Raw genomic sequence first — 111,678 nt, forward strand, 5'->3', positions numbered from 1 at the left:
CCCGATCGGTATAGGTTCCAGCGAGTGCCCATTCCTCCCGAGAGATCAGAGCTCCGCACACGGCAATCTGATCGTCGACGGATTGATCGCGTTGCTGGTCACTCGAGTAGCGCGCGTAGATGGCCGCCTTCATGACCTGCGTTTCCGTCTGCCGGGGCTCGATGTGCGCAGTCCGGCGATCAGCTCAGCATGGCTGATCGAGGCTGCCAAGGTCGATGCGTGATTGTATCCTTGTGTTCGCTGGGGACTGATATGTCCTATCCCTGCACGTGCACCGTCGATGCCAACGGTTTCCGCCGCGAACGTCGCAAAGCTGTGGCGCAGCGAATGAGGCCCAAGAGCTATGCCGAATTCGCCGAACGTTAGCTCGCGCAGCGCGATATGGATCGTGTGATCTGTGAGCGGAGTGCCACTCATCCCCAACCAGAGCCGCTGTCCCGAAACTGTGTTGGCGACGGCGGGCCTGACATCGGCAAGATAGCGCTCAAGATGAAGGGCCAGCGGCCGGGGGACAGGCGCTGAGTATTCGCGCCCATTTTTCGTTTCCTCCGGCTGCAGGCTCACCAGCCATTCGCCGTTTCTCATCGCAAGGTGACGGCCGAGTTCGAGGCTTGCAAGGTTGCCGAGCCGAACCGGAACGTAGGCCAAGAAGTACAGGATGAGCCAGTTGCGATAGCCAGGGATCGATTTCAAGGGGAGGGGGTGGGGCGCAGCGGACAGAGCGCGCTCACAAGCGGCGACAACAAGGGCCACGTCGAGAAATCGCGCGCAGCCGAAGGAGGCCTTAGCTCGTCGGCTCTGTGAGTTGGCGCACGAGCGCAACCAGGACCAATCAACGCTCGGCGCGATCGAAGAGATCACTGCGAGCAATTCAAAGAGACGGTTACGCATTGTGCCGAGCTTCACATCCTGTGCCTGCAGCTCACGCGCAAAAGCGTCCACATTTGCCGGCGTCACGCGTACTGCAGCCGGGAGTGTGACGTCCTCGCCTCGCCTGATCAGGAAGGTCAGCCAGCGCCCATAACCGCGCTCATTCTTGTGGCGGGTCGCCGGGCGCCATTTGGCGGCAGGGGCCGGGTCGCTAATGGGATCGTCGATCGTCGCCTGCGCGTACAGTTCGCGGTCTCGGACCGGCCACGCCGCGACCTTCAGGCAGCGTCGTGCTACATCGTTGTTGATGCGGCCCATCAGCGGCGCTTCCTCATCGCAGAAAGCTGCTGCTCGGTGATCTCTTCCTGAGCCTGGCGGAGATGTTCCCGATCGGCCAAGTAGGAGTAGTTTCGCCGGATCGTGTTTGCATCTCGGTTGCCCAGCAGTGTTCTACCCCGCTCGAAGCCTTGGGCATTGTTGGCGCGGACCTGAAGATAAACGGCAATCGAGCGATATAGATGGGCGTGAAACGGGACACCCAGGCGCTGCTCGACGATGTGCTTGATCTGACCGCTCAACGAGCCAGAGCGCTTCGCGTCTCCCGACCTTCCGGGAAACAGCCAACCGTCTGACTGGGTGTACAGCCGCATCGCTGCCTTGAGGCGACCAACTGCTTCTGCTGGTATTTCGAAGCGCTGGTCCTCGCCGTTTTTGACCATCGAGCCCGGCAGACGGATCAACCACCGCTCTCGATCTCGTTCTAAATTGCGGTCGATGTGGAGCGATGCCAGATTTTCGACTCGCAGCGGGGCGTAGATCAAGAGTTCGCAAGCGATGGCGCTTTGAGCGAGCATTGCTCGCTTGCGCGGCTGCTTCGCAGACTTCGCCTCCTGCAAAAGGTGGATGGGAAGGGTCAGAAGCTGACGGAGAAGGCGCTCATCCTCGAAAGCCTCAAGCCGCTCCTTGGTCCGACGCCCCAGCGCTTTTTTCTTCGGCGCCAGGTTGGCCACAATGGCTCGGAGCTTTATGACAGCATGCTCGTCTGACTTCACCCAGTCTCGGGCGAGGCAGAGCAGGGATCCCGCGAGGGCGATGCAGAGCATCGCTGCGTTTCGAGCCCTGCCTTTCGTACAGCACGCCCAATAGGGCTCCGGCGCTGTCGATTGAAACGAGATCAGCAACCGAGGTTATCGTTTCGAGGGGGCGACCGGCTTGCGCCAGCGCCGTCGCCGCTTTGAACAGCTGGTGCCGAATTGTTTTGATCGTCGAGGCTCGCAACCCGCGGCCCGGATTATCGGCCAGCGGATTGTCGTCGGCGAGCCAAGCCGAATATGCCGCGATTTCCGCGATGAAGCGGACGTCGAACTCGGTCTCTGAGTAGGTCCAACGTGCTCGCATCTGGGCTTCGATCTTGAGTTCTTGAAGACCAAGCCCAGGGAGTGTCGCCCGCAGACGATTCCATTGACGACGCAGACGGCGGTCATGTGCTTTGGGGTCCGCGACTTCGCCGAGCGTTGCGAGCGCGGCAACGAACCTCTCGACACAGATGTCATCAACCTCGATGGGGGCGATGTGCTGCGCGGACGCGAAACCAGCCAATCGCGACAGAGGCGCCCAATCAGCTGGGCTTTGAAAGCCTGCCAGCCCGCGGAGTGTGGCTGGGGGGATTTAGGGCCGCGTCCGCGAACAGCTTTGATGAGAGCGCACGATTCGCCGCGGTAGTTCGACAGGGTCTTGTTCGCGAGCGTCGACGGCGCCTGTCTCATCCGCTTCATCTGCGCGATGATGAAGCCCTGATGCCCCGGGATCGCCGAAGCAGGGCGCGCGAGGAATGCAGCAAGGGCCGCTGTGGCTGAACGGGTTCGCGCAAGCTGACCGGCCGGAAGCAGAGCCCGGCGTTCAGCCTCGCCCAACAGATCCTGGAGCGACGGCTGCCCGGAGCCGTCGATGTCCTCGTTCAATCTCATGGACCATCTCCGTGCATATCGCGGCTAGACAAAGGATGAAACACCACGACAAAGCGCGACATTTGGGAAGACGTATCACAGTAATCCGTAGGGGATACTTGTGTGACGTATTCCAAAGCCTCGGAAACAGCGCGCAAAAGCATGACAATTCGCCGCTCAGACATGGCCACGTGCCAGAAGAGCTTCGACATCCCCGGCGCGAACGCGCAGATGACCCTTCCCCTTATCGGACGGCAGGCGATAGGCAGAAAGCCGGTTCGCAGCGATCCAGCATTGACGGTTCGCGTACTGACATTGCCCCGTTCAGCCGCTTCGCGAATGGTCAGGCGCTGGCTCAGCTCGGGAAAGGGTTGGCTCATGGCTTGTCGGCTCCGGTGCGTGTTCTTGCTCGCAGCTTTCTTGGGCCAGCCATTCCTGGGCCGCTGAGCGTCCCAATAGGCGTGCAAACGAACGCAGCGCTGCGGAGGCCGCTACGCTGCGTTCGTTGTGCTGGAATGGGGAAGTCCCGGGCTGCATGCCCGGGACGATGTGACCAACCGGGACAAAGCGGGAGACCGGAGAGTCTCACAAAATCGGCGCGCCTTTTCCGTATGGGCGCCGGCGGTCCATTGCTAAGGGCTCGTGACTACCCAGACAGCCGCCTGATCGAGCGTCGGGTTTTTGACAAGCCCTGGCGGAAGGAAGTGCTCACAGGCCGCGCGGCAGAATTTGATGAATGGCCCGTTGTACGATCCATCAGCGGACTTATTCATCGTCACCTGGCCATTGAGATAGCGACGATAAATGGGGGCAAGCAACAGGACCAATGTTCGGATCCGCGGGTCGAATTCCGGTCCACCCGTGCGCGAAAAGGTCTGAGCGGATCGTAATTCTTTCAGATTCTCGTGGAAATTGCGTCCGAGGTGCGACAGCTCGTCCATCCGATCCGAAAGGCCGAAGTCGCTATCCCCGATCATGAAGACCGCCTCGGCGACGCTTCGCTCCTGAGTGTCGAGCTCCTCGAAGGCGTCCAGCAGCTTTTCCAGTCGATCCCGAAACGGCCGACCGCGCGAATAACCGTTGACGGCGATTTGAGTTTCCCCGGTTGGCCAAAGGTCTTCTTAAAGACGTCGGCTAACTCCGCGCGCATCATCGGGCGATGTTGCTCAGGAGCCTTAAGGACGTAGGAAAAGGTTTCTACCTTCGCATCTGCGTCCAACGTCAACGCGGGGAATTTGTCCTTTTTGGCGGCTTTGTGCCTGAAAATGCTCGCGTGCGACATCGGTCGCTCGTTTCTCGTCGGCGCCGGTTTAACATCGCTATTGCTCATTGATCTCGATCCTTACGTCCGGCCGAAAGCGAATGAGTGTTCCCCCATTTTGTCGTCGAACAGCGGCAGCAGTCTCGCACGATCACTTCCGGTCTCGCGCCAATTCCGGTCATTGGACTTCTGCCTAAAAGCAGACATCCGTCTCGCGCGAGCTGCAACATATCGGGCGCGAAGCCCTGGCGGGCACAGCTTAACAGAGGCATACCTGGCGAGACGGCAGCCTCAACAGGCCGAGTTGGCCTCTCAGTTCGCCATCTGCGAAACGAGCACCGGCTTCGCCCTGTAGATCTCCGGAAAGAAGCGTTTCAGGCTCTCGACCTTGGGAAGGTCGTGGATGACGATGTAGGGATGCGAGGGGTGCCGCGTCAGGAAATCCTGATGATAGGCCTCGGCCGGGTAGAAGGTACGCTCCGGCTCGATCTTCGTCACGATCGCTGCGTCGAAGGCGCGGGCCTGGTTGAGCTGGGCGATGTAGGCCTTGGCGATGCGCGCCTGCTCGGCATCGGCCGGGAAGATCGCCGAACGATACTGCGTGCCGGTATCCGGGCCTTGCCGGTTGAGTTGCGTCGGATCGTGGACGACGGAGAAATAGATCTGCAGCAGCTTCGCGTAGCTGACCTTGCGCGGATCGTAGACGATCCTGACAGCCTCGGCATGGCCGGTGCGGCCGGTGCCGACCTTTTCGTATTCGGCTGTGGCCCGTTCGCCGCCGGCATAGCCCGAGACGGCGCTGTTGACGCCTTCCACATGCTGGAACACGCCCTGGACGCCCCAGAAGCAGCCGCCGGCGAGGACCGCGACCTTCTGCGTCTCGCCGGGCGCCGCCGGCTCGTCCATCACGGGCACTGGAACGGCGCGGGCCTCCTCGGCCGCAGCCAGCGGCGAGAGTTTTAGGGCGACGGCGCCGAGCGCGGCAGCGGCGACGCCGATCAGGGCACGGCGGCTGAGCCGGTGCATGGAGGAAGGAGCTTTGACGGGCATGGCGGGATCTCCGTGATCAGCCGAAGGTGAAGGCATAGGCCTGGGCGCCGGCATCGAGGAAGGTAATCTCGAAAGTGCGGTCCTTGATCGGGCCGCTTTGCCGGATGAGCTGGTAGAGGCGCTGGCCCGTGATGGTGCCGTTGCCCTCGGCGTCGACGTCGATGCCGCGATCGGCGCCGGGCGGCGCACCATCGATGGCGACACGGAAACGCACCGGCCTGCCATTGGCACCGGGGCCGAGCACGAGATGTAGATCGCGCGCATGGAAGCGATAGGTGATGCCGCCATCCGGCGCATCGAGCGCCGCATGTTCCTTGCCGATCGTCCATTGGCCGGAGAGGCCCCACTCGTTGAGGCGCGGCATGCCGGGTTCGTAGCGGCTAGCGGCATCCTCGACGGCGCCGCCCGGAGAGACGAAGTTCTCGGCGCGCTCGTAGCCGAGATAGGTCTCGGGCGAGTGGACATCGGCCTCGTTGGAGGCCATCTCCGCCCCGGATGCGCTGACCGAAACGGAGCCGGTTGCGACATCGGCCCGCCCGGCTTCGGCCAGAAGCTGCTGGATGACCTTCTCCGACTCCTCGTATCCGCCTTCTCCGAAGTGATGGTGGCGGATGCGGCCCTCGGCATCGATGAAGTAATGCGCCGGCCAGTACTGGTTCTTGAAGGCGCGCCAGATCGTATAATCGTTGTCGATCGCGACGGGATAGGCGATCTTCAGATCGGCGGCCGCCTGTTTCACATTGCCGATCCGCTTTTCGAAGGCGAACTCGGGCGCGTGAACACCGATCACGACCAGGCCCTGATCCTTGTACTTCTCCGCCCAGGCACGGACATAGGGGATGGCGCGCAGGCAGTTGATGCAGGAATAGGTCCAGAAATCGACCAGCACGACCTTGCCTTTGAGCCCGCCGGCTGTGAGCGGCGGCGAATTCAGCCATTCGACCGCGCCTGCAAGCGACGGCAGGGCGCCTTCGACCGGCAGGTCGGTCGCCGCACCCGAAGGTTTGGCCGCCATCATCGCCGGATTGGCACTCATCATCGCGGGCGCGTTGCCGCCCGTCATGGCAGTGTTGCCACTCATCATTGCCGGGCCGCCGGTCATCATGGCCGGGCCGTTGCCGGCCGTCATGGCGGGCGTGGAGGGCTGCGGTGCGGCAGCGGTGTCGAAACGGCTCAGCAACCGCTGTTCGAGCGAATTCGTGCTCGCCAGCGAAACCTGCGTCAGGAAACCGGTGTCGAGCCCCAGCGCGATCGCCACCACCGCGGCGAGAACCGCGACACCTGCGCCGCGGCGCAGCCATTCGCCGGCGCCGAGCGAGCGCTTCATCAGCGCGAAAACCCTGCCGCCGGCCAGAAGCGCCAGCGCGAGCGAGGTCGCGGCACCGGCTGCGTAGGCGAGGAGCAGCAGCGAAGTGCCTGCATTGGCGCCCTGCAGGGCGGCACCCGTCAGGATGAGGCCGAGGATTGGCCCGGCGCAGGGCGCCCAGAGCAGGCCGGTGGCGAGGCCCAGCAGCAGCGAGGGCAGGATAGCGCCGGAGCCGCTGCCGCCTTGCTCTGCCTCCTCCGACAGCCGCCCGCCCAGTGCCACGAGCGGGCGCGCGAAGCTGTCGGCCAGCCCCGGGAACAGCAGCGCGATGCCGAACAGCGCCAGCAGCGCCATGGCGGCCAATCGGCCGTACTGATTGGCCTCGACGGCCCAGCCGCCGCCGACTGCCGCCAGCGTCGCGACGCCAGCGAAGGCCAGCGCCATGCCGAGCAGCATCGGCAGCGTGCTGCGCAGGAAGGACTGGCCGGCCCGCGCGAAGACGAAGGGCAGCACCGGCAGGATGCAGGGGCTGACGATGGTCAGCACGCCGCCAAGATAGGCGAGCAGAAGCAGGGTCATCGGCGTGGCGTCTTCGCTCAGGTCGCCAGAGGCTTGAAGGCCATGGCGACCCCGTTCATGCAGTAGCGCAACCCCGTAGGTCTGGGGCCGTCATCGAAGACATGGCCGAGATGACCGCCACAGCGGCTGCAATGCACCGCGAGCCGGACCATTCCCAGTGACGTGTCGCGCTCGGTGCCGACGGCGGTATCCGCGATCGGCGCCCAGAAGCTCGGCCAGCCGGTACCGCTCTCGAACTTGGTCGTGGAGGAGAACAGCTCCTGGTCGCAGCCGGCGCAGGCGAAGGTACCCCGGCGCTTCTCCTTGTTGAGTGGGCTCGTATAGGGGCGTTCCGTCGCGCTTTGGCGCAGTACTGCAAATTGCTCCGGCGTCAGAAGCTTGCGCCATTCCTCGTCGCTGTGCCTGACGGAAAACTCTCCTGCCGCGTGGGCCCCGCGCGGGCGCCAAGCTAGGCTGGCACCGACCGCGCCGGCGGCTGTCGCTGCCAGAAGAAACCGTCTCGTGATCATGATCGCCACCTCGTTGCGCGAAGCGGCCCTGCTAGATCGCATCGCGAATTTATTCTGGGCGTTATATTGGACAGGGAATAGCGTTGGTCGCGGCGTTTTGATCGTATGTCATCGGCTTTCCATGCGACCGAAGGGGAAGCCGCTTCCCTCTTGCGTTCAACGACCGACGGGACAGGGTACCGGGGCGATCCTTGGATTCTATCGTCGAAATCGGAGGCGTCTGCCGCCAACGGATCGCTGTCGGACCGGCATTGCGCTTCGCCATTCGATCATTATGCTCCGCGGCATATAGCGACTGCGCAACTCTCGGGGTGCCTTGGGCACTGGACGCTCTGCCGGTTAAATGAGTACCGGGTATCAATCGCATCCCCGTCCGCGGGATGCCGGTGGCCTGGAATAGCCGACGGATGTCCTGATCGCTCGGATCAAATTCCGACCCTTGGCTGCCCTTTGGACGGTTTACTCCCGTGTATTGGCCCAGTCGGTGCATTTGCCCGGATGCGTTCTTATCTTTTCCATGTGTCAGGCTCGATGCGCAGGCCGTGCGCGTAGAAGCTCAAGCCTCGTTGAACATCAAACGAAAGCTCGAACGGGAAGGCTGTCTGAGCCAACAGATTGCTGAACCTGTCTTAACTCGACACTTACTTAGAAGTTCGCGGTGAGCTAGCGCTGCAAATTATGAAGTCGACCGCTATTTAAGCAATGGGCGTCACGGCCTGACATAGGTCCAGCCCCGCTCTTGTAACTCCATAACGCGCACCACGCCAGATTTTACGACCGACGCCTCGGGCATGAGAGAAATTTCCTTGTTCTCGGCCTTGCTCATATTCTCTTGAGTATTGCCGCAGGCTTTGAAGGAAATTGTTGGAGTGCTCGCCGCGATCGCCTTGATCCGCGCCTTAACCGGAGAGGTATCATCCCGAAGCATGTGTAAGCCCGGACCGAAAGTGACAACCTCAATTTCTACCGGTTCTCCAAGATCCTTGTAGTATTGCGCGACATTCGTCGCATTGTTGAGCGCCAGGTTCATTGTTGCGGGCTCGTTGGAGTTTACCTGCAGGACGAGGCGGTGGGGTTTCGTTTCGGGCACAGTTCGCTTCGATGCCTGCGCCGTCGCGGCTGGCTTCCGGTCCTGCGCCACTGACAGCGGCATGGCGATCAGGAGTGCAGCGACGCCGGCCAGTGCAGCCCGAGCAGTTTTCTTATAACCAATCATCACTGCTTCTCCCGTGTTGGTTCGAGGATTATCGATTGTTTGGCTTGGCAACGACGTTCGGCCACTTGCACGCTGCCCCGACCTTGGCTCGCACGACCTTCAGTCCGGCCAGCGCAAACTGCCCTTCATAGGCAGTGCCGGCTCGGGGCACGAGGCGGACCTTGAGGTCGCCTTCGTCAGGCAAGGAACGCAACAGATGCACGACATCGGCCCTGAACGCGGCGCCAGAACCGAATGATGGCGCCCCTGCTGCGACTTGCAGCGGCGGAGCGTCATTGATGCGGTAGATGATGATATAGTCGGTGCTGCCACCGGACACGGCCGGTCCCGAAACCGTCAATTCGGTTCGGCCGCTACGGCAATAGATGGACAGCCGCGTCAAGGTGCTCTCGGATCCACTGCTCGCAAACGTCGTCGCGGTGACGATGGGAGTATAGTCGATCGGCGATGTCGTCTCGCTGACGATCCAGTTGTCTTCGCCAAGCGCCGGGCGATCGATCGGCACTATGCTACGCGACAGCTTGTCCAGGCACTCTAGCCGCGCAGCAGTCTCCATCACGGCGCAAGCGCGAAGATGCACCATCGGATCGACCGCGTCCTGCGCCAGCGCGACTCCGCTGGCGATCTCGAACGCGATGGACAGCGGGATCGCTTTCATCGCAGAGCCCGCGGTGCTCGCGTTTGACGATCCAACCAGTCCTGCGCTGCCGGAAAGCGGTCGAGGCCAGGGACGGTGGCGGCCAGGTTGATCGACTTCCATTTCGCGTCGAAGCCGGGTCCCTGAAGCCTGTCGATCCGGGAGAACAGCACATCCACGAAACGGGCGACGCGTTGATAGCGGTTGGTTTGCGCCGCCCAATTGAACGCGACGAGTGCGGTCGGCACCGCAATCGTCTGCACGCGCTCGCCTTGCTTGATCAGCCCCGGATACTCGCCCGCCTCCAGCACGGCCGGAAGATAGTAATCCTCGAACTTGCTGTCGTATTTGACCGGAAGGAACTTGAAGCCGGGCTCGAAGCGCCCGCGCACGAACGCATCGACCGGCTTCGAGGTGACGAAAACGACCCCGGCCATCTCACCTTTGCGCATCTGCTCGAGCGCAACCTGATGAGGGATGAATGTCTTTTCCGCATTGATGCCGAGCCGGCTGAAGATCAGCGGCCCCGAGTATGCGGCAGCGGTTCCCTGAGTGTTGAAGTTCACCTTCTTCCCCGCGAGATCCTCCAGGCTCTGGATCTCGGGCCGAACGAAGATATGCAGCTCCGATGGGAAGAGGTTGAGGATGTAGGTGATCCGACGCCGGATCTGGGGCAGTTGAGCCTTGTATTCTTCCAGTGCGTCGGAATTGATGATCGCCGTATCAACGCCACGCAGGTAGAGTAGTGAGTTCAGGTTCTCGGTGGCGCCCCGCGTAACGATCGGCAGGACATGCAAGTTCGGCCCGTCATCGACGACGCGAGCCATCTCCGCCGCGAGACGAAGGGGCGCTCCCTCTATCAAACCGCCGGCAAGACCGACGGTCCAGGCGTTCATCTTCTCCTGTTCCGTCGCGTGCGCTGAGGTGCGACGCGACGAGGTAATATTCTGGGGCTCAACTTTGGCTGTCTGCGCGGACAGATCAGCCGGCTGGAGCCCCGGGGCAAGCGCTATCAAAGCAGTCAGCAGAAGCAGGCGTCTTCCGGGGAACCTTGTCATCCTCGAACTCCCTCGCAAGCACCACAATCGAACGATCAGCCGGAGCTGCACGGCCTGACAGGCGCTTCACCGGCCCAAGGTGTCGAACCTCTCCTTCGCCTCCCGAATGCCGGCTGCATGCGCCTTCGCGTAAAGCTCGCGCGCCCTTGCCACCTCGCCCCGCGTTCCAAATGTCCTCCAGGCAAAGAGAATGTTGGGGTCGTATGTCTCCGCCAGCATGAAGACCGCGCGAGCACTGCCCAACTCTGCGGCACGTTCGAGCACGATCCGCGCAGCACCGATGTCGCCTTGACCGAGCAGCAAGGTCGCGCGCGCAATCATCCTCGCCGCCTCGGTGCCGCCTTGCACGTCCGAGGCAGCCGGCGACGCCATGGCTGTGCCGGCCGTAGAGGCGATCTCCCGGGAAAGCGGGCCGCTTGTCGCCGTTTCGGGCTGAATGCGCGCAGCCGCCGCGCGTCGTGTCGCATCGAGTTCGGCAGCCCCAGCTGCGGCTCTGTCGCGCTCTTGCCGGAGCGTCTGTTGAAGCGCCGCCACTTCTGCCTCGTAGGCTCGCCTGCGGAGTTCCGTCTGTTGGCCGATCAGGCGAAACTGCACGACCAGCTTTTCGTTCACCTGCTGCGCCGTTGCCAGCTCGCTCGCCATTTTGCCATTCCGGGCTCGCTCTTCGTCGAGCGCTTGACGAAGCTGCGCCGTGTTCGCCGTCAGTTCCTGCCGCGCAGCCGCGGCATCCGCGAGGGCAGCAGCCACTTTCTGACGCTGCTGTTCGAGCAATTGCTCGGCCGTCGACCCCGCTTGCAGCTGCGCTTCCAAGCGCTCGATGGTACGCCGAGCTTCGCCAAGCTCCTGCGCTAGGGCTGCCTCTTGCGCCAAGCCTTCGGGCGTCGCCGCGGCCCGCTGCTCCCGCACAGTCTGCGTCTCTTCCGCGGGCGGGCGGGCCTGCCTGTCGACGGCCCGCCGGAGCTCAGGGAGGGCGGTCATCGAGTCTGGCAAGCCGGTCTCCTGAGCGACTATGCCATCGCTGATAGGTGGTTGGGCAGCGACTTGCTTTACACAGTAAAACAGTATCGTCGCCGCAGCGATGACACTGACGACGGGCGTAAAGAAGCGCCGCCATGCCCACTTGCCGACAGGATCAGCGACAACTGATCCTTCGTCGTCTGGCTGGAGATAGGCATCGCGGGCGGGATGCCAATGCGTCGGCGTGATCTTGATGGGGCCGTCGTCCTTCCCGACCCAATCGCCCGCCTCCGGCGACCAGCGACCGACGCCGTAAACCGCATTCGCATCGTCCTCGATGATGACGAAATGCCCGTCGTTCGGTGCGGTCTCGATCGCGTGGCGCATGTAAAGGACGCCTGCTTTGATGGCGTTATCGAGCCATAACTTCTCCGCTTTGCCTATGACGGAGCCCCAATCTCCTCATGGCAAGTATGGAAGACAGTATCCCGAATTCCGGCGCTACGCCACACCGACTTCGGGGCGCGTTGACGTCTTGCGACGGCCTCACTCTATGAACCGGCTCTGGTCCCGACCGCCGCAATGCAACCCGCACTCAATTGTCCCATTTCTCACTTGTTAGCCGAGGCATTCGATGCGTGTCTGGCCTGCCCGTCGGGTCCCTCGCGCACTATCTCGCTGGAGAGCAGACATCCTTAACGTCGGCTAATGGGATGGACCGGCTGCTCCCGCCGCCACGTAAGCTGCGGCCTTACCGCCAAGCCGAAGCAGCCCGATGACCAGGACGACCTCGAACACCGAAGCAGAGCTTACCGTTGTCGGCATCGACATCGGCAAGGACGTCTTTCATCTCGTCGCCTTTGACGTGAACGCATCGCCTTGTATGAATTTCACGAGGAGGACGCACAGGGACGGCTGTCTGGTGGTTACAAGTCCACGCAGGCTGTGCCCAAATTCAAGAGTCGCCTCGCCTATTATGGGCTCGACCGGGCCTGGTCGGAGGCCATGCGACAGCTATGACGACGCAGACCGCACTCATCCTTCTCCTGCTGCTACTGATCGGTACCGCGTCGCTCGTCCTGTTCCTTGACGCGCGCCAGCGCCGGATCGACCGGCATATAGCGGCGGCTATCGCGAACATATCTGATCCGCCCCCACTATGTGTTGCTCGCCGGGCTGATCCCGGTGGCGGCGATCTTCTACGCCAACAAGCTTCTGGATTTTCCGCCCATCCACGTCGCCATCGCGGCTTTCGTGGCGGCCCTGTTCGCCGTGCGCGGACTTTTCGGCTGGCAGCGCCATCGCCTCGCCACGCAGTTGTTCCGGCAATTGCCGGACGCCATCGAGATGGTCGTCGGCGCGGTTCGCTCGGGACTTCCCGTGGGCGAGGCGTTTCGCAGCATCGCGCGCGAGATGCCTCAACCGACGGCCGGCCAATTCGCCGTCGCCGTGAGCGAGATGGGCCTGGGCGCCCCGCTGGAGGATGCGCTCGAGGGCATCCGTGAACGAACCGGAGTTGCCGAATACGGCTTCTTCGCCGTCACCCTGGCGGTCCAGGCCAAGGCGGGTGGCAATTTGTCGGAAACCTTGCGGACGCTGTCCGACACCGTGCGCCAGCGCGTGACCTTGGCAGGGCGCGCCAAAGCGATGGCGGGCGAGGTGATCTTTTCCTCGGGCGCGCTGTCTTTGGCGCCCTGGATCATCGGCAGCGGGCTCTACCTGCTCAACCCCCGGCTCGTAGATCTCCTGTTTACCGACCCCACCGGCCAAAGGCTGCTGGCCTACGCCATCGTGTCGGTCATCCTTGGAGCGCTGGTCATCAGCTGGATGGTCAGGAGGAACACCGCGATATGAGCAACGCCCTGATCCTGGCCGTCCTGGCCCTCGGTGCCGCGACCGCGGCGGCGCTGCTGATCGTTCGCGAACTCCACCTTTACGCTCTGAACACGCGCGTCTCGAAAATCGTCATCGGCGCGCCGAGCCGGCCGGTTCGCGGACAGGACGTCATCGGCTGGATGTCCGCGCTCGGCGAGCGCTACCGGCGCTATTACCCGGCTGAGAACCTCGAGCAATTGCGCTTGATCGTGCAATCCTCGGGCTTCAATCCGCATCGGGCGCTGTCGTTCTGGGTCGGCGCCAAGGCCGTGAGCGCGGCCGCGTTCCCGTTCACCGCCCTGTTTCTCGCGCAATTGTTCCACAAGCCGCTCACCGACATGTTCATCTTCACGCTGATGGGCCTGGTGGTCGGGATCATGGGGCCGCGACTGGTTCTGTCGCTTTTCCGGCGCGTTTCGTCGCCGCCATCAAGAAAGGCACGCCCGACGCGATCGACCTGCTCGTCGTGTGCAGCGAGGCCGGCATGGGTCTGGAAAGCGCGGTGGAGCGCGTGGCGGAGGAAATGACCCGATCGAACCCGCCGATGGCCAGGGTTCTCGACGCCTTGCTCGACGATCTCCGCATTTTGCCCAACCGCCGCGATGCGTTCGAGAAACTGGGAGTGACGACCGAGGGCCTGCGCCGGTTCGGCGCCATGGTCGCCCAGAGCCTGCAATATGGAACGCCGTTGAGTCAGGCTCTGCGCGCCGTCGCCGAGGAACTGCGGCGCGAAGCCCTCATCAGGCTGGAGGAGCGGGCGCGTCAATTGGGCGCCAAGCTGATCCTGCCGATGGTCCTGTTCATGCTTCCGGCCATGTTCGTCATTCTGGGCGGAAGCTCGTTTCTCCACCTCACGCGCGCGTTCTCGCACTAGGCAGGGACGCCATGAACAGGTCGAGAGCTAAAAGAGGGATCGCAGACTCGCTCATGCGGGATAGACGCGGCGCGGTCGCGTTCGAGATGCTCTTCGTTTACGGGTTCATGATCCTGACGCTGCTTCTGCCGCTCGCCGATCTCGCCAGATTCGGATTCCAGTTCGTCTCCGCCTGGGGAGCGCTGCGGAGTTTTGGAGAATACCTCCAATACAATCCGCCGCCGGACGCGACGAGCACGACGACATGGGCGTCGGGCCTACAAAAATCGGTCGCCGGTTTTACCATCAGCAACGTCCAGGTTCTTTGCGGAAACACCACCAACGCCGTCTGCGATTCGAGCAATGTTTTGATGTCTCCCGTCAAATTCTATTCCTACACCACAACCGTCACCTTGGATCCGATGGAGTTGGGTCCGGTGTTATGCGGCGGCACCAAGAAGTCCTGTTCCTTCACGCTGCCTTACTCCGAACGCTTTCAGTAGGGGCTCCGCCATGCGCAACCTGCTTCGTAGCCGCCGAGGCTCCGCCGCCTTCGCAACCGTCGTCGCCCTTGTGCCGCTGATCGGCGCGGTCGCGCTCGGCGGCGAGGCCGCCTCGTGGTACGCGACCAAGCAACACGCCCAGAACGCCGCCGACGCGGCCGCCTATTCCGGCGCGCTCAAGGTGGCCTGCGCCAATTCCCCAACCTGCACGGAAACGCAAACCTTCGAATATCGCGGGAAGCAATTCGCTGCTCAGAACGGATTCTGCGGCGCGAGCGACACCGACTATCCCAGCCGCACCTGTCCGACCAGCCTGCCGACAGGGACGTCGCAGAGCGTGACGATCGCCCAGCTCGCGACCTGGAAAGGGAACAGCGGAACTTACGTTCAGGCGACGATCGGCCAGACTCAGCCGACCTATCTCGCCTCCGTGCTCGGCCTGTCGAGCGTCAGCATCGGCGCGACGGCCGTGGCACGAGTCGATTCGTTGGCGAAACCTCCTTGCGTCCTGGCATTGAAGGATCCCATCACGTTTCAGGGCAGTCCGACCGTGTCTTCACCGAGTTGCGGAATTGCGTCGAACAGCACTGCGGACAATGCCATTGGTTTCAAGGGTAACAACGGCATTGATCTCGACGCGCCGAGCTACACGGTCGGCGGCTGCACGCAGACGGGGGGAAGCCAATGCACCGGAGTGCAAACCTATCAGCAGCCTGTCCCCGATCCCTTAAGCGGATTGGATGCAGCAATGAGGGCATTGCAAACATCGGATTTTCCGAATGGCAAGTGCGGCTCGACGCTCACGTCCTACGAGACAGGCCAATGTTACAACGCGGGCAACCCAACATTTCCTTCCACGTTAAGTGGCACGTACTATTTTACCGGGAATGTCAAAATAAACGGCAGTCCGACCATATCGGGAACGGCCACCTTGATATTTTTCGGAGGAGCAACGTTAACAATTACCGGAAGCCCGACGATCCAACTCACGGCAGTGAAGTCCCCTGCCGGGCCGCCGGTACTGTCGCCGATCGCAAGTCTGATGACCGATCTTCTCATCTATGATGGCGAGGCCTATTCAACAAAGGGCGTGAACATCAGCGGCTCCTCGGCGAGTTATTTCAATGGCACCATCTATGTGCCAAATACGCCGGTCACATACGCAGGTAACAGCGGGTCGACTGGCCCTAATCCGGGTTGCTATCAGGTCATAGCTTACGCTGTGAATTTCATTGGGAATACTAATCTGGATAATTCGAAATGCATATCCGATGGAGCGATAACTCCTAATATTCAAACCGTCCGTCTGGTGCAGTGATGAAGCGGCTCGATCAGCGCGGCGTGGCGGCGTTCGAGTTCACGCTCATCGCCGTTCCGCTGTTCACGCTGATGTTCGTGATTTTCGATCTCGGGCGTTACGCCATCACCGTGCAATCGTTGCACGCGCTCGCCAATGCGGAGGCGCGGGCGGTCATGGTCAATTGCTATACGCCTCATAAGATCAGCAATCAGTCGCCTTCGGGATGCACCACCGATTATCTGTCCGCAACAGACAAACAGAACGCGGCGCCATTCCTCTATGCTGGCGGGCTGACGCCCACGGTCGCCGTAGCGACAACTGCCGGAGGCAGTCCGCTGACCATCACGGCGACCCAACCCGGGTTCAGGATGCTGGTTCCGGTCTGGGGCACGGCACTCGACGCGCCTAGCGCTACGAGCGCGATCCCGTTCTGACGTTGGCGGGTGGGGGCTACCGCTCGTCGAGATCGAGGGTTCTGTAGGCTTTGCGCTCTGCTTCGTCGGAATAACGATCTGCGATGCACTGAGCCGGTACACCAAAAATATTCGTCAAGCTGTCTGAAAGCAGTCCTGCCAAACGTCCGGGCTGGGCTAACTTTAACCCGACGCAGGCTTGCAGCTACTGTTTGGGAAAGGTCGGAAACTGATATTTCGCAGTTCAAAATGGAGGCAATGGAGAAGCGTTACGCGACGCGCTCGCAGTTAACTTAAGATACGTTCAATCTTTAGACTGAACTTTGTGCGCTACCTTCGCCGAATTGATAGTTTCAGCCATCTATGATTAGAATGAATCGACCCTCTGCGGTAGGATGTATTACTAAATGTAGAATATACTGGCAGTTAATATTCTTACCTGCGGGCAATGGGCGCGCTTCAGTCTCACTGGACCGTTTGCTCTGAGCGCGCCCGCTGCTCTCGCGCGGATCACGCCCAACTGGGTGAAGGGCGCCATGCTGATCGGGGCTTTCGTGCTCGCCTACGATGAGCTCTCCGGCTGGCGGGAGATCACGCCTTTGTTCCGAAGCGGCTTCAGCTTTCGCGATTCAGGCTACATTGCCGGCTCTTTCGGGGCGTATGCGCTCGGCGGATATCTGACCGCACTGGCGTCGAAGCGAGGATTACGGAAAGCTATCGACGCCGATCGGAAGCCTTCCTCGGCTCGTCCTCGTGCCCCCATGCCGGACAGCGATTCCCTTCAGCGCGAATACTCCATCAGCTGATGGAGTCCCGCTCTCTCCTTTCTCTCATGGCCATTGCAGGAGTGCCTGCCATGTCGATACCGGCTCGTCTTCTTCTCTCAGATTGCTCGCATGGGCCAGCGTGCCCAACGCGGCCGAAGAACGGCTTCCGAGAGACGCGCGGAAGCGCGCCTCTCGCCGCAGTGGCCGGGCTCGTTCTGATGCTCGGTGGCTGCGTCAGCGTCGCTGATCAGATGTCGGCAGATATCGAAACACGGCGCGGTGCCTGTCGGCAGCAGACCTTCCGGAACAACGTCGAGAAGGCGCGATACCACAACGCCGCAGAATTGCGCCTGGGCGAAGTCTGGGGCACCGATCTGGCGGCGGTGCGTTGGCAGACACGCCTCGTCGTCGCGGAGAAGACGGATCGCAAACAGCTGACGGAGGCTGAGGCGGAGCTCGAATTCGCGAAGGTGAACGCTGACCTGACTTCGCAGGCGACGCGCCGCATGCAGGCTCAGCAACTCGTGGAAGCGCAGTACGCGGCAGCGATGGCGCAGCGGCGAATCCAGAGGGTGGCGCAGTCCCAGCCGGGGACGTCAGGCAGCTTCGAGTGCGTCAGCCGCCCCAGCTCCGGCGATATCCGGACGGAGTGCCGGGACACCGGTGTCGTCTACAACCGCAACAACGCTGCGATCCAATATCAGTGACCGGCTGCGCCCGGCGGAGGTGTTTCGTAGTGCGCCTATGAGGACCGGCGTTCTCGACCTTAGCGAAAGTCCTTTCCGGTCAATTGGATGTCCGGATTCGTGTTCGGTATAGGTGGCTTCGAGCCCCCGCAACCAAATCAAAGCCCGCCCTTCAAAAGGCGGGCTTTCGCTCGTCAAGGGGCACAGAGCTAAGATCCGCCAGAGCGCCCGGAAGCCCTGGCGAAACGACCCCGCCGACATGGGCTGCCGCCGCGAGCCACTCGATCATGGAGCTGGAGCCGCGTTCGGGCGAGCAATCCCAGCCGCGATCCACGATCGAGGCTGCTGAACGCTTCCGTGCGCGCCTCGCCATCCGCCAACACACCGCGGAGAGGGCGCCAACCCTCCTGCGATACAAGCCAGCCAGATCGAGAGCGGCACTTGGGCAGGCGGTGGAACTTTGCCTTTCGCCGAAACGCGACATCGCCAATAGGCGCTGATGACAGAATCTCGGCCATCAGAGCCGCATCCCGCCATCCACTGCGATCTCCGCACCATTGATATAGCTGCCCTCCGGCGAGCAGAGCAGCAACGCGATGCCTGCGCAGTCTTCGGGGCTGCCGATCCGGCCGAGCGGGATGCGCGCGAGAGCCTGTTCTTCCCGACCGGGCTGCGCGAGGATCGCGCGATTGCGGTCTGTCCGGATGGCACCGGGTTGGATGACATTGAAGGTGATGTCCACTGCCTGCGTGGTGCGGGCCAGGTTTAGGATCATGTTCGTCTGAGCAGCCTTGGTGGCCGCGTAGTAGAGGCAGTCGGCATTGGCGCGCGCCTCCTGCACGGAGCCGATCGCGATGACGCGGCCGAAGCCGCGCGCTCGCATGCCGGGCAGGAAGGCTTTCAACAGCCGCGCCGTTGCATGCAGATTGACCTCGCTCTGCACGGCCAGGGCCTCGTCGCTCAGCGCGTCGAGTGTCTGGCGAATCTCGGCGGAGGCACAGAGGACGAGGATATCGGGTGCGAGCGCCAAACGCTCCAATTCGGTCGCCATGCTATCGACGGCGCTCGGTTGAGCCAGATCGGTGATGAGCGCCGTTGCACGACCATCCTCGCTGCCGAGCCGGCGCGCGACCGCTTCGGCCGCGTCATCGCGGTCATGAATCACGAGGCGTGCACTCGCGCCCGCGAGAGCGGTCGCAATGGCGAGGCCAATCCCCCGCGCCGCGCCGGTGACGAGAGCGACGCGCCCCGAAAGCGGACCCGTCATTGGCCGAACAGCGGCTTCACGCGCGCCGTCGCATCGTCCATCGCCTGCTGCGCCGGCTTGCGGCCGAGCACGGCGGCCTGTGTCTCCTCGACGAAGATGTCATGAGCGCGGGCTTGCTCGTCGAAGGCGGGGAGATGGATGCGCGAAGCCTTGAGCGCGGCGGCCTCGTCGGTGGCATAGGGCATCGCCGCCTTCAGCTTTTCGTCGGCATAGGTCGAGATGCGCGTCGGCCCGTTGCCGTTGAGCGCCATCGCGGTCGTCCCGGCCTTGGAGGAGAGCGCGCGGATGAACTCCCAGCTCAGCGGCTTCTGCTTGGCGTTCTTCGGGATCATCAGCGACCAGAACTCGACCGTCGGCGCGAAGGCGACCTTGCCGGCGAGGTCGGCTGCCATCGGCGGCAGCAGCGACTTGAAGCGGCCACCATATTTGCCCTTGGTCGGGTCGTTATAGGTGACAAGACGGGCGAAGGGATTGATCGTCATCGCGGCCCGGCCCTGCTGCATCCAGGTCGTGATCTCTTCGTTGTTCACCGTCGCGAAGTTTCGCGGCAGCACGCCGGCCTTGTAGAAATCGGCGAGCAGGGTGAGCGTCTTCACCATCGGTGGCTCGGCCGCGACGATCTTGCCGTCGCTCGTCATGTAGTCGCCCCCAAGGCAGCGCGCGAGCGTCAGGAAATTCGAGGCGAAGACGGCGGTGAAGGCGAGGCCGTAGACCTGCGTGCCGTCCTCGCGCTTGAAGGTGAGCTTGCGGGCGAGTTCCGTCAGCTCCTCGAAGCTCGTCGGCAGCTTGCTGACGCCTTTCTCCTCAAGCAGCGCCTCGTTGTAGATCAGCGCGTTGGTCGCGTGGCGCACCGGGATGCCGTGCAGCGCATCACCGACCTTGAGCGGTGCGATCAGCCCGGGAGCGAAATCGTCGAAGGCCTCGATTGGCGCCTGCTTCATCAGTACGTCGAGCGGCTCGAAGAGCTGCAGGTTGCGCGGGACCGCCCGACCGTTGACGAGATAGGCGACGTCGATCGAGGTCTCGGACAGCGAAGCTTCGCGCAACAGCCGTTCATGCACGGCGTTGACATCGCCGAAGGTCACCCAGTTCACGCTGGCTTCGTTCCCCTTGCGGAAGCCTTCGGTCGCGTCGCCGCCCGGACCGGTGGTCGCGGCCGTCTGATGGACGCGGTGGCCGAGCACGGTCAGTGTCTTCGCCTGGGCGAGAACGCTGGCGGGAAGCAGCGCCGAGGCGGTCGCAGCGGCGCCGGCGAGCGCGCCGAATCGCCGGCGCGAGATGCTGGATGTCATCGGTCGTCCTCCCGGATATGTCCCCGGCGCTGTCGCCGCGCCGTGTTCTGTTTGATCTTTCAGGCCGGCAGCAGCGGCTGCACGCGCTTCACCAGCGAAGCCATCGCCTCCTCCGGCGTCTTCATGCCGAGAACGGCAGCCTCCGCCTCCTCCTTGAACAGGTCGCCGGCGCGGGCGGCCTCGTCGAAGGCCGGCATCGGCACGCGCGCGACCTTGAGCACCTTCAGTTCCTCGCCTGCATACGGCACGGTCCCGGCGAAGCTCTGGTCGGCATAGGTCGAGGCGCGCACCGGACCGTTGCCGTTGAGCGCGGCCTTCAGCGTCGCCTCCTTGGACGACATCGCCTTGATGAAGCTCCAGGCGAGATCCTTGCGCTTGGCGTTCTTTGGGATGACCATGCCCCAGAACTCGACCTTGGCCGGGGCGGCGGCGTATCTGCCCGCGAGCGTCTTCGAGGCGGGCACCGCGATCGTCTTGATCTTTCCGGGGAATTTCGACTTCTGCGGATCGTTGTAGATGCGGTTGCGACCCATGCTCTGCAGGCTCATCGCGGCGCGGCCCTGCTGCATCCAGACATTGACGTCCTCGGGCGAAAGCGTCGCGAAACTGCGCGGGAAGGCATTGGCCTGGAAAAGCTCGCGCAGCGTGCGGATCGCGTTCAGCATCGGCGGCTGGTCGGCCACGCATTTGAAGTCGGGCGTGATGAACTCGCCGTCCCAGGCGCGGGCGAGGTCGATCACGTTGGGGTAGGTCACGCCCGGCGTGCAGAGGCCGACGACCTGCGTGCCGTCGGGGCGGCGATAGCTGCAGGCCTTGGCGATCTCGATCATCTCCTCGATCGTCGCCGGCGGCTTCGAGAAGCCCTTCTCCGCCAGAATTTCCTCATTGTAGTGCAGGCCGGAGGAAGCGTGGCGGAAGGGAATGGCGAGCTGCTTGCCGCCGACCTTCATACCCTGCATCAGGCCGGGGAAGATGTCGGCCGGGTCCTCGACGGGGTCATTCTTCAGGTAGTCGTCGAGTGGCTCGAACAGCGTCGCGGCGCGCGGCACGACCTGCGTGTTGACGACGAAGCCGACATCCACCGAGGTCTCGCCGAGGCTCGCCTCGCGGAACAGACGCTCCTGCAGCGGGCCGGTATCGAAGGTGGTCCATTGGACGGTGACGCCGTTCTTCTGCGCCCAGTCCTTGGTGATGTCGCCGCCCTGCGCGCCGGTCGCCACCGTCTGCATGACGCGATGGGTGAAGACGTTGAACGGGCCGCTCTGCGCCTGCGCCGCACTGCCGAACCCGGCGAAGCTCAAGCCCAGGATGCCGGCTCCGAACTGTCTACGGTCGAGCGTCGTCCTCTGGCTCATGATGGTCCTCCCTATGGTTCGCGAGTTCCGCGATGGCGGCTTCAGCCGCTTCGAAATGTTTGTTCATGGCGGCCGCGGCCGCGATGGGATCGCCAGCCCGAATGGCATCGACGACGCGGACATGCCGCTCGAAGGTGCGCTGCCAGTCCTCGGGGCCGCGCGCCTCACGCGAATTGAAGATCTCCATCACCTCGCGGATGACCGGCCTCAAGCCCCGGATCTGGAAATCGAGCAGACGGTTGCCGGATGAGGCGGCGACGGCCTCGTGGAAGTCGAGATCGGCCTCGATCCAGCGCGGCACGTTGCCGAGCGCATCCTCCATCCGGGCGAGAATGAGATCGAGCTTCTCGATATCCTCGGCCGAGCGCCGCACGGCGCTGTGCGCCGCGATCGGCGGCTCGAGGATGCGGCGCAGCTCGACCGCCTCGGTCAGGCCATTGGCGCGACCGCGCACGGCGAAGCGGTAGAAGCGGTCGAGCGGGGCAGCATCGAGCGCCTGCACCCGCGTCGGCTTGCCCTGCTGGATATGCACGACGCCCATCGCCGCGAGCTGGCGGATGGCCTCGCGCGCGATCGGCTTGCTGACGCCAAAGGAGGCGGCGATGCGCGCTTCGGAAGGCAGGGAGTCGCCTGGCTTGAGCCGCCCCTCGTGGATCGCCTGCGTGATGCGCTGGATCACGGCATCGCCGAGCCGCATCGGCACGACATCGCCGCCGGCGAAAAGATCGTCGTCATCCAGCACGGAACGGGCGGTGTCGCTCATTAATCGCCTCCGGTGGCGATCATTGACAGATGCCGCGTTCCTTGGCAACTGTTCAACCTATCAGATAAGATGATGTCCTTCAGGGAGGACGCCACCTCATGCCAGCCAGCCGGATTTCAAAAGTCGTCGCGCATCCGTTGCGGGCGACCCTGCCCAAGGTCCAGCGGACGTCGCAGGGCGACTATCCGGCGATCGAGATCGTTGTTGTCGAGGTCGAGACCGCGGACGGCACGATCGGCGTTGGCGAAGGCCTCTGCCGGCGCGGTGCGGCCGGCTATGCACGCTTCATCGAGGAGGCCCTGGTTCCACGGCTGATTGGCCGCGACGCCGCCGACCGGCGCGCGCTCTGGAAGGCGATGCGGGCGGCGCTCTCGGGCCGGCCCGGCGGGCAGATCGTCGAGGCGATCGCCGCAGTCGACATCGCGCTCTGGGATATCGCCGGAAAGCAGGCGGGCGAGCCGATCCACCGCCTGCTCGGCGGCATGGGACGCAAGGAGGTCGCGGCCTATGCCTCCTCGATCAACTGGCTCGACGATGCGACGGTCGAGGCGGAAGTGGCAGCGGCGTTGAAGGCCGGCTTCCGCGAGATCAAGGTCAAGCTCGGCCATCCGTTGCGCGATGCGGTGGCCCGCGCGAAGCTGATCCGCCGGCTCGCCGGCGACGACATCGCGCTCTATGTCGATGCGAACTGGGCCTATGACGTCGACGACGCCTTGATCGTCGGGCGCGCGCTGGCCGATCTCGGCTATGGCTTCTTCGAGGAACCGATCGCGCCGCATGATCGGGAGGGTTATCGGCGTCTCGCACAGCATCTGCCGATCCGCCTCGCAGCCGGCGAGAGCGATTTCGTCGCAAGCGAGGCGCTCACCATGCTGCAGGACCGCTCGCTTGGCCTGATCCAGCCCGACGTCACGCGCTCCGGCGGCATCACCGAGACCTGGCGCATCGCCGAGCTCGCAGCGACCTTCAACACCGCCTATGCGCCGCATGTCGGCTGGTCCGGCGCGATCTGCGTCGCCGCGAGCCTGCAGCTCGCCGCGGCGGCGGAGAGCTTCCGGACCTTCGAATGCATGGTCTACGAGAACCCGCTGCGCGATGCTTTCACGCATCCGCTCGTCGGCGAAGGCTCGCAGCTCGTTGACGGCAAGCTCACCATCCCGCAGGGACCGGGCCTCGGCATCGAGATCGACCGCGAGGCGCTGAAGCGCTTCAGGATCGCGTGAGGCCGGGATGAGGCGCTTTCTAACCACCACCCGATGTGCCCATGAACCTCCACGTCATCCCGGACAAGCCGCGCAGCGGCGCCGATCCGGGATCCATCGGAGGGCTCGGCGCTCTACGATGGATCCCGGGTCTGCGCTTCGCTGGCCCGGGATGACGCCGCAGGCTGAAGCGGTTGCGACATTGCGAGGACGCCGGTGACCACCCGCACGCCGCTCTCCGCCATCGCGCTGGTCTCGCCGGTCCAGCTCATGATTGGCGGCATCATCTTCCTGCCGGCGATCTATGTCTTCTGGCTGAGCCTCAACCAGTCCTCCTTCGGCCAGCAGGCGAGCTTCGTCGGCCTCGCCAACTACGCCAAGGTGCTGGCCGATCCGTATTTCTGGAAGGCGTTGCTCAACACGGTGATCATCGTCGCCGTGGTTGTGCATGTCGAGCTTTTGATCGGGCTCGGCATGGCGCTGTTCTTCGCTTCCGGCGTGCCGTTTCGGCCGCTGCTGCTCGCCATCGTGCTGGCGCCCTATGCGGTCAGCGAGGTTACGGCTGTGGTGATGTGGCGATACCTGTTCGAGCCGGATGTCGGGATGATGAGCCGACTCCTCGCCACGATCGGGCTGCCGCCGATCGAATGGGCGGTAAACCCGAGCCATGGCCTCGCCATGGTCAGCCTGCTCTCGATCTGGCTGCATCTGCCCTTCAGCTTCATCATCCTCTACGCCGCGCGGCTCTCGATCCCCAGTGATCTCTACGAGGCCGCCGCGATCGACGGTGCCTCGGCCTGGACGTCCTTCCGCCGCGTGACGCTGCCGCTGCTGATGCCGGCGCTGCTGATCGCCGCGCTGTTCCGTTACATCTTCGCCTTCCGTTTGTTCTCCGAGGTCTGGCTGATGACCGGTGGCGGGCCGGCGCGCTCGACCGAGGTGATGGCGGTCTATCTCTATCTCGAGGCTTTCCGTTACAACGCCTTCGGCTCGGCCGCCGCCACCGGCTGGCTGCTCGTGCTCGCTTCGCTCCTGCTCGCGCTGTTCTATCTGCGCCGGCTCTACAGGGAGATGTTCGGCAAGCATGCCTAGGCTCCTGCGCCACCTCCTTAAGCTCCTTGGCGTGCTGGCGGTCGTCGCCTGGTCGCTCCTGCCGATCGGCCTGATCGCGCTGTCCTCCTTCAAGGCCGATCGCGACATCTTCTCGCCGACGGGAGCCCTCTCCTTCGCGCCGACGCTGGCGAACTATCAGGCGCTCTGGAGCCGCTGGGGCGATTTCTTCTTCGGCCTGTGGAACAGCTTTCTCATCACCGTCGGCGCGACCGTGCTCGCGGTCGGCGTCTCGCTGCTTGCCGGCTTCGCCTATTCGCGCTTCGCATCGCGGTCCTTACAGGCCTCGGCCTTCTTCCTGATCTTCATGCGGCTGATCCCGCCGATCGTGATCACGCTGCCGCTCTTCCCGGTGGTGAACTGGCTCGGCCTCAACGACACGCATTTCATCCTGATCCTGCTCTACGCCACCTTCTTCGTCTCGCTCGGGACGGTGGTGATGCGCACCTTCATCGACCAGATCCCGCGCGAGCTGGATGAGGCCGCGATGATGGACGGCGCCTCGCAGATGCAGATCATCGCCCGCGTCATCCTGCCGATGGCGGCGCAGGGCATGCTGGCCGTGTCGGTCTTCGTCATCGTCTATGCCTGGAACGAGTTCCTCTTCGCCTTCATCTTCACCACCACCAAGGCCAAGACGGCCCCGCTGGTGATCTCCGAGATGATCGGCGCCGTGGAAGGCGTCGAATGGGGCGTGCTCTTCGCGGCTTCCACCGTGCAGCTCGTGCCGGTGCTCGCCTTCGTCATCCTCATGCAGAAGCACCTCGTCGCCGGCCTCACCGCCGGCGCGGTGAAGGGGTAACACCATGAACCCATCAGAGTCCCGGCTCGACGACATGCGCCGCGCCCTGCGCGAGAGCGACCCGCAGCTCAGCCGCTTCGACCCGCTGCCACGCATCATCTGCCTCGATGATTTCGACCGCGGGATGTGCGGCTGGACGCAGCTCGTCGGCAATTACGAGGACACGCTGGACGCGATGCTGCCGGGCTATGCCCAGCATAGCCACGCCATGCTCTCGACGCTGCCGAATTGGGATTTCGGCTCGCATGGCGGGGTCGACGGCTCCTACGCGCTGAAGATCGCGACGAGGGCCAGGAAGGGCGCGCAGAACGTCGCGATCAAACGGCTGACCTTCCGCAAGGCCGGGCCGATCCGGCTGGAGGCCTATTTCACCTTCAAGCCCGAGGCGACCGAGCTCGCGCTCTCGGAAACCGACATCCGCTCCTTCGGTTTCCTCTACGATCTCCAGATCGGCGATACGTCAGGGCCGGGCGACCGCGTCATGCCGCATCTGCGCTTTCTCAATGCGCAGGACGGCCAGCACATCCAGAAATGGCAGTTCAAGCGCCGGACGACGCCGATCAAGCCCATCGGCAGCGCCGGCAAGACGATCACCCACTATCATCTCGCTCCCGAGGACTGGGAGGACCTGCCGGGCGGCGAGCAGCGGCTCTGCTACAACGAGATCCCGACCAAGGTGAACTGGCACTATCTGCGCTTCGACTTCGACCTCGCCGCGATGCAGGCGACGCGCTTCCAGGTCAATGACCGGGTCTTCGCGATGGACGGCTTCGATTGCATTCGCATCCCGGCGATGAAGAACCTGTGGTGCATGCTCAACCTAGCCTTCTTCGCCGAGACCGACACCGACAAGCGCGCCTTCGCCTATCTCGACTCCGTCTGCCTGTCGGGGGATTTCTGATGCTGCCCGAGAACCTGACCGCCGTCGTCGCCCGCAACGAAACCTGGACGGGGACGAGCGCGACCGAGCCCTACGAGGCCGGCTGGGCGAAGGAGGCGATCGTCTTCGTCAGGGCGCTGAAGGAGCCGCAGGGCCCGCTGCCCAAGGCCAGGGTCGAGATTTCGGCAGATGGGATGCACTGGTGTGCCGAGGGCTCGGAGTTCGATCTGCCTGCGACGCAAAACGCGGTCACGTTTCAGCGGTTGAGCCATTTCGGCAACTTCCTGCGCATCGCTGCGACGCTGCCGGATGGCTCCCAGATCACCGTGCTTGTGACGTTCCACCTGAAAGCCTGATCGAGGGCTTCGTGCCGGTGCGGAATTGGTGGGCTGGCTGAAGCGGCCGCTATGGGCCCCCTTCGGTCATGGCCGCACCGCACGAGCCGTTGGCGCGCCTTTACCCTGAAGGCAGGTGCTGAAGCAGCGCCAACTTCATGACGTGCGGGGACGTCGTGACAGGACGCCGGCGCGATGCCTATGATGACGCCCGAGGCTTCGGCGGGAGGGGCGCAGGATGGTGGTGACGGAGCCGCTTCGACCGCAGCAGGGCGAGACTGCCCAGACCCCGCCTCCCGTTCCCGAGCCGCCGGGTCCTTCGCGCGCCGCCGCGGTGGTGGTCGCGGTGTCGGTAGCGGCGATCGTCGGGCTCTCCCTCTGGTATCTCGCGCAGCCACAGCCGCTTCTGATCCAGGGCGAGGCCGATGCGACGCGGATCGACGTCGCGGCGCGGGTTGATGGGCGCGTTGGCCAGCGGCCGGTCTCGCGCGGGGACAATGTCGCAGCGGGCCAGCTCCTGGTCGAGATCGACAATCCGCAATTGCTGACGAAGCTGCGCGAGACCGAGGCAGCGAAGCAGGTTGCGCTGGCCGATCTCGCGCGCATCCAGGTCGGCACGCGCGCCGAGGTGGTGGCGCAGCGCAAGGCGGCCGTCGCCTCGAACGAGGCCAACCTGACTCTGGCACAGCAGAATTACGACCGGACGAAGCGGCTCTCGGAGCGCGATTTCGCCTCGGTCCAGAAACTCGACGAGGCGACGGCCACCCTCGACGTCGCCAAGCGCAGCGCCCAGCAGGCGAAGCTCGCCTATGACGAGGCTGTCGCCGGCTACACGCCCGAGGAGCGCGCCGTTGCCAAGGCGTCCGTCGCCAAGGCTGAAGCCGCGATCGAGACCTTGCGTGCGCAGGTGGGGGAGCTCGCGGTGAAAGCGCCCGTCGCGGCTCAGGTCTATCAGCTCGGCATCGAGCTCGGGGAGTATGTCTCGCCCGGCGTATCGCTGCTTTCGCTGGTCGATCTGAGCGATGTCTGGCTGCGTTTCGATCTGCGCGAGGATCTGGTGAAGGGGCTCAAGGTCGGCGAACGCTTCGCGGTCAGGATCCCGGCGCTCGGCGACCAGCTGATAACCGTCGAGGTGCGGACTATCGCCACGCGCGGCGAATATGCCGGCTGGCGGGCGACGCGGGCGACTGGCGATTTCGACCTCAGGACCTTCGAGGTCCGGGCCTATCCGGTCGAGAAGCTGCCGCTGCTGCGGCCCGGCATGAGCGCCTATGCCGACTGGAACAAGGTGCGCTGATGGCCACCCGACCCGCCGTCGGCGTCCTGGCAGTCGCCGCGCGGGAGCTGCGCTGGATTGCGCGTGACAGGGTGGCGCTGCTGCTGGTGATCGGCATCCCGCTGATCGCCTTCGCACTGCTGGCGGCGACCTTCGGCAATGCGGTGATCCGCGATCTCAGGGTCGATATCGTCGATCAGGATCGGTCCCAGAGCTCGCAGAACTTCGTGCAGGCGATCAATGCGGCGCCGGGCGTGCTGGTGGCGGCTCGCTCCGCCGATCTCAGCGGCGCGATGCATGCGATCCGCTCGGGTGCGGCGCTCGCCACGGTCTATATTCCGCAGAATCTCGAGCGCGACCTGCTGGCCGGCCGGCGGCCCGAGGTGGTGATCTTCTACAACAAGCAGTTCTTCACGCCGGGCAATGCGGCGTCGAGCTCCCTGCAGTCGGCGCTCTCCGGCGCCATCGCCAAGCTGCAGGGCAGCTCCGGCAACAAGGGCTATACGCCGGGCCCGCTGGTGGTCGAGCAATATGTCCTGACCAATCCGGCGCTGAACTATGTGCAATTCCTGCTGCGGGCGGTGCTGCCGACGGTGCTGCATGTCGTGGTCACGATAGCGGCTGGCTATGCCGTCGGTTCCGAGTTCAGGCGGCGCAATCTGGCGGAATGGCTCGCGGTCGCCGGCGGCAGCCCGCTGACCGCGCTGGTCGGGAAGTTGATCCCCTATCTCTGCATCTTCATCGCGATGATGGCGGTCGAGCTCGGCATCATCCACGGCCTGCTCGAAATTCCGTTCCGCGGCAATCCGGGAATGATGGTCGCCGCCGCCTGCCTGCTGATCCTGGCCTATCTCTGCGTCGGTGCGCTGCTGCAGCTTCTCGTCAAGGACCTGCCCACCGGTCTGGCATTGAGCGGTATCATCTGCTCGCCGGCCTTCGGTTTCGCCGGCGTCGGCTTTCCCGCCCTGGCGATGAGCGCCTTCGCCCAGGCGTGGGGCGGGGTGCTGCCGCTGCGCTGGTACATCCAGATCCTGTTCGACCAGGCGGCGCGCGGCGTGCCGGTCCAGGCCTCTGCCCAACCCTTCGCCATCCTGGCCGGGCTGGCGGCGCTCTATTTCGGGCTGGCCTGGCTTCGGTTGCGTGCGGTGGCGCGGGGCTGGATGCCGCCGATCCGTGGCGCGGCCGAGACGGAACCGGCCATGGCGACGAAGATCGGGCTCATTGCCTCTTTTGCCGTGGAATATCGTCGCGTCCTCGGTGATCGCGGCGTCTTCAGCCTGATCGTTCTGGCTCCGATCATCTACGGTGTGTTCTACCCGCAGCCCTATCTCGGGCAGCTCGTCAAAGACATCCCGATCGCCGTCGTCGACGATGACAATACCGAGCTCAGCCGGCGAATCCTCCAGACGCTCGATGCGGACGAGGCGGTGGCCCTCGCCGCCCGCCCGGCGAGCCTTGCCGATGCCGAGCAGGCTCTGGCGCGCCGCGAGGTGTTCGGCATCCTCAATATCCCCGCCGGTACGCAGCGGGAGGTGCTCAAGGGCAATCCGGCGCGGCTGCCGGCCTTCGTCGATTCCGCCTATTTCCTGCTCTATAGTCGCACGCTTCAGGGCATTCAGGAGGGCATTGCCACAGTCAGGGCCGAGCTGAGCGCCGGCAGCGCCCGTCCTGATGGCAGCCTCTCCCGCGCAGCGCTGGCTCGCGGCTCCCCGGTCGCCGTGCTGAACCAACCCCTGTTCAACCCCACCGGCGGCTATGGCAGCTATATCGTGCCCGCGGCCTTCATGCTCATTCTGCAGCAGACTCTGATGATGGGGGCGGCGACGCTGGGCGGGGTCGCCTTCGAGAGCGGCGGGCATGGCGCCAGACGCAATCGCGGCGCGGTGACGGCGGTGCTGGGGCAGGGGCTCGCCCATCTCCTGCTGGCGCTTCCCGGCTTCGCGCTTTACCTCATCGTCCTGCCGCGGCTTTACGGTTTCTCCGCCAGCGATCGTGTTCTCGACCTGCTGGTGATCGCGATCCCCTTCATCCTCTCGATCAGCTTCCTCGGGCAGTTCGTCGGCAGCTGGTTCGCGCATCGCGAGACCGCGGTGCTGCTGTTGATCGGCATCAGCCTGCCGCTCTTCTTCCTCGTCGGCGTGGCCTGGCCGCCGGAGGCGATCCCGCCGCTCTTGCGCAGCGCCAGTTTCGCACTGCCGAGCACCTCCGGCATCGATGCGCTGGTGCGGGCCAACCAGATGGGCGCGGCCTTCGTCGACGTGTTCAGGGATTGGCTCCGGTTGTGGGGGCTGGCGGGGCTCTATGCCGTCCTCGCCATTCTCGGCATGCAGTTGTCCGGCAGAAGGGAGGCTTCGGGTGGCTAGGGCGAGGAAGCCTCTCCTGCTCGCAGCGGCGCTGGCGGTCGTTGCGGTCGGCGTCAGTCTCTGGCTGCGGCGCGCAGAGCCGTCACCGACGCAGGTTGCGGGCATGGTGCGGCAGACGGAGATCCGCATCGCGCCGGACACGACCGGGCGTCTGGCCACCGTCGCGGTCGCGCCCGGGCAGCAGGTGCGCAAGGGCGATCTCCTGGCCGTGCTCGACAATCCCGATCTGGTCGCACTGCTCGGCGAAGCGAAAGCCGCCGCGGAGAGCGCCCGCGCCGATCGCGACAGGGTCTATTCCGGCGTCCGTGCCGAGCAGGTCCAGATCGCGGCCGAAGCGGTCGAGACCGGTGAGGCCAATCAGTTGCTGGCAAAGCAGCAATATGATCGGGCCGCCGCATTGGCGAACAACAGCTTCGCCAGCCAGCGGCAGCTCGATGAGAGCACGGCCTCCCTCGCCAAGGCACAGGCCGACCTCGATGCCAAGACGGCGCAGGCCGCGCTCGCGCGTGCGGGTCCGACAGCTGAGGAACGCGGCTTGGCCGATGCCAAGGTCGCTTTGGCGGATGCGACGTTGGCGGATCTCCAGGCCCGGCTCGAGAAGACACGGCTGACGGCGCCAGTGGATGGCACCATCGGGATTCGTGTCGCCGAGCCCGGCGAGATCATCGGGCCGGGCAAGCCCGTGATGACCCTCAAGGTCGATGGCGACCGATGGTTCGCCTTCACCATGCGCGAGGACACGCTGGCGGGGTTGACGCTCGGGAGCCGGCTGACGCTGGCGGCTGCGGGCGGGCGCAGCGTTCCGGCGCGCGTGACCGAGCTGCTCCCGCTCGGCGAGTTCGCAACCTGGCGCGCCGCGCGGGCCGTCGGCGATCATGATCTCAATGCCTTCCGTGTCCGGCTGGACCCCGAGGGCAGCGGCCAGGGCCTTGAGCCGGGGATGACCATATGGCTGCCGGAGCGTTGATGAACGCCCGCCGCAAGCAGGGCGTCGTGGCGCTGCGGCGGCGCAACCGACGCTCGCGACCATGCTGAGCTACAGCGACCTCACCGACATGCTCCACGACCCGATCATCTCGACCGGCATCCTCGCGGTCGTCGGCGCCGTGGTGACGCGGGTGCTGCTGCGCAACCGCCCGACCCACCGCCTCGTCGGGCAACTCATCTTCTTTGCGGCGCTGACGGCTCTGCTCTTCCACCACGACATCGTTCCCTACGAGCCGGGCCCAGCGGATGCCTCGAAGCTGCAGCGTGTCTTCGTCGGCCTGGCGAAGGTGATCTGGTGGACCAATGCTGCCTGGTCGCTGATCAGCGTGGTCCGCGTCTTCCTGATCTTCGAGCGGCAACCGCGCGAGGGGCGGTTGCTGCAAGACCTCGTCGTCGGCATCATCTATGTCGGTGCGATCCTGTCCGTGGTCGCCTATGTCTTCAACGCGCCGGTGGGCACGCTGATCGCAACCTCGGGCGTCTTCGCCATCATCCTCGGCTTGGCGCTGCAGAGCACGCTCAGCGACGTGTTCTCTGGCATCGCGCTCAATCTCAGCAAGCCCTACGGGGTCGGCGACTGGCTGTCGCTCGGCAGCGGGATCGAGGGCAAGGTCGTCGAGACGAACTGGCGCGCGACGCATCTGCTCAACGGCGCCAACGACCTCGTCATCGTGCCCAATAGCGATCTCGCCAAGGCCAGGCTGACCAATCTGAGCAGTCCACAGCGCAGCCATGGCGTCTCGCTGACGGTGCGCTTCAAGCCGGACAAGGCTCCCTCCGCAATGGTCGAGGTGATGCGCACGGTTCTCCTGAGCGGCAACTCCATCCTGTCGGCGCCAGAGCCCAGCGTTCAGGTCCGGATGCTCGATGCGAGTGCCGTCGAACTGGAGCTGTCTTTCAAGGTCGCCGACATCGCGGCGGTCGGGAGGGCGCGGACCGAGATCTTCGATCTGATCTACCGGCATGCGAAGGCTGCCGGGCTGGAGCTGGCATTGCCACAGGGAACCTCGGCGCCGTCCGCTCCGAAATCAGGCAAGGATGATGCGAGCCGCCCCGGCACGGCCCGGCGCCTGCTCGACGCGATCGCACTGTTCTCCTCGCTGAGCGAGGAAGAGCGGGAGGCGCTGGCGCTGACCATGAGCCGACGCAGCTTCCGCAAGGGCGAGGTCATGGCCGCGCAGGATGCCGTGCCGAAATCCCTGATGATCGTGCGCAGCGGCGTCGCCACCGTCACACGGCAGGAGAAGACGCGGGAGACCGAATTGGGGCGCCTGGCTCCAGGCGACTTCTTCGGCGAGGGTGGGCTGCTGACCGGGGCGGGCGAGCCCGGCACGGTCAAGGCGCTGACCAATGTGGTCGTCTACGAGATCACGCAGGAGGGGCTGGCCTCGCTGTTGCGTGACCGCCCTTCCATGGCCGACGAGCTCGGCACGCTGCTGGCGCGGCGCAGCGCGGGCGATGCGCGCCATCTGGCGAAGAGCAGCGAGACGACGAGCGCCCTGACGGTGTCCCGCCTGACCGAACGGATCCGTCACCTGTTCTCGCTCTGACTGGGACGCCTGGGCGACATGTTCCGGTCTATGGATTGGCCTGTGATGCGTCGGCCGACTTACTTTCCGCCTCGCCTTTCCCATCGGCCGCGACGGCCTCGACCAGGCGGATCGCAAGCAGCCGCAGTTTTCGCGAACGGATGCGCGCGAACGCCTCGTCCAGTCGGTGGCTTTCCGATGGCGGCGCTGGCTCGGCCCCGTAATCTGCCGCGGGCTCCTCGGCGAAGCCGTCCGCCGATGGAATCTGAGCCAAGCCTTCGAAGAAGAAGTGCAGATCAACGCCGAGCCGCTGGGAGAGAATGAAGAGCGCACCGGCGGTCAGCCGATCAGATCCATCCTCGTAGTTTCCGATTTGCTGGTGCGAAACGCCGAGAAGGAGGGCGATGTCCTTCTGAGCGAGCCTCATCTTGCCGCGAAGCAGCCGAAGGCGGTCGCCCACATGCCGATTTACCTGAGCCAGTTCCGGTTTCATCGGGTGCTTTCAATCACAACCTACGGGGGAGCCTCTCGCATTATGCCCCTGGCTTGCGAGGCGTCCACTGCCGAGCGGTCCACCTCTCCTGACAGGGGTGCGCGCCAGGCGAAGTAGCATGAGCCGTCGCTGAAAACGGGTGGTGCGCGACGAGCTACCGCGGCAGGATCGGCGACCCGGAAAGATGGAGCAGCCCATGGCGCGCGAAGCAGGAAAAATCCACATCGGCATCGGCGGCTGGGTCTACGAACCCTGGCGGGGAGCCTTCTATCCGAAGGACCTGCCGCAGAAGCGCGAGCTCGAATATGCCGCAAGCAAGCTGACCTCGATCGAGGTCAACGGCACCTATTACGGTTCGCAGAAGCCGGAGAGCTTCGCGAAATGGCGCGAGGAGACGCCAGAGGATTTCGTCTTCGCATTGAAGGGTTCGCGGTTCTGCACCAACCGGCGCGTGCTGGCGGAGGCCGGTCCCTCGGTCGAAAAATTCCTGACCAGCGGATTGACCGAGCTCAGGCACAAGCTCGGACCGATCAATTGGCAGTTCATGCCGACGAAGAAATTCGATCCCGCGGATTTCGAGGCGTTCCTCAAGCTGCTGCCCAAGGAGCTGGACGGCATCTCGCTGCGCCATGCCGTCGAGGTCAGGCATGACAGCTTCCGCACGCCTGATTTCATCGCGCTGCTGCGTGAGTATGGCGTTGCCGCCATCACCTCGGCCGATGCTGACTACACCCAGATCGCCGATGTGACGGCGCCCTTCGTCTATGCGCGGATCATGGGCACGCAGGAAGCTGAGCCGACGGGCTATTCCAAGACCGGCCTCGCGCGCTGGGCCAAGGCCGCGCAGGATTGGGCTGCCGGCGGGGTGCCGGAGGGGCTGGAGACGGTCGGGCCGGCGGCGCCCAAGGAGAAGCGCGACGTCTTCCTCTATGTCATCAGTGGCGGGAAGGTCCGTAATCCCGCGGCGGCGATGGAGCTGATCGCCAGAACCAAAGGTTGAGCCTCAGACGGCCGCGACCGCTTCCTGCGCCCCGACCTCCTGGCAGACATCGACCCATTCGGCCTCAGTCAGCTCGGCCATGCGCTGCGGCGCGATGCGCAGCGCGCTATGGGTCGAGCCTGCCGCCGGGACGACGATATCGAAGGCCTTCAGCGAGACATCGCAATAGACCTTGAGCGGCGTGGCGAGGCCGAAGGGGCAGACGCCGCCGACCGGATGTCCCGTCAGGGCCTCGACCTCTTCCTGGCCGAGCATGCGCGGCTTGCCGCCGAGCGCGGCCTTCGCCTTCCGGTTGTCGAGCCGCGCATCGCCGCGCGTGACGACGAGCACCACCTCCTCGCCGATGCGCAGCGAGAGCGTCTTGGCGATCTGGCCCGGCTCGACGCCATGGGCCGCGGCAGCGAGCGGCACGGTGGCGCTGCTCTCATCGGTCACGATGACGGCGATGTCGGGAGCGTGTTCGGCGAAGAAGGCGCGGACGGATTGAAGGCTCATCGGGCAATTCGCGAGGTCAGCAAGAGGATCAGCAGGCTGGCGATCGCCGGCACGCCGAAGACGACAAGGAAGATCGGCGCTTCCTCCATCACGGTATAGCCCGCCCGGTTGACGCCGATCCAGAGGTTGATGAGGGCGCCGACCAACCAGAGCGGCAGGAACAACCCGACCGCGAATGCGATCGGGCGGCCGGCGGAGATGGCAAGGCGGGGCGCAGCGACGAGCAGGATGCCAAGCAGGGCGAAGCCGATACCGATGACCTTGATGGTGTGCATGCGTCAGACCTGCCCAATCGAAATCATGACAAACAACAATCGATTACCTGCTCTGCGCAAGCCGCGAGGCACGCGATTCATTCGTTTGCCGAAATGCGCGTCCTGACGAGCGACCCGGCAGCGCGGCCGGCTGCCTCGATATAATCGGGATTGCGATGGATCAGCATGATCGAAAAGGCGCCATCCATCAGCAGGACGATTTCACGGGCCAAAGCCCGTGCGTCGGCAAGGCCGCGGCTCTGCATCTCGCCGGCCAGCCAGTTTTCGAAATTCGCCTTGTGCCGTGCCCCCGCCTTGATGGCTGGGTGCCCGGGCATGGCGGCCAATTCCGCGGCGGTGCGCAGGAAACCGCAGCCCTTCCATTTCGGATGCCGCGTGGCGCGCGCCAGATTGGAGAAGATCGCTTCGACCTTGCGGTCGACACCGCCATCGGCAGCCTCGAACCAGCCGGCCATCTGCTTCAGGTTGGGCTGATCTCGGGCCTCGAGATAGGCGGCGACCAAATCGTCCTTGCTCCTGAAATGATAGTAGAGCGTCCGCTTGGTGAGCCCCGCCTTCTCGGCCACGGCGTCCACGCTGACGCGGCCGATTCCCTCCGCATAGAAGAGCTTCGTCGCAGCATCGATAATGCGCTTGCGGGTGGGGCGCGCGGCGTCCTGCATGCCGCAAGGTATACCGACTAGTGAATATACACAAACTGCGAAGGCGGCGATCCTTCTCCGGCAATCCTGCTGGAGAGAAAGCCATGACTGATCTCGTCCTGACCGAAACCCGCGATGCGATCGCGACCCTCACCCTCAACCGCCCCGACAAGCTCAACGCCCTGAATTACGCGCTGATCGATCGTCTTCTCGTGCTGCTCGATGCCATCGAGACCGATGATGGCGTGCGGGCCATCATCCTGACGGGCGCCGGCGACCGTGCTTTTTCCGCCGGAGGCGACATCCACGAATTCTCGCAAAGCGTTGCACAGGGCGCCGATGTCGCCATGCGGGACTTCGTCACGCGCGGCCAGCGGCTCACTGCGCGGCTGGAAGCCTTTCCCAAGCCTATCATCGCTGCGGTCAACGGCCTCGCCTTCGGCGGCGGCTGCGAGATCACCGAGGCCGTGCCTCTGGCGATCGCGAGCGAGCGCGCTTCCTTCGCCAAGCCGGAGATCAATCTCGGCATGCCGCCGACCTTCGGCGGAACCCAGCGCCTGCCGCGCCTGGCCGGGCGCAAGCGCGCGCTGGAGCTGCTGCTGACGGGGGACGTGTTCTCGCCGGAGCATGCCTTGGCGCTCGGCCTCGTCAATCAGGTCGTTCCGCATGACCAGCTCATGCCTGCCGCGCGCGATCTGGCCGGACGCATCCTGCGGCATTCGCCGCTCGCGGCAGCGAGCATCCTCCGGGCGGTCACGCGCGGCCTCAACCAGAGCATTGCCGAAGGGCTTCTGATCGAAGGCGAGCAGTTCGCCCGGATGGCGCCGACCGCCGACCTGCGAGAAGGGCTCGATGCCTGGATCGCGCGCCGCAAGCCGGACTATCCCGGATCGTGGTCGCTGAACGCCGTCGCCTAGGCCTGGAGACCAAGCATGACTGGTTTTACGATCTTCACGCGCGAGACCTTCGCCGCCTTCCGCGCAGACAACCGGCCGGGTCCGGTCCATATGCTCAACCTGATCCGGCTGCATGCCGAAGCCCGTTATCCCGATGGGCGGAGAGCAACCGGAGCGGATGCCTATGCCAGTTACAGCCGGATCAGCGCGCCGGTGTTTGCCCGGCTCGGCGGCCGGATCGCCTGGCGCGGCAGGTTCGAGCTTGGAATGATCGGCCCTGAGGAGGAGCGCTGGGATATCTGCTTCATCGCCGAGTATCCGAGCTCCGATACTTTCGCCGAGATGCTGCGCGACCCGACTTATCGGGAGGCGATGGCGCATCGCATCGCGGCGGTTGCCGATAGCCGCCTCATCCGGCTCGGCGTCCTCCCCAGCGGTACGAGCTTTGACGGATCGGCATGACGCGACTGTGTCCCGAGCAGCGCGGGCAAGCGGTCGCGCTGCTCGGCTCAGGCGGTGCCAACCTTGCCTCTCTCCGGCGCTTCCGCAGCAGCTTGGTTGGCTGCGAACTGAAGCGCTGGACAGAGCATTGAAACGCCATTCGCATTCCGAACGAGATCGTCCCTAGCAAACAGCTCGGCCAGCCAGTCGACGAAGACGCGCACCTTATTGCTGAGGTGCCGGTTCGGCGGATAGACGATGTGAAGCGGTTTCGGCGCCGCGCACCAGTCGAGCAGGAGCGGCACGAGCCGCCCGTCTGCGATCGGCTCGCGGGCCATGAAGGTCGGCAGCTGCACGATGCCGTGACCGGCGAGACCGGCGGCGAGGTAACCCGTGCCGTCATTGAGCGAGATGGTGTAGCGGCCGGTGATCTCGATCGTTTCGGTCGGGTTCTGATAGATCATCGACAGCACGCGGCCGCCGAGCGCCGGCCGGTAGGCGACGATCTGGTGCCCTTCCTCGATATCGCGCGGATGGCGCGGCGTGCCGAAGCGGGCGAGATAGTCGGGTGAGGCGCAGGTGATGAGTTGCATCTCGCCGATCCGCCGGGCGATCAGGCTCTGGTCCGTGATCTCGCCGGCCCGCACCGCGCAATCCAGGTTCTCGCCGATGAGATCGGCCGGCCGGTCGCTCAGGCCGAGATCGAGCTGGATGTCGGGATAGCGGGCATGGAATTCGTGCAGCGCCGGGATGATCACCGAGATCGCCAGTGCCGAGCTGCAATCGACCCTCAGCCGGCCGCTCGGGCGCGCCTGCGCCAGGGTGAGGCTGGCGTCGAGTTCGGCCAACTCATCGAGCAGGCGCAGCGCCCGCTCGTAATAGGCGGCGCCGTCCATGGTCACGGTCACGCGCCGCGTCGTCCGGTTCAGGAGCTTGGCGCGTAGATGCGCTTCGAGCTGCTGGATCAGCTTCGTCACAGTCGGCTTCGGCATCTCAAGGAGATCGGCCGCGCGGGTGAAGGTTCCGGTCTCGACGACACGCACGAAAGCCCGCATGGCAGTCAGCTGATCCATGTGGCGCCCGATTGTTTCCTGCTGTGAATAATGAATGAGCTGATAGCTTATTTATTCCGAAGTGGCGATTCACTAATTCGTGCTGCAACGCAACAGCGAGGGTGAGCCATGCCCGCGATCGCCGCGCAGAAGCTGCAACCGGTCCTCTCCGTCTTCTGGCGGGAGGAGAGTCTGAGCGTCCGTGGAGAGAGCTTCTCGGGCCGGCTCTATGTTCCCGCGGAGGTTCCGGACGATGCCGGCCTCGTGCTGCATCTCCACGGCGGCCACTTCAACAGCGGCTCGCCCGCCGAGGGGCAGGCCGTTGCCACCGCCCTGACCGAGGCCGGTGCGGTCGTGTTCTCGCTCTCCTATCCGCTCGCGCCGGTCCAGCGTTTCCCCGAGACGCTCGAACGCATCTATGGAGCGCTCGAGGCTCTTGCCAGGGGGCGCACGCGCTGGGCGACGCGCAAGGCGCCGATCTACGTCGCCGGCGAGGAGGCGGGCGGCAATCTCGCAGCGGCGCTGGCTATGATGGCGCGCGATCGCGGCGGCCCGGCGCTGGCGGGCCAGATCCTGCTTTCGCCGATGCTCGATGCCTGCCTCGGCACGGCATCGCTACGCGGCGCTCAAGCCGGGCCGGTCGGCTGCCGCTGGGCCGATGGCTGGGCCGATTACCTCGGTACGCCCGAGCGCGCGGCCCATCCCTATGCGGCGCCGTTGCAGGCGACGCGCCTCTCCGGCCTGCCGCCGGCGCTGCTGATCAGCGCGGAAGATGACCCGATGCGCGACGAGGCGGCGCAATATGCTGCTCGCCTCGGACAGTCGGGTGTCGCTGCCCGCCATGTCGAGTTCCCCGCGCCGACGCGCTGGCCGCAGGCCTATGCGGACGCGGCGAATGAAGGCTCCTGTCTCTGCAAAACCTGCGGCGAGATCGCCGCCTTCTACGAGCGAACCGCACCCTCCTAGCGCGCCCCTTTCCGATCATCCCCCATCATTTTCAAGGAAGGACCGACCCCTATGATTCAGGGAACGAACCGTCGCGGCCTTTTGGCTGGCCTTACCGCTTCTGTCACACTGGCTGCCATCGTCGCTTTTGCACTCTCTGGCAGCCGCGCGCAGGGCGACACCACCCCCGCGCCTGCCCCCGCCGTGCCGGTTTCCGTCGCGACCGTGGAGGCGCGGGACGTCGTGCCGTGGGCCGAGTTCTCCGGCCGGCTCGAGGCCATCGAGCGCGTCGAGCTGCGCTCGCGCGTATCCGGCGTCGTCGAGGCCGTGCATTTCCGCGAGGGCAATCTGGTGAAGCAGGGCGACCTGCTCGTCAGCATCGATCAGGCGCCCTATCTCGCCGATCTGGAGCGCGCCCAGGCACAGGTACTCGCCGCCCAGGCGCGTGTCGCACTCTCCGAAAGCGAGCATGAGCGCGGCCAGCAGCTCATCGCCACCCGCAACCTCTCGCAGCGCGACCTCGACACCCGCGTCAACGCCTTGCGCGAAGCGCAGGCGAATCTGCGTTCGGCAGAAGCCGCCCGCCGTACGGCGCAGCTCAATCTGGATTACACCCAGATCCGCGCACCGATCAGCGGCCGGATCGGACGGCTCGACGTCACCGTCGGCAATCTGATCGCGGCCGGCGGCCAGGTACTGACCTCGTTGCTCTCCGTCGATCCGATCTATGCCGCCTTCAACGCCGACGAGCGCAGCGTGCTCGACGCGCTGGCCTCGCTGCCTCAAGGCTCGCGCGCGCTGGAGCAAATCCCGGTCAGGCTGACCACGGCGACGACCGAGGCGGCGCAGTTCAGCGGCCGGCTGCATTTCGTCGACAACGGCATCGACGGTGCCAGCGGCACGGTGCGGGTGCGCGCCCTGCTCGACAATCCCGACGGGCGGCTGATGCCCGGCCAGTTCGTGCGGGTGCAGCTCGGGCAGGCCAAGGCCGAACCGCAGCTCGTCATCAACGAGCGCGCCGTCGGCACAGACCAGAACAAGAAATTCGTCTTCGTCGTCGGCGATGACGGCAAGGCCGCCTGGCGCGAGGTTTCGCTCGGCGCGTCCCATGAGGGCTTACGCGTGGTCAATGCCGGGCTGAAGCCCGGCGAGCGCATCATCGTCAACGGGCTGCAGCGCGTCCGGCCGGGTGCCGTCGTCGCGCCGCAGCCGGTCCCCATGGCCGAGAAGAGCGAGCTGAAGAGGCCCGCGACCGAACTCGCACAACGCTGAAGTCAATGACCGGCTGCAGGCGCCGCGAACCGGGCCTGCAGCCGTAAGCATAAGCCGCTCGAAAGGGGGCGACCCATGAACCTCTCCAAGTTCTTCATCGACCGGCCGATCTTCGCGGCGGTCCTCTCCGTTCTGATCTTCCTGGCCGGGCTGCTGTCGATCAGGGCCCTGCCGATCTCCGAATATCCGGAGGTCGTCCCGCCGACCGTGGTTGTGCGGGCGCAATATCCCGGCGCCAGCCCGCGCGTGATCGCCGAGACGGTGGCAACGCCGATCGAGGAGCAGATCAATGGCGTCGAGGGCATGCTCTACATGTCGAGCCAGGCGACGACCGACGGTCTGATGACGCTGAACGTCACCTTCCGGCTCGGCACCGATCCGGACAAGGCGCAGCAGCTCGTGCAGAACCGCGTCAGCCAGGCTGAGCCGCGCCTGCCCGAGGAGGTGCGCCGGCTCGGCATCACCACGGTCAAGAGCTCGCCCGATCTGACGATGGTGGTGCACATCACCTCGCCGAATGGCCGCTACGACATGACCTATCTGCGCAACTACGCCGTGATGAACGTCAAGGACCGGCTGGCCCGGATCGACGGCGTCGGCCAGGTCCAGCTCTTCGGCTCGGGCGACTACTCCATGCGCGTCTGGCTCGACCCGCAGAAGGTCGCCGAGCACGGTCTCTCGCCCGGCGATGTCGTCCGTGAGATCCGCGCCCAGAACGTCCAGGCCGCGGCTGGCGTGATCGGCGCCTCGCCGAATGCGCCGGGCCTCGATCTCCAGCTCTCGGTCAATGCCCAGGGCCGCCTGCAGAACGAGGAGCAGTTCGGCGATATCATCGTCAAGACCGGCACTGATGGCGCAGTCGTGCGGCTGCGTGACATCGCCCGGATCGAGCTGGGCGCGGCCGAATACGCGCTGCGCTCGCTGCTCAACGGCAAGTCGGCCGTCGCCGTCCCGGTCTTCCAGGCGCCGGGCTCGAACGCCATCGCCATTGCCGACCGCGTGCAGGAGGTGATGCGCGAGATCAAGCAGAACATGCCCGAGGGCGTGGATTATTCGATCGTCTACGACACCACCCAGTTCGTGCGCGCCTCGATCAAGGCGGTCATCTCGACGCTGCTGGAAGCGGTCGCGCTCGTCGTGCTCGTCGTCATCGTCTTCCTGCAGACCTGGCGGGCCTCGATCATCCCGCTCGTCGCCGTCCCGATCTCGATCGTCGGCACCTTTGCGGTGATGTATGTCATGGGCTTCTCGATCAATGCGCTCAGCCTGTTCGGGTTGGTGCTGGCGATCGGCATCGTCGTCGACGACGCGATCGTCGTGGTCGAGAATGTCGAGCGCAATATCGAGAACGGGCTCTCGCCGCGCGAAGCCACCTACAAGGCGATGCGCGAGGTTTCCGGCCCGATCATCGCGATCGCGCTGGTGCTGGTCGCCGTCTTCGTGCCGCTCGCCTTCATCTCGGGCCTGACCGGGCAGTTCTACCGCCAGTTCGCACTGACCATCGCGATCTCGACGGTGATCTCGGCGATCAACTCGCTGACCTTGTCTCCGGCCTTGGCCGCCCTGCTGCTGAAGGGCCACCACGCCCCCAAGGACGCGTTGACCCGCTTCATGAACCGGGTGTTCGGCTGGTTCTTTCGCGCCTTCAACCGCTTCTTCCACCGCTCGTCCGAGGCCTATGGCGACGGCGTGCGCCGGGTGATCTCGCATCGCGCGATCATGCTCGCGGTCTATGTCGTGCTGCTCGGCTTGACCGGCGTGTTGTTCAAGGCGGTGCCGAGCGGTTTCGTGCCTGGCCAGGACAAGCAATACCTCGTCGGCTTCGCGCAGCTTCCCGATGCCGCGACGCTCGACCGGACGGAGGACGTGATCCGCCGCATGGACGAGATCGCGCTGAAGCATCCGGGCGTCGAGAACGCCATCTCCTTCCCTGGCCTCTCGATCAACGGTTTCACCAACTCCTCCAATTCCGGCATCGTCTTCGTCGGCCTGAAGCCCTTCGACCAGCGCAAGGACCCGTCCTTGAGCGGCAACGCCATCGCGATGCAGCTCAACAAGGAGTTCGCCGGCATCAAGGAGGCCTTCATCGCGATGTTCCCGCCGCCGCCGGTGCAGGGGCTCGGCACTATCGGCGGCTTCAAGCTGCAGATCGAGGATCGCGCCGGCCTCGGCTATGCCGCGCTCGACGAGGCGACCAAGGCCTTCATGGCCAAGGCCGTGCAGGCGCCGGAGATCGCGGGTATGTTCTCGAGCTTCCAGGTCAACGTGCCGCAGCTCTATGCCGATATCGACCGCACCAAGGCCCGCCAGCTCGGCGTGCCCGTCACCGAGGTGTTCGACACGCTACAGACCTATCTCGGCTCGACCTATGTCAACGACTTCAACCGCTTCGGCCGCACCTACACCGTGCGCGTCCAGGCCGACGCGCCCTTCCGGGCTTTGCCGGAGCATATCGGCCAACTCAAGGTGCGCTCGAATGCGGGCGAGATGATCCCGCTCAGCGCGGTGCTGAACGTGCGCTCCGACTCCGGTCCTGAACGCGCCATGCGCTATAACGGCTTCCTCTCGGCCGACATCAATGCCGGCGCGGCGCCGGGCTTCTCCTCCGGCCAGGCGCAGGCCGCCGTGCAGCGCATCGCCGACGAGACCCTGCCCAAGGGCTTTGCCTTCGAATGGACGGAACTGACCTATCAGGAAATCCTGGCGGGCAATTCGGCGGTGATCGTCTTCCCCGTCGCGATCCTGCTCGTCTTTCTCGTGCTGGCGGCTCAATACGAGAGCTTGACCCTGCCCATTGCGATCCTGCTGATCATCCCGATGGGCCTGCTCGCGGCGCTGACCGGCGTCTGGCTCTCAGGGGGAGACAACAACGTCTTCACCCAGATCGGCCTCGTCGTGCTGGTGGGACTATCGGCGAAGAACGCCATCCTGATCGTCGAATTCGCGCGCGAGCTCGAATTCGAGGGCAGGACGCCGGTCGAGGCCGCGATCGAGGCGAGTCGCCTGCGCCTGCGGCCGATCCTGATGACCTCGCTCGCCTTCATCATGGGCGTGGTGCCGCTGGTCACCTCGACGGGCGCGGGTGCTGAGATGCGCCAGGCGATGGGTATCGCGGTCTTTGCCGGCATGATCGGCGTCACCGCCTTCGGCATCTTCCTGACGCCGGTCTTCTACGTCCTGATGCGCAAGCTGGCGGGAAACCGTCCGCTCGTGCGGCACGACATCGAGACGCCGGTCCTGCAAGCTGCGGAGTGACGAGGCGAACCCGCTTGCCATATCCGGCGCGCAGGTTCTGCGCGCCGGGTCTTTTAGTTTCGGGGTTCAGCTCAGCGTCACTTCGGCGATCAGGCCGCCGCCTGGGCGGTTGGCCAGCGTCAGTTTTCCGCCGATCGCCGCGGCGAGCTGCTGGGCGATGGCGAGGCCGAGGCCGGTGCCGCCAGTATCGCGATTGCGGGATTGTTCGAGCCGGTAGAAGGGCTGCAGGACCGCATCGAGCTGATCGGCGGGAATGCCGGGGCCGCGATCAAGGACGAGGATCTTCAACTTTCCGTCCGGCATCTTCTCGAGCTGGATTTCCGCTGCCCCTGCGAATTTCAAGGCGTTGTCGATCAGGTTGGTCAGGATGCGCCGCAGGGCATGCGGGCGCGTCACCACGACGGCGTCGGTCGCGCTCGGCATCGTCACAGCCTTGCCGGTGTCCTGATAGTCGAAGGCGATGCTCTCGACGAAGGAGCCGAGATCGATGCGCGCCGGCTTCTCGGCATCGCCATGGGCACTCTTCGCATAGGCGACGCCTTCGCGCACGAGCCGCTCGATCTCGGAGAGGTCGTTGACCAGCTTGTCCTTCTCCGGCCCGTCCTCCGCCATCTCGGCGCGCAGCTTCATGCGCGTGATCGGCGTCTGGAGGTCATGCGAGATCGCGGCGAGGATCTGAACCCGCTCTTGCAGGTAATGCGCGATCCGGTCCCGCATCGCATTGAAGGCCGTCGCCGCATAGGCGACCTCGGCCGGCCCGCGCTCGTCGAGCCGCTCTGTCTTGCGATTGGGGTCGAGCGCTTCGGCAGCATTGGCCAACAGCAGCAGCGGCCTGATCGCCAGCCGGACCGCAAACCAGGTGCAGAGCACGAGCAGGAAGAGCTGGGCGACGAGCATATAGGGCAGCCAGGTGGCGAGCGGCATCAGCGCCGGCCGCACGTCGATCGTCACCGGCGAGCCGTCGCTCAATGTGACATGGGCCTGAAGATGCTCACGCTCGCCGGGAATGCTCTGGACGCTGACCGGGAAGCGCTTGCCGGCGGCGACGTTGATGGTCTCGGCGACCTCCGCGGCGCGCTGGCTCAACTCGGGGACGCCGGGCAGCCCGGGGCCGAGCTCATAGCGATAGGTGCGTCGCGCCAAGAGGCCGAGCCATTGCGGACGCTCTTCAGGCGGCAGCCGATCGAGCAGGGCGATCGAGGTCGCGACGTCGTTCTCCAGCGTCGTGTACATCGTTGCCTTGGCGCTCATGGTGCGTTCGTAGAACTGCATGCTGAACGACAGGGCATGCGCGACGGCGAGGCCAGCGAAGAGGATGAGGAAGAGCCGCCAGCGCAGCGTGCGCGGCAAGTGCAGGAAGCCACCGATGCGGCTGACGGCGCTCATTGCCGCGCCGTGACGATCTCGACCGGCATGGCGAGGACATAGCCCTCGCTGCGCACGGTCTTGATGTAGGCGGGCTCGCGCGCATCGTCGCGCAGGCGCTGCCGCACGCGGCTGACGAGCAGGTCGATCGAGCGGTCGAACAGCTCCGCCTCGCGGCCCTGGGTGAGGTTGAGGAGCTGGTCGCGAGAGAGCACGCGCTGCGGGTGGTCGAGGAAGACGCGCAGCAGGCGGTATTCCGCACCGCTCAGCGCTATCGCGGTGCCCTCCTTGTCGAGCAGATGACGCGCGGTGGTGTCGAGATGCCAGTCGCCGAAGGCGATGAGCTGGCCGGCCTCGGTCACCTGCAGATTGGGCGGCAGCATGCGCGTGCGGCGCAGAATGGCCTTGATCCGCGCCAGCAGCTCGCGCGCGACGAAGGGCTTCGCCAGATAGTCGTCGGCGCCCATCTCCAGCCCGACGATCCGGTCGGTATCGTCGCTACGCGCGGTCAGCATCAGGATCGGTGTCGTCTTGTGCCTGCCTGCGCGCAATTCGCGGCAGAGCACCAGCCCGTCGTCACCCGGCATCATCAGGTCGAGGACGATGAGATCGACTCGGTCGGCATCGAGGAAGGCGCGCATCTGTCGCCCGTCCGCGGCGGTCGTCACGCGTAGCCCGTTCTTCTTCAGATAGCTCGAGACGAGATCCCGGATCTCCCGGTCGTCGTCGACGACAAGCACGTGGTCGATGTGGTCCATCAGCAAGGCTTTCCGCTTCCGTGGTGGTAGAAATAGCAGAGCCTTGGCGGTTTGCTCGGGCCTTCTGCGGGAGAATTGTAAGCGCGTGTATCGGCTGTCCGGTCCGATACCGGCGCGGACAATAATCCCGTCGCAGCCCTTTCTTTCTTTGGGCAGGGTGCCTGTGAGCACGCAGCCGCCCTGTTCGGTCTGCCTGCATCAATCGTCCTCCAACGAGCAGGAAGGAAGCTTCAATGCGCAAGGGTCTCATCTCGGCCGTCATCGGCGGGCTCATGCTGCCGATCGCCGCCACATGTTCGGCCGTGGAAGCCGCGGCCATCCGCAACATTGTCATCGTCCACGGCGCCTTCGCGGACGGCTCCGGCTGGCGCAAGGTCTCTGAGCGGCTGGCCGCAAGGGGCTACAACGTCACCATCGTGCAGGAGCCGCTGACCTCGCTCCAGGACGACGTGGCCGCGACCAAGCGCGTTCTGGCGCTGCAGAATGGCCCGGCGATTCTGGTCGGGCACAGCTATGGCGGCATGGTCATCAGCGATGCCGGCAACGACGCCAAGGTCGCCGGTTTGGTCTATGTCGCGGCGTTCCAGCCAGAGAAGGGCGAAAGCCTGGCGAAGCTCGCCGGCAGCAAGCCGGTTCCAAATGCACCGCCGGATGCGATCAAGGCCACGCAGGACAGTTATCTCTATCTCGATCCGAAGCGCTTCGCCGGAGCCTTTGCGGCCGATCTTCCGAAGGCGGAAGCTGCATTCCTTGCGCGCTCGCAGGTCTTCGCCGCGGGCGGTCTTCACGGCCGAAGCCGGGGAGCCGGCCTGGAAGAGCAAGCCGAGCTGGGCGCTGGTCGCGAGTGACGACCGCTCGATCAATCCCGGGCTCGAACGCGAGATGGCCAAGCGTGCGGGTAGCACCGTGCGGGAGGTCGCGGCGAGCCATGCGGTCTACGCCTCGAAGTCCGCCGAAGTGGCAGAGCTGATCGCTGAGGCGGCGAAGGCCGTCTCCCGTTTGCCGCACTGTGCCGGGCAGGTGTTCGCGATCGCCCGCCCGGCACCTTCGATACAGAGCGATACAGATCGGCCCTTCGGGAAAACACGGGAGATACGTCACGGGCGTTGAGTGCTGGCGCATCCGGCGGAGGCCTTGAACGAAGCGTCTCCGCCGCCCTGAAGAGGACCAGCCATGACCCTGTTCGTCATCTCCTATCTCGCCGGCGTGCTGACGATCCTCAGCCCCTGCATCCTTCCGATCCTGCCCTTCGTCTTCTCCCGCGCCGACCAGCCCTTCATCCGCAGTGCCCTGCCGATGCTGACCGGCATGGCGCTGACCTTTGCGGCCGTCGCCAGCCTCGCCGCCATCGGCGGAAGCTGGGCGGTGCAGGCGAATGAGATCGGGCGCTATGCGGCGCTTGCGCTGCTTGCTCTCTTCGGTGCCACGCTCGTCTCGCCGCGCGCGGCGGCGATCTTCACGCGCCCCATCGTCGCGCTCGGCGAGCGGCTTTCCGGGAATAGCGAAGGCGACACGCGCTCCGTTGGCGGCTCGCTTCTGCTGGGCATCGCGACGGGCTTGCTTTGGGCGCCCTGCGCAGGCCCGATCCTGGGCCTCGTGCTGACCGGCGCCGCGCTGCACGGAGCTTCGGCCGAAACGGCTCTGCTCCTCACGGCCTATGCCGCCGGCGCGGCGACATCCCTCGCTCTGGCCCTCCGGGCCGGCGGACAAGTCGTTGCCGCGATGAAACGTTCGCTCGGACTCGGCGAGCGCGTTCGGCAGGGCGTCGGCGTCGCGGTTCTGGCGAGCGTGCTGGCGATCGGCTTCGGTCTCGATACCGGCTTCCTGACCAGGCTCTCCTTCGCCGGCACGGTCGGCATCGAGCAGAGCCTGCTGAACGGGCTCGGCCCGCGTCCCGCCGAGGCCGGACAGCCCCGCACGGCCGAGAATGCTCCTCAGCCCTATCGCAGCAACCTGCCGGATTACGGCGCGGCCCCCGGCTTAGCCGGCGCGACCGGCTGGCTCAACTCCGGCCCGCTGAATGCCGAGCAGCTCCGCGGCAAGGTCGTGCTGGTCAATTTCTGGACCTATTCCTGCATCAACTGCATCCGCACCCTGCCTTATGTCCGCGCCTGGGCGGAGAAGTACAAGGACCAGGGGCTGGTCGTGGTCGGCGTCCACACCCCGGAATTCGCCTTCGAGAAGAAGGTCGAGAACATCCGGCAGGCGATCGCCCGCTTCGGCCTCGTCCATCCCGTCGCGGTCGACAATGATTTCCGGATCTGGCGCGCCTTCCGCAATAGCTACTGGCCGGCGCTTTACTTCGTCGATGCGCAGGGCCGGGTCCGCTACAGCCAGTTCGGGGAAGGTGGTGAGGCCCGTTCGGAGCGGGTCATTCAGGACCTCCTCGCCGAAGCCGCCGGCCATCGCAAGGCCCAGGCGGAACTCGTGACCCCGCAGGCGCCGGGAGTTCAGGCTCCGGCGGATCTCGGCAATATCCGTTCGGGTGAAAGCTATCTGGGCTATCTGAAGGCTGCGGGCTTCGCTTCGCCTGAGGGCGTCGCGAACGACCGGCCGCAGGATTACAGCGTCCGCAAGCTGAGGCTCAACCAGTGGGGCCTCACCGGCAACTGGACGATTGCCGGGGAAAGCGCCAGCCTCGAACGCGCGGGCGGTGGCATCGTCTACCGCTTCAGCGCACGGGACCTGCATCTGGTGCTCGGGCCCGGATCGGGCGGCAAGCCGGTACGGTTCAGGGTCACGATCGACGGCGCCGCACCGGGCGTTGACCACGGCGCCGACATCGACGCGGAGGGCAATGGCACGGTCTCGGAAACGCGGCTCTATCAGCTGGTCCGTCAGGCCGGCGATGTCAGGGAGCGTCTCTTCGAGATCCGCTTCCTTGATCCAGGCGTGGAAGCCTACGCCTTCACCTTCGGCTGAGCGCCGAAAACAAAGGCCCCGTCTGCAAGGCGGGGTCTTCGTCAGGAAGCCCATGAGCGTGCTTCGCACCCATGGGCTTTTTCAATGCACCGGGTTTGCTTCAGACAGCACGCCCGCAAAACGGCTCGTCGCGATGGGCAAACGTTACGTTCGGCAAATTGAACCGCACCCCAGCTTCCACCCGGCCGGGCCGTATTCCTCAATTGCCTCGCCGGCCTCGCTTTCACACAGCTGCGAAGCCGCCGGGTCGTGATCGCCTAGAGCCTGCTGTTGTTTCGATGGAAGCGCGCGTCATCCCGGCCGAAGCCCTCGGGTCCGATCTTCGATCGGCCCAAGGATAAACTCCGCGCAGAGCCGGGATCCATGCCGGAACCTTGATCAGAAGCGCCCTGGCATGGATCCCGGGTCAAGCCCGGGATGACGGCGTGTTTCCGCAGAAAATCAGCAGGCTCTAAACGAAAAGCGGCCCCTGAGAGGGCCGCTTTCACAAGAGAGATCGAACTAAGGACGGAAGCGGGAGGCGCTCAACGCCTTCCTGTACGTGTCCTCAGAGCTTGTCGGCGTCGATCACCGCCCGGGCAAACTCCTGCGGCGCTTCCTGCGGCGGGTTGTGGCCGATGCCGCCCTTGAACAGCCGGTGCTCATATTTGCCAGTGAAGCGCTTGGCATAAGCGGCCGGCTCCGGATGTGGGGCGCCGTTGGCATCGCCTTCGATGGTGATGGTTGGCACGCCGATGCTCGGGAAGCTGGCGAGCTTCTGTTCCAGCGCGTCGAACTGCGGTTCGCCCTGCACCAGGCCAAGCCGCCAGCGGTAGTTGTGGATGGAGATCGCGACATGGTCGGGATTGTCGAAGGCCGCGGCCGAGCGCGCGAAGGTCGCGTCGTCGAACTTCCACTGCGGCGAGGCGAGCTCCCAGATCAGCCGGGCGAAGTCATGGGTGTACTTGGCATAGCCGGCTGCGCCCCGCTCGGTGGCGAAGTAGTACTGATACCACCACTGCAGCTCGGCCTTGGGCGGCAGAGGCGCCTTGTTCAATTCCTGGCTACCGATGAGGTAGCCGCTGACCGAGACCAGCGCCTTGCAGCGCTCGGGCCAGAGCGCAGCGAGGATGTCGGCGGTCCGCGCGCCCCAGTCATAGGCGGCGATCACCGCCTTCTCGATCTTCAGGGCGTCCATGAAGGCGATGATGTCGGTCGCCAGCGCCGCCTGCTGGCCGTTGCGCGGGGTCTCGGCGGAGAGGAAGCGGGTGGAGCCGTAGCCGCGCAGATGGGGCACTATCACCCGGTATCCGGCCTTGGCGAGGATCGGAGCAACATCGACATAGCTATGGATGTCGTAGGGCCAGCCATGCAGCAGCAGCACCGGCGGGCCATCTGCCGGGCCGTCCTCGGCATAGCCGACGTCGAGAACGCCAGCGTTGATCTGCTTCAGCGCGGCAAAGGCAGTGTTCTGGCCGGCTCCGGCGGCCGCCGGCGAAGCCGGGGAGGGCGAGCGGGGCTGGGCGCTGGCGCCATTCATCGCACCGAACTGCGCGAAGGCGGCGCCCAGCGCCAAGGTACTCAGGAAGCTGCGGCGGGGCTGGTCGACCTGTTCCGACATGGTTCTGTTCCTGCTTGTGTGGATGGCAGGGGGAGTGAGCCTGTCCGCTGTATCTGCGCTATGTCGGCCCGCATCGGATTTGCAAGCCTGCGTAGGATCGGGCGTCTCTGATACGAACGGATACAATCCCCCGCCGTCCGTGGCGGCCGGCGAGCGCTGCCGGAGGATCATCGTATCGCAATGTATCGCAGCGCCGAATGCCGACGTTTCCTTGCAGATTGGCTCGATCTGCAAAACAAACCGGACATGTCGGCCTGAGAAACCCCCATCGCCAGCCGCCGACAGGAGCGGCATCAGATGGAGCGTTCCATGACCAGGATCGAGAAGGTTCTCTATACCGGCAAGACCCGCACCACCGGCGGGCGCGATGGCGCCTCGCGCAGCTCGGACAGCCGGCTCGACATCAAGCTGTCGCCTCCCGGTAGCGCGGGCGCAGGCACCAATCCCGAGCAGCTCTTCGCCGCCGGCTGGTCAGCCTGCTTCATCGGCGCGATCGGCCTCGCCGCGGGCAAGCGCAAGGTCGCCCTGCCGGCCGATCTCGCTGTTGATGCGGAGGTCGATCTTGGCACGACCGATGGCGCCTATTTCCTGCAGGCACGCCTGAACGTCAGCCTGCCCGGCCTCGCTCCGGAACTGGCACGCGAACTCGTGGAGGAGGCGCACCAGACTTGCCCCTATTCCAAGGCCACACGAGGCAACATCAATGTCGAGCTGAGGGTCGCCTGACCGTCGAGCGCGACGAGGCCAGCCGAAGGCTGGCCTCGCAGCCGCTCGGCGATCTCATGCCGTTGATCGCGCGTGGGCTCAAATCTCGTTGGGCCGCAGCGAGATCGCCTCCCAGGCCGCGACGAGGATCAGGATCGCAGTCGCCGTCAGGCTGAAGCCGAGTGGCGGCAGCACCGTCCAGGCGGGCACGAGCAGGGCGAGCAGGCCCAGTCCGACGAGGTGGGAGAGCGGATACCAGCCGCCCGTCACCCGTTTGAACAGCAGATTGCCGAGCAGGTAGAAGGCAGGCCCGGCCACGACGGCGATGGCCGTCTTCGCGTCGGTGTGGCCGAGCGCATGGGCGATCACCAACTCGTCGCCGACCGCTACCAGGATGATGCCTGCGACCAGCAGCACATGCAGATAGGTATAGGCGATGCGCGCGATCCGGCCGGGGTCGGAGGCGTGGGCAATGACGTGGCTGCCGCGTTCGGCGCCGATATGGAAATAGATCCACCACATCGCGACCGAGCTGACGAAGGAATTCAGGAACGCCGTCAGGTTGACGCCGGTCACCGGCAGCTTGGCTGCGGTGGCGCCGGTGATCAGGATCGATTCACCCAGTGCAATGATGATGAAGAGCGCGCAACGCTCGGCAAGATGGCCACCCTCGACGTCCCAGTCGGTCGTCATCGAACGGCCGAGCCCGATCACATGGAAACCCAGCGCCGGTCCAGCATATTCGATGCCGAGTGCGATGATCCAGAGTCCAAAGCGCAGATTGCCTTCGCTCAGCCCGCCCGCGATCCAGAACAGGGCGGAGACCGAGAGCCAGATCGTGATGCGCTGGAAATTGCGATAGTTCGTCGGAGAGGCGTCCTTCAGGCTCGCCGTGGTGAAGAGCGAGCGCCCGAGCTGGATCGCAACATAGGCGCCGGCAAAAGCGAGGCCGCTTGAGCCGAACGCCCCTGGCACCGAGCAGGACATGATGAGGCCGAACAGCATCAGCACGAACAGCATGAGCCTGACCGGCGCCTGCTCGGGGTCGAGCCAGTTCGTCACCCAGCTCGTATAGATCCAGACCCACCAGACGGCGCCGAGCAGGAAGGCGGCCTGCGCCAGCCCGAGCCCGCTGAAATGCTCGAGCAGCGTGTGCGAGATCTGGGTGATGGCGAAGACGAAAACCAGATCGAAGAACAGCTCGACATAGCTGACCCTCGCATGCTGGTGTTCGACGCGCTCCCTGAGCAGCGCGCCGGGCTTGGCGCTTCGCGTCATCTCATGCCTCGCTCAGCTTCGATCCCACGCTCGCCGTCATCCCGGACAAGCCGCGCCAGCGGCGCCGATCCGGGATCCATGCCGGAGCGCTTCCCGGTCAAGGTTCAGGCATGGATCCCGGGTCTCCCTACGGTCGCCCGGGATGACAATGCGAGGTTCCGGAAGGCTTCGGCTTGAAACCAGCCTGTCCCGCGGCCTGCGCCCGCGTCAATGGCGGAAGTGGCGGTGTCCGGTGAAGACCATGGCGAGGCCGGCCTCGTCGGCGGCCTTGATGACCTCGTCGTCGCGCATCGAGCCGCCTGGCTGGATCACCGCGGTGGCGCCGGCTTCCGCCGCCGCGAGCAGGCCGTCGGCGAAGGGGAAGAAGGCGTCGGAGGCGACGACCGAGCCCTTGGCGAGGCTTTCCGGCAGGCCCGCAGTCTTCGCTGCCTCGGCCGCTTTCCAGGCGGCGATGCGCGAGGAATCGACACGGCTCATCTGGCCGGCGCCGATGCCGACCGTGGCGAGGTCCCTGGCGTAGACGATAGCGTTCGACTTGACGTGCTTGGCGACGCGGAAGGCGAAACGCAGATCGGCAAGCTCGCGCTCGCTCGGCTGGCGCTTGGTCACGACCTTGAGCTCCATGTCGTCGACGACGGCGTTGTCGCGCGACTGGGCGAGGAAGCCGCCGGCGACGGTGCGGAGCGCAAGTCCGGGCGCGCGGACATCCGGCAGGCCGCCGGTGAGCAGCAGGCGCAGGTTCTTCTTGGCGGCGATCATCGCGATCGCCTCCTCATCGGCATCCGGCGCGATGATGACCTCGGTGAAGATCTCGACGATCTTCTTTGCCGCGGCGGCGTCGAGCGTCCGGTTGAGCGCGACGATGCCGCCGAAAGCCGAGACCGGGTCGCAGACGAGCGCACGCTCATAGGCTTCGAGCAGCGAGCCGCCGGCCGCGACGCCGCAGGGGTTGGCGTGCTTGACGATGACGCAGGCGGCCGAAGCGGCAGGATCGAACTCGGCGACGCATTCGAAGGCGGCGTCGGTGTCGTTGATGTTGTTGTAGGAGAGCTGCTTGCCCTGGACCTGCCGGGCGGTCGAGACGCCTGGACGGTTCTCCGGGGTGCGGTAGAAGGCGGCCCATTGATGCGGGTTCTCGCCATAACGCATCGTTTCGGCGAGCGCGCCGCCGAGCGCGCGGAAAGCAGGCGCAGTGTCGCCGAGCTCATTGGCGAACCAGTTCGAGATCGCGGCGTCATAAGCCGCGGTGCGGGCATAGGCCTTCTGCGCGAGCTTGCGGCGCAGCGTCAGCGTGGTCGCGCCCTTCTGCGCCTCGAGATCGGCGAGGACGGAAGGATAGTCCGCGGGCTCGACCACGACGGCGACATCGTGATGGTTCTTGGCCGCTGCGCGGATCATCGCCGGGCCGCCGATGTCGATGTTCTCGATGCAGTCGTCATAGGACCGGCCGGCCGCGACCGTCGCCTCGAAGGGGTAGAGGTTCACGACGAGCAGGTCGATCGGCTGGATGCCGTGGCCGAGCATCGAGGCCTGGTGCTCCGGGTGAGAGCGGATGGCGAGCAGACCGCCATGGACCTTCGGATGCAGCGTCTTGACCCGGCCGTCCATCATCTCGGGGAAGCCGGTGAGATCGGAGACGTCGCTGACCGGCAGGCCGGCTTCGGCGATCGCCTTCGCCGTGCCGCCGGTCGAGACCAGCGCGATGCCGAGCTTGTGGAGGGCGCGCGCGAAGTCAATCAGCCCCGTCTTGTCGGAAACGGAAAGGAGAGCGCGTTCGACGCGGCGAAGTTCACTCGGCATCGGAATTGTCCGGCTTTGATGGCAAAAAGGCAGTTGCGCGCGGGCTATCATGCTGCGCCGCGAAAGGCAAAGTTCAGCGTCGCAGAATCGTCACGCATGAGTGCGTTTTCATTCGGGCTGAATCGTCATTGCGAGCGTAGCGAAGCAATCCAGGGGGACCGGGTGGAACGCTTCAGTGGATTGCTTCGTCGCTTTGCTTCTCGCAATGACGGTTCTTTTGCTTCAGTCCGAGGCTGTGTCGGGTTCGGCCAGGATTCCCTGCCGTTCCGCCAGCACCTCGGCCACCGTCTTGCCGGCGCGCGGGTTGGCGGTGCTGATCCGGGTGAGGCGCCAGGTGATCCGCGGCGCGGCGGCAGCATCGAAGGCGACGACGAGCTGCTCGGTGCGCCGTCGTCCGTCCGAAGCGGCGAGGAAGATGCTCTCTTCGATCACGATCGGCAGCCCGCCGGCCTCGAAGCTCCAGACCTCGCCGGAAGCGAGCGCCAGCAGCGCGCCGCGGCCCTCGCGGACGAGGCTGGCGCGGACATTGGGGTGAAGATGAAAGCGGGCCGCGGCCGGCAGCGCCTCGCGTACTCCGCTCAGCGCGACCTCGTCCTCGCCCGAAAGCGTGGCGCCGTCCTGGGCAAGCAGGAGGCGGCGGGTATGGACCGCGCCGAGGCTGCGGCGGTAGCCGTCATGGCTCGCGACCCATTCGGGGCCGTCGGCGCCGTCCTGGCGCGCGACGCGGACATCGCGCGGCCCGGATACGATCCGCAATTCGCCGAGCACCATGCCGAAATTCGCGCTGGAGCGATCGTCGAGGACGAGGGCGGAGTGGGCGGCGGTGCTGCGTGCCGCGAGCCGCAGTTCCGGCGGGCCGAAGCGGCTGGCGCCGCAATTGACGATGATGCGCTGCGCGCCGCTGGAGAATTCGAAGGCGAGACATCCGGCATGGGCCTCGATCGAATAGGCGCCGGGCGGCGGTGCGCCGGCATCGGCGACGACGACGCTGCGCCCGGCGGCGAGGCGGCTATAGCCGGAATAGGCGGCATGCTCGGTCGGGCGGCCGCGCGCGTCGTCATAGGCCGCGAGCGTCGCCATCAGGTCCGGGGCGGTCGTGCCCATGCCGTTGAACAGGGCAAGCGAACCGTCGCCGTGCCGGAAGAGGCGCAGATGCGGCATCATCCGCTCGATCGCGGTCAGTACGCCGCGCGGCGGCTCGAGCCCGCGCGCCGCGAACGTCTCCCGCAGCGGCAGCAGGTCAAGCAGGAGTTCGACGAGCAGGCGCGGATTGCGCGAGAGATGGCCGCCATCGGGCAGGATCTGTTCATCCAACTCGTCGGAGAGCATCGTCTCGGCGCGGCGGCGGCGGGCGTCCTGCCCGTCGAGGCAGATCCCGGCGAGGGTGACGGCGATCAGGGCGTTCAGCCGGTCGACCCCTTCCACAGCGCCGGCGAGCGCGAGGCTCAGCCGATCGGCCAGGCGTGCGACATGGCGCAGGAAGCGCTCGTAGAAGACGTGATCGGCGCCTTCCAGCAGGAGGGGCGAGTGGGAGAGGAAGGAGATCAGTCGGCGGGCGGCCACGGCCGGGCGGCGGGCAATGTCATGCCGATCCCGGCGCTTGGCGATGAAATCCTCGACGAGGCTGCGGGCATTGGCGCGGGCGATCGCGGTAGCGGCGGCGCGCATGTGGCGCAGCCAACCGAAACCGTAGAGGGCCTCGGCCCAGGCTTCGCTCGGCGGCTCGACATCGAAGGGCGATTCGCCGTGACTGCGCAGGGTGCGGCCGGCGAAGCTGTAGTAACCGGCGTAGAAATCGCCGGCGGTCGTCGGATCGGCGGTGCGCAGGTCATGCGGCGCGAAAAGGAGGCGTGTCGGGGTGCTGCGCCCAAAGGGCCAGAGCTTGCGCGTTGCGCCAATGAACTGGCCACGGGTTCGCCGTGCCGCCCGTCCGATCGCGGCCTGGGCCAATCCCCGTCGCTCAGACCAGCCGTTCAAAACCCCCGTATGCTCCGTCCCCGGGCGCGGCTCGAAACCGCGCGGATCATGCCAGAGAAGCCGCGCCGTCCCAGCGCGCGAATCCCTGCTCCGTCATAGCCTGATCAGGCGGCTTGCGTAAAATCCCGCCCATCCGGAGAGGCGCGGGGATTCGCCCTTCAACTGATGCGGCAGGGTCCGGATATCACCATTTGCGTCGATCGCTTCCGTCAAACCGCCGATTTCGGCCGCCTCGACAGGCTTGCGACGAAACTGGGGATGACGGGCGAGGAAGGCGACGATCTGCGCCTCGCCCTCCTCGGCTTCGAGCGAGCAGGTGCAATAGATCAGGCGCCCGCCGGGTTTCGTCAGTGCGGCCGCTGCGTCGAGCAGGCGCGCCTGCAGGCTAGCAAGCCGGTCGCGATCCTCCGGCAGCTTGGTCCAGGCGACGTCGGGGTGGCGGCGGATCGTACCGGTTGCACTGCAGGGCGCGTCGAGCAGGACGGCGTCGAAGGGCTCGGCCTTCCAGCCCGCGGCATCGGCTGTGACGACATCCGCCGTCAGGCCAAGGCGGGCGAGATTGGTTTTCAGGCGGCGCAGGCGCGGTGCGGAGCGGTCCAGTGCCGTCACATCAGCGCCAGCGGCTGCGATCTGGGCGGTCTTGCCGCCTGGAGCGGCGCAGAGATCGGCGATACGTTCGCCAGATTGCGGCGCCAGCAGTTTCACCGGCAGGGCGGCGGCAGCATCCTGAACCCACCACTCGCCCTCATCGAAGCCGGGCAGTCCGGCAATGGCCTGCCGCTCGCGCAGCCGGACCGAGCCGGTCGGCAGAGCGATGCCGTCGAGCGCCTCGGCCCAGCGGGCGGAGTCGGCCTTGACGGTGATGTCGAGGGGCGGCTCCTCGCGGTGGCTCGCTGCGATCGCAGCGGCGGCGTCCGCACCATAGGTCTCGTTCCAGCTTTCGGCGAGCCAGTCGGGCGTATCGCGGAAGGGGTCGGCCGCGGTCTCCGCCAGCACCTGGTCGCGCTCGCGCACGAGCCGGCGCAGCACGGCGTTGCCAAGTGCGGCATAGCGGGCCGAGCGCGCATCCTCATGCAGATGCCGGATCGCGAGGTCGACGGCGGCATGGTCGGGTACGTCGAGGAACAAGATCTGTGCTGCCGCAGCGGTCAGGATCGGCTCGAACGGGCCGGAATGGCGCGGGCTGCCGCGGTCGAGGCGCTCATCGATGGCGTGCTGGATCGTGCCGAGCCGGCGGAAAGCGGTGACGGCGATGGCGCGGGCGAGCCCGGCATCGGCGGCATCGAGGCCTGAATCCGGCAGCAGCCGTTCGAGTGTCTCGTCGAGCGCGGTGCGGGCGCGCAGCACCTCGTCGATGATTTCGGCGGCGAGGCGGCGCGCGCCCAGGCCCGGAGCATTGTCGCGCTTCGGGGCCGGAGCCTGAGGGCGACGGCTCGATGGGGTCTGACCAGCCATCTCAGCCCCAAGGGCCCGGTTGGTGCGGCGGGTTGTCCCAGGGGCTGCCGCCGGCTTGGCCCCAAGGGCGGTTGCCGGCCTGGGCGGCGAAGCCCGCCCCGGCGGCGCTGGTGCCGATGCCCATGGCGCGGGCCTGCTCCATCAGCGCGGCGATGCGGTTGCCGGTGTCGGGATGGGTCGAAAACAGATTATCCATGCCGCCGCCAGTCAAGGGATTGATGATGAACATATGCGCCGTAGCAGGCTTGGCCTCGGCTGTCTCGTTGGGAATGTGCTGGACGCCCGCTGCGATCTTGGCCAGCGCATCGGCGAGCCAGATCGGGTTGCCGCAGATCTGCCCGCCGAGCTTGTCGGCCTCGTATTCGCGCGAGCGCGAGATCGCCATCTGGATCAGGGCGGCGGCCATCGGCGCGAGGATCGAGAGCAGGATCTGGACGATGAAGTTCGGGCGGTTGTCGCGCGAGCCGAAGAACATGCCGAAGGTGACGAGCGAGGAAATCGCGCCCGCGAAAGTCGCGGTGATCGTCATGGTCAGCGTGTCGTGGTTCTTGATGTGCGCGAGCTCGTGCGCCATCACGCCGGCCAGCTCCTCATAGCTCAGCGTGCGCAGGATGCCTGTCGTTGCCGCCACGGCCGCGTTTTGCGGGTTTCGTCCGGTGGCGAAGGCATTGGGCTGGTCCTCATGGATCAGGTAGACGCGCGGCATCGGCATGTTCGCCCGCGCAGCGAGGTCGCGCACCATGCCGTAGAGCTCGGGCGCGGTCGCCGCGTCGACCTCCTGAGCATTATGGGCGGCGAGTGCCAGCCGATCGGAGTTCCAATAGCTGAAAAGATTGGTCACGGCGGCGAAGCCGAGGGCCATCAGCATGCCGCCGCCGCCGCCGAGCAGATAGCCGACGGCGCCGAACAGCGCGGTCAGGCCTGCCATCAACATGCCGGTGCGAACGTAGTTCATCGATTCCCCTTCATCGGCGGCAATACGGGGGCGGAAAGCCCTCGCGAAGGCCGGGTTCGTGCCCTATGTGGTGGGAGCCAACCCGATCCTGCAAGAGAACGCGCAAGGAAACGAGCCGAAATGCCCGACAAAGCCGATGAGGACGTGCCGGCAGTCGCAGCGGAGCCGAAGGTGCTTTCACCGGCGGCGCAACGGGCTCTGGCCGAGGCGGCCGCCCGGCGCGCCGCGATCGATGCTCATGCAGCCGAGATCGCCAAACAGCGCGAACTCAACGGGCGCGGCGGCCTCGAACCCGCGCGCTACAACGACTGGGAAGTGAAAGGCATCGCCAGCGATTTCTGAGGCTTGCCAAGTACGCCGTCATTCCGGGCGACCGAAGGGAGACCCGGAATCCATCGTAGAGCGATGGTGCCCTTCGATGGATTCCGGATCGGCGCCGCTGACGCGGCTTGTCCGGAATGACGGGAACCTTCTTGAAAGGCCGTGACCACGCGCAGCGTGAAACATTGCCAATTTGCGGCGTTGCGTCCAAACAGCAGCCTGATAGCAGCGGATTTTCGGTGATGGACAGCAACGACAAGCGCCTCGCGGCCCTGCGCCGCCTTCTGAGCGAGGCGCATGACAAGCTCGGCCTGAAGCTCGGCTTCCGGCTCTGGGACGGCAGCTCCGTGCCTGCCTCCTGGCCCTCCGACGGGCTCGCCATCGCCATCGCCGATGCCGGTGTCCCGGCCGCGCTGATCCGCAAGCCCAAGCTGGACACGCTGCTCAACCTGCATATCACCGACCGCATCTCGATCCAGAACGGCTCGATCTTCGATCTCGCGGCCGCGCGACCCGACGGCAAGGTTGGCCGGCTGGCGCGCAACATCCCGAAGGGCGCGGTCTTCGATGTCGTGCGCCGCTTTCTCTTCGCGCCCGGCAAGGCGGAAGAGGCGGTCAGCCACCGCAAGGGCGACGAGATCGCGCGTGACGGCGCACCGGCCACCAACAAGGCCAATATCGCCTATCATTACGACGTCTCGAACGATTTCTACCGGCTCTTCCTCGATGAGGAGATGGTCTACACCTGCGCCTATTTCACCGAGGACCATGGGGATCTTGGCCGCGCCCAGCGCGACAAGCTCGACATGATCTGCCGGAAGCTGCGCCTGAGACCAGGCGACCGCTTCCTCGACATCGGCTGCGGCTGGGGCGCGCTCGTCTGCCATGCCGCCCGCTACTACGGCGTCGAGGCCCATGGCGTGACGCTGGCGGAGGAACAGCTCGCCCTGGCGCGCGAGAAGGTCGAGAAGCTCGGGCTTCAGGGCAAGGTGACCCTCCACCTCAAGGATTTCACGCAGATGGAAGGGGAGTTCGACAAGATCTCCTCGATCGGCATGTTCGAGCATGTCGGCATCCGCAACCACCCGTCCTATTTCCAGGCGGTGAACCGGCTGCTGCGCCCGCGCGGACTCTATTTGCACCACACCATCTCGCGCCGGGCCAAGAAGACCGAGAAGGCCTTCAACAAGATGCCGGCGGAATACCGCGCTCTGGTGCGCTACATCTTCCCCGGCGGGGAGCTCGACCATCTGGGCATGTCGATCGCCAACCTCGAGCGCCACGGCTTCGAGGTGCATGACGTCGAGGGCTGGCGCGAGCACTACCAGCGCACGACACGGCTGTGGTGGGAGCGGCTCGATGCGAACAAGGCCAAGGCCGAGGCCGAGATCGGCCCGGAGCGGACGCGGATGTGGCTGCTCTATCTCGCCGGCTGCTCGCTCGCCTTTGAACGCGGCGGTGCGCTGATCAACCAGACGCTGGTTTCGAAGCGGCGCAAGGGGCCGTCCGGCCTGCCGCTGACGCGCGTGGATCTCTATCGCGACTGAGCGACTTGACGGCCGGCTTAGCCGCCGGCCGCGGTCTTCATCCTTGCATCTGAAAATAGAATCGCCCGGCGAAGGCCGGGCCGTGACCTACTTCTTGATGAAGAGGTCGAGCTTTCCGTGGTGTTCGGCCAGCAGATAGTAGAAGGTCAGGCGGGATTTGGTCCGGTCCGCCTTCATATGCTCGCAGATCGCCTTGATCGAGCCGTCGAGATCACCGGACTTCAGGCCGAGTTTCTTCTTAAGGAAGTTCTCGCGGACGCGGTCGATCTCGGCCGGGTCGGAGCAGGCGACATAGCGCGTGTCGGGCTTGCTCATCACGAGCGCATAGGACTTCGACATCCCGGCGAATGCAGCTTCGTTCAGCGGCTTCTTGGCGAACTTCTTCACGTCGGCGAGGTGATCCATCGGGTAGCCCCTTCCTGACCCGTGGGAGGCACGGGTGGTTGCGTGTCGCGAGCGGAGGTTAACGCGGTTTTTTCCGGGCGGCGAGGGGGAAACGCGCGGTATTGTTGGCTTTTGGAATGGTTCGATGCCGTCTTTCGTCGAAGCCCGGAATGCGTCGAGCAGATGGCAGAGCATTCGCCGATGAGGGTTGAGCGTCGGGAGGCGTGGTGCTGCGATGCAGCATCCGCTGGAGCAACCCGATGAAGCCGACGATATTGATGGTGCCACGCATGCCGGAGGCCCTGGTTGCGCGGCTTAGGGAGAATTTCACGCTGCTGGGGCCGATGGAGCGCTCGACGCCGGAAGCTTTGCCGCCGGGCGCGGAGCAGGCAGAGGCGCTGCTCACCATGGGAAGCCTCAGCACCGACGCCGCGCTCATCGACGCGGTGCCGAAGCTCAGGCTGATCTGCTGCTACGGCACCGGCATCGAAGGCGTCGACCGCGTCCATGCGAAGGCGCGCGGCATCGCACTCGCCAATGCCGGGGAAGCCAATGCCACTGGCGTGGCTGAATTCGCCATGGGGCTGCTGCTCGCCACGGCGCGGCAGATCCCGCAGGGCGATCGCTTTGTCCGGGCCGGGCGCTGGCAGGGCAATTCCGTCCAGCGCATGGCTTCGGTGCCGGGGCTGGCGGGGCGCAGGCTCGGCATCTACGGGCTCGGCGCAATCGGCAGCCGGATCGCGAAGCGCGCCGCGGCCTTCGACATGGAGATCGGCTATCACAACCGCAGCCGGCGCGCGGATGTGCCCTATCTCTATCATGACAGCTTGCTCGGCCTCGCCGACTGGGCGGATGTCCTCGTCGTCTCGGCCCGAGCCAGCGCGGAGAATCGCCATGCCGTCGACGCCGCCGTGCTGAAGGCGCTGGGGCCGCGCGGGCATCTGGTCAACATCTCGCGCGGTATCGCGGTCGACGAGGACGCGCTGTGCGCGGCGCTGGAGACGGGCACGATCGCTGGCGCAGGACTCGATGTCTACGAGAACGAGCCGCATGTCTCCGACAGGCTGAAGGCACTGGACAACGTCGTGCTGACGCCGCACATCGCGGCCGCGTCGGAATCGGCCCAGTCCGCGCAACAGGAGGTCATGCTCGGCAATCTGCGGGCCTTCTTCGCAGGCGAGCCACTGGTTTCGCCGGTGCCGCTCTGAAAAATCAGGGCATGACGACCACCGGTGTGCCCATCTGGACGCGGGCGTAGAGGTCGATCACGTCCTGGTTGTGCATGCGGAAGCAGCCATAGGAGGCGGCGGTGCCGATCGTGCTCGGCATGTTCGTGCCGTGGATGGCGTATTGGCCGCCGGGGCCGAGGCCGATGACGCGCGCGCCCATCGGGTTGCGTGGCGAGCCGCCGGGGATGACGTCGGGCAGGCGGGGATTGTCGCGCTTGACCTCGGCCGGCGGAGCCCAGGCCGGGTCGACCTGCATCTCCTCGACATATTTGACGCCGCGCCACTGCTTGCCGGCCTTGCCGACCGCGATGGTGTAGCGGATCGCCTCGCCGGGGGAGACGACGAAATAGAGCTTCCGTTCGCCGGTGCGGATGATGATGGTGCCGGGCTCGAAGCGGTCATCGCGCAGCCCGATGACGTCGCGTGCTTCGGCGCTGGTCAGGCCCGACAGCAGCAGGGCTGCAGCGAGGCTGATGGCAGCAGCATGTCTGGCCATGGTCGAAACTCCCGTTCGGACGTGGACGGGGTTTAGTCCTCAGTCATGAAACATGGGTTGAGCGATATGGTGAAGCGGGATTCAGGATGAAGCGCTGGTGAATCCGGTTCTGGAGCACGCTGCGTTTTGGTGGAAGCGCGCGTCATCCGGGCCGGCCCAAGGATAAACTCCGTGCAGAGGCGGGATTCATGCCGGAACCTTCATCGGAAGCGCTCCGGCATGGATCCCGGGTCAAGCCCGGGATGACGGTGTGGTTCCCCAGAACACCAGCCATAATGAGGACAGACCCTAAGCCGCCGGCCGGGAACGGTGCTGCTGCGGCAGCAGGAAGGGCAGCCCCGGCGCCGGCGCACGGCTCAGTGTCAGGTCGACCTTGAAGACCTGGCGCAGCAGGGCATCGTCGAGCGTGCGCGCCGGCGGCCCCTGCGCGATGATCAGCCCCTGATCCATCACCACCAGATGGTCGGCATAGGTCACGGCGAGGTTGAGGTCGTGCAGAACGATCAGCACCGCGACGCCGCGGGCGGCAATGCTGCGCGCCATGTCGAGCAGGGCCAGCTGATGGCAGAGATCGAGGCTGGCGATCGGCTCGTCAAGGAAGAGCACCTGCCGCGCGGCGACGCTGCGGCCGGCCTCGAGTTGGCAGAGCACGCGGGCGAACTGAACGCGCTGCTGCTCGCCGCCCGAGAGCGTCTGATAGCGCCGGCCGGCGAGCTCGATCATCCCGGCGGCGGCGAGGCTGTCAGCGACGATCGCCTCGCGGCGCTGGCGCGTCAGCGCCCGGCCAACGCCGTCGACGCCGAGGCTCGCGACCTCGTAGACGCCGAAGGGGAAGGCGAGGCGGGCATGTTGGGCCATGACGGCGCGCAGGCAGGCGAGGCGCCAGTGCGGCACCGTTGCGAGCGGCTTTCCTGCGATGCGGACCTCTCCGCTGGCGGGCTTTGCCTCGCCGGTCAGGAGCTTGAGCAGCGTCGATTTTCCCGCGCCGTTCGGGCCGATCAGGATGGTGGTCGTGCCGCCGGCGAGCTGCAGGTTGGCGTCGGCGACGAGCCGGCGGCCGCCTGCAGCGAAACTCACGCCATGGGCGGAAAGGACGGGCGTCGCTTCAGACATCGAGAGCGCTCGTGCGCCGCAGCAGCAGCCAGAGGAAGAAAGGCGCGCCGATCGTGGCGGTGACGATGCCGATCGGCAGCTCCGCGGGGACGACGATCAGTCGTGCGACGATGTCGGCACCGACCAGCAGCATCGCACCGCCCAATGCCGAAAGCGGGAGCAGCAGCCGGTGATCCGGGCCGACGGAGAGCCGGATCAGATGCGGCACGACGATGCCGACGAAGCCGATCATCCCGGCCGAGGCGACGCTGGCGCCGACGGCGAGCGCGACCAGCAGGATCGCCAGGGCCTTGATGCGCTGAACGGGAATGCCGAGGTGATAGGCTTCGGCCTCGCCGAGCATCAGCCCGTTCAGTCCGCGCGCCAGCAGCGGCATCAGCAGGAGCAAGGGCAGGATGATCGGCGCCACCGCCGAGAGCTTGGTCCAGCTCGCGCCGCCGAGGCTGCCGAGCGACCAGAAGGTCAGGTCGCGCAGCTGCCGGTCGTCCGAGATGAAGGCGAGCAGGCCGGTCAGAGCGCTCGCCATCGCGCCGAGCGCAACGCCAGCCAGCAGCATGGTCGCGACCGAGGTCCGGCCGCCGCGTGTGGCGATGACGTAGAGCGCCAGCGTCGAGACGAGGCCGCCGCAGAAGGCGCCGATGGGCAGAGCGGCAAAGGGCAGTTTCATCATGGCGCCCGTCAGGTATCGATCGCCGAGCACGATGGTCGCGGCGGCAGCCAGGGCGGCGCCGCTGGAAACGCCGACGAGGCCGGGGTCGGCCAGCGGGTTGCGGAACAGCCCCTGCATCAGCGCGCCGGAGACGGCGAGCCCGGCGCCGACGAGCAGGCCGAGCAACACGCGCGGCAGGCGGATGTTGAGCACGACGAGCACGTCGCGTCCTTCCAGCAGCGTGGCATCGCCCGTCAGCTTTGCGATCAGGATTTCGGCGACGCGTCCGGGCGGAATCGAGATCGCGCCCTGGCCGATGGCGACGATGGCGAGCAGCAGGCAGGCCAGGGCGAGTCCGACGACGGCGAGCAGGCCGACACGGCGCCGACCGGCGATCAATGTCGTCAGCGTGCGGGAAGCCATCGCGGGGGCGGGTGCCGCGAGCGTCACGGGGCGGAGGCCGTCTTCAGCGCCGGGATGGCAGCCTCCGGATAGATCGCAGCCATGAGATCGCGAGCGGCCATGGGCGTGCGCGGACCGAAGCCGAGCAGATAGAGCCCGTCCATATGGACCAGCCGCTTGTCCGTCGCGGCCGGCGTCTGGGCGAAGGACGGCATGGCAAAGAGTTCGTCCGGCGTGATGTTGTGCGCGCCGTTGTTGCGCATCATCAGCACCATCTCGGGGGCGGCCGCGGCAATCGCCTCGTCCGTCATCGGCTTGTAGCCCTCGATGGCGTCCGCGACATTGATCCCGCCGGCGAGCGAGATGATCGCATCAGCGGAGCTGTTGCGGCCGCCGACCAGGGCTCGACCGTTCTGCAGGGAGAGCAGGAAGAGCACACGCTTCTTCCTGGCGATGCCGACGCGCAGGGTGGCGAGTTCATCGAAACGGGCTCTGATCTGCGCCGCGAGCCGTTCGGCCGGGGCGGAGGCGCCGATCGCGGCGCCGATCGCGGCGATCTTGGATGCGACCCCTTCCGGGGTCAGCCCGTCCATGATGCGCGCGATCTTCACGCCGGATTCGTTGAGCAGCGAGACAGCATCCGGTGGGCCGGCGCCGTCGATCAGCATGATCAGCGTCGGCTTGAGGGAGAGGACGCCTTCGGCCGAGAGAGCGCGGACATAGCCGATATTGGCCTTGTCCTTCAGCGCCTCTGCCGGGAATTGGCTGGTGGAATCGAGACCGACGATGCGATCCTGCAGGCCGAGCGCATAGATCACTTCGGTGATGACGCCGCCGGCGACGACGATGCGTTGGGGCGTCTGGGCCAGGGCGGGAACAAAGGCGCTGAACCCGGCCAGGCCGAGCAGTGACAAGGCCGAGACCGCCAGTTCCCGTCGGTTCAGTTGCGCGAGACCGGAATGCAGCGTTCGGTCGCGTGAGCCAGACATGTTGCAACTCCATTCGGACGCGAGTGACGGGCCGCGGCCATTACAATTCAGTCTGATCACAAGGATCTGCCTGTTTAGAATGGTTCAACACAAAGTAAATCCTTGTTTTTAATTACTAAAAACAAGGATTGATTACTCGTATTGTTGACGGTGATATTCATCTTTACTACAAGGGGTCAAGGGCAGCGCCTGAGCGCCGCCGGCTTCGGTCGCGGCGTGTCGTCGCGCGGACGCTTCCGGCGCGCATGTCTCTGCGGTGAACGCTTTGTCAGGCGTGTATCCGGAAACGGCGATGACCGGCCGCCTAGATCGCCGAGCGTCCTATCGGACGCGAAGTGGCGATCTAGCCCTTTGTTTGGGCATCGGATTTCTCCGAAAAGTGGATTCCACTTTTCGGTCCGATGCTCTAGCGGCACAGTTTCATTTCAGCCGCCTCGCGGCTTCACAGGCAGGATGCGTCGATGTTCATCGCCATGAATCGCTTCAAGGTCGTCAAGGGCGAGGAGGCCGCTTTCGAGACCGTCTGGTCCTCGCGCAAGAGCCGGCTTGACGAGATGCCGGGCTTCATTGCCTTCCACCTGCTCAAGGGGCCGGAGAAGGAGGATCACACGCTCTACTCCTCGCACACGAGCTGGGCCTCGAAGGATGATTTCGTCGCCTGGACGAAGTCGGAGCAGTTCCGCGAGTCGCATCGCAATGCCGGTCAGCCGCGGCCGAAGCCGATCTATCTCGGTCATCCCGAGTTCGAGGGGTTCGAGACGGTGCTGAGCGAGACCAACCCGCACCTTCCCCGCCAGGCGGCCGAGTAAGGCCGCAGCGATGACAACTGTCGACGTCGCGACCCGCGACTCCATCGAGCACGCACGCGCGCTGCTCGCTGCCAAGCCGGATGGTCTCATCGAGGCCGTGGCACGCGAAGCCAATGTCTCGACGCGCACGGTGCTGGAGCTCCTGCCGGCCGAGCAACGCCTCTTCGTGGCGCCCGAACGCTTCGAGGAGATCTGGAAGGAGCTCGCGACCTGGGGCACGGTACTCTTCCTGATGCACACTCCCGACATCGTGCTGGAATGCGAAGGAGCGCTGCCGGTCGGCAGCTTTGGCCATGGCTATTACAACATCCATGGCGACAGCCCCATCGGCGGCCACATCAAGGCCGAGAACTGCCGTGCGATCTATCTCGTGGACCGCGCTACGGCGCAGGGTCGGCGTGCCTGTTCGGTCCAGTTCTTCAACGGTGCCGGTGAGGTGATGTTCAAGATCTTCGTGCGGCGCGATGCCGCGCGCCAACTCCTGCCGGATCAGCTGGCTCAGTTCGAGGGGCTGAAGACCAAATTCGCCTGAGCCGCAAAAAAGGCGACATGGTGCGGTTGATGCGCCATGTCTCCGGGGCTATGGCCCCTCAACGGCTGGCGATGACTGAGATTTACCGATCATTAATCATAGGGGTGCAGCCTTCGCGGCAGAAGGTCGGTCGCCCGTGACCGGATCGCACGGCGATTCCGCCTCCGTCAGGGATACGCGCGCGGCCGGCGATCGACTGCCCGATGATCCGGTCGTGGATGTCGATATGACAGCACATGTCGCTTTGGAACGGGCGCATATTCCGCCACGCCGGCCTGCGCTGATGCTCGCCGCCGGGCGCCGCTTCGTCGCCGCGCGAGCGCCGGTTCTGCGTTCCAGCTTCGGCTCGGCGATCCTGCTCGGCTTGCGCTTCGTGCAGGCCCGGCTGATCTCGGTCTGGGGGCTGCTGGTTGCCGCCATCCTCTGTCCGCCTTTCGTCTTTGCCGCCTTCGCCGTGTTCTCGGCGCTGGTCAATTTCGTTTCGATCGCCGCACTGCTGCGGCTGGAAGTCGTCTTCTTCCAGAGCGCGGACCCTGCCCGTCTCGGGCGCGCCTTCCGGCTTGCCGCGGCCGCCGGTCTGGCGTTCTGCGGCATGGCCGCGATCCTACTGGTCGGGCTGGTGCTGTCCGGCTGGGTTGCGCCAGCCATTGCCTTGCTGTTCCTCGGCTCGCTGTCGGCGCGCGCGGTGCTGAGGTTGCTCTGGACCGAGGCGACCGCCGAGGGCGATTTCCGCGCGATCGGCAACAGCAACGTCGTCCAGGCCATCGCGCAACCCGCGATCATGTTGATCCTGATCGGCATCTTCGGGCCGAAAGCGCTCGCCCTGTTCATGGCGGATACGCTGGGCCATGTCCTCGCGGCGCTCTACCTGCTGCGACGGCGCTGGCGCGCGATCGCGCCGCTCATCGAGCCGCAGCTGTGGTCGTGGCGGAGCCTGTTTGTCGCGGCCTATCATTGGCGAAGCGTCCCGCTGACATTGCTGCCGAGCGCGCTTCTGGCCTATGGCTTCGCGATCGCACCCGTGCTGGCGCTGCCTTACGCCGCCAATACGGCGCTCGCCGCGCAAGTCGCATTATCGATGCGCTTGCTCGACATGCCGACGCAGATGTTCGGCACGGTGTCGGCGCCCATCGCGCTGAACCGGTTGCGTGCCTATGCGGGGCCGCGCCGACGTTTCGTGGCACGGGTGATGGCGCTGGGCCTGATCGGTGCTGCGGCGATGCTGTTCGGCGCGATCGCCGTGGTCGCGACTCTGGTCGAGCCGCTGTTCGAGGGAACCAATTGGGACAGCCTCGGCCGGGTTCTGGCGCTTCTCGCGCCGTTCTACGCCGGCATTGCGGTGCTGACGCCACTCCAGGACATGGCGACGCTGTCGCGCCAGCCAGCTTGGCAAGTGCTCATCAATGCACTGGCACTGGTCGCGATCATTGCGGCGATGATCTGGTTCAGGGCGTTGTCGCCGGAGCTTCTGCAGGTGATCGGCCTGATCTCGATCCTGCGTGCGCTGGTTCATACGGGCTTCATCTGGCTGCACCTCGGGGATGCTGAGACCGCGCCCGCTATAGCATCGGACCGAAAAGTGGAATCCACTTTTCGGAACAATCCGATGCGATAATAAAGAGATAGATCACCGCTATCGCGTCCGATCGGACGCGCGGCGATCTCGCGGCTCCGTCGTCGGTGGCCCGGCGCGCTGAGCCGACGACAGCTCAGTCACTCCCGACGGATCAGCCTGTCGGCGATCAGCGACGAAATCACACCCGGCTTGAACTCGCGCTCGAGCCGCTCCGGATCATAGACGGTCTCGACCCAATCGAGGAATGCGATCCCCTTGGCCTCGCCCTCGCGGCGATAGGCCTCGAAGAACGCGTCCAGAATTCCGGTCTTGGCGAAGCGGAAATGGCCATAGCGCAGCGAGAGCTGGCGCATGGCCTCTGCAAGCGGACGCTTTTCGTGGATCAGGAGATAGAGCGCCGAGAAGAAGCCGGCCCGGTCGGCGCCCGACTTGCAGTGCACCAGCACGGGTTCCTCGAGGCTCTCGAAGAAGCCTTTCGCATTGAGGATTGTGTCGCGGTCGGGAGCGCCGCGCGAGCGCAGGATGAAATCGATCAGAGCAATGCCGTGGCGCTCGCAGGCTTCCTTCTGCAAGGGCCAGGAGCCGTGCTCGCGCCCGCCCCGCAGATTGACGATGGTCCTGATGCCCCGGCGGGCAAAGCTGGCGATCTGATGCGGTGCGGGCTGGGCCGAGCGCCAGAGCCGCGGCGTCACCCGATGCGTGTTGAGATAGGCCAGGCGGAAGATGCCGTGGTCGACGAGCAGCATGTTGGTCCAGGCGCGCAGGCGCTGGCCGCGGCTCTCTATCGGCCGGTCCCAGCGTGCGATGCGTGCCATGCGACGGGCGTAACGCTCTTCATCGGAGCGCAGCCGGGTCAGCATGGAAGGGCCTTGGTCGATTTCATGCAGCGCCCGATACCAGCCGGACTCCCGCAGCGCAAATCATTGGGCAACCGAAAACCAAGGAAGGGGTTGGACTTTTTGCTCCAAACTTGCATAAGGCCCGGCGAAATTTCGTAATTGACAGGTTCCCCATGCGCATCGACGCCATCTCCATCGGCAAGAATCCGCCCGACGAAGTCAACGTCCTGATCGAAGTGGCGATCGGCGGCGAGCCGATCAAGTACGAGATGGACAAGGATGCCGGCACGCTCTTCGTCGACCGCTTCCTCTATACGCCGATGCGCTATCCGGGGAATTACGGCTTCATTCCGCATACGCTCTCGGAAGACGGCGACCCCTGCGATGTCCTCGTCGCCAATACGCGCCCGCTGGTGCCGGGCTCCTACATCGCGGTTCGGCCGATCGGCGTGATGCTGATGGAGGACGAGGGCGGCGGCGACGAGAAGATCATCGCCGTGCCCGTGCCGAAGCTGACCAAGCGCTACGAGAACGTGCACAACTACACCGATCTGCCGCAGATCACGCTCGATCAGATCCAGCACTTCTTCGAGCACTACAAGGATCTCGAACCCGGCAAGTGGGTGAAGCTCAAGGGCTGGGGCGACGCCGTCGAGGCCAAGAAGCTGATCGTCGAGGCCATGGAGCGTGCCAAGGCCGCGAAGAAGGGCTGATCCCGGCCCACGGTACAGATGTTCAGGGGGCCGCGCCTGGCGCGGCCCCGTTTTCGTTTCAGGCTGCGATCGCTGCCGCCAGCGCGACCGTCCGGCGTGCCATCTCGGCATGGAGAAGCTCGACCATGCGGCCGTCGAGCTGGATCGCGCCCTTGCCGGCATTCTCCGGCAGGTCGAAGGCGGCGATGATGGCGCGGGCCCGTGCCAGCTCCGCCTCGTCGGGGGCGAAAACCGCGTTGGCGACGCCGACCTGCGAGGGATGGATCAGCGTCTTGCCGTCGAAGCCGAGATCGCGCCCCTGCTCGCATTCGGCGTAGAATCCGGCCTCGTCCTTGATGTCGTTATAGACCCCGTCGAGAATGTCGATGCCGTGGGCGCGGGCCGCCAGGATCGCCTGCGTCAGCCAGGGCAGCATCGGCGCGCGGCCGGGCACGAAGCGGGCCCGCGTCTCCTTGGCGAGATCGTTGGTGCCCATGACGAAGCAAGCGAGTCGCGTGGCGGGATCGCGAGCGGTGCGTGCGACGCGCTCGACATCGAGGATGGCGAGGGGGGTCTCGATCATCGCCCAGATCGCGATGGCGGGATCGGCCCACAGGCCGGTCATTTGCCCGCCGATCTCGTGCAGGGTCTCCGGTGCAGAGACCTTCGGGATCAGGATCGCATGCGGCTTCGCCTCTGTGGCGGCCGCCAGATCATCTGTGAACCAAGGTGTGCCGACGCCGTTGACCCGGATAACCAACTCGCGCCGGCCGTAGCCGCCCGCCTTCACGGCGGCGCAGACCTGCTCGCGTGCAGTGGTCTTGGCATCGGGTGCGACGGCATCCTCAAGATCGAGAATCAGCACGTCGGCTGCGATCTCGCGGGCTTTTTCAAGCGCACGCGCATTCGAGCCTGGCATATAGAGGGCGCTGCGGCGGGGGCGGATCGTGGTCATCGTCTCTCCTGACTCGGCCAGCTTGTGCTGCGTTGCACAATAGACCAACGCAGGCGCAATGCCAGCGCTGTGGAAGGCGGAGGAGGCGAACATGGCATGGCTGGCCGGGGTCGATGGCTGCAAGGCGGGCTGGATTGCCGCCATGGCTTCTGCCGATGGACGGGCCGCGCCGCTCATCCGGGTGATGCCGCGCTTCGCCGATCTGTTCGCCGGCGAGATCGTGCCCGAGATCGTCGCAGTCGACATGCCAATCGGCTTGCCGGACCGGGTGAAGGGCTCCGGACGCGGGCCGGAACAGGCGGTGCGCGCCTTGCTGGGCGACAGGCAATCCTCCGTCTTCGCGATTCCCGCGCGTTGCGCCGTCGAGGCCGGCGATTACGAGCAGGCCTGCGCGCTGGCGCTCGCCCATTCCGAGCCGCCGCGGAAGGTGTCGAAACAAGGCTTCCATCTCTTCCCGAAGATCCGGGAGATCGACGCCCTGCTGCGGGCTGAGCCATCGATGCGCGAGCACGTTTTCGAGGTTCATCCCGAACTGGCCTTCCGGACGATGAAAGGCGAGCCGCTCACGCACCCGAAGAAGATCAAGGGCGTCGTCAATCCGCTGGGCATGGCTGAACGGCAGGGCTTGCTGCGGGCAGCGGGGATCGCGCCGGAAGCCGTCTCGGCGAGGCTGCCGCGGGGCGCAGCCGGCGATGACCTTCTCGACGCGTTGGCGGCACTGGTCGTTGCCCGGCACATTGCCGCCGGGCGCGGGAAGCCCTTCCCCAATCCGCCGGGACGCGATAGCCACGGGCTTCCCATCGCGATCTGGACGTTCGCGTCCGCGACGCCGCCCCACAGGATCGAGCCATGAGCGAACGCCCCGTCACCCGCCCGATGATCGAAGAGGCCGCGTCCCGCATCGCCGGCCATGCCCGCGTCACGCCGGTGATGCGGCTGGGTAGCGGCGCGCTTGGTTCAGAGGGCGATATCTCGCTGAAGCTCGAATGCCTGCAGCATGCGGGCTCGTTCAAGACGCGCGGCGCCTTCAACAATTTGCTGTCGCTACCGGTTCCGGCCGCTGGCGTTTCAGCTGCCTCGGGCGGCAACCACGGCGCGGCCGTCGCCTACGCCGCGATGAAGCGTGGCGTGAAGGCGACGATCTTCGTGCCGGAGATTTCGCCGGCGGCCAAGATCGAGACGATTCGCCGGTTCGGCGCCGAGGTCGTGGTCGGCGGCGCCCAATATGACGATGCGCAGGCGGCCTGCGACCGCTTCGTCGCCGAGACCGGCGCGCTGAAGATCCACCCCTTCGCCGCGAAGGAGACGATGACCGGGCAGGGCACGCTCGGCCGCGAATGGGATCTGCAGGAGCCCGATCTCGATACGGTCCTCGTCGCGGTCGGTGGCGGTGGGCTGATTTCCGGCATCGCGAGCTGGTTCGCCGGCAGCAAGGTCAAGGTCGTCGGTGTCGAGCCCGAGGGTTCGCGCGCCCTGCAAGCGGCCCTCGAAGCCAAGGGGCCGGTCGAGGTCAAGGTCGCGTCGGTTGCCGCCGATTCGCTGGGCGCCCGCAATGTCGGCCAGCTCGTCTACGACGTCTGCAAGGACGCGGTCGACCATGTCGCGCTCGTGCCGGATGCGGCGATCACGGAAGCCCAGGCCACGCTTTGGCGCGATTTCCGCCTCGCAACCGAGCCGGGCGGGGCGGCCGCTTTCGCCGCGCTGATCGGCGGCGCCTACAAGCCGGCCAAGGGCGAGCGGCTCGGCGTGCTGGTCTGCGGTGCCAATGTGGATCTCGGGAAGCTTTCTGCGATCGTAGGCTAGCCGCCGCGTCATTCTCGGGCACCGCGTCACGGTGACCCGAGAATCTCGTGACGAGAAGGGCTCCTCTCCGGCAGGAGATGGTCGGCTCAAGGCCGACCATGACGGGTGCTGCTTTCGTCGGGGCTGGACGATCGCCTTCGTTGCAACGCAAAATCGCACGCAATCAGGAGGCGACATATGTCAGGCCCTATGCCCAAGACCAGCTCCGGCCGTTTCTTCGAGGATTTCCACCTCGGGGACACCATCGTCCACGCGACGCCGCGCTCGGTGACCAAGGGCGACGTCTCGCTCTACACCGCGCTCTACGGGCCGCGCTTCGCGGTGCAGTCGTCGGACGCCTTCGCGAAAGCCATCGGCTATCCGGTGGCGCCGGTCGATGACCTCCTGGTCTTCCATATCGTCTTCGGCAAGACCGTGCCGGATGTCTCGCTCAATGCCGTCGCCAATCTCGGCTATGCTGATGGCCGTTTCCTCAAGCCGGTCTTTCCGGGCGACACGCTCTCGACCACCTCGGAGGTCATCGGGCTGAAGCAGACCTCGTCGGGTGATGCGGGTATCGTCTATGTCCGCTCGATCGGCCGCAACCAGCATGGCGAGGTCGTGCTGAGCTATGTGCGCTGGGTGCTGGTGCGCAAGCGCACGCCCGGCACGCCGGCCCATGCCGAGCAGGTGCCGGAGCTGGCGAAGGCCGTTCAGCCGGGAGTGCTCGACGCAGGCTGCCCGTCGCTCACGCTCGCGGCCTATGACGATGCGCTTGCAGGCTCGCCCTTCCGCTGGAGCGACTATGCCGTCGGCGAGCGGATCGACCATGTCGACGGCATGACCGTCGAGGAGGCCGAGCACCAGCTCGCGACCCGGCTCTACCAGAACACCGCCAGGGTGCATTTCGACGCCTATGCCGCGCAAGGCAGCCGCTTCGGCAAGCGGCTGATCTATGGCGGTCACGTCATCAGCCTGGCCCGGGCGCTCTCCTTCAACGGGCTCGGCAACGCCTTCCACATCGCTGCGATCAATGGCGGGCGTCATGTCGCGCCACTCTTCGCAGGCGACACGGTCTATGCCTGGAGCGAGGTGCTGGCGAGCGCGGAGCTGCCCGGCCGCGGCGATGTCGGTGCGCTCAGGCTCAGGCTGGTCGCGACCAAGAACCGGCCCTGCGGCGACTACCCTCTGAAGCAGGGCGATCAGTACGATCCGAGCGTGATTCTCGATTTCGACTATTGGGCGCTGCTGCCGCGCTAAGCTTTTTGTAACGAAATGACGATTTTCAGAATCTGTAACTTCGTTCTGCGCGTGCCGCATTGCGGCGCCGGAACGGTTTCGTTAGAGAACCAGTCACTCTAGAATGATCCCAAATGGGTCCGCCGCCTTTGAGCGGGCCGCTTGATCGGAGAATGATATTGGCCGAGGTCAAGCCCGCGGCTCGCCCGCTTTCGCCGCACCTTCAGATCTATCGCTGGTCCTGGACGATGGCGATGTCCGTCGCCCATCGCGTCACCGGTACGGGACTCTATCTCGGCACGGTGCTGATCGCCGCCTGGCTGGTCGCCGCCGCTTCCGGCCCCGTCGCCTTCGATACGGCCCAGGCCATCGCCGGCTCCTTCCTCGGCCGCCTCGTGCTCTTCCTCTACAGCTTCTCGCTGATTCACCACATGCTCGGTGGTCTCAGACATTTCGTCTGGGACATGGGCAAGGGCTATGAGCTGCAGACGCGCATGAACCTCGCCAAGTTCACGCTGATCGGCTCCGTGAGCCTGACGGTCCTGATCTGGATCGTCGCGCTGGCCCTGCGCTGAGGAGTTCGTCATGCAGTCCAACTCCTCGATGCGCACCCCGCTCGGCCGTGTCCGCGGCCTGGGCTCTGCCAAGTCCGGCACCGGCCATTTCTGGCTGCAGCGTGTCACCGCCGTCTCGAACCTGATCCTGACGGTGATCTTCATCGGCGTCGTCATCGCGCTGATCGGCAAGCCCTATCCGGCCGCGGTCGCGCTCTTGTCGAACCCTTGCGTCGCGATTCTGATGCTGCTCTTCATCCTCTCGGCCTGTATCCACATGCGGCTCGGCATGCAGGTCATCATCGAGGATTACGTCATCAACGAGGGTCTCAAGATCCTCGCCGTGATGGGCAATACCTTCTTCGCGATCGCTGTCGGCGCGGCCAGCGTCTACGCGGTGCTGAAGCTGTCTTTTGGAGGTTGATCCGATGGCGATCACCAAGTCCCGCCCGGTCCCGGCCTATACCGGCACCGCCTATCCGATCACCGACCACACCTTCGACGTCGTCGTCGTCGGCGCCGGCGGTGCCGGTCTGCGTGCCACCGTCGGCTGCTCGCAGGCCGGCCTGCGTACGGCCTGCATCACCAAGGTGTTCCCGACCCGCTCGCACACCGTCGCGGCCCAGGGCGGCGTCGCTGCCTCGCTCGGCAACATGGGCAAGGACACCTGGCAGTGGCACATGTACGACACCGTGAAGGGGTCGGACTGGCTCGGCGACCAGGACGCGATCGAGTATCTCGTGCGCAACGCGCCGGCCGCTGTCTACGAGCTCGAGCATTGGGGCGTGCCCTTCTCACGCACCGAGGACGGCAAGATCTATCAGCGCCCCTTCGGCGGCATGACCACCGAATTCGGCGAGGGCCCGCCGGCCCAGCGCACTTGCGCCGCCGCCGACCGCACCGGCCACGCCATGCTGCACACGCTCTATGGCCAGGCGCTGCGCTACAACACCGAGTTCTTCATCGAGTTCTTCGCCATCGACCTGATCATGGACGAGGACGGGCATTGCCGCGGCGTGATCGCGCTCAAGCTCGATGACGGCACACTGCACCGCTTCCGCGCCCAGCAGACCATCCTGGCGACCGGCGGCTATGGCCGCGCCTATTTCTCGGCGACCTCGGCCCATACCTGCACCGGCGATGGTGGCGGCATGGTGCTGCGCGCCGGCCTGCCGATGCAGGACATGGAATTCGTGCAGTTCCATCCGACCGGCATCTACGGCTCGGGCTGCCTGATCACGGAAGGCGCGCGCGGCGAAGGCGGCTACCTGACCAATTCCGAGGGCGAGCGCTTCATGGAGCGTTATGCGCCCTCCGCGAAGGACCTCGCCTCGCGCGACGTCGTCTCGCGCTCGATGACGATGGAGATCCGGGCTGGCCGCGGCGTCGGCAAGAACAAGGATCACATCTACCTGCATCTCGACCATCTCGACCCGAAGATCTTGCATGAGCGCCTGCCGGGCATTTCGGAGAGCGCCAAGATCTTCGCCGGCGTCGACGTCACGCGCGAGCCGATCCCGGTGCTGCCGACCGTCCACTACAACATGGGCGGCATCCCGACGAACTATCACGGCGAGGTGCTGACCAAGGTCGGCGGCGATCCGGACACGGTGGTGCCGGGCCTGATGGCGATCGGCGAAGCCGCTTGCGTCTCGGTCCACGGCGCCAACCGCCTCGGCTCCAACTCGCTGATCGACCTCGTCGTCTTCGGGCGCGCGGCCGGCCTGCGCTGCGCCGACACGGTGACGGCGGGCGAGAAGCAGCCGGAATTGCCGAAGAGCTCGTCAGACCTGGCGCTCACCCGCCTCGACAAGTATCGCAACGCCGCGGGCAAGACGCCGACGGCGGAACTCCGCGACCGGATGCAGCGGACGATGCAGAACAACTGCGCCGTCTACCGCGAGGGTGATACGCTGGAAGAGGGCCACAAGCTCATCCACGAGGTCTGGGACGGCATTGCTGACATCGGCACCAAGGATCGCTCGCTGATCTGGAACTCCGATCTCATCGAGACGCTGGAATTCGACAACCTGATCACCCAGGCGGTCGTCACCATGGACTCGGCGCTGAACCGTCCGGAAAGCCGCGGCGCGCATGCCCGCGAGGATTATCCGAATCGCGATGACAAGGACTGGATGAAGCACACCCTGGCCTGGATCGACGACGAGAAGCGCACGGTCACGCTCGATGACCGGCCGGTGCACACTTACACGATGTCCAACGACATCGAGTACATCAAGCCCAAGGCGCGGGTGTACTGAGGACGATCCGATGGCCGAATTCAATCTCCCGAAGAACTCCCGCCTGACCGAGGGCAAGGCCTGGCCGAAGCCGGCCAACGCCAAGACCATCACCGAGTTCAAGATCTATCGCTGGAACCCGGATGACACCGCCAATCCGCGCACCGACACTTATTATGTCGACCGCGACGATTGCGGGCCGATGGTTCTCGATGCGCTGATCTGGATCAAGAACAAGGTCGACCCGACCCTGACCTTCCGCCGCTCCTGCCGCGAGGGCATCTGCGGTTCCTGCGCCATGAACATGGACGGCAAGAACGGGTTGGCCTGCACCACCGGCATCGACGAGTGCGGTGCCAAGGGCAAGGTCGCGATCTATCCGCTGCCGCATATGCCGGTGGTCAAGGACCTCGTGCCGGACCTCACCCGTTTCTATGCCCAGCACGCCTCGATCGAGCCCTGGCTGAAGACCACGACGCCGGCGCCCGAGAAGGAGTGGCGCCAGGCCAAGGACGATCGCGAAAAGCTCGACGGGCTCTACGAGTGCATCCTCTGCGCCTGCTGCTCGACCTCCTGCCCAAGCTATTGGTGGAACGGCGACCGCTATCTCGGCCCGGCCGCGCTGCTGCAGGCCTATCGCTGGCTGATCGACTCGCGCGACGAGGCGACGGGCGAGCGCCTCGACAATCTCGAGGACCCGTTCCGGCTCTATCGCTGCCACACCATCATGAACTGCGCGAACGCCTGCCCGAAGGGCCTGAATCCGGCCAAGGCGATCGCGGAAGTGAAGAAGATGATGGTGGCGCGCCAAGTTTAGGGCCGCACGGTGCCGGTCAGCTTGCACTAACGCTGCCGTCATCCCGGATCGGCGCCGCTTCGCGGCTTGTCCGGGATGACGTCGTGGGCACGTCATGCTCGGGCTTAACCCGAGCATCTCATGACAAGAAGGCTCCTGTTTCCGAGAAAAGCGCTGGTTTCCGAGATGGCCGGGTCAAGCCCGACCATGACGCGGGGTAGCCCGCCTCAGGCGATGTAGCGCTCCGGCCTGAACGGCTTCGGATCGGCCGGGGGCGTTTCGCCGCAGACCATGGCCGCGATCATCTCGCCGGTGATCGGGCCGGTCGAGAAGCCGATATGCTGGTTGCCGAAGGCGAGCCAGAGGCCGGGGTTGCGCGGCGCCTGCCCGATCATCGGCAATGAATCCGGCAGGGTCGGGCGCGCGCCGCGCCAGGTTTCGCCGATCACGCCGTTGAACGGGAAGGCCTCGCGGGCAGCCGTGGTGACGCTGTCGATCTGGCGGTGGTTGTCGGGCGCGTCGCGGTCGCTCAGATCGACGCCGCTGGTGATGCGGTAGCCCTGCTCCATCGGTGCCATGTAATAGGCCGCATCGACATCGTAGACCGGCCGCGACAGGCGGGCGCCGGCCTGAGCCTCCATATGCCGGTGATAGCCCCGCTCGACATCGAGCCAGGGATCGAGCCCGAGGGGCTTCAGCAGATCGCCGCTCCAGGGGCCGAGCGCGACCACGGCGATGTCGGCATCGAAACTGCCCTTCGCAGTGTTCGCGCGCCAGCCGGCGCCGTGTCGGGCGAGGCCGGTGACCTCGGCCTGCTCGATGCGGCCGCCACGATCGGCGAAGAGCTTGCCATAGGCGGCGGTGACGGCGCCGGGGGAATCGACCGAGCCGACAGAGGGAATCAGGAGCCCGGCCGGGAAGATGGGGTTCAGGCTCGGCTCGACGGCGGAGATGCCCTGCCGGTCGAGCATCCGCGATTCGATGCCGCGGCCCTTCAGGAAATCATGCTCGGCCTTCGCTGCGGCGTGGCCGGCCTCCGTACGCCAGAGCTTGAGCGTGCCGGTCTCGCGCAGGCGGTGTGCGATGCCGGCTTCCGTCATCAGGGCGCGGTGGCGCTCGACCGTGCTGGCGGTGAGCGATTCGAGCGCTGCGATGCGGGCAGCGGCTTGTGACGGGCGGGCCTCCCATAGGAAGCGCAGCAGCCAGCCCGGCCGGGTCAAGGCGCGGCGCCAGCTCATATTGAGCGCCGGATGACGATTGCCGAGATAGCTGGTGATCTTGGGGAAGAGCGAGGGATTGTTGAGCGGCACGATCGAGGAGCGCGCCAGCACCCCGGCATTACCATGGGAGGTCTCGCGGCCGGGCTCGCGACGATCGATGAGGGTGACGGCGATGCCGCGCTTCTGCAGGGCGAGCGCGCAGGAGACGCCGACCATGCCGGCGCCGAGGACGAGAGCTGTGCGGGTCAAGTGCGTTGCAGGCCGGCCGCGGCCGGCTCCTCCAGCCAGTGGTCGAGAAAGGCGTCGAGCCAGAGCCGGACCGCCGGGTCATGCTGGAACCAGCCCGGCAGATGCGTGTGGCCGAGCTGGGCTCCGGGCATCAGCGTGCGCTCATGACCGCGCACCGACCAGCGATACATCATTGCCGGCGTCACTTCGGGGTGGAATTGGATGCCATAGGCCTTCGAACCGGCGCGAATGGCCTGTACGGGGAAATCCCCGCCCGTAGCGAGACATTCGGCACCGGTCGGGCAATCGAAGCCGTCGCGATGCCATTGATAGACCGTGCCCGGCCAGACGAATTGCGCGGCGTCGGCATGGGCGGCGCCGGCTTGGGTAACCGCAAGCGGATAATAGCCGACCTCGGCCCGCCCCTCGCCATGAGTATAGACGCGCGCGCCCATCTGCTTCGCCAGCATTTGCGCGCCGAGGCAGATGCCGAGGAAGGGGGCATCCTCCTTCAGGCAGGTGCCGATCCAGTCGATCTCCGCCTTGATGAAATCTTCGGGATCGTTGGCGCCCATCGGGCCGCCGAAGATCACGGCGCCGGCATGGCCACGCATGGTCTGCGGCAAGGGATCGCCGAAGCGCGGCTTGCGGATGTCGAGCGCATGGCCGCGCGCCTGCAGCAGGCGGCCGACGCGGCCGGAGGTCGAATGCTCCTGATGCAGCACGACGAGCACCGGCTTGGGTGCAGGGCGGCTCGGCCGGGTGGTTAGGGGGGAGCGCGTTCTGCGGGCGGCGCGGAGGGCGAAGGCGTGGTCGTTCATCACGGGCTTCAAGGTCGCTCGTGCACCAGCAGGCGGAAGGAAGGCGCGCGGAGCCATGACAGATCGCCCTTCAGCATGAGGTTCCAGACGGAACGAAGCAAGCAATTTATGCGCCGGAAGCGCTGCAATGCTCCGGCAAGGTTCTTCGATCATGCCGGATCAGGGCAGGCGATGGCGGCGTTCCCGCTTGACCTCAGCCCGCTGATCTGAGATGAGAATGAACGTTCATTCTCATCGTGCCGAGTTCTGATGCCACCTCTGGTTTCCGCATCGCAGTCCGATTCCGCCCTGTCGGAGCGCCATATCCGCATCCTCGATGCGGCCGAGCGCGTCTTCGCGCGGGCCGGGTTCCACGCGGCGACGATGCAGGATGTCGCGGCAGAGGCGGGCATGAGCCCGGGCAATCTCTACCGCTACTTCAGCTCCAAGGACGCGATCATCGCCGGCATGTCCGAGCGGGACCGCAGCCTGATTGCGGAGGATTTCGGCAGCCTTTGTCCCGATAACGGCTCGCTGCTCGACCAGCTCGAGGAGCTCGGCCGCAAGCATCTGGTTCGCCAGCCGCGCGAGAAGGCGGTGATCGCCGTGCAGATCTGGGCCGAGGCCGCGCGCAATCCCGAGATGGCGCGCATGTGTGCCGATATCGAGGGCACCGTCATCGAAGGACTGGCGGCCGCGATCAGCGAGGCCAAGCGCAATGGCGAATTGCCGCCGCGGCTCGACGAGCACCGCTTCCTGCTGGCGGTCTCGATGATGGCCGACGGCTATTTCTGCCGGCGGGCGATGGACCCGAACTTCGACGATGCGGTCGCCGCCGACACGCTTTTCACCGCCATGCGCCAGCTCGCCCAGACCATGCTCCTGCCCGAAACGGAGACGCAGCCGTGATCGTTGCTCTCGCCGGGCCCTCCTCCTTTCTCTCCGGCCTCAAGCCCGCAACAGGATCGCTTCCGATGCCCCTTCGCATGACCGCTCCGCGTCTGGCGGTTGCCCCGCTGGCGCTCGCCGCGGCGCTGCTGGCCGCGCCGCTGCCGCTGGCCGCGCAGACGCCGTCGCAGGCGGCCCCTGCCGCAGCCCCCGCGGCCGGCCCCTCCGTCACCGTGACCAAGGCCGAACAGACCGAGATCGTCCAGAGCGTCGTCGTTTCCGGTTCGATGGTCGCGCGCGACGAGATCCTGGTCGCCCCTGAAGTCGACGGGCTGTCGATCGTCGAGCTTCTGGTGGAAGAAGGCGACAGGGTCGCGCAGGGCCAGGTGCTCGCGCGGCTGAACCGGACGACGCTCGACGTTCAGAAGGTTCAGAACGACGCGCAGATCGCCCGTGCCGAGGCTGCGGTCGCCCAGGCCAATGCTCAGATTGCCGAGGCCGACGCCAATGTGGTCCAGGCCAACAACGCCTTCGACCGCACCAAGGCGCTGCGCGAAACTGGCAATGCCAGCATCGAGACATTCGATCAGCGCGCTGCCGCCGCGCGCTCCGGCCAGGCGCGTGCCAATGCAGCCCGACAGCTGCTGGCGATCGCGACGGCCGATCTCGCACTCGCCCAGGCACAGGGCAAGGACATTGCGGTCAAGCTCGCCCGCACCGAGATCAAGGCGCCGGGCGCCGGCATGGTCAGCCGCCGCACGGCGCGGCTTGGTGCAACGGCTGCAATGGCCGCGGGGGCTGAGCCGCTGTTCCGCATCGTCGCCGATGGTGCGATCGAATTGGAAGCGCAGGTCGCCGAGGTCGAGCTGCCGGGGCTGAAGGTCGGGCAACCGGTTTCGGTCCTGCCAGCCGGAGCCAAGGACGCGCTCGCCGGCACGATCCGGCTGATCGCGCCGGAGGTGGACAAGGCTTCGCGCCTCGGCCGCGTGCGCGTGGCGCTCGACGGCAATCCGCCGGTCGCGATCGGCGCCTTCGCGCGCGGCACCATCGAGACTGGCCGCAAGCGCGCCGTGACTCTGCCGCTTTCGGCCATCACCTATAGCCGCTCGGGCGCAACGGTGCAGACCGTCAGGAATGGCCGGGTCACGACCAAGCCGGTCACGCTTGGTCTTGCGGGTGGCGGTCGTGCCGAGATCACGACCGGACTCTCGGAAGGCGAGACGGTGGTGGCGCGCGCCGGCACCTTCGTGCGCGACGGCGACCTCGTGACTCCGGTCGCGACCAACTGACGGATGCGGGCATGAACGTGAATTTCTCCGCCTGGTCGATCCGCAAGCCGGTTCCGGCAATCCTTCTCTTCGTCGTGCTGTGCGTGCTCGGGCTGCTCGCCTTCTCGAAGCTGCCGGTCACGCGCTTTCCGAACATCGACGTGCCGCTGGTCTCCGTCACCGTGACGCAGTCCGGCGCGGCGCCGGCCGAGCTCGAAAGCCAGGTCAGCAAGCGCGTCGAGGATTCCGTCGCCAACATCACCGGCGTGAAGCACGTGATGTCGACGCTCACCGACGGGCAGTCGCAGACGATCATCGAGTTCCGGCTCGAAACCAACACCGACCGCGCCGTCAACGACGTCAAGGACGCCATTGCCAAGATCAGGGCCGACCTGCCGCGAACGATCGACGAGCCGATCATCCAGCGCATCGATGTCGAGGGGCAGTCGATCCTGACTTATGGCGCGGCTTCTGCCGGCATGACGCTGGAGCAGCTCTCCTGGCATGTCGACGATGTCGTCGCGCGCGAGCTGCAGGGGCTGAAGGGCGTGGGCCGCGTCGAGCGCTATGGCGGCGTCGATCGTGAGATCCGCATCTCGCTCGATCCCGACCGGCTGCTGGCGCTCGGCATCACCGCTGGCGAGGTCAACCGCCAGATTCGCGCCACCAATGTCGATCTGGCCGGTGGTCGCGGCGAGGTCGGCGGGCAGGAACAGGCGATCCGCACGCTGGCGAGCGCGCGCAGCGTCGCGGACCTGGCCGAGACCAAGATCATGCTGACCGGCGGACGCGAGGTGCGCCTGAAGGAACTCGGCCGCGTCGAGGATTCGAATTCGGAGCCGCGCGCTTTCGGCCGGCTGAACAAGAGCCCGGTCGTGACCTTCGCCGTGTTCCGCTCGAAGGGTTCGAGCGAGCTCTCGGTCAAGGATGTCGTGGCGCAGCGCGTGGCCGATCTGAACAAGCGCTTCCCCGACATCAAGATCACGCCGATCGACGACGCCGTCGCCTACACCTACGGCAATTACAAGGCGGCGATGGAAACGCTGCTGGAGGGCGCTGCGCTCGCCGTCATCGTCGTGTTCCTGTTCCTGCGCAACTGGCGCGCGACCTTGATCACGGCGGTTGCCCTGCCGCTCTCCGCCATTCCGACCTTCTGGGCGATGGAGCTGATGGGCTTCTCGCTCAATCTCGTCAGCCTGCTCGGCATCACGCTGGTGACCGGCATCCTGGTCGACGACGCCATCGTCGAGATCGAGAACATCGTCCGGCACATGAAGATGGGCAAATCGCCCTATCGCGCGGCGATGGAAGCGGCCGACGAAATCGGCCTCGCGGTCATCGCGATCACGCTGACCATCGTCGCGATCTTCGCGCCGGTCTCCTTCATGGGCGGCGTTGCCGGCCAGTATTTCCGCCAGTTCGGCCTGACCGTCGCGGTCGCAGTGCTGTTCTCGCTGCTCGTCGCGCGGCTGATCACGCCGATGATGGCGGCCTATCTGATGCGGCCGGTCAACCATGCCGATCCGAAGGACGGGCTGATCATGGGCGCCTATGTCGGCCTGCTGAAAAGCACGCTGAAGAAGCGGCGCATTCCGTTCTTCCCGCGCCTCGACGGTTCGGGGCGCTGGCGCAGCATGCCGTTCAACACGGCCTATGCGACGCTGGTTGTCGGCTTCATGTTCCTGATCGGCTCGATCCAGGCGACGCAATTGCTGCCGACCGGCTTCATCCCGGACGAGGACACCTCCCGCGTCGTCGCCTCGGTCGAGCTGCCGCCCGGCTCGACGCTGGACGACACGCGCGTCACCACGGACAAGCTCGTGGATGCGCTGAAGACCATCCCCGAGGTAACCAATGTCTTCGTGCTGGGTGGCGCCTCGCCAACCGGCCAGCGCGAGGTGCGCCGCGCCGCCGTCTTCATCCTGCTCAAGCCGAAGGCCGAGCGCGACATCGCCCAGAAGGAGCTCAAGGTCACCATCGCCGAGAAGCTCGCCAGCGTGCCGGACGTGCGCGCCTGGTACGTCAACGAGCGCGGCGAGCGCGAGATGGCCTTCTCGATCATGTCGAAGGACGGAGAGGCGCTTGACGCCGCCGTCGCGAAGATCGAGGCGCGGATGCGTCAGGTCGACGGCTATCTCAACGTCGCGACCGCAGGTTCGCTCAGCCGCCCGGAGCTGCGCGTCACGCCGAAGCTGGAGGAGGCCGCCAATCTCGGCGTCACGCCCGAGGCGATCTCGGAGGCGGTGCGCGTCGCCACGATCGGCGATGTCGGCGCCAACCTCGCGAAGTTCAATGCCGGCGACCGGCTGGTGCCGATCCGCGTCCAGCTCGACGAGGCCGCGCGCACCGACATGCGCAACATCGCGGCGTTGCGCGTGACCAATGCGAACGGCGTCTCGATCCCGCTGACCGCGGTGGCCGATATCGGCTTCGGCGAGGGCCCGAGCTCGATTGACCGCTACGACCGTGTCCGCCGGGCTCAGATCGGCGCCGACCTCAAGCGCGGCTTCGAGCTGGGCACGGCACAGGACAGGTTCCACGAGGTCGTCAAGGAAGTCGGCCTGCCGCCCGGCGTCTGGATCGCGGCGACCGGCGACGCGGAAATCCAGGGCGAGGTCGTCCAGGGCTTCGTGACCGCGATGACGACCGGTCTGATGCTGGTGCTGGCGGTGCTGATCCTGCTGTTCGGCTCGGTCTTCCAGCCGATCACCATCCTGCTCTCGCTGCCGCTCTCCTTCGGCGGCGTGGTGATCGCGCTGCTCGCCACGCACAACGCCGTCTCGATGCCGGTCTATATCGGCCTGCTGATGCTGATGGGCATCGTCACCAAGAACGCGATCATGCTGGTCGATTTCGCGGTCGAGGAGGTCGGGCGCGGCAAGGACCGGATGACGGCGCTGATCGAGGCCGGCCGCAAGCGGGCGCGGCCGATCCTGATGACCACCATCGCCATGGCGGCGGGCATGCTGCCTTCGGCCTATGGCGTCGGCGACGGCGGCGAGTTCCGCGCGCCGATGGCGATCGCGGTGATCGGCGGGCTGATCGTCTCGACGGTGCTCTCGCTCGTCTTCGTGCCGTCCTTCTACATGGTGATGGACGATCTCTCGCGGGCGACGGGCTGGCTCTTCGGCCGCTTCTTCGGCAAGGCCGAGGACGAGAGCAGCTGGGAGCCGATCGACGAGCACGCGGCCCCGGCGATCGCGACGGCGGAAGCGATGTCGAAGCCGGCCCGGCCGCGATTGGCGGCGGAGTGAGGCGTCAGGAAGGCTGCGGCTGGAGTTCGAGCGGGAAGGGCGTGCGTTCATAGATGGGGAGGAGGTCGTTCTTGGTCGCGAACTCCTCCTCCCACTCATGCAGGAGGGCGGCGACGGCCGGGCGGTCTCCTGCTGCGACGAGGGCGCCAAGCTTTGAGGCTTTTTCGAAGACAGGACGGGGCCAGGACGTCATGCCGAGGTACCAGTCCTTGATTTGTTCATAAATGGTCGTTGCCTCCTCGAAGCGACCGAGGGCTGCAAATATGTGAATCTGATTGGGTTCGTAGTGATGCAGCCGGCCATTGTATTGAGGGGCACGAAGCTCTCCGCTGACGAGGAACATGTCGTTGATTGTCTGCACGCGACGCAGTAGCGACAGGCCTTGCTGTTCGATCGCAGCGATCGCGGCTTCCGCGAAGCTCGGCTCGGACCATCGCCTCGGCCCTTCCTTGGGTAGCCAAATCTCTTCGAAACCAAAGCCGTAAATCGACCCGAAGGGGTTGAATGCATGCCCGATATGCCAATGGAAATGCGGATAATCCGCGCTGCTGCTTCGCTCGATCGAGACCGCGCGATACACATGATGCAGCGGCTTCATCATGACGATCGAGCCCCTGACAATGATATTGTCATGACGTGAAGCCAGTTGATCGAAAAGCACCTTGATCTGCTTTTTCGTCGTCATCTTCTCGGTCTCACTTCCAGGACGACAATCCGTCGAATTGGGTTGAATCCTAACCTTGCGGCATTGGCCAGAATATCAGCTCGCCGATCAGATAAACCGGCGCGACCGGTCTTCAGATCATAGACACAAAGCGTGCCGTCCTGGCGATATTCGTAGGCGTCCACACGAATCGATCGTGGATATCCATAGGGTACGTCCTCAGGGTCCACTCCCTCAATGCGTTCCTTGAGGAACGAGCGTTCAGCCTTGAAGTACGGGTCGTTCAGATCCCTGACGTAATCCCTGAAACGAGAATGGACGTCCGTTCCGTAGACCGTTCGCGATGGATAGAGATCGGGAGAGCCTGCGGCATTAGCGGCACGGTCGACCAGTTCCCTCACTTCCGGCCAGCGTCGGCAGGCCAGCTCGACTTCCTCATTGCTCAGTCGCCCTGAATAGCTGAGGTCGAGTCTGCCGCTGGTGGAGTCCCCCGGCCGATAATCGCGGGAGTTGAAGCCCATGACGGCCTGCTGGCCGTCGCTGCCGTTCAGCGGCGACTGCCAATTGAACAGGACGGCTCCGCCGGTGGTGATGGTCGAGCGGGTCGAGCGCTTGTGGAACGCCGGCTGGACCGTCGCGTCGGGCTCTGGCCCGGACGGCGTCCAGATCGTGCGGCCGACCAGATCGCCATCCGGGCCGCCGAAGCGGATCGTCTGGACATTGTCGGTCGTCTCGAAACTGACCCTGTCGCCGCCGGGCAGGGTGACGGTCTGGCGTTCGTCGAAGCCGGCGGCGCGCGAGGCGGCGTATTCGGATTGGATCGTGGAGCCGTCGCTGCTGCCGACAATCCGTTCGAAGATCGTGCCGTCGTCACTCCATCCTTCGCTAAGCGAGGACCAGCCGGTCTCTCCGTCGGCGGTTCCGAAGCCCGGAAGATCCGGGTTGCCGGCCGCGGTGCCGCCGCCACCTCCTCCACCGCTGGTCCACTGTCCGCCGCCGGGGCCGCCTGCAGGGACGCGTGGCTGATCGGGATTGTATTTGCGGCGCCAGTGATCGCGCCGGATCAGGCCGAGTTCGTGGCGCAGGCGAAGCAAGCGTAGGCGCAGGGTGCGAAGCTCGCTCCCGCGATCGGAGGAGTGACGGTGGGTTGGCATGGCGGGCTCCAGGAAGGAGCCCTATTGTCCGGCAGCCTTGGTCGCCGGGGATAAATTGGCCACTGCCTGCGGTCTTAGCCCGCCAGAGCCTGCCGCCGCGCCAGCGCGCCTTGATAAGCCTGCGTCAGCTCGTCGAGCACGGAATGCTCCGGCCGGGGGGCGTCGAGATGGAGGAAGCGGAGCTCCTCCATGAAGCGCTCCCAGAGCGCCGCTCCGCCTTCGGCCAGAATCTCGGCCCGGATCGACAATTCCTCTGTCACCGGCAGGAAGCGGCGGCCCCAGTCGCCCATCGCGGCGAAGACGGGGACGAGGGCGATGCCCATCTCAGTCAGGCTGTAGATCGCCTTCTGCTTGTGGCTGGCGTCGTCGCGCCGCGACAGTAATCCGCGCTCAACCAGCCGCTTCAGCCGGTCGGCGAGGATGTTGGAGGCGATGCCTTCGTCGGATTTCGCGAGCAGCTCGCGAAAGTGCCGACGGTTGCCGAACATGATGTCGCGCAGGACGATCAGGCTCCAGCGATCGCCCAGAATCTCCAGCGTCAGATTGATCGGACAGCCCGAACGGCCGGTCTCGCGCATGCTTGTCTCCAAAACTGCTTGCAATATAAAATCGGTTTCGTTACCCATCAACTGATTGCAATTCACAACTGGTTTTGGTCGAGCATGACAGGAGGGTGAGATGGCCAAGGTGATCGTCTGGAATCTGGTGACGCTGGAAGGGTTCTTCGAAGGTAAGGAGAAGTGGGATCTCGGCTTCCACAACGATGCCTGGGGCGAGGAACTGAGCGCGCTCAGCAACGAGTTCGGGCGCAAGGCCGGGCTGCTCGTCTTCGGCCGCGTCACCTATGAGGGGATGAAGGCCTACTGGACGACGACGACCGAGGAGGAGGGCGAGACCAAGGCCTTCATGAACGCCCTGCCGAAGCTCGTCGCCTCACGCAGTCTCACCGGCTCGGACTGGAACAACACCACGGTTACGGCCGACATCGCCGGCGAGATCATCAGCCGCAAGGCCGCGCCGGGCAAGGACATCTATGTCTTCGGCAGCGCGGAACTGACCGAATCGCTGCTCGCGGCCGGGCTGGTCGACGAGATCATGCTCGCGGTCGCGCCGGTCACGATCGGGCAGGGCACGCCGTTCTTCAAGCCAGGAACGGAGAAGCGCAGCTTCGCGCTGATCGCGGCCCGCCCGCTGAAGAACGGGACCGTGATCCTGCATTACGGCGTCAAGGCTGCGGCATAGGCCCGCGGTTCAGCCGCGCCGGACCATCAGCACAGCGGCGAGGATGGCGACGCCGCCGAAAGCCTGCACCGGGGTCGGCTGCTCGCCGAAGAGGGCCCAGGCGGCGAGCACGCTGACCAGCGCCGGCCAGACCATGACAAGCGAGGCGGCGCTCGCGCCATAGCTGCCGAGCGAGAGCGTGATCAGCCCCTGGCCCAGTGCATGGGAGACGAGGCCGAGGCCGATGACTGCGAGCCAGCCCTGCAGGCTCGCCGGGATGACGGCCTCCCCGAGTGCCAGCGCCGCCGCGAGGCAGAACACAGCGCAGACGACGCTGGAGACGAGGCTGACATAGCCGGCATCGGCCCGGTCGCGGGCGCGGCGCACTGCGAGGATATAGCTGGCGTAGGACATCGCGGCGCCGACGGCGAGGCTGTCGCCGAGCAGATTGCCCGAGACCTGTGCCCCGCCGGTGAATTTCGGCAGGACGAGCAGCAGCGCGCCGGCGATCGCCAGCATCAGCGCGCCGAGAATGCGACGCGACGGGCGCTCGCCGAGCAGCAGCCAGCCGCCGAGCACGACACCGACGGGAGCGAGATTGCCAAGCAGCGAGGCGTTGGCGATCGTCGTATGGCCGAGCGCGGCATTGAAGAGCGTGACGTCGATGCCGAAGGTCAGGCCCGCCAGCGCGATTGCTGCAAAGGCGCCGCTGCGAACCTTGTTGCCAACAGGCTTGCGCTGCTCCAGCGCCGTCCAGGCGGCGAGGACCGGCAGCGCGAACAGCATGCGCCAGAAGCCGGCCGCGGCCGGACCGACATCGGCGAGCCGCACGAAGATGCCGGAGAAGCCGATGAAGGTGGCGCCGGCCAGCAGCGCGACGAACATGGCAAGCGCGGGAGAGGCGGGACGGACGGGTATCGCAGGGGCGGACATGGCACGTTTCTGGCGGGTGGTGAGACCAGCTTCGGTCGCGACGCACGGCCGGCTCAGCCTCGTTCAGGCGTCGATATAGGGTGCTTCCTTCGATCGGAAAAACGGATTATTCTGATTTAACCATTCTTAAAACCGATCGACGCTGCGCGTTCCAAGGAGGCACGTCATGACGGTCCATTTCGACCTCGCCGCGCTCGGCATGCTGGTGGCCGTGGCGGAGACCGGAGGGTTTACCGCGGCGAGCGCGCGGCTCGGCCGGACGCAATCGGCGATCTCGGTTCGCATCCAGGATCTGGAGAGCCAGCTCGGCCACAAGCTGCTCGAACGCTCGCGCCGCGGCGTCACGCCCACCGATGCCGGCGAGCGGCTGATCGCCCATGCGCGACGCCTGCTCACGGTCGAGCGTGAGGCGCTCGCCGATCTGGCCGGCGACACGCCATCGGGCCGGCTGCGCATCGGCATCCCGGACGACTACATGGACGCCTATTTGCGGCCGCTGATCGCGCGGTTCGCCGCCGAACATCCGAAGGTGGAACTGGAAGTGCGCTGCGATCTGTCGAAGCGCATCGAGCCCGCGCTGCTGGCCGGCGAGTTCGACCTCGCCGTGGTCACGCAGGATCCCAACAAGCCGATGGGCGAGGTGCTGCGCCGGGAACCGCTGGTCTGGGTGGCGGCGCGCGGCCACCGGCCCGAGCTGCAGGAAACGCTGCCGCTCGCGCTCTTCGCGGAAGGCTGCAGGGCGCGGCCGCGCATCCTCGCTGCGCTCAACACGGCCGGCAAGGCGCATCGGCTGGTCTTCTCCTGCTCGCACACCTCGGGCGTGCTCTCGGCGGTGGAGGCGGGCTTCTGCGTGGCGGCGATCACCGAGAGCGCGGTGCCGCCCTCGCTGCGCCGGATTGGCCCGGCCGAGGGCCTGCCGCCGCTCTTCGAACTCACTGTCGGGCTGATCATGGCGCCACGTCCTGATCTCGCCGCGCGACGCTTTGCCGATGCCCTGCGCGAGGAAATGAGCCTGCTGAGGCTCGCGGCCTGACGCAGCGCATTGCCCAAAAGCGCGAGCGGGCTTAAAGCCAAGGGGACTTCTTTCCTTCAGGCATGGATCCCGGTTCGGCGCCACTGACGCGTGGTGCCCGGGATGACGGCCTGTCTCAGTTTCCGGTTTCAGACACGATCCGATCTCATGAAATTCCTCGACCAGGCCAAGATCTATGTGAAGGCGGGTGACGGCGGCGCGGGCTGCGTCTCCTTCCGCCGCGAAAAATTCATCGAGTTCGGCGGGCCGAACGGCGGCGATGGCGGGCGCGGCGGCGACATCGTCGTCGAATGCGTGCAGGGCCTGAACACGCTGATCGATTTCCGCTTCCAGCAGCATTTCAAGGCCCGGACCGGCGAGCACGGTATGGGCAAGGACCGCCATGGCGCCAATTCGCCGGCGATCGTGCTTAAGGTGCCGCCGGGCACGGAGATCCTCGATGAGGACGGCGAGACCAAGATCGCCGACCTGACCGAGCCCGGCCAGCGCTTCGTACTGTGCAAGGGCGGCAATGGTGGCTTCGGCAACGCCTATTTCAAGACCGCGACCAACCAGGCACCGCGCCATGCCAATCCCGGCCTGCCGGGCGAGGAGCGCTGGGTCTGGCTCCGGCTGAAGTTGATCGCCGATGCCGGGCTCGTCGGCCTGCCCAATGCCGGCAAGTCGACCTTCCTGGCGACGGTCACGGCGGCGAAGCCCAAGATCGCGGATTATCCCTTCACCACGCTGCATCCTGGCCTCGGCGTCGTGCGTGTCGACGGGCGCGAGATGGTGCTGGCCGATATTCCCGGGCTGATCGAGGGCGCGCATGAGGGCCACGGCCTCGGCGACCGCTTCCTCGGCCATATCGAGCGCTGTCGGGTGCTGCTGCATCTGGTCGAGGGCACGAGCGAGCATGCCGGCAAGGCCTATAAGACGGTCCGCGAGGAACTGGAGGCCTATGGCGAGGGGCTGGCCGAGAAGCCGGAAATCGTCGCGCTCTCCAAGGTTGATGCGCTGACGCCGGAAGTGCTGAAGGAGCAGGTCGCGCGGCTGAAGCGGGCGGCGAAGCGCATGCCGATCATCCTCTCCTCCGCCTCGGGCGAAGGGGTCGATGTGGCGCTCAGGGCGCTTTTCGCCGTGGTCGAGGAAGCCCGGCGCGAAGAGGAGCGCGAGAACGCTCCGGCTGCTGAGGCCGGCTGGCGGCCGTGAATTTCCACTGAACCACTTCGTCATCCCGGACAAGCCGCGTCAGCGGCGCCGCTCCGGGATCCATCGTAAGGCTCCGGCGCGATAACATATACATAGATCGCCGTTACCGCGTCCGATAGGACGCGCGGCGATCTAGGATGGATCCCGGGTCAAGCCCAGGATGACGGCGTGCCTCTTAGCGGAAATCCCTCCAGGCGCCGACGCGGTGAATGCTCTCGCGATCGCGCTCGGCTTCACCGAAGGGCGCGACCGGCCAGTCCCAGCCCTCGTCCGGTTTGGGCAGCGCGACGCCGCGCATCAGGTCGAGCCGGTCGGTGATCGTGCCTCCGCGATCGCGCTCGATCATCTCGACATCGCTGAGCAAGACCACGCGGCCGTGGAAACGCCGGAGATCGTCGAGATGCCAGGCGATGCAGCGCGCCGGCAGATCCGCAGGCAGTTTCGCAGCTTCGGCCGGATGATCGACGAGCCAGTCCTCGATCGGCCAGGCGAGCTGGGAGAGCAGATTGGCCGAGACCACGAGGTCGATTGCCGGATCGGCGGTGAGATCGGCCAGCGGATCGGTTCGGCCGTCCCTTTCACCCGCGAGCCAGCCCATCACGCCGGTGAGATCGCGCGAGAGCATCGCGACGTTGCGGCGGAAGTGCATGCGGAGCCGGACTTGCGGCAGATGCACGGCATCGACCAGCAGCACGCGCTCGAAATTGGCCGCGAGCAGGCCGAGTGGAATGTCGCGCAAAAGCCCGGAACCGAGGATCACGGCAGTCCGCCGTTGCGGCAGCTCGGCGATGGCCTGCGCGACGATGTTCCGGCAGCGGGCATGATGCTCGGCCCATGCGCGGCGCTGCCTCACGCCGCGTGACCAGAGCGCGACGCTCTCGCCGACGAGTCCGAGCTTGCGGGTCATGCGCGAGGCCGGCGTCGCCAGCCGCAAGGCCAGTTCCGCCAGCATCGAGGCTCAGGTCAGCGCACCGCGCGCCGCGACGGGCCAGACGGCTTCGACATGGGCGTCCGGCCCGTGCAGGCCGCGCACGCAGACATACCAGTCGTGCAGATTGACCGTCGGGTCGCAATGGCCGGGGATCAGCAGCAGGCGGTCGCCGCGATGCGGCAGCGCGATCGGTTCGCCGGTCAGGATGCCGTGCTCGTCCGAGGGCTTGGTGTAGATCGCCCCGTCGCGTCGGAACGGAACCGGCATGCCCGAATCGATGGCGACAGCCTTGTGGCCGGCATCGACGATGGCGCGATCCGGCACCGGTTTGCTCATTACGCCGGCGAGGACGAAGAGCGCATGCTCGAAGCTGCGGAAGGGCGTGCCGTCGGCCTGGCGATTGCGGGCGTAATCGGCGTCCATGAAGATGTAGGAGCCGGCCTGGATCTCGTTCCAGATGCCGGATTGCGTCTCCAGCTCGTAGGTGCCGGTGCCGGCACCGCTGATGATCTCGCAGGGCAGCCCGGCATGGGCGAGGCGCTCGGCGGTGTTGCGCGCGGCGAGGCCAGCGCGCTCGATCGCCTCGCGCCGTTCGTCGATCGAGCGCATGTGCTGGGCGGAGCCGTGATAGGCCTGCAGCCCGGCGAAGCGCAGCGTATTGGAACGGGCAATCGCCTCAGCCAGCCTGACGGCGCCTTCGCCCGGCGCCACGCCGCAGCGCCGCCCGCCGACATCGATCTCGACGAGGACATCGAGCACGACGTCGTTGCGCGCTGCAGCCTCGGCCGCGTCGCGCACGCCGTCGGGATGGTCGACGCAGAGGCCGATGCGGGCGCTGCGGGCAAGCCGTGCCAGCCGGTCGAGCTTGGCGGGGCTCGCGATCTCGTTGGTCACCAGCACGTCGCCGACGCCGCCAGCGACCAGGATCTCGGCCTCCGCAACCTTCTGGCAGCACTGACCCACGGCCCCGTTGGCGATCTGCCGCAAGGCGATCTCCGGGCTCTTATGGGTCTTGGCATGGGGCCGCAGCCTGACGCCATGGGCCTGGGTGAAGGCCGCCATGGCGACAAGGTTGCGTTCGAAGGCATCGAGATCGAGCACGAGAGCGGGGGTCTCGATCTCGGCGAGGCTTTGGCCGGGCTGGGCCGGCGGCGATAGGGGCATGGAGTCTCCTGAATCGGTTGTGGCCATGGGAGGACAGCTTCGTGTCCGGAGCAAGGCCCTTCGCCTTCACCGTGGCATGCACCAGTGGCGCTTGCCGTTCTGCCGTGATAGGCGCGGCCCATGAAGATCGGCCGCGTCACCGACGATACCCTCGCGCTCTTCGCCCGCGTCTGGCGCGAGCAGATCAAATCCTACCTGCCGCAGATGCTGATGATTCTCGGCCTCGTGGTGGTCATCGCCGCGACGACGAGCTTTTATCCACTGCTGATCAAGGCGGCCTTCGATGCCTTCGCCGATCCGCTGACGGCCGAATCGACGGGTTTCGTGCGCCGCATGGAGCGGCTGGTCTCGAAGTCGATCGGCTACGAGATCGGCGTGGTGAACGCCGTGGCAGTGGTCGTGGTGATCGTCACCGCAATCAAGGGCTTCTCGCTGCTCACCCAGACGGTGATGACCAACAAGGTCGTCAGCCGAATCGAGGCGGACATGCAGACGGCGCTCTACGGCCACCTGATCGATGCCGACCTCGCGCAGCTCCAGAAGGAGAACCCCGCTTCGCTCACCCAGCGCTTCACCACCGACTTCACCTTCGTCAAGGAGGCGCTGACGCGCATCGTCAACATCGCGATCCGCGACGTGGTGACGGCGATCGCGCTCGTCGGCGCGCTGTTCTGGATCGATTGGAAGATGACGCTGGTGGTGGTGCTGATCGCTCCGATCATTGCGCACCCGATCGGCCGGATCGGCCGCAAGCTGCGGCGTATGGCGAGCTCGCAGCAGGAACAGACCGGCATCATGGCGAGCCTCGTCACCGAGAGCCTGCAGGGGGCCCGCGTCGCCAAGACGGATTCGCTGGAGCCCTATCTGAAACAGCGCGCGACCAGCGCCTTCGAGACGATCCGGACGCTGAAGGTCAAGGCAGCCAACGCGCGGGGCCGGCTCGACCCGCTGCTCGAGGTCGGTGGCGGCATCGCGGTGGCCGGTGTGCTCGCCGCCATCGGCGTGCGCATCACCTCGGGGGCGTCCACGGTCGGTGATTTCACCGGCTATGTCTCGGCGCTGTTGCTCGCGGCGCAGCCGATGCGCTCTCTCGGCAACCTCAACGCCATCGTCCAGGAGGCCGGCGCTTCGCTGAAGCGCTATTACGCGCTGATCGACGAGAAGCCGCTCATCGTCAATCGACCGAATGCCAAGCCTCTGGCGGTGGCGGCCGGCGAGGTCGCTTTCCGCCATCTGCGCTTCCGCTATCGCGAGGACCAGCGCGCGCTGGAGGGCATCGATCTCTTGGCGCGTGGCGGAAAGACGACCGCGCTGGTTGGCCGTTCCGGCTCCGGCAAGTCGACGCTGCTCGCATTGGTGCCGCGCCTGCACGATCCGGTCGAGGGGCGGATCGAGATCGACGGGCAAGATCTACGTGGCGTCACGCTCGAGAGCCTGCGCCATCAGATCGGCGTCGTCAGCCAGGACGTGGTGCTTTTCGACGATACCGTGCGCGCCAACATTGCTTTCGGCCGCCCTGGAGCAACACAGGAAGACATCGTCGCGGCCGCGAAGGCTGCGGCGGCGCATGACTTCATCATGGCGATGCCGGGTGGCTACGACGCCTCGGTGGGCGAGCGTGGCCACAAGCTCTCGGGCGGTGAACGCCAGCGCATCGCCATCGCCCGTGCGATGTTGAAGGACGCGCCGATCCTCCTGCTCGACGAGGCGACGAGCGCGCTCGACACCGAATCCGAACGCCTCGTCCAGCAGGCGCTGGCGAAGCTGATGAAGGGCCGCACCACCATCGTCATCGCGCACCGGCTCTCGACCATCCGCGAGGCGGATCTGATCGTCGTGATGGATGAGGGCAAGGTCGTCGAGACCGGCAGTCACGACGAGCTTCTGGCCCGCGACGGAGCCTATGCCCGACTGCATCGGATGCAATTTCTGGAGAGCTGATCGCCACGCGCTGCTCGCCGTCATTGCGAGCGCAGCGAAGCAATCCAGGGGGACTGGGTTGAACGTCTCACCCAGTCCCCCTGGATTGCTTCGTCGCTTCGCTCCTCGCAATGACGGCGCACTATCTGCAGAATGCGGCGCAGCCGGCTTCCCAGAATGGTTTGCCGGATTCAAGCGGCGGGATCGACGGCCGCGGCTTGCGGCCCGGTAGGTCCTCGGGGACCGGGCTCACCAGCTCCCACCAGCTATGGGCGCATTGCGAGCGATAGGCCATCTGGTCGGAGATCGAGGTGCCTTCCTTCCCCAGGACCGCGTCGAGCGCCGCACAGGCCTCGCGCAACCGCGCATCATGCGCGTCGCTCGGCGCATTGGCATAGTCGTGGAAGGCCTCGGTGAAGGCTTCCATCTCGCGGGCGATATGCGGCCAGTCGGAGCGTCCGAGGTTCCAGGCGTCCATCCATTCGCGCACGACTGTTTCGACAGCCTCGGCCTTCGGCTTGTCCTTCACCTTGCGGGCGGTGGTCAGCATGTGGCGCATCAGCTCGGCGCGGGCATGGGCGTGGCGGGCGCGCAGCGCGGCTGCCTGCATCTGCGCGATGGCGTCGGCCGCCTCCTTTTGCAGCGCTTCGACGAAATGCGGCATGGGGCGATCCTTCAGGGCAGGGTGGCGAGCCGTTCGATCATCCGTTCGAACAGCTCATGGGCCTTCACGGCCGAGACGACGTGGGCGTTGGGCTCGCGCTTGAGGCGGCCGTTCCAGTCGATGGTGGTGCGTCCGCGCAAGGGGCCGTCGCTGGTCTCGACCGTGACGAAGCAGTCGCGCCCCTCGAAGAGTTCCGGCCAGAGCAGATAGGCGACCACGCAGGGGTCGTGCATCGGATGCCCGTCGCTGCCGAGCCCGCCCGGGCGCGGGCGCGTCAGCATGCCATGGACGGCCTTGCCGGCGGCGTTGCCGAGGGCGCCGATGCGGGCGATCTGTTCATGTCGGGCGATGGCCTGCAGCGTGACGCCAAGACCGAACATCACGATGGGCCGGCTGCACCCGAAGACCACCGCCGCCGCGTGCGGATCGACATAGGCGTTGAATTCGGCGGCCGGGGTGATGTTGCCGAGCCCGATGGCGCCGCCCATCAGCACGACGCGCTTCACCTTCGGCAGGATGTCCGGCGCGAGCCGGAAGGCGAGCGCGAGATTGGTCAGCGGGCCGAGCGGACAGAGCGTGATGCTAGCGTCCGGTGCAGCGCGGCAGATGTCGATGATCGCCTGCACCGCGTGGCCAGGCGCAGCTTCGCTCGCGGGGGCGGGAAGATCGGCGCCGGCAAGTCCATCCGGTCCGCAGACGAATTCGGCGGTTTCGAGCGCGATGACGAGCGGTCCCTCGGCGCCGGAATGGACGGGAATATCACCGCGACCAGCAAGATCGCGGATACGCAGCGCATTCGCCGTGGTCTGTGCGACCGGCACGTTGCCGGCGACCGTGGTGATCGCCCTGAGATCGAGCCGCTCGGCGCTGGCGAAGGCGAGCAGCAGGGCAACGGCGTCGTCCTGTCCCGGATCGGTGTCGATGACGATCGGCTCGCGCATCGGATCAGGCCGCCTTGGCGTTACCGGCCATGATCATATGGGCGATATCGTCGGCGCTGAGGTCGCCGAGCGGGCGGTCGACGTATTTGCGGCCGGCGCCCATGATCACGACGCGGTCGGCCAGCGCCACCACGTCGCGCATGTTGTGGCTGATCAGGATGACGGTGCGCCCATCGGCCTTGAGCTTTCGGATGAGGTCGAGGACGAGCGCGCTCTCCTTGACGCCGAGCGCGGCGGTCGGCTCATCCATGATGATGATCTCGGCGTTCCAGCGCAGGGCGCGGGAGATCGCGACCGCCTGGCGCTGGCCGCCCGAGAGCCGCTCGACTGGGCGCGTCATGTCGGAGACGGCGGCGGAGAGCTGTGAGAGGTAGCGCTGCGATTCCGCGATCATCCTCTTCTTGTCGAGGATGCGCAGGAAGGGCAGCAGGACGGGCTTCGTCAGCTCCGAGCCCATGAAGACGTTCTGGGCGATGGAGAGGCGCGGAGCGAGCGCAAGGTCCTGATAGATCGTCGCGACGCCGTTCTCGAGCGCATCATGCGGTGAAGTGAAGGTGACCGGCTTGCCGCGCAGGCCGATGGTGCCGCTCGTCGCCTCCTCGGCGCCGGAGATCACCTTGATCAGGCTCGACTTGCCGGCGCCGTTGTCGCCGCAGAGCGCGACGACCTCGCCCGGGAAGATATCGAGATCGACATCGCGCACGGCGACGACCGGGCCGTAGCTCTTGCCGATGCCGCGCAGCGAAAGGAGAGGGGTGGGGGTGGTCATGGTCGGGTCGCAGGAGTTTTTCCGTTGCATTCAAGCTCGCCGTCATCCCGGCCGCAGTGCAGCGGAGCGCCGGGATCCATCGTAGAGCGCAACGCCCTTCGATGGATCCCGGATCTGCGCTGCTGCGCAGCTTGTCCGGGATGACGGTGGAGCTGAATGAGGTTCACTTCTTCAGGAACTGCTGGACGTTGTTCTTGTCGACCAGCACGGCTTCGGTGAAGAGATATGGGCCCGACGTGATGCTCTCCTTCGGCTTCTTGTCGACGACGATCGCCTGGATCGCGTCGACCGCCTGCTTGCCCATCTCCTCGAAGGGGATCGCCACGGTCGCCATGAAGGTCGAGCTCGGATCGGCGATGCGCTCGTAGCTTTCCTTGCCGCCATCGACCGAGATCAGCGGGATCTGCCCCTTCTTCACCCCTTGAGCCTGCAGCAGGTCGTCGATGATGTAGGCCTGGCCGTCGAAGGAAGCCCAGATGCCGTTGATCTTGCCCTGGTTCTGCAGCAGCAGCGCCTGCATGCCGGCGCGGACGTCGTCGCGCCAGCTCTGGGTGCGCGCCATCGAGAACTTGCCGAGTTCCTTCACCGCCTGGTTTTCGGCAAGAACGGCATCGAGGATCTTGCCGCGGATGCGCGAGGCAACGTTGAGGTCGAAGCGGGCCGAGATGATGTTGCCCTGGTAGCCGAGCTGGCCGAGCAGATAGAGCGCGGCGTCGGCGCCGACCTTGTACTCGTTGGTCTGGATGTCGAAGAGCGCGTGCGGGCTCGCACCCGATTGCACGGTGATGACCGGGATCTTGGCGTCTTTCGCCGCCTTGAACTGGGCGTCGGCCTCGACCGGCTTGCCCATGGCGATGATGATGGCGTCGACCTTCTTGGCGATCAGCGCGTCGAACTGCTCGGCATGCTTGGGCAGCGCGCCTTCCGAGTTCAGCAGCGTGACGTTCCAGCCCTTGGCCTTCGCGGCCGCGGCCGCGGCATTGGCGACGCGCGCATGCGTCTCCGACGAGAACTGGAAGCCGATGATGCCGACCTCGAAGGCGCTGGCCGACTGGCCGAGCGCGACAAGCGCGGCGGCAGCCACCAGCATTTTCCGGAACCCGAACATGAAACCCACTCCCCTCATTCCGATCGTCGTCGTTGAATCTAGACCTTGAACGCCGCCTTCTTCATCGCACTTGCGGAGAAGGCGACCGAGCCGATGATGATCGCGCCGAGCACGATGTCCTGAACGTAATAGGGCGCGCCGAGCAGCACCAAGCCGTTGCCGAGCACCTTGAGCACCAGCGCCGCAAAGACCGTGCCGGGAATGTTGGGCTTGCCGGGCTCGAACATGGTCATGCCGAGCAGCACGGCGGCGATGGCGTAGAGCAGATAGTCGCCTGCCATGTTCGGCGCGGCCGATGACAGGTTGGCGGCGAGCAGCACGGCCATGATGCTGGCAAAGACGCCGGCGAGCAGCAGGCCGATGCGCTTCATCCGGGCCGTGGCGATGCCGGCGAGCCGCGCGGCTTCGTCGGCTTCGCCGGTCGCGACCATATGGGCGCCGGTCCTGGTCCATTTGACCAGGCCCCAGGCGAAGAGCGTGGCGCCGGCCATCCAGAGCACCAGATTGGGAATGCCGAAAGTGTAGCCGCGGGCGAGCCCGGTGAAGCCGACCGGCCAGCGCCCGACGAAGGCGACGCCCTGGGTGATCATGAAGGCGAGGCCCTTGGCGATGGCGGCGGTGCCGAGCGTCATGATCAGCGAGGGGATACGCAGCACCGTGACGCCGTAGCCGTTGAGCGAGCCGAGCACGAGGCCGACCCCGAGCGCCGCCGCCACCGCGACGGCCGGCGGATATTGCAGCTGCACCAGCCAACCGCAGACGACGGCGGCGAGGCTGGCCATTTCCGCGACGGAGAGGTCGAGTTCCGCCACGGTGAAGGCGAGTGCGAAGCCGAGTGCCAGGATGGCGAGGAAGCTCGTATCCTTCAGCACGTTGATGATGTTGGTGGTGCTAGCGAAGTTCGGTGCGAAGATCAGGAAGAAGAGTATCAGCGCCAGCCCGGCGATCGCCGTGCCGTAATGCCCGATCACTTCGCGCGGGTCGATGCGGCCCAACTCAGGCTCCCTTGGCGATGGTGGAGATCGGCGAGAGGATCTCGATGCCGCCGGTGATCGGGATCAGGGCGCCGGTGACGAAAGCGGCGCCATCCGAAAGCAGGAATGCGATCACGTTGGCGACATCCTCGGGCCGTCCCAGCCTCCCCAATGGCGTGCGGACCGCCGCACCCTCGACCAGCGCATTGAATTGCTGCGCGAATCCGTTCCTCACCATTGGCGTATCGATGATGCCGGGCGCAACCGCATTGACGCGGATGCCGTGCCGGCCGAGCTGCTGGGCCATGCCGTAGGTCAGGGTCGCGACGCCGCCCTTGGCCGCGCCATAGGCGAGATTGGCGCCGCCATTGCTATGGGCGATCGAGGAGATATGGACGATCGCGCCGCCGTCGCCCTGGGCGATCATCTGGCGCGCGGCGGCCTTCGAGATGCGGAACACGGCCGAGAGATTGACGTCGACCAGCTTGTCCCATTCGTCATCTTCCATCTCGACCATGGGAACCGGCCGCGAAGCCCCGGCGCCGGTGACGAGATGGTCGAGACGGCCGAAGCGAGACACGGCCAGATCGGCGAGAGCCTGGGCGAGATCGCGCTCGCGGACATCGCCGGCGAACGTTACCGCTTCGCCGCCGGCCGCCGTGACCTCCGCCGCTACCGCATCAAGGCCGAGCTGGTCGAGACCTGAGAGCACCAGCCTGTGTCCGGCGCGAGCGAGCGTCACCGCAAGCGCGCCGACGATGCCTCCCGAGGCTCCGGTCAGGAGCGTGACGGGAGCTCTTTCCTTCGGGGTCTTCATGGCTGCTGGCGTCGGCATGGCGAAGCGTTCTTAGGGAGTCGGTTGCGGGTTGGCGAGGCCGGGCAACGCAGCCGAGGTCTGCGCCAGCGCCGTTAGGTCAGCCGAGATCGGCGCCAGCGCCGCTTCGCTGCGACGATAGAGGGCGTAGAGCGCGTCATAGGCGGGACGCCGGGCGGGATCTGGTTCGTAGCGGCTGGCCACCTCGACCAGCGCATCCTGCGCCGCCTCCAGCGAGGCGAAATGCCCGCGCCCAGTCCAGGCGATGATTGCAGCGCCCAGCAGACCGGGCTCCCTTGCGCGGCCGACCACGATGGGGCGGTCGCAGAGATCAGCCTTGATCTGCGCCCAGGCCGGATTGGCCGCCGCGCCGCCGCCGAAACGGATCTCGCCGACGCGGCTACCGAGCGCCGCTTCTGCCCGCTCCAGCACCAGGCGATTTTGGCAGGCGACGCCTTCCAGCACGGCATAGGCGAGGTCAGTCGGGCCGTGCTGGCGGCCGAGGCCCAGGAAGGCGCCGCGCAGGTTCGGGTTCCAGTAGGGTACGCGTTCGCCCTGGAGATAGGGCAGGAAGATCAGGGGTTGGGGGTGGCGTTGGCCGGCGAGCAGGCGATCGATGCTGTCGCTGACGCTGTCCGAACCGCCGAGCAGGTCGACCAGCCAGGCAGCGGTATCGGCGCCGTTCTGGCTGGGACCACCGAGATGCCAGAGGCCGCGCCAGTCGACGGAGATGAGGCCCTCGGCCTCAGCCTGTTTCGGACCGAGCACACCGAGCACTTCGGTGGTGCCGGAAATGTTGTAGGCATAGCCCGCGCGCAATGCGCCGAGCCCTGCTACGGCCGCCCAGGTGTCGTTGCAGCCGCAGAAGACCGGAATGCCGGCAAGCCGATCGAATGGCTTTGGCAGGCCGGCGCGCACGGCCTCAACGGCATCGCAGGGTTCGAGGATCGTCGGGATGATGGCCGGCAAAAGGCCGATGCTGGCGAGAGCCGAGTCCCCGTTATGCTTTTCCGCGCAGGCGATCAGCCGCGCCATCGAGACTGGATCGCTTGCGACCCGGCCTGTCAGGCGGAAATTCAGATAGTCCTTCGGTTCGAGCACGCGGGCGAGGGCGCGAAAGTTCTCCGGCTCTGCTTCCGCGAGCCAGGCGAGGCGCGCGAGCGGATGGAAGGCGTTGATGCGGCCGGCTTCCGGATGGCCTCCCAACGCCTCCCGAAGCCGCGTGGCGACCGCGTCGGAGCGTGCATCCTTCCAGGTCAGGGCCGGACGAAGCTCGCGGCCGTCATGGTCCAGGAAGACCTGCGTGCGCGTCACGCCGCAGATCGCGATGCCTTCGATGTTCGCAAACAGGTCCGGCGCATCGAGCGCGAGTTTGTCCGCAGCCTCGCGCAGCAGCGTCCACCAGGCATCCGCCCCGATCTCCGAGCGGTCAAGGTGATCGCTCAGGACCGGTCCGGCAACGGCCTGCTCGGCGCGGGTGACGCCGTGCCGGTCGATCAGCGCCGCACGAAAGCTGCTGCCGCCGAGATCGCAGGCGAGGACGACGCTTATCTGCTGCATTTGGATAGAAACACACTCGTCATTCCGGACAAGCCGCTTTAGCGGCGCCGATCCGGAATCCATCACAAGGCTCGACGCTCTACGATGGATTCCGGGTCAAGCCCGGAATGACGGCAGTTCAATCATCCGAGCACACTCCAAATCGCGCCGAAGTCAAGAACGTGATGTCTTCACGCTCTGCCGCGCGGTGGCGAGGATATCGTCGACGAGCCTCTGTGACGCCAGCGCTTCCTCGCCGGTGACGACCGGGTCGCGGCCCTGCTCGATTGCATCGAGGAAATCGGCGATGACGGCGCGGTGCGCATCATGCGGGAAGTCCATGATGTTGGCGCCGCTGCCGGTCGAGCCTTCTGCCTCGACGATCTCCTCGTTGCCGTCGAGAAAGGAGAGCCTGAGCCGCCCGCCGATCAGGGCTGCGAAGCCCTTGGTGCCGGTGATCTCGATGCGCTCGGGATAGCCGGGATAGGCGGCAGTCGTCGTCACCAACGTGGCGGGGGCGCCGTTGCCGGTTTCCAGCAGGGCGGAAACGTAGTCCTCGGCCTCCATGCGATGGAGTGCCGTCGTGCGGGCCTGGGCCGCGACGACCCTGGAGACGCCGACGAGCGAGCGGAACAGGTCGAGCGAATGGATCGCCTGGGTCAACAGCACGCCGCCGCCGTCGCGGCGAAGCGTGCCGCGGCCGGGCTCGTCATAGTAGCTCTGCGGGCGCCACCAGGGCACGGAGAGGAAGGCGGCCTCGATGGTACCGAGCTCACCCGATTGCAGCGCCGCCTCCAGGCGCAGACTGGCGGGCCGGAAGCGGTGCTGCAGCACGACGCCGAAGGTCCTGCCGGTCCGACGCGCGGTGTCGACGAGGCGCTGGCCGCGCTCACTCGTCAGTTCCAGCGGCTTCTCGACGAGAACATGTTTGCCGGCTTCAAGGCAAAGCGCCGAGACGTCGAAATGGCTGCTCGGGGGCGTCAGGACGATGGCGGCGTCGACCGCCGGATCGGTCAGAACGGTCTCAAGGTCGGTGGTCGTGGGGAAGGGAAACTGTTCGGCATAGGCCTTGGCCCGATCGGGCGTGCGGCTCACGGCCCAGCGCACCTCGGCACGATCGGCGAGATCGAGCAGGCTCTTGGAATGCGGCAGGGAGGCGGGGCCGAGCCCGATCACGGCGATGCCGAGCTTGCGTGTCATGACAGGCGATCCCCCATCCTCATTCAATCATTTCCACCACTCTCATCCCGGACAAGCGGCGAAGCCGCGCCGATCCGGGATCCATGCCGGAGCGCTTCCGGCAGAGGTTCAGGCATGGATCCCGGGTCTTCGCTGTGCTCCGCCCGGGATGACACTCATGAGTTCTTTGGTCTCGCCGGCAGCCAGGCGGCCTTGGCCTGCGCCTCCAGCGCGAGCCGGCAGACGGTGAAGGCATGGCGCTGGCTCATCGCAGTTTCGCTGCGGGCACCGATATCGGCGATCAGGTCGCGGAAGTAGGTCAGCGGTTCACGCGAAGCGTCTATATGGCGGGTGCCGGTCTTGTCGACGAGGAAGACATGGTCGGTGCCGGGGCGCCCGGCGACATCGACATATTTGCGCAGCTCGATCGTGCCCTCGGTGCCGAGGATGGTGAGCCGCCCGTCGCCCCAGCTCGGCAGACCGTCGGCGGTGAACCAGTCGACACGGATGTAGCCGCCGGCCTTGTCGCTGCGCAGCAGGATCTCGCCGAAATCCTCGAAATCGGTCAGGTCGGGCATGCCGAAATGGCCGACACCTGAAGCGACGATCTCGGCATCCTCTGAACCAGTGAAATGCAGGAACTGATCGATCTGGTGGGAAGCGATGTCGGTGAGGATGCCGCCATAGTGGCGCTTGTCGAAGAACCAGTCCGGTCGGATCGTCCGGTTTAAGCGATGCGGGCCCATGCCGAGAGTCTGGACAACGCGGCCAATCGCGCCGTCAGCAATCAATTTGCCGGCTATGATCGTTGCGGGGACGATGAAGCGCTCGGAAAAGCAGACCGAGAAGATCCGCCCCGTCTCGGCGACCGTCCTCTCCACGGCGGCGAGCTGATCGAAGCCGGTGACGCCGGGCTTGTCGACCATCACGTCCTTGCCCGCCCGCATGGCGCGGATGGCGATGGCGGCTCGCTCGGCCGGAACGGCGGCGCAGACGATCAGGTTGACAGACGGGTCGTCGACCAGCCGATCGGCCACACTTTCCGGCAGAGACGGAAAGCGCTCGCGGAAGCCGGCGAGGACACGCTCGTCCGTGGTTGCGGGATCGAAGCCGACGCAGGTCGCGCCGGCTTCGAGGAGACCACCGACCATATGGTAGATATGGCGGTGGTCGAGGCCGATGGCGGCAAAGCGCATGGCTATTGAGGAGCCCCGTGGCCGACGCCGATCTCCTGGTCCCAGCGCCGGAAGGCGGCGACGAGACGCTCAGGCGTCAGCGGGGGCCTTGTCGGCAGGCTGGTGATCAGCCCGTCATATTCCGGCCGGCCGTATTCGGCGAGGACGTCGCGGCTCTCCTGCGGCGCCATGGCGAGCGTCACGCCCTTCACGGCCGGGCCGGGATAGAAATAGCCCTTGTCGTAGGTGACGGCCTGCGCCTCCGGCTTGAGCATATGGGCCATCAGCGTGACGAGCGCCGGCATCTTGTCGGCCGGGACACCCTTGGGGATGCACATGAACTGCGTGTCCGGGATCCAGTGCGTCTTGTCGAGGACGAAGACCTTGGCCTCCTTCGGCACGATGCCGAGGACGCGCGGGTTGATGTCCCAGCCCAACGTCGAGACGATGACGTCGCGGGTGCCTTCGCCCAGCTCCTTCATCGTCGCGGCGGTGCCACCCGGATAGTAGTCGATGCCGGTGCCGAGCTCCTTGAGATAGGCCCAGCTCTTGTCCCAGCCCTTCATCGGGTCGGTCGGGTCGGCGTCGCCGAGGATGTAGGGCAGGCCCTGGAGCCAGGTCCAGCCCGGGCCGGAGTTGACCGGGCGGGCATAGGTGAAGCGCTTCGGGTTCTGCTTGACGTAGGCTAGCAGGTCCTCGGCGGTCTTCGGCACGGTCTTGAGACGTTCGGGCGCGTATTCAAAGAGCGGCCCGGAGGGGGAATAGACGACGGCAACGCCCTCGTTCTGGCCGAAGTTGCGCTGCATCATCAGCGCCTGCTCGTGATAGACCTCCTCCGGCTTGGGCAGGTCCTTGGCGTGGGACTTCCAGACATCGACCCAGAGCCCCTGCTGGATGCCGTCCGACATCGCGCCGGGGCCCGTCAGCACGAGGTCGATGTCGACGCGATTGGCCTGCTGCTGCGCCTTGAGCTTGGCCGGCAGCTCCGGCGAGGGCGCGCGCGAGAAATTCAGGCGCGAGATCAGCTTCGGATTGTCCTTGGCGAAACGCTCGATGGCGACCTGCGTCAGCTGTAGATTGCCGGCGACGTCGATGATGTTGAGCGCGACCGGAGCGCTCTGCGCCAGCGCGCCGCCGGCTTTCAATGCGGCGAGGCCGGCCGCTCCGGCCATGACGGTGCGGCGTGTCGGATGGTTCATGGTCTCTCCCTGGGGTTCGGCTCTCTTGTGCGACGCCGCGTGCGGCATCCGGAGCTCTGATCTGGGATACTAGTGCACCACTCTTCTGCGCGCCAGCGCATTCGCCGACATGGCCGACACCATGCTGAGACATGCGACGAACGGGTGGATCAGGCACGTTCGAGCAGCAGGGCTTCCGCCGCGCGGCTGAGCAGCGGCGCCGCGGCGCCGTGGATCTCGTAGAGATGGCTGGCGGGCACGCCGGAGAGGTCGGGAACGGCGAAGCCGTCCATCGTGCCTTCCGCCCGGAACAGCGTGTTGAACCGGGCCCAGAGCTGCGGATTGGCCGAGAAGGGGCCACTCACCGCGATACGGGCGGGGAAGAGCAGGCGGCAGGCATTGGCGAGGGCGCGGGCGAGCAGCTGTGCCGCCCGGTCGATTTCCGGCAGGGACAACAGGTCGAGCCCGGCGAGCTGCCGGGCGAGCCGGACTTCATCCTGGTCGAGATCGGGCCAGTGACGGCGAAGCGTCGGGAGCAGGGACCAGAGGGCGGCCCCAGTTTCGAGGCAGGCGGTGTTACCGCAGCCGCAAGAGCGATCTTGCAGGGCCGCGAGCCGCCAATGGCCGATTTCGCCGAAGGAGCCGGCCGGCGCGAACGGCTCGCCGTCGACCGCATAGGCGAGGCCGATGCCCCAGCCCCAGTGCAGCAGGATGGTGCCGCCGGGAAACTGCTCGGGCTCGCGGGCCGCGCGGGCGCGCAGCTCGGCGTCGAGATTGCGGCAGATCGCGACGGGCCCGGCCACGGGGGCGAGGACGGAGGCGATGTCGAGCCCGCGCATGCGTGGCCAGCGCGAGGCCATCAGCCACTGGCCCTGCCTCAGGTCGATCAGGCCTGAGAGCGAGACCGCCGTGCCGGCATGGCTCATGCCCGGCGGCATTGCGTCGAGCAGGTTCTGCGCCAGCTCGGCCATCGCCTCGGCGATCGCGGCGTTGTCAGCGTCACCGGCGATGGGGCGGCGGCGCTCGGCGACGAGATGGCCGTTGAGGTCGACCAGCGCGCCCGAAAGCGACTGGCTGGAGACATAGATGACGGAGGCGCCGATGCGGCGCGTATGGGCGACGAGGATCGCCGGAGGCCGTCCGCGCCCGCTCGCTTCCCCCACCGTCTCGATGACGAGGCGGCGGGCGATGAGATCGCCGACGACGCGCGAGACACTGGTCGAGCGCAGCTGGAGGATGCGGCCGATATCGGCGCGGGAATGAGCCTCGCCGTTCAGGATCAGGCGGTAGATGCGGGCGCAGTCCCGGTCATGGGCAAACGCGAGGCGGCTTTCGTCGATCGTCAGCAGGGACAAGGCAGGCTCTATTCAGAACGGTTGCGTTCAAAATTAATGATTGCGTTTCAGTCGAAGCTTCATAAGCTCGATACCAGAATATCGGAAATTTCCTGCCGAAAAAGGTTCAAAAATCGATGATCGAGATTCATGTTGCCTCGGACAAGGAGGCGCTTGGCCAGCAGGCGGCGGCGCGCGGCGCGCAGGCGATCCGTGAGGAGCTTGCCAGCCGCGGCGAAGCGACGATCATCGTGGCGACCGGCGCGAGCCAGTTCGAGATGCTGAAGCATCTGGTGGCGGCCGAGGGCATCGATTGGTCGAAGGTCACGGCCTTTCATCTCGACGAATATGTCGGCCTGAGCGAGAGCCATCCGGCGAGCTTCCGCCGCTATCTGCGCCTGCGCTTCATGGCGCCGCTGTGCAACGCGCCGACCTTCATTCCCGTCGATGGCGAGAGCGATCCGGCCGCAGCGGTGAAGCAGCTCAACAAGCAGATCGACGGCAAGCGCATCGCCGTCTGCTTCGCCGGGATCGGCGAGAACTGCCATCTCGCCTTCAACGACCCGCCGGCCGATTTCGAGACGGAGGAGCCCTATCTCGTCGTGAACCTGGACGAGGCCTGCCGGCGCCAGCAATTCGGCGAGGGTTGGTTCCCGAGCCTCGAGGCGGTGCCGCAGCAGGCGATCTCGATGAGCATCCGCCAGATCCTCAAGAGCGAACTGATCGTCCTGTCCGTGTCCGACACGCGCAAGGCCGAGGCTGCGAAAGCCGCGCTGGAGGGGCCGATCAGCAATCTGGCGCCGGCCTCGATCCTGCAGACGCATAAGCGCACGGTGCTGTTCATCGATCCGCCCGCCGCGTCGCTGCTGAGCCGGAAGGGCTGACGATGCGCACGCGCGGGCTCGTCGATCTGCAGGTCAACGGCTTCGCCGGGGTGGATTTCAACTCCGGCACGATCACGCTGGCGGAGCTCGACCGGGCGCTGGAGGCGATGCTGGCGACGGGCGTGACCACCTGTCTGCCGACGATCATCACCGCGCATCCGCATGAGCTGGAGGAGCGATTCCTGGCGCTCGACGCTGCGGTCAACGGAAGCCGACTCGGGCCGCTGATGTGCCCGGGCTATCATCTCGAAGGCCCGTTCCTGAATCCGTCCGCCGGCTATTCCGGCTGCCACCCACCGGAGGCGATGACGGCGGCAACGGCCGATCTCGTCGCGAGTCTCGACGGGCAGCTGTCGCGGCCGATCCTGATGGTGACGCTGGCGCCGGAGGTCGAAGGCGGCGTCGCGCTTGCAGGCAAGCTGGCGCAGATGGGCAAGGTCGTCGCCATCGGCCATTCCGCCGCCGATTTCGAGACCGTCGCCGCTGCGGCCGATGCGGGGGCGACGCTCTCGACCCATCTCGGCAATGGCCTGCCTCAACAGATGCACAAGCTGGTCAACCCGCTCTTCGCGCAGCTCGCCGAGGACCGGCTGATGGCCGGCTTCATCGCGGACGGCATTCATATCCACCCGAAGGCGCTGAAGAGCCTGATCCGAGCCAAGGGTCCGGAGCGCTCGATCCTCGTCACCGATGCCGTGGTCGCGGCGGGTGCCGTGCCGGGCCGCTACAGCTTCGCCGGCATGCCGGTCGATCTCGCCGCCGATGGTTCGGTGCGTCAGCCGGGCGGCGCCTCGCTGGCGGGTTCGGCGCTCAAGCTCGATGATGCTGTACGCAACGTCGTCGCCTGGGGCATTGCGACGCCCCAGGAAGCGATCGCCATGGCCTCGACCCATGCGCTGGCCTGCATCGCCGATGCGTTGGCCAGAGCCGGCATCACCTTGCCGGAGAGCGCGATCGAATGGTCGCCGGACCTCCGCATCGGCAGCGTGCACATCGGCAATGAGCGCCGCGACTTCGCCGCCGGGGCGGCAGCCTGAAGACGTCACCAACAAGCAACAGGGGAAGAAGATGAGCGAATTTTCGAAAGGCGTGGATCGCCGCACCGTTTTGGGCGGGCTTGGCGCGCTGACCATCGGAGGAAGTGGCGCCTTTGCCGCCGCGCCGCCATTGCCTTCGGCACCGGTCGGCATCAACATCATCGATGTCGGCGGGGCGCTGGCGCTGATGCAGCAGGCCTTCGACGACTACCGCAACGCCAATCCCAAGCTCGTCTCGCGCATCACCTATGTGAAGGCGCCGGCGCCGGAACTGGCGAGCAAGATCAAGGCGCAGCAGGATGCCGGCCGGGCCGACCTCGATCTCGTCCTGACCGGCTCCGACGGTCTCGCGGCGGGGCTGGAACAGAATCTCTGGCTCAAGATCTTCCCGGATTTTGCCGACAAGTTCCCGAAGATCGAGGAGAACTACGAGCCGGCGGCGCTCAACCTGCACAAGGTGCAGGGGGCGGGCTTCGGCACGGTGGTGAACTACTACCCGTCCGGTCCGCTGCTCGAATACATGCCGGACCGGGTGAAGCAGGTGCCGACCACGGCCGAGGAGCTGCTGGCCTGGGCCAAGGCCAATCCCAACAAGTTCATGTATGCGCGCCCGACCAATTCCGGCCCCGGCCGCACCTTCATGATGGGCCTGCCTTATATCCTCGGCGACAAGGACCCGCAGGACCCGGTCAATGGCTGGGACAAGACCTGGGCCTATCTGCAGGAGCTCGGCGAGCAGATCGAGTACTACCCGGCCGGCACCGGCGCGACGATGAAGGAGTTCGGCGACGGTTCGCGCGACATCATCATCTCGACCACGGGCTGGGACATCAACCCGCGTGCGCTCGGCATCGTGCCTAAGGAAGCGAAGATCCAGACGCTCAAGGGCTTCCACTGGGTCTCGGACGCCTTCTTCATGTGCGTGCCGAAGGGCATCCCGAACGATCGCCTCGCCGTCGTGCTTGACATCATGGCGCATGTGCTGACGCCAAAGATGCAGGCCTATTCCTATGACGAGGGCTATCTCTATCCCGGCCCTGCGGTGAAGGACGTGCCGCTGTCGCTGGCGCCGAAGCGCAGCCAGGAGGTGATCGCCGAGTTCGGCCGGCCGGAATATGCCGACCTCATCGCCAAGAATCCGATCGAGCTGCCGCTGAAGCCCGACAAGATGGTCGTCGCCTTCCGCAAATGGGACGAGCTGGTCGGCGCCAAGCGCAAGCGCTGAGTTCGTTTCTGCGCCGTCATTCTCGGGCGTCGCGTCAGCGGCGACCCGAGAATCTCCGGACGAGAAAGCGCCGGGAGCCTCCTCCGACATGAGATGCTCGGGTCAAGCCCGAGCATGACGGCCTGTTTTTTAGGCCGGCGCCGGAGCCGCTGCCTCTACCTCGCCGCCGAGTCTCCAGAACAGTCTGACGCCGCCGTTTTCGGTGGATTCGAGGCCTGGGACGGCTGCGAGGAGCTTGCGGGTGTAGGGGTGCCGCGGGTTGTCGAAGATGGCGTCGCGCGGGCCTTCCTCGACGATGCGGCCGTCCTGCATGACGATGACGCGGTCGGCGACCTGCTCGACCACGCCGAGATCATGGCTGATGAACAGGCAGGAGAAGCCGTGCTTCTTCTGCAATTCGTCGAAGAGCTCGAGCACCTGCGCACGGACGGTCACGTCCAATGCCGAGACCGGCTCGTCGGCGATGACGAAGCTCGGGCGGCGCACGATCGCGCGGGCGATCGCGATGCGCTGGCGCTGGCCGCCCGAGAGCTCGTGCGGATAGCGCTCGGCGAAGCCGTCCTTCAAGCCGACCTCGGCCAGAACCTCGGCGACGCGCGCCTTCCGGTCGGCCGGGCTCATGTCCGGGACCAGCCTGAGCGGCTCGGCCACGAGCTGGCCAATGGTCATGCGCGGATCGAGCGAGGAGTAGGGGTCCTGGAACACCATCTGGCAGTTGAGCCGGTAGTCCCAATAGGCCGTCTCGCTCCTGGTGATCGGCTTGCCGTTGAAGCGGATCTCGCCGCCGGCGGGCTTCACCAGCCCGGCGATCGACTGACCGAGCGTGGTCTTGCCCGAGCCCGAGCCGCCGACCACGGCGACGACCTCGCCGGGCTGGACGTCGAGGCTGATGCCGTGCAGCGCACGCTTGGCCTGCTCCTTGCGGAAGAAGCCCTGCCGGCCGGGATACTCGACGACGAGGTCGCGTACCGCGACGATCGGTATCTTCGCCTGCGGCAGTTCCCGCGCCGGCAGCCGGTGCGGCATCGCCGAGAGCAGCTTGCGGGTATAGGGGTGCTGCGGCCGGGCGAGGATCTCCGCGCTCTTGCCCTGCTCGACCACATCGCCCTGGCACATCACGACGATGCGGCTGCAATAGCGCGCGACCATGCCGAGATCATGCGAGATCAGCAGCACGGCGGTGTCGTTGGCCTTGGTCAGGTCGACCATCAGCTCCATCACGTCGCGCTGGACGACGGCGTCGAGCGCGGTGGTTGGCTCGTCGGCGAGCAGCAGGGCCGGCTTCAGCAGCATCACCGAGGCCAGCATGATGCGCTG

Annotated in this window: 108 protein-coding genes and 1 pseudogene (2 of these 109 only partly in view); 50 read left to right on the forward strand and 59 right to left on the reverse strand. The window is 65.9% G+C overall.

All coding sequences use genetic code 11. The features are described 5' to 3' along the window. From FQV39_RS20150 to FQV39_RS20210, 14 genes are all read right to left on the reverse strand, one after another. Positions 1-133, reverse strand: partial view of a recombinase family protein gene (locus FQV39_RS20150; protein WP_210251119.1) — the 5' end (the start) only. It extends 1,076 nt beyond the left edge of the window; 133 of the gene's 1,209 nt are visible here — the first part of the coding sequence; the start codon lies at positions 131-133; its stop codon lies off the left edge, out of view. Then, entirely contained in the window at positions 130-1,188 is a 1,059-nt protein-coding gene (locus FQV39_RS20155; RefSeq protein ID WP_149131912.1) for a tyrosine-type recombinase/integrase, read from the reverse strand. The genes FQV39_RS20150 and FQV39_RS20155 overlap by 4 nt, the downstream gene beginning before the upstream one ends. Further along, entirely contained in the window at positions 1,188-1,880 is a 693-nt protein-coding gene (locus tag FQV39_RS20160) for a tyrosine-type recombinase/integrase (RefSeq protein ID WP_187639997.1), read from the reverse strand. Before FQV39_RS20160 ends, FQV39_RS20155 begins: the two co-directional genes overlap by 1 nt. Next, positions 1,822-2,469 (reverse strand): hypothetical protein, encoded by a 648-nt coding sequence (locus tag FQV39_RS33240; RefSeq protein WP_187639998.1) that lies wholly within the window; start codon positions 2,467-2,469, stop codon positions 1,822-1,824. The genes FQV39_RS20160 and FQV39_RS33240 overlap by 59 nt, the downstream gene beginning before the upstream one ends. 364 nt (positions 2,470-2,833) lie before the next feature. Next, a complete protein-coding gene (locus FQV39_RS20165; protein ID WP_149131914.1) occupies positions 2,834-3,196 on the reverse strand; it encodes a hypothetical protein in 363 nt (120 codons plus the stop codon). Between the two features lie 252 nt (positions 3,197-3,448). Further along, positions 3,449-3,793: a hypothetical protein gene (locus FQV39_RS20170; RefSeq protein WP_149131915.1), complete on the reverse strand. Its 345-nt coding sequence runs from the start codon at positions 3,791-3,793 to the stop codon at positions 3,449-3,451. Beyond that, entirely contained in the window at positions 3,790-4,146 is a 357-nt protein-coding gene (locus FQV39_RS20175) for a hypothetical protein (protein ID WP_149131916.1), read from the reverse strand. The genes FQV39_RS20170 and FQV39_RS20175 overlap by 4 nt, the downstream gene beginning before the upstream one ends. Positions 4,147-4,389: 243 nt before the next feature. Then, a complete protein-coding gene (gene msrA, locus FQV39_RS20180) occupies positions 4,390-5,127 on the reverse strand; it encodes a peptide-methionine (S)-S-oxide reductase MsrA (RefSeq protein WP_149131917.1) in 738 nt (245 codons plus the stop codon). Positions 5,128-5,143: 16 nt separating this feature from the next. Further along, positions 5,144-7,012 carry a cytochrome c biogenesis protein DipZ gene (locus FQV39_RS20185; RefSeq protein WP_149131918.1) on the reverse strand — a complete coding sequence of 623 codons (1,869 nt, stop codon included), beginning with the start codon at positions 7,010-7,012 and terminating at the stop codon, positions 5,144-5,146. Between the two features lie 17 nt (positions 7,013-7,029). Next, entirely contained in the window at positions 7,030-7,521 is a 492-nt protein-coding gene (msrB, locus tag FQV39_RS20190; protein ID WP_149129307.1) for a peptide-methionine (R)-S-oxide reductase MsrB, read from the reverse strand. 709 nt (positions 7,522-8,230) lie between these two features. Further along, positions 8,231-8,737 (reverse strand): DsrE family protein, encoded by a 507-nt coding sequence (locus tag FQV39_RS20195; RefSeq protein ID WP_149131919.1) that lies wholly within the window; start codon positions 8,735-8,737, stop codon positions 8,231-8,233. Positions 8,738-8,765: 28 nt separating this feature from the next. Beyond that, entirely contained in the window at positions 8,766-9,395 is a 630-nt protein-coding gene (locus tag FQV39_RS20200; protein ID WP_149131920.1) for a hypothetical protein, read from the reverse strand. Beyond that, positions 9,392-10,432: a TAXI family TRAP transporter solute-binding subunit gene (locus tag FQV39_RS20205; protein ID WP_149131921.1), complete on the reverse strand. Its 1,041-nt coding sequence runs from the start codon at positions 10,430-10,432 to the stop codon at positions 9,392-9,394. The genes FQV39_RS20200 and FQV39_RS20205 overlap by 4 nt, the downstream gene beginning before the upstream one ends. Positions 10,433-10,498: 66 nt before the next feature. Next, entirely contained in the window at positions 10,499-11,776 is a 1,278-nt protein-coding gene (locus tag FQV39_RS20210) for a hypothetical protein (RefSeq protein ID WP_149131922.1), read from the reverse strand. Between the two features lie 798 nt (positions 11,777-12,574). Here FQV39_RS20210 and FQV39_RS20215 point away from each other — a divergent pair. The 8 genes from FQV39_RS20215 (at position 12,575) to FQV39_RS20245 (ending at position 17,807) form a co-directional block, all read left to right on the forward strand. Further along, a complete protein-coding gene (locus tag FQV39_RS20215; protein ID WP_248313079.1) occupies positions 12,575-13,243 on the forward strand; it encodes a type II secretion system F family protein in 669 nt (222 codons plus the stop codon). Continuing rightward, a complete protein-coding gene (locus FQV39_RS33790; protein ID WP_248313080.1) occupies positions 13,240-13,791 on the forward strand; it encodes a hypothetical protein in 552 nt (183 codons plus the stop codon). Before FQV39_RS20215 ends, FQV39_RS33790 begins: the two co-directional genes overlap by 4 nt. After that, positions 13,749-14,138: a type II secretion system F family protein gene (locus tag FQV39_RS33795; RefSeq protein WP_248313081.1), complete on the forward strand. Its 390-nt coding sequence runs from the start codon at positions 13,749-13,751 to the stop codon at positions 14,136-14,138. The genes FQV39_RS33790 and FQV39_RS33795 overlap by 43 nt, the downstream gene beginning before the upstream one ends. Before the next feature lie 53 nt (positions 14,139-14,191). Beyond that, a complete protein-coding gene (locus tag FQV39_RS20225; RefSeq protein ID WP_248313082.1) occupies positions 14,192-14,620 on the forward strand; it encodes a hypothetical protein in 429 nt (142 codons plus the stop codon). A 10-nt stretch (positions 14,621-14,630) separates the two neighbouring features. Then, positions 14,631-15,938 (forward strand): pilus assembly protein TadG-related protein, encoded by a 1,308-nt coding sequence (locus tag FQV39_RS20230; RefSeq protein WP_149131924.1) that lies wholly within the window; start codon positions 14,631-14,633, stop codon positions 15,936-15,938. Then, positions 15,938-16,354, forward strand: a complete 417-nt coding sequence (locus tag FQV39_RS20235; RefSeq protein ID WP_248313083.1) for a TadE/TadG family type IV pilus assembly protein — start codon at positions 15,938-15,940, stop codon at positions 16,352-16,354. The genes FQV39_RS20230 and FQV39_RS20235 overlap by 1 nt, the downstream gene beginning before the upstream one ends. A gap of 515 nt (positions 16,355-16,869) precedes the next feature. After that, a complete protein-coding gene (locus FQV39_RS20240) occupies positions 16,870-17,139 on the forward strand; it encodes a hypothetical protein (protein ID WP_149131926.1) in 270 nt (89 codons plus the stop codon). Between the two features lie 179 nt (positions 17,140-17,318). After that, on the forward strand, positions 17,319-17,807 hold the full coding sequence (locus FQV39_RS20245) for a hypothetical protein (RefSeq protein ID WP_149131927.1): 489 nt from the start codon (positions 17,319-17,321) through the stop codon (positions 17,805-17,807). 496 nt (positions 17,808-18,303) lie between these two features. Here FQV39_RS20245 and FQV39_RS20250 read toward each other — a convergent pair whose 3' ends face one another. From FQV39_RS20250 to FQV39_RS20265, 4 genes are read right to left on the reverse strand one after another with little or no spacing between them, the layout of a single operon-like run. Next, on the reverse strand, positions 18,304-19,053 hold the full coding sequence (locus tag FQV39_RS20250) for an SDR family NAD(P)-dependent oxidoreductase (protein WP_149131928.1): 750 nt from the start codon (positions 19,051-19,053) through the stop codon (positions 18,304-18,306). After that, complete coding sequence (locus tag FQV39_RS20255) at positions 19,050-20,345, reverse strand: ABC transporter substrate-binding protein (RefSeq protein ID WP_149131929.1); 1,296 nt, start codon at positions 20,343-20,345, stop codon at positions 19,050-19,052. Before FQV39_RS20255 ends, FQV39_RS20250 begins: the two co-directional genes overlap by 4 nt. 59 nt (positions 20,346-20,404) lie before the next feature. Then, complete coding sequence (locus FQV39_RS20260; protein WP_149131930.1) at positions 20,405-21,700, reverse strand: ABC transporter substrate-binding protein; 1,296 nt, start codon at positions 21,698-21,700, stop codon at positions 20,405-20,407. Next, positions 21,672-22,463: a FadR/GntR family transcriptional regulator gene (locus tag FQV39_RS20265; protein ID WP_149131931.1), complete on the reverse strand. Its 792-nt coding sequence runs from the start codon at positions 22,461-22,463 to the stop codon at positions 21,672-21,674. Before FQV39_RS20265 ends, FQV39_RS20260 begins: the two co-directional genes overlap by 29 nt. A gap of 98 nt (positions 22,464-22,561) precedes the next feature. On the opposite strand from FQV39_RS20265, the gene FQV39_RS20270 reads away from it, so the two are divergent. From FQV39_RS20270 to FQV39_RS20310, 9 genes are all read left to right on the forward strand, one after another. Continuing rightward, a complete protein-coding gene (locus tag FQV39_RS20270) occupies positions 22,562-23,686 on the forward strand; it encodes a mandelate racemase/muconate lactonizing enzyme family protein (RefSeq protein ID WP_149131932.1) in 1,125 nt (374 codons plus the stop codon). A gap of 195 nt (positions 23,687-23,881) precedes the next feature. Then, entirely contained in the window at positions 23,882-24,757 is an 876-nt protein-coding gene (locus tag FQV39_RS20275) for a carbohydrate ABC transporter permease (protein ID WP_248313084.1), read from the forward strand. After that, positions 24,750-25,577 (forward strand): carbohydrate ABC transporter permease, encoded by an 828-nt coding sequence (locus FQV39_RS20280; RefSeq protein WP_149131933.1) that lies wholly within the window; start codon positions 24,750-24,752, stop codon positions 25,575-25,577. The genes FQV39_RS20275 and FQV39_RS20280 overlap by 8 nt, the downstream gene beginning before the upstream one ends. Positions 25,578-25,581: 4 nt before the next feature. Continuing rightward, positions 25,582-26,478: a DUF6772 family protein gene (locus FQV39_RS20285; protein ID WP_472840602.1), complete on the forward strand. Its 897-nt coding sequence runs from the start codon at positions 25,582-25,584 to the stop codon at positions 26,476-26,478. Next, positions 26,478-26,813 carry a hypothetical protein gene (locus FQV39_RS20290; RefSeq protein ID WP_149131934.1) on the forward strand — a complete coding sequence of 112 codons (336 nt, stop codon included), beginning with the start codon at positions 26,478-26,480 and terminating at the stop codon, positions 26,811-26,813. Before FQV39_RS20285 ends, FQV39_RS20290 begins: the two co-directional genes overlap by 1 nt. A 217-nt stretch (positions 26,814-27,030) precedes the next feature. After that, complete coding sequence (locus FQV39_RS20295) at positions 27,031-28,089, forward strand: HlyD family secretion protein (RefSeq protein ID WP_149131935.1); 1,059 nt, start codon at positions 27,031-27,033, stop codon at positions 28,087-28,089. Continuing rightward, positions 28,089-30,431 (forward strand): ABC transporter permease, encoded by a 2,343-nt coding sequence (locus tag FQV39_RS20300; RefSeq protein ID WP_149131936.1) that lies wholly within the window; start codon positions 28,089-28,091, stop codon positions 30,429-30,431. The genes FQV39_RS20295 and FQV39_RS20300 overlap by 1 nt, the downstream gene beginning before the upstream one ends. Further along, complete coding sequence (locus FQV39_RS20305; protein ID WP_187639999.1) at positions 30,424-31,398, forward strand: HlyD family secretion protein; 975 nt, start codon at positions 30,424-30,426, stop codon at positions 31,396-31,398. Before FQV39_RS20300 ends, FQV39_RS20305 begins: the two co-directional genes overlap by 8 nt. 61 nt (positions 31,399-31,459) lie before the next feature. Then, positions 31,460-32,968 (forward strand): cyclic nucleotide-binding domain-containing protein, encoded by a 1,509-nt coding sequence (locus FQV39_RS20310; RefSeq protein WP_149131938.1) that lies wholly within the window; start codon positions 31,460-31,462, stop codon positions 32,966-32,968. A gap of 28 nt (positions 32,969-32,996) precedes the next feature. Here FQV39_RS20310 and FQV39_RS20315 read toward each other — a convergent pair whose 3' ends face one another. Further along, positions 32,997-33,440, reverse strand: a complete 444-nt coding sequence (locus FQV39_RS20315) for a helix-turn-helix domain-containing protein (protein ID WP_149131939.1) — start codon at positions 33,438-33,440, stop codon at positions 32,997-32,999. Between the two features lie 196 nt (positions 33,441-33,636). On the opposite strand from FQV39_RS20315, the gene FQV39_RS20320 reads away from it, so the two are divergent. Beyond that, entirely contained in the window at positions 33,637-34,440 is an 804-nt protein-coding gene (locus FQV39_RS20320; protein ID WP_149131940.1) for a DUF72 domain-containing protein, read from the forward strand. 3 nt (positions 34,441-34,443) lie between these two features. Here FQV39_RS20320 and FQV39_RS20325 read toward each other — a convergent pair whose 3' ends face one another. The 3 genes from FQV39_RS20325 to FQV39_RS20335 all read right to left on the reverse strand — a co-directional run bounded on the left by FQV39_RS20325 (position 34,444) and on the right by FQV39_RS20335 (position 35,872). Continuing rightward, on the reverse strand, positions 34,444-34,935 hold the full coding sequence (locus tag FQV39_RS20325) for a YbaK/EbsC family protein (RefSeq protein WP_149131941.1): 492 nt from the start codon (positions 34,933-34,935) through the stop codon (positions 34,444-34,446). After that, on the reverse strand, positions 34,932-35,210 hold the full coding sequence (locus FQV39_RS20330; protein ID WP_149131942.1) for a hypothetical protein: 279 nt from the start codon (positions 35,208-35,210) through the stop codon (positions 34,932-34,934). Before FQV39_RS20330 ends, FQV39_RS20325 begins: the two co-directional genes overlap by 4 nt. A 77-nt stretch (positions 35,211-35,287) precedes the next feature. Continuing rightward, positions 35,288-35,872: a TetR/AcrR family transcriptional regulator gene (locus tag FQV39_RS20335; protein WP_149131943.1), complete on the reverse strand. Its 585-nt coding sequence runs from the start codon at positions 35,870-35,872 to the stop codon at positions 35,288-35,290. 83 nt (positions 35,873-35,955) lie between these two features. On the opposite strand from FQV39_RS20335, the gene FQV39_RS20340 reads away from it, so the two are divergent. Together FQV39_RS20340 and FQV39_RS20345 are read left to right on the forward strand one after the other, a co-directional pair. Next, positions 35,956-36,768 (forward strand): crotonase/enoyl-CoA hydratase family protein, encoded by an 813-nt coding sequence (locus FQV39_RS20340; protein WP_149131944.1) that lies wholly within the window; start codon positions 35,956-35,958, stop codon positions 36,766-36,768. Between the two features lie 15 nt (positions 36,769-36,783). Then, positions 36,784-37,209: a DUF1330 domain-containing protein gene (locus FQV39_RS20345; RefSeq protein ID WP_149131945.1), complete on the forward strand. Its 426-nt coding sequence runs from the start codon at positions 36,784-36,786 to the stop codon at positions 37,207-37,209. A 47-nt stretch (positions 37,210-37,256) separates the two neighbouring features. Here the strand turns inward: FQV39_RS20345 and FQV39_RS20350 are convergent, their stop codons facing one another. After that, positions 37,257-38,261: a LysR family transcriptional regulator gene (locus FQV39_RS20350; protein ID WP_149131946.1), complete on the reverse strand. Its 1,005-nt coding sequence runs from the start codon at positions 38,259-38,261 to the stop codon at positions 37,257-37,259. A gap of 108 nt (positions 38,262-38,369) precedes the next feature. Between FQV39_RS20350 and FQV39_RS20355 the strand changes: the two genes are divergently transcribed. The 3 genes from FQV39_RS20355 to FQV39_RS20365 all read left to right on the forward strand — a co-directional run bounded on the left by FQV39_RS20355 (position 38,370) and on the right by FQV39_RS20365 (position 43,712). Next, on the forward strand, positions 38,370-39,206 hold the full coding sequence (locus FQV39_RS20355) for an alpha/beta hydrolase fold domain-containing protein (RefSeq protein WP_149131947.1): 837 nt from the start codon (positions 38,370-38,372) through the stop codon (positions 39,204-39,206). A 51-nt stretch (positions 39,207-39,257) separates the two neighbouring features. Next, on the forward strand, positions 39,258-40,457 hold the full coding sequence (locus tag FQV39_RS20360) for an efflux RND transporter periplasmic adaptor subunit (protein ID WP_149131948.1): 1,200 nt from the start codon (positions 39,258-39,260) through the stop codon (positions 40,455-40,457). Between the two features lie 75 nt (positions 40,458-40,532). Continuing rightward, positions 40,533-43,712 carry an efflux RND transporter permease subunit gene (locus FQV39_RS20365; RefSeq protein WP_149131949.1) on the forward strand — a complete coding sequence of 1,060 codons (3,180 nt, stop codon included), beginning with the start codon at positions 40,533-40,535 and terminating at the stop codon, positions 43,710-43,712. A 66-nt stretch (positions 43,713-43,778) separates the two neighbouring features. Here the strand turns inward: FQV39_RS20365 and FQV39_RS20370 are convergent, their stop codons facing one another. After that, complete coding sequence (locus FQV39_RS20370; protein ID WP_149131950.1) at positions 43,779-45,098, reverse strand: sensor histidine kinase; 1,320 nt, start codon at positions 45,096-45,098, stop codon at positions 43,779-43,781. Further along, positions 45,095-45,835, reverse strand: a complete 741-nt coding sequence (locus FQV39_RS20375; protein ID WP_149131951.1) for a response regulator — start codon at positions 45,833-45,835, stop codon at positions 45,095-45,097. The genes FQV39_RS20370 and FQV39_RS20375 overlap by 4 nt, the downstream gene beginning before the upstream one ends. A gap of 272 nt (positions 45,836-46,107) precedes the next feature. Here FQV39_RS20375 and FQV39_RS20380 point away from each other — a divergent pair. Continuing rightward, positions 46,108-46,822: pseudogene (locus FQV39_RS20380) on the forward strand (alpha/beta fold hydrolase); the annotation flags it as partial. A 186-nt stretch (positions 46,823-47,008) separates the two neighbouring features. Continuing rightward, a complete protein-coding gene (locus FQV39_RS20385) occupies positions 47,009-48,757 on the forward strand; it encodes a cytochrome c biogenesis protein DipZ (protein WP_149131952.1) in 1,749 nt (582 codons plus the stop codon). A 547-nt stretch (positions 48,758-49,304) separates the two neighbouring features. Here FQV39_RS20385 and FQV39_RS20390 read toward each other — a convergent pair. Next, positions 49,305-50,357: an alpha/beta fold hydrolase gene (locus tag FQV39_RS20390; protein WP_149131953.1), complete on the reverse strand. Its 1,053-nt coding sequence runs from the start codon at positions 50,355-50,357 to the stop codon at positions 49,305-49,307. Between the two features lie 309 nt (positions 50,358-50,666). Between FQV39_RS20390 and FQV39_RS20395 the strand changes: the two genes are divergently transcribed. Continuing rightward, positions 50,667-51,083, forward strand: coding sequence for an organic hydroperoxide resistance protein (locus FQV39_RS20395; protein WP_149131954.1), 417 nt, complete (start codon positions 50,667-50,669; stop codon positions 51,081-51,083). A 78-nt stretch (positions 51,084-51,161) separates the two neighbouring features. On the opposite strand, the gene FQV39_RS20400 is transcribed toward FQV39_RS20395, so the two are convergent. The 5 genes from FQV39_RS20400 to htpX all read right to left on the reverse strand — a co-directional run bounded on the left by FQV39_RS20400 (position 51,162) and on the right by htpX (position 58,527). Further along, on the reverse strand, positions 51,162-52,340 hold the full coding sequence (locus FQV39_RS20400; protein WP_149131955.1) for a low temperature requirement protein A: 1,179 nt from the start codon (positions 52,338-52,340) through the stop codon (positions 51,162-51,164). A gap of 207 nt (positions 52,341-52,547) precedes the next feature. Further along, a complete protein-coding gene (purH, locus tag FQV39_RS20405) occupies positions 52,548-54,140 on the reverse strand; it encodes a bifunctional phosphoribosylaminoimidazolecarboxamide formyltransferase/IMP cyclohydrolase (RefSeq protein ID WP_149131956.1) in 1,593 nt (530 codons plus the stop codon). Between the two features lie 222 nt (positions 54,141-54,362). Then, positions 54,363-56,090: a heparinase II/III family protein gene (locus FQV39_RS20410; protein ID WP_248313085.1), complete on the reverse strand. Its 1,728-nt coding sequence runs from the start codon at positions 56,088-56,090 to the stop codon at positions 54,363-54,365. Between the two features lie 120 nt (positions 56,091-56,210). After that, positions 56,211-57,572 carry an RsmB/NOP family class I SAM-dependent RNA methyltransferase gene (locus FQV39_RS20415; protein WP_149131958.1) on the reverse strand — a complete coding sequence of 454 codons (1,362 nt, stop codon included), beginning with the start codon at positions 57,570-57,572 and terminating at the stop codon, positions 56,211-56,213. 1 nt (position 57,573) lies between these two features. Next, positions 57,574-58,527 (reverse strand): zinc metalloprotease HtpX, encoded by a 954-nt coding sequence (htpX, locus tag FQV39_RS20420; protein WP_149131959.1) that lies wholly within the window; start codon positions 58,525-58,527, stop codon positions 57,574-57,576. A gap of 120 nt (positions 58,528-58,647) precedes the next feature. Between htpX and FQV39_RS20425 the strand changes: the two genes are divergently transcribed. Both FQV39_RS20425 and FQV39_RS20430 read left to right on the forward strand, forming a co-directional pair. Next, on the forward strand, positions 58,648-58,869 hold the full coding sequence (locus tag FQV39_RS20425) for a DUF1674 domain-containing protein (RefSeq protein WP_149131960.1): 222 nt from the start codon (positions 58,648-58,650) through the stop codon (positions 58,867-58,869). Positions 58,870-59,090: 221 nt separating this feature from the next. After that, positions 59,091-60,395: an SAM-dependent methyltransferase gene (locus FQV39_RS20430; RefSeq protein ID WP_149131961.1), complete on the forward strand. Its 1,305-nt coding sequence runs from the start codon at positions 59,091-59,093 to the stop codon at positions 60,393-60,395. An 87-nt stretch (positions 60,396-60,482) separates the two neighbouring features. Here FQV39_RS20430 and FQV39_RS20435 read toward each other — a convergent pair whose 3' ends face one another. Together FQV39_RS20435 and FQV39_RS33245 are read right to left on the reverse strand one after the other, a co-directional pair. After that, the gene (locus tag FQV39_RS20435) at positions 60,483-60,800 is read right to left on the reverse strand and encodes a DUF2853 family protein (protein WP_149131962.1); all 318 of its coding nucleotides are present in this window, start codon (positions 60,798-60,800) and stop codon (positions 60,483-60,485) included. Positions 60,801-60,858: 58 nt separating this feature from the next. After that, positions 60,859-61,071: a hypothetical protein gene (locus FQV39_RS33245; protein ID WP_187640349.1), complete on the reverse strand. Its 213-nt coding sequence runs from the start codon at positions 61,069-61,071 to the stop codon at positions 60,859-60,861. Here FQV39_RS33245 and FQV39_RS20440 point away from each other — a divergent pair. Next, positions 61,070-61,987, forward strand: a complete 918-nt coding sequence (locus FQV39_RS20440) for a 2-hydroxyacid dehydrogenase (RefSeq protein WP_210251120.1) — start codon at positions 61,070-61,072, stop codon at positions 61,985-61,987. The two genes, FQV39_RS33245 and FQV39_RS20440, sit on opposite strands and share 2 nt — an antisense overlap. 4 nt (positions 61,988-61,991) lie before the next feature. Here the strand turns inward: FQV39_RS20440 and FQV39_RS20445 are convergent, their stop codons facing one another. The 4 genes from FQV39_RS20445 to FQV39_RS20460 form a co-directional block, all read right to left on the reverse strand. Beyond that, positions 61,992-62,504: a L,D-transpeptidase gene (locus tag FQV39_RS20445; protein WP_149131964.1), complete on the reverse strand. Its 513-nt coding sequence runs from the start codon at positions 62,502-62,504 to the stop codon at positions 61,992-61,994. Positions 62,505-62,792: 288 nt separating this feature from the next. Next, positions 62,793-63,617 (reverse strand): heme ABC transporter ATP-binding protein, encoded by an 825-nt coding sequence (locus tag FQV39_RS20450; protein WP_149131965.1) that lies wholly within the window; start codon positions 63,615-63,617, stop codon positions 62,793-62,795. Then, positions 63,610-64,689 carry a FecCD family ABC transporter permease gene (locus FQV39_RS20455; protein WP_149133950.1) on the reverse strand — a complete coding sequence of 360 codons (1,080 nt, stop codon included), beginning with the start codon at positions 64,687-64,689 and terminating at the stop codon, positions 63,610-63,612. The genes FQV39_RS20450 and FQV39_RS20455 overlap by 8 nt, the downstream gene beginning before the upstream one ends. A gap of 23 nt (positions 64,690-64,712) precedes the next feature. Then, on the reverse strand, positions 64,713-65,657 hold the full coding sequence (locus FQV39_RS20460) for a heme/hemin ABC transporter substrate-binding protein (protein ID WP_149131966.1): 945 nt from the start codon (positions 65,655-65,657) through the stop codon (positions 64,713-64,715). Positions 65,658-66,118: 461 nt separating this feature from the next. On the opposite strand from FQV39_RS20460, the gene hmuQ reads away from it, so the two are divergent. The 3 genes from hmuQ to FQV39_RS20475 all read left to right on the forward strand — a co-directional run bounded on the left by hmuQ (position 66,119) and on the right by FQV39_RS20475 (position 68,613). Then, entirely contained in the window at positions 66,119-66,466 is a 348-nt protein-coding gene (hmuQ, locus tag FQV39_RS20465) for a heme-degrading protein HmuQ (RefSeq protein WP_149131967.1), read from the forward strand. A gap of 10 nt (positions 66,467-66,476) precedes the next feature. After that, positions 66,477-66,998, forward strand: a complete 522-nt coding sequence (gene hutX / locus FQV39_RS20470; protein ID WP_149131968.1) for a heme utilization cystosolic carrier protein HutX — start codon at positions 66,477-66,479, stop codon at positions 66,996-66,998. A gap of 226 nt (positions 66,999-67,224) precedes the next feature. Further along, positions 67,225-68,613: a hypothetical protein gene (locus tag FQV39_RS20475; protein ID WP_187640000.1), complete on the forward strand. Its 1,389-nt coding sequence runs from the start codon at positions 67,225-67,227 to the stop codon at positions 68,611-68,613. 98 nt (positions 68,614-68,711) lie between these two features. Here the strand turns inward: FQV39_RS20475 and FQV39_RS20480 are convergent, their stop codons facing one another. Further along, complete coding sequence (locus tag FQV39_RS20480; RefSeq protein ID WP_149131970.1) at positions 68,712-69,434, reverse strand: fused DSP-PTPase phosphatase/NAD kinase-like protein; 723 nt, start codon at positions 69,432-69,434, stop codon at positions 68,712-68,714. A gap of 152 nt (positions 69,435-69,586) precedes the next feature. Here FQV39_RS20480 and ppa point away from each other — a divergent pair, with 152 nt between their 5' ends. Beyond that, positions 69,587-70,126, forward strand: a complete 540-nt coding sequence (ppa, locus tag FQV39_RS20485) for an inorganic diphosphatase (protein WP_149131971.1) — start codon at positions 69,587-69,589, stop codon at positions 70,124-70,126. Positions 70,127-70,184: 58 nt separating this feature from the next. Here ppa and FQV39_RS20490 read toward each other — a convergent pair whose 3' ends face one another. Beyond that, complete coding sequence (locus tag FQV39_RS20490) at positions 70,185-71,060, reverse strand: HpcH/HpaI aldolase/citrate lyase family protein (protein WP_149131972.1); 876 nt, start codon at positions 71,058-71,060, stop codon at positions 70,185-70,187. A 91-nt stretch (positions 71,061-71,151) separates the two neighbouring features. On the opposite strand from FQV39_RS20490, the gene FQV39_RS20495 reads away from it, so the two are divergent. The 7 genes from FQV39_RS20495 to FQV39_RS20525 all read left to right on the forward strand — a co-directional run bounded on the left by FQV39_RS20495 (position 71,152) and on the right by FQV39_RS20525 (position 77,692). Further along, on the forward strand, positions 71,152-71,913 hold the full coding sequence (locus FQV39_RS20495) for a DUF429 domain-containing protein (RefSeq protein WP_210251121.1): 762 nt from the start codon (positions 71,152-71,154) through the stop codon (positions 71,911-71,913). Continuing rightward, the gene (locus tag FQV39_RS20500; RefSeq protein ID WP_149131974.1) at positions 71,910-72,863 is read left to right on the forward strand and encodes a threonine/serine dehydratase; all 954 of its coding nucleotides are present in this window, start codon (positions 71,910-71,912) and stop codon (positions 72,861-72,863) included. Before FQV39_RS20495 ends, FQV39_RS20500 begins: the two co-directional genes overlap by 4 nt. 189 nt (positions 72,864-73,052) lie before the next feature. Continuing rightward, a complete protein-coding gene (locus FQV39_RS20505) occupies positions 73,053-74,102 on the forward strand; it encodes a MaoC family dehydratase (RefSeq protein WP_149133951.1) in 1,050 nt (349 codons plus the stop codon). A 152-nt stretch (positions 74,103-74,254) separates the two neighbouring features. Beyond that, positions 74,255-74,656, forward strand: coding sequence for a succinate dehydrogenase, cytochrome b556 subunit (gene sdhC / locus FQV39_RS20510; RefSeq protein ID WP_149131975.1), 402 nt, complete (start codon positions 74,255-74,257; stop codon positions 74,654-74,656). A gap of 10 nt (positions 74,657-74,666) precedes the next feature. Further along, a complete protein-coding gene (gene sdhD, locus FQV39_RS20515) occupies positions 74,667-75,059 on the forward strand; it encodes a succinate dehydrogenase, hydrophobic membrane anchor protein (RefSeq protein WP_248313087.1) in 393 nt (130 codons plus the stop codon). Between the two features lie 4 nt (positions 75,060-75,063). Then, positions 75,064-76,896, forward strand: coding sequence for a succinate dehydrogenase flavoprotein subunit (sdhA, locus tag FQV39_RS20520; RefSeq protein ID WP_149131976.1), 1,833 nt, complete (start codon positions 75,064-75,066; stop codon positions 76,894-76,896). Positions 76,897-76,906: 10 nt separating this feature from the next. Next, complete coding sequence (locus FQV39_RS20525) at positions 76,907-77,692, forward strand: succinate dehydrogenase iron-sulfur subunit (protein WP_149131977.1); 786 nt, start codon at positions 76,907-76,909, stop codon at positions 77,690-77,692. 206 nt (positions 77,693-77,898) lie between these two features. Here FQV39_RS20525 and FQV39_RS20530 read toward each other — a convergent pair whose 3' ends face one another. Together FQV39_RS20530 and FQV39_RS20535 are read right to left on the reverse strand one after the other, a co-directional pair. Beyond that, complete coding sequence (locus tag FQV39_RS20530) at positions 77,899-79,140, reverse strand: NAD(P)/FAD-dependent oxidoreductase (RefSeq protein ID WP_248313088.1); 1,242 nt, start codon at positions 79,138-79,140, stop codon at positions 77,899-77,901. Next, positions 79,137-79,940: a glutamine amidotransferase gene (locus FQV39_RS20535; RefSeq protein WP_149131978.1), complete on the reverse strand. Its 804-nt coding sequence runs from the start codon at positions 79,938-79,940 to the stop codon at positions 79,137-79,139. The genes FQV39_RS20530 and FQV39_RS20535 overlap by 4 nt, the downstream gene beginning before the upstream one ends. A 249-nt stretch (positions 79,941-80,189) precedes the next feature. On the opposite strand from FQV39_RS20535, the gene FQV39_RS33250 reads away from it, so the two are divergent. From FQV39_RS33250 to FQV39_RS20550, 3 genes are all read left to right on the forward strand, one after another. Beyond that, complete coding sequence (locus tag FQV39_RS33250; RefSeq protein WP_187640001.1) at positions 80,190-80,828, forward strand: TetR/AcrR family transcriptional regulator; 639 nt, start codon at positions 80,190-80,192, stop codon at positions 80,826-80,828. A gap of 77 nt (positions 80,829-80,905) precedes the next feature. Then, a complete protein-coding gene (locus FQV39_RS20545) occupies positions 80,906-82,096 on the forward strand; it encodes an efflux RND transporter periplasmic adaptor subunit (RefSeq protein WP_248313089.1) in 1,191 nt (396 codons plus the stop codon). An 11-nt stretch (positions 82,097-82,107) separates the two neighbouring features. Then, positions 82,108-85,329 (forward strand): efflux RND transporter permease subunit, encoded by a 3,222-nt coding sequence (locus FQV39_RS20550; protein ID WP_149131980.1) that lies wholly within the window; start codon positions 82,108-82,110, stop codon positions 85,327-85,329. A 4-nt stretch (positions 85,330-85,333) separates the two neighbouring features. On the opposite strand, the gene FQV39_RS20555 is transcribed toward FQV39_RS20550, so the two are convergent. The 3 genes from FQV39_RS20555 to FQV39_RS20565 all read right to left on the reverse strand — a co-directional run bounded on the left by FQV39_RS20555 (position 85,334) and on the right by FQV39_RS20565 (position 87,725). Further along, on the reverse strand, positions 85,334-86,014 hold the full coding sequence (locus FQV39_RS20555) for a hypothetical protein (RefSeq protein ID WP_149131981.1): 681 nt from the start codon (positions 86,012-86,014) through the stop codon (positions 85,334-85,336). Next, entirely contained in the window at positions 86,011-87,147 is a 1,137-nt protein-coding gene (locus tag FQV39_RS20560; protein WP_149131982.1) for a hypothetical protein, read from the reverse strand. The genes FQV39_RS20555 and FQV39_RS20560 overlap by 4 nt, the downstream gene beginning before the upstream one ends. A 74-nt stretch (positions 87,148-87,221) precedes the next feature. Beyond that, positions 87,222-87,725: a winged helix-turn-helix transcriptional regulator gene (locus FQV39_RS20565; protein ID WP_149131983.1), complete on the reverse strand. Its 504-nt coding sequence runs from the start codon at positions 87,723-87,725 to the stop codon at positions 87,222-87,224. A 100-nt stretch (positions 87,726-87,825) separates the two neighbouring features. Here FQV39_RS20565 and FQV39_RS20570 point away from each other — a divergent pair, with 100 nt between their 5' ends. Continuing rightward, entirely contained in the window at positions 87,826-88,389 is a 564-nt protein-coding gene (locus FQV39_RS20570; RefSeq protein ID WP_149131984.1) for a dihydrofolate reductase family protein, read from the forward strand. 9 nt (positions 88,390-88,398) lie between these two features. Here the strand turns inward: FQV39_RS20570 and FQV39_RS20575 are convergent, their stop codons facing one another. After that, positions 88,399-89,301, reverse strand: a complete 903-nt coding sequence (locus tag FQV39_RS20575; protein WP_149131985.1) for a DMT family transporter — start codon at positions 89,299-89,301, stop codon at positions 88,399-88,401. 166 nt (positions 89,302-89,467) lie between these two features. On the opposite strand from FQV39_RS20575, the gene FQV39_RS20580 reads away from it, so the two are divergent. Both FQV39_RS20580 and obgE read left to right on the forward strand, forming a co-directional pair. Further along, a complete protein-coding gene (locus tag FQV39_RS20580) occupies positions 89,468-90,334 on the forward strand; it encodes a LysR family transcriptional regulator (RefSeq protein WP_149131986.1) in 867 nt (288 codons plus the stop codon). 147 nt (positions 90,335-90,481) lie between these two features. Then, positions 90,482-91,525: a GTPase ObgE gene (gene obgE / locus FQV39_RS20585; protein ID WP_149131987.1), complete on the forward strand. Its 1,044-nt coding sequence runs from the start codon at positions 90,482-90,484 to the stop codon at positions 91,523-91,525. Between the two features lie 175 nt (positions 91,526-91,700). Here the strand turns inward: obgE and FQV39_RS20590 are convergent, their stop codons facing one another. Together FQV39_RS20590 and FQV39_RS20595 are read right to left on the reverse strand one after the other, a co-directional pair. Continuing rightward, positions 91,701-92,477, reverse strand: coding sequence for a hypothetical protein (locus tag FQV39_RS20590; protein ID WP_149131988.1), 777 nt, complete (start codon positions 92,475-92,477; stop codon positions 91,701-91,703). 6 nt (positions 92,478-92,483) lie between these two features. Beyond that, positions 92,484-93,620 (reverse strand): DSD1 family PLP-dependent enzyme, encoded by a 1,137-nt coding sequence (locus tag FQV39_RS20595; protein ID WP_149131989.1) that lies wholly within the window; start codon positions 93,618-93,620, stop codon positions 92,484-92,486. Between the two features lie 120 nt (positions 93,621-93,740). Here FQV39_RS20595 and FQV39_RS20600 point away from each other — a divergent pair, with 120 nt between their 5' ends. Beyond that, entirely contained in the window at positions 93,741-95,561 is a 1,821-nt protein-coding gene (locus tag FQV39_RS20600) for an ABC transporter ATP-binding protein (RefSeq protein ID WP_149131990.1), read from the forward strand. A gap of 121 nt (positions 95,562-95,682) precedes the next feature. On the opposite strand, the gene FQV39_RS20605 is transcribed toward FQV39_RS20600, so the two are convergent. The 11 genes from FQV39_RS20605 to FQV39_RS20655 all read right to left on the reverse strand — a co-directional run bounded on the left by FQV39_RS20605 (position 95,683) and on the right by FQV39_RS20655 (position 107,236). Next, positions 95,683-96,204 (reverse strand): hypothetical protein, encoded by a 522-nt coding sequence (locus tag FQV39_RS20605; RefSeq protein WP_149131991.1) that lies wholly within the window; start codon positions 96,202-96,204, stop codon positions 95,683-95,685. Positions 96,205-96,215: 11 nt separating this feature from the next. Next, a complete protein-coding gene (locus tag FQV39_RS20610; protein WP_149131992.1) occupies positions 96,216-97,145 on the reverse strand; it encodes a nucleoside hydrolase in 930 nt (309 codons plus the stop codon). Positions 97,146-97,149: 4 nt separating this feature from the next. Then, entirely contained in the window at positions 97,150-97,914 is a 765-nt protein-coding gene (locus FQV39_RS20615) for an ATP-binding cassette domain-containing protein (protein WP_149131993.1), read from the reverse strand. A 163-nt stretch (positions 97,915-98,077) separates the two neighbouring features. After that, a complete protein-coding gene (locus tag FQV39_RS20620; protein ID WP_149131994.1) occupies positions 98,078-99,022 on the reverse strand; it encodes a sugar ABC transporter substrate-binding protein in 945 nt (314 codons plus the stop codon). Positions 99,023-99,060: 38 nt separating this feature from the next. Then, on the reverse strand, positions 99,061-100,017 hold the full coding sequence (locus tag FQV39_RS20625) for an ABC transporter permease (RefSeq protein WP_248313090.1): 957 nt from the start codon (positions 100,015-100,017) through the stop codon (positions 99,061-99,063). 1 nt (position 100,018) lies between these two features. Then, the gene (locus FQV39_RS20630) at positions 100,019-100,831 is read right to left on the reverse strand and encodes an SDR family NAD(P)-dependent oxidoreductase (RefSeq protein WP_149131995.1); all 813 of its coding nucleotides are present in this window, start codon (positions 100,829-100,831) and stop codon (positions 100,019-100,021) included. A gap of 12 nt (positions 100,832-100,843) precedes the next feature. Beyond that, positions 100,844-102,370, reverse strand: coding sequence for a xylulokinase (locus FQV39_RS20635; protein WP_248313091.1), 1,527 nt, complete (start codon positions 102,368-102,370; stop codon positions 100,844-100,846). A 153-nt stretch (positions 102,371-102,523) separates the two neighbouring features. Continuing rightward, positions 102,524-103,549, reverse strand: a complete 1,026-nt coding sequence (locus FQV39_RS20640; RefSeq protein ID WP_149131996.1) for a Gfo/Idh/MocA family protein — start codon at positions 103,547-103,549, stop codon at positions 102,524-102,526. Positions 103,550-103,704: 155 nt separating this feature from the next. Then, positions 103,705-104,724, reverse strand: a complete 1,020-nt coding sequence (locus FQV39_RS20645; RefSeq protein WP_149131997.1) for a Gfo/Idh/MocA family protein — start codon at positions 104,722-104,724, stop codon at positions 103,705-103,707. Between the two features lie 2 nt (positions 104,725-104,726). Continuing rightward, a complete protein-coding gene (locus tag FQV39_RS20650; protein WP_149131998.1) occupies positions 104,727-105,902 on the reverse strand; it encodes an extracellular solute-binding protein in 1,176 nt (391 codons plus the stop codon). Between the two features lie 149 nt (positions 105,903-106,051). Next, positions 106,052-107,236, reverse strand: coding sequence for an ROK family transcriptional regulator (locus FQV39_RS20655; RefSeq protein WP_187640002.1), 1,185 nt, complete (start codon positions 107,234-107,236; stop codon positions 106,052-106,054). Positions 107,237-107,352: 116 nt separating this feature from the next. Between FQV39_RS20655 and FQV39_RS20660 the strand changes: the two genes are divergently transcribed. From FQV39_RS20660 to FQV39_RS20670, 3 genes are read left to right on the forward strand one after another with little or no spacing between them, the layout of a single operon-like run. Continuing rightward, positions 107,353-108,099: a 6-phosphogluconolactonase gene (locus FQV39_RS20660; RefSeq protein ID WP_149132000.1), complete on the forward strand. Its 747-nt coding sequence runs from the start codon at positions 107,353-107,355 to the stop codon at positions 108,097-108,099. Between the two features lie 2 nt (positions 108,100-108,101). Continuing rightward, complete coding sequence (locus FQV39_RS20665) at positions 108,102-109,136, forward strand: N-acetylglucosamine-6-phosphate deacetylase (protein ID WP_149132001.1); 1,035 nt, start codon at positions 108,102-108,104, stop codon at positions 109,134-109,136. A 31-nt stretch (positions 109,137-109,167) separates the two neighbouring features. Continuing rightward, the gene (locus FQV39_RS20670) at positions 109,168-110,361 is read left to right on the forward strand and encodes an extracellular solute-binding protein (protein WP_149132002.1); all 1,194 of its coding nucleotides are present in this window, start codon (positions 109,168-109,170) and stop codon (positions 110,359-110,361) included. A gap of 129 nt (positions 110,362-110,490) precedes the next feature. On the opposite strand, the gene FQV39_RS20675 is transcribed toward FQV39_RS20670, so the two are convergent. Next, on the reverse strand, positions 110,491-111,678 hold the 3' portion of the coding sequence (locus FQV39_RS20675; RefSeq protein WP_149132003.1) for an ABC transporter ATP-binding protein. The gene runs 540 nt beyond the window's last position; 1,188 of the gene's 1,728 nt are visible here — the last part of the coding sequence; the start codon falls outside the window, past its right edge; it ends in the stop codon at positions 110,491-110,493.

The sequence above is a fragment of the Bosea sp. F3-2 genome, from assembly GCF_008253865.1.
GTDB lineage: Bacteria > Pseudomonadota > Alphaproteobacteria > Rhizobiales > Beijerinckiaceae > Allobosea.

Coding starts and splice junctions, on each gene's coding strand:
- FQV39_RS20475 (WP_187640000.1), top strand. CDS start 67,225: ATGACAGCACATGTCGCTTTGGAACGGGCGCATATTCCGCCACGCCGG.
- FQV39_RS20235 (WP_248313083.1), top strand. CDS start 15,938: ATGAAGCGGCTCGATCAGCGCGGCGTGGCGGCGTTCGAGTTCACGCTC.
- FQV39_RS20535 (WP_149131978.1), bottom strand. CDS start 79,940: ATGAACGACCACGCCTTCGCCCTCCGCGCCGCCCGCAGAACGCGCTCC.
- FQV39_RS20340 (WP_149131944.1), top strand. CDS start 35,956: ATGACTGATCTCGTCCTGACCGAAACCCGCGATGCGATCGCGACCCTC.
- FQV39_RS20310 (WP_149131938.1), top strand. CDS start 31,460: ATGCTGAGCTACAGCGACCTCACCGACATGCTCCACGACCCGATCATC.
- FQV39_RS20375 (WP_149131951.1), bottom strand. CDS start 45,835: ATGGACCACATCGACCACGTGCTTGTCGTCGACGACGACCGGGAGATC.
- FQV39_RS20280 (WP_149131933.1), top strand. CDS start 24,750: ATGCCTAGGCTCCTGCGCCACCTCCTTAAGCTCCTTGGCGTGCTGGCG.
- FQV39_RS20285 (WP_472840602.1), top strand. CDS start 25,582: ATGAACCCATCAGAGTCCCGGCTCGACGACATGCGCCGCGCCCTGCGC.
- FQV39_RS20240 (WP_149131926.1), top strand. CDS start 16,870: ATGCTGATCGGGGCTTTCGTGCTCGCCTACGATGAGCTCTCCGGCTGG.
- htpX (WP_149131959.1), bottom strand. CDS start 58,527: ATGAACTACGTTCGCACCGGCATGTTGATGGCAGGCCTGACCGCGCTG.
- sdhA (WP_149131976.1), top strand. CDS start 75,064: ATGGCGATCACCAAGTCCCGCCCGGTCCCGGCCTATACCGGCACCGCC.
- FQV39_RS20395 (WP_149131954.1), top strand. CDS start 50,667: ATGACCAGGATCGAGAAGGTTCTCTATACCGGCAAGACCCGCACCACC.
- FQV39_RS20250 (WP_149131928.1), bottom strand. CDS start 19,053: ATGACGGGTCCGCTTTCGGGGCGCGTCGCTCTCGTCACCGGCGCGGCG.
- FQV39_RS20445 (WP_149131964.1), bottom strand. CDS start 62,504: ATGGCCAGACATGCTGCTGCCATCAGCCTCGCTGCAGCCCTGCTGCTG.
- FQV39_RS20490 (WP_149131972.1), bottom strand. CDS start 71,060: ATGACCACGATCCGCCCCCGCCGCAGCGCCCTCTATATGCCAGGCTCG.
- FQV39_RS20605 (WP_149131991.1), bottom strand. CDS start 96,204: ATGCCGCATTTCGTCGAAGCGCTGCAAAAGGAGGCGGCCGACGCCATC.
- FQV39_RS20480 (WP_149131970.1), bottom strand. CDS start 69,434: ATGCTGACCCGGCTGCGCTCCGATGAAGAGCGTTACGCCCGTCGCATG.
- FQV39_RS20425 (WP_149131960.1), top strand. CDS start 58,648: ATGCCCGACAAAGCCGATGAGGACGTGCCGGCAGTCGCAGCGGAGCCG.
- FQV39_RS20575 (WP_149131985.1), bottom strand. CDS start 89,301: ATGTCCGCCCCTGCGATACCCGTCCGTCCCGCCTCTCCCGCGCTTGCC.
- FQV39_RS20555 (WP_149131981.1), bottom strand. CDS start 86,014: ATGACGACGAAAAAGCAGATCAAGGTGCTTTTCGATCAACTGGCTTCA.
- FQV39_RS20450 (WP_149131965.1), bottom strand. CDS start 63,617: ATGTCTGAAGCGACGCCCGTCCTTTCCGCCCATGGCGTGAGTTTCGCT.
- FQV39_RS20350 (WP_149131946.1), bottom strand. CDS start 38,261: ATGGATCAGCTGACTGCCATGCGGGCTTTCGTGCGTGTCGTCGAGACC.
- hutX (WP_149131968.1), top strand. CDS start 66,477: ATGACAACTGTCGACGTCGCGACCCGCGACTCCATCGAGCACGCACGC.
- FQV39_RS20615 (WP_149131993.1), bottom strand. CDS start 97,914: ATGACCACCCCCACCCCTCTCCTTTCGCTGCGCGGCATCGGCAAGAGC.
- FQV39_RS20620 (WP_149131994.1), bottom strand. CDS start 99,022: ATGTTCGGGTTCCGGAAAATGCTGGTGGCTGCCGCCGCGCTTGTCGCG.
- FQV39_RS20165 (WP_149131914.1), bottom strand. CDS start 3,196: ATGAGCCAACCCTTTCCCGAGCTGAGCCAGCGCCTGACCATTCGCGAA.
- FQV39_RS20595 (WP_149131989.1), bottom strand. CDS start 93,620: ATGCCCCTATCGCCGCCGGCCCAGCCCGGCCAAAGCCTCGCCGAGATC.
- FQV39_RS20360 (WP_149131948.1), top strand. CDS start 39,258: ATGATTCAGGGAACGAACCGTCGCGGCCTTTTGGCTGGCCTTACCGCT.
- FQV39_RS20660 (WP_149132000.1), top strand. CDS start 107,353: ATGATCGAGATTCATGTTGCCTCGGACAAGGAGGCGCTTGGCCAGCAG.
- FQV39_RS20245 (WP_149131927.1), top strand. CDS start 17,319: ATGCTCGGTGGCTGCGTCAGCGTCGCTGATCAGATGTCGGCAGATATC.
- FQV39_RS20500 (WP_149131974.1), top strand. CDS start 71,910: ATGAGCGAACGCCCCGTCACCCGCCCGATGATCGAAGAGGCCGCGTCC.
- FQV39_RS20325 (WP_149131941.1), bottom strand. CDS start 34,935: ATGAGCCTTCAATCCGTCCGCGCCTTCTTCGCCGAACACGCTCCCGAC.
- FQV39_RS20565 (WP_149131983.1), bottom strand. CDS start 87,725: ATGCGCGAGACCGGCCGTTCGGGCTGTCCGATCAATCTGACGCTGGAG.
- FQV39_RS20635 (WP_248313091.1), bottom strand. CDS start 102,370: ATGCAGCAGATAAGCGTCGTCCTCGCCTGCGATCTCGGCGGCAGCAGC.
- FQV39_RS20300 (WP_149131936.1), top strand. CDS start 28,089: ATGGCCACCCGACCCGCCGTCGGCGTCCTGGCAGTCGCCGCGCGGGAG.
- FQV39_RS20295 (WP_149131935.1), top strand. CDS start 27,031: ATGGTGGTGACGGAGCCGCTTCGACCGCAGCAGGGCGAGACTGCCCAG.
- FQV39_RS20670 (WP_149132002.1), top strand. CDS start 109,168: ATGAGCGAATTTTCGAAAGGCGTGGATCGCCGCACCGTTTTGGGCGGG.
- FQV39_RS20665 (WP_149132001.1), top strand. CDS start 108,102: ATGCGCACGCGCGGGCTCGTCGATCTGCAGGTCAACGGCTTCGCCGGG.
- FQV39_RS20550 (WP_149131980.1), top strand. CDS start 82,108: ATGAACGTGAATTTCTCCGCCTGGTCGATCCGCAAGCCGGTTCCGGCA.
- FQV39_RS20205 (WP_149131921.1), bottom strand. CDS start 10,432: ATGACAAGGTTCCCCGGAAGACGCCTGCTTCTGCTGACTGCTTTGATA.
- FQV39_RS20560 (WP_149131982.1), bottom strand. CDS start 87,147: ATGCCAACCCACCGTCACTCCTCCGATCGCGGGAGCGAGCTTCGCACC.
- FQV39_RS20200 (WP_149131920.1), bottom strand. CDS start 9,395: ATGAAAGCGATCCCGCTGTCCATCGCGTTCGAGATCGCCAGCGGAGTC.
- ppa (WP_149131971.1), top strand. CDS start 69,587: ATGCGCATCGACGCCATCTCCATCGGCAAGAATCCGCCCGACGAAGTC.
- FQV39_RS20630 (WP_149131995.1), bottom strand. CDS start 100,831: ATGCCGACGCCAGCAGCCATGAAGACCCCGAAGGAAAGAGCTCCCGTC.
- msrA (WP_149131917.1), bottom strand. CDS start 5,127: ATGCCCGTCAAAGCTCCTTCCTCCATGCACCGGCTCAGCCGCCGTGCC.
- purH (WP_149131956.1), bottom strand. CDS start 54,140: ATGCCGAGTGAACTTCGCCGCGTCGAACGCGCTCTCCTTTCCGTTTCC.
- FQV39_RS20355 (WP_149131947.1), top strand. CDS start 38,370: ATGCCCGCGATCGCCGCGCAGAAGCTGCAACCGGTCCTCTCCGTCTTC.
- FQV39_RS20330 (WP_149131942.1), bottom strand. CDS start 35,210: ATGCACACCATCAAGGTCATCGGTATCGGCTTCGCCCTGCTTGGCATC.
- FQV39_RS20640 (WP_149131996.1), bottom strand. CDS start 103,549: ATGACACGCAAGCTCGGCATCGCCGTGATCGGGCTCGGCCCCGCCTCC.
- FQV39_RS20390 (WP_149131953.1), bottom strand. CDS start 50,357: ATGTCGGAACAGGTCGACCAGCCCCGCCGCAGCTTCCTGAGTACCTTG.
- FQV39_RS20385 (WP_149131952.1), top strand. CDS start 47,009: ATGACCCTGTTCGTCATCTCCTATCTCGCCGGCGTGCTGACGATCCTC.
- FQV39_RS20255 (WP_149131929.1), bottom strand. CDS start 20,345: ATGACATCCAGCATCTCGCGCCGGCGATTCGGCGCGCTCGCCGGCGCC.
- FQV39_RS20610 (WP_149131992.1), bottom strand. CDS start 97,145: ATGCGCGAGCCGATCGTCATCGACACCGATCCGGGACAGGACGACGCC.
- FQV39_RS20195 (WP_149131919.1), bottom strand. CDS start 8,737: ATGATTGGTTATAAGAAAACTGCTCGGGCTGCACTGGCCGGCGTCGCT.
- FQV39_RS20400 (WP_149131955.1), bottom strand. CDS start 52,340: ATGACGCGAAGCGCCAAGCCCGGCGCGCTGCTCAGGGAGCGCGTCGAA.
- FQV39_RS20370 (WP_149131950.1), bottom strand. CDS start 45,098: ATGAGCGCCGTCAGCCGCATCGGTGGCTTCCTGCACTTGCCGCGCACG.
- FQV39_RS20185 (WP_149131918.1), bottom strand. CDS start 7,012: ATGACCCTGCTTCTGCTCGCCTATCTTGGCGGCGTGCTGACCATCGTC.
- FQV39_RS20590 (WP_149131988.1), bottom strand. CDS start 92,477: ATGCTGGCGGAACTGGCCTTGCGGCTGGCGACGCCGGCCTCGCGCATG.
- obgE (WP_149131987.1), top strand. CDS start 90,482: ATGAAATTCCTCGACCAGGCCAAGATCTATGTGAAGGCGGGTGACGGC.
- FQV39_RS20335 (WP_149131943.1), bottom strand. CDS start 35,872: ATGCAGGACGCCGCGCGCCCCACCCGCAAGCGCATTATCGATGCTGCG.
- FQV39_RS33250 (WP_187640001.1), top strand. CDS start 80,190: ATGCCACCTCTGGTTTCCGCATCGCAGTCCGATTCCGCCCTGTCGGAG.
- FQV39_RS20650 (WP_149131998.1), bottom strand. CDS start 105,902: ATGAACCATCCGACACGCCGCACCGTCATGGCCGGAGCGGCCGGCCTC.
- FQV39_RS33790 (WP_248313080.1), top strand. CDS start 13,240: ATGAGCAACGCCCTGATCCTGGCCGTCCTGGCCCTCGGTGCCGCGACC.
- FQV39_RS20210 (WP_149131922.1), bottom strand. CDS start 11,776: ATGCGCCACGCGATCGAGACCGCACCGAACGACGGGCATTTCGTCATC.
- FQV39_RS20270 (WP_149131932.1), top strand. CDS start 22,562: ATGCCAGCCAGCCGGATTTCAAAAGTCGTCGCGCATCCGTTGCGGGCG.
- FQV39_RS20415 (WP_149131958.1), bottom strand. CDS start 57,572: ATGGCTGGTCAGACCCCATCGAGCCGTCGCCCTCAGGCTCCGGCCCCG.
- FQV39_RS20170 (WP_149131915.1), bottom strand. CDS start 3,793: ATGATCGGGGATAGCGACTTCGGCCTTTCGGATCGGATGGACGAGCTG.
- FQV39_RS20440 (WP_210251120.1), top strand. CDS start 61,070: ATGCCGGAGGCCCTGGTTGCGCGGCTTAGGGAGAATTTCACGCTGCTG.
- FQV39_RS20455 (WP_149133950.1), bottom strand. CDS start 64,689: ATGGCTTCCCGCACGCTGACGACATTGATCGCCGGTCGGCGCCGTGTC.
- FQV39_RS20495 (WP_210251121.1), top strand. CDS start 71,152: ATGGCATGGCTGGCCGGGGTCGATGGCTGCAAGGCGGGCTGGATTGCC.
- FQV39_RS20320 (WP_149131940.1), top strand. CDS start 33,637: ATGGCGCGCGAAGCAGGAAAAATCCACATCGGCATCGGCGGCTGGGTC.
- FQV39_RS20600 (WP_149131990.1), top strand. CDS start 93,741: ATGAAGATCGGCCGCGTCACCGACGATACCCTCGCGCTCTTCGCCCGC.
- FQV39_RS33245 (WP_187640349.1), bottom strand. CDS start 61,071: ATGCGTGGCACCATCAATATCGTCGGCTTCATCGGGTTGCTCCAGCGG.
- FQV39_RS20265 (WP_149131931.1), bottom strand. CDS start 22,463: ATGAGCGACACCGCCCGTTCCGTGCTGGATGACGACGATCTTTTCGCC.
- FQV39_RS20580 (WP_149131986.1), top strand. CDS start 89,468: ATGACGGTCCATTTCGACCTCGCCGCGCTCGGCATGCTGGTGGCCGTG.
- FQV39_RS20315 (WP_149131939.1), bottom strand. CDS start 33,440: ATGAAACCGGAACTGGCTCAGGTAAATCGGCATGTGGGCGACCGCCTT.
- FQV39_RS20460 (WP_149131966.1), bottom strand. CDS start 65,657: ATGTCTGGCTCACGCGACCGAACGCTGCATTCCGGTCTCGCGCAACTG.
- FQV39_RS20155 (WP_149131912.1), bottom strand. CDS start 1,188: ATGGGCCGCATCAACAACGATGTAGCACGACGCTGCCTGAAGGTCGCG.
- sdhC (WP_149131975.1), top strand. CDS start 74,255: ATGATATTGGCCGAGGTCAAGCCCGCGGCTCGCCCGCTTTCGCCGCAC.
- FQV39_RS20230 (WP_149131924.1), top strand. CDS start 14,631: ATGCGCAACCTGCTTCGTAGCCGCCGAGGCTCCGCCGCCTTCGCAACC.
- FQV39_RS20430 (WP_149131961.1), top strand. CDS start 59,091: ATGGACAGCAACGACAAGCGCCTCGCGGCCCTGCGCCGCCTTCTGAGC.
- FQV39_RS20505 (WP_149133951.1), top strand. CDS start 73,053: ATGCCCAAGACCAGCTCCGGCCGTTTCTTCGAGGATTTCCACCTCGGG.
- msrB (WP_149129307.1), bottom strand. CDS start 7,521: ATGATCACGAGACGGTTTCTTCTGGCAGCGACAGCCGCCGGCGCGGTC.
- hmuQ (WP_149131967.1), top strand. CDS start 66,119: ATGTTCATCGCCATGAATCGCTTCAAGGTCGTCAAGGGCGAGGAGGCC.
- FQV39_RS20645 (WP_149131997.1), bottom strand. CDS start 104,724: ATGCGCTTTGCCGCCATCGGCCTCGACCACCGCCATATCTACCATATG.
- FQV39_RS20260 (WP_149131930.1), bottom strand. CDS start 21,700: ATGAGCCAGAGGACGACGCTCGACCGTAGACAGTTCGGAGCCGGCATC.
- FQV39_RS20545 (WP_248313089.1), top strand. CDS start 80,906: ATGACCGCTCCGCGTCTGGCGGTTGCCCCGCTGGCGCTCGCCGCGGCG.
- FQV39_RS20225 (WP_248313082.1), top strand. CDS start 14,192: ATGCGGGATAGACGCGGCGCGGTCGCGTTCGAGATGCTCTTCGTTTAC.
- FQV39_RS20435 (WP_149131962.1), bottom strand. CDS start 60,800: ATGGATCACCTCGCCGACGTGAAGAAGTTCGCCAAGAAGCCGCTGAAC.
- sdhD (WP_248313087.1), top strand. CDS start 74,667: ATGCAGTCCAACTCCTCGATGCGCACCCCGCTCGGCCGTGTCCGCGGC.
- FQV39_RS33795 (WP_248313081.1), top strand. CDS start 13,749: ATGGGTCTGGAAAGCGCGGTGGAGCGCGTGGCGGAGGAAATGACCCGA.
- FQV39_RS20525 (WP_149131977.1), top strand. CDS start 76,907: ATGGCCGAATTCAATCTCCCGAAGAACTCCCGCCTGACCGAGGGCAAG.
- FQV39_RS20570 (WP_149131984.1), top strand. CDS start 87,826: ATGGCCAAGGTGATCGTCTGGAATCTGGTGACGCTGGAAGGGTTCTTC.
- FQV39_RS20345 (WP_149131945.1), top strand. CDS start 36,784: ATGACTGGTTTTACGATCTTCACGCGCGAGACCTTCGCCGCCTTCCGC.
- FQV39_RS20365 (WP_149131949.1), top strand. CDS start 40,533: ATGAACCTCTCCAAGTTCTTCATCGACCGGCCGATCTTCGCGGCGGTC.
- FQV39_RS20175 (WP_149131916.1), bottom strand. CDS start 4,146: ATGAGCAATAGCGATGTTAAACCGGCGCCGACGAGAAACGAGCGACCG.
- FQV39_RS20290 (WP_149131934.1), top strand. CDS start 26,478: ATGCTGCCCGAGAACCTGACCGCCGTCGTCGCCCGCAACGAAACCTGG.